General features: G+C 69.3%; 76 protein-coding genes. 58 read left to right on the top strand and 18 right to left on the bottom strand.

Annotation, left to right across the window (positions count from 1 at the left end; translation table 11 throughout):
- The first annotated feature begins 3 nt into the window (after positions 1–3).
- The 3 genes from xerC to ACIRYZ_RS14500 all read left to right on the top strand — a co-directional run bounded on the left by xerC (position 4) and on the right by ACIRYZ_RS14500 (position 5,963).
- Positions 4–1,260, top strand: a complete 1,257-nt coding sequence (xerC, locus tag ACIRYZ_RS14490) for a tyrosine recombinase XerC (RefSeq protein WP_402943602.1) — start codon at positions 4–6, stop codon at positions 1,258–1,260.
- Between the two features lie 69 nt (positions 1,261–1,329).
- Positions 1,330–4,488 carry a BTAD domain-containing putative transcriptional regulator gene (locus tag ACIRYZ_RS14495; RefSeq protein ID WP_402943605.1) on the top strand — a complete coding sequence of 1,053 codons (3,159 nt, stop codon included), beginning with the start codon at positions 1,330–1,332 and terminating at the stop codon, positions 4,486–4,488.
- A gap of 437 nt (positions 4,489–4,925) precedes the next feature.
- Complete coding sequence (locus ACIRYZ_RS14500) at positions 4,926–5,963, top strand: serine hydrolase domain-containing protein (RefSeq protein WP_402944044.1); 1,038 nt, start codon at positions 4,926–4,928, stop codon at positions 5,961–5,963.
- Here the strand turns inward: ACIRYZ_RS14500 and ACIRYZ_RS14505 are convergent.
- The gene (locus ACIRYZ_RS14505) at positions 5,879–6,247 is read right to left on the bottom strand and encodes a hypothetical protein (protein ID WP_402943608.1); all 369 of its coding nucleotides are present in this window, start codon (positions 6,245–6,247) and stop codon (positions 5,879–5,881) included. The genes ACIRYZ_RS14500 and ACIRYZ_RS14505 overlap by 85 nt on opposite strands.
- Positions 6,248–7,018: 771 nt before the next feature.
- Positions 7,019–7,591, bottom strand: a complete 573-nt coding sequence (locus ACIRYZ_RS14510) for a TetR/AcrR family transcriptional regulator C-terminal domain-containing protein (protein WP_402943610.1) — start codon at positions 7,589–7,591, stop codon at positions 7,019–7,021.
- 113 nt (positions 7,592–7,704) lie between these two features.
- Between ACIRYZ_RS14510 and ACIRYZ_RS14515 the strand changes: the two genes are divergently transcribed.
- The 9 genes from ACIRYZ_RS14515 to ACIRYZ_RS14555 all read left to right on the top strand — a co-directional run bounded on the left by ACIRYZ_RS14515 (position 7,705) and on the right by ACIRYZ_RS14555 (position 23,224).
- Complete coding sequence (locus ACIRYZ_RS14515) at positions 7,705–8,874, top strand: FAD-dependent oxidoreductase (RefSeq protein WP_402943613.1); 1,170 nt, start codon at positions 7,705–7,707, stop codon at positions 8,872–8,874.
- A 235-nt stretch (positions 8,875–9,109) separates the two neighbouring features.
- Positions 9,110–9,847, top strand: a complete 738-nt coding sequence (locus ACIRYZ_RS14520) for a VC0807 family protein (RefSeq protein ID WP_402943616.1) — start codon at positions 9,110–9,112, stop codon at positions 9,845–9,847.
- 302 nt (positions 9,848–10,149) lie between these two features.
- On the top strand, positions 10,150–11,733 hold the full coding sequence (locus ACIRYZ_RS14525) for a hypothetical protein (RefSeq protein ID WP_402943619.1): 1,584 nt from the start codon (positions 10,150–10,152) through the stop codon (positions 11,731–11,733).
- 997 nt (positions 11,734–12,730) lie between these two features.
- Positions 12,731–13,879, top strand: a complete 1,149-nt coding sequence (locus ACIRYZ_RS14530) for a tyrosine-type recombinase/integrase (RefSeq protein WP_402943622.1) — start codon at positions 12,731–12,733, stop codon at positions 13,877–13,879.
- 662 nt (positions 13,880–14,541) lie between these two features.
- Positions 14,542–17,580, top strand: coding sequence for a DEAD/DEAH box helicase family protein (locus ACIRYZ_RS14535; RefSeq protein ID WP_402943625.1), 3,039 nt, complete (start codon positions 14,542–14,544; stop codon positions 17,578–17,580).
- A 137-nt stretch (positions 17,581–17,717) separates the two neighbouring features.
- Positions 17,718–18,926 (top strand): hypothetical protein, encoded by a 1,209-nt coding sequence (locus ACIRYZ_RS14540; protein ID WP_402943628.1) that lies wholly within the window; start codon positions 17,718–17,720, stop codon positions 18,924–18,926.
- A complete protein-coding gene (locus ACIRYZ_RS14545) occupies positions 18,923–20,419 on the top strand; it encodes a class I SAM-dependent DNA methyltransferase (RefSeq protein WP_402943631.1) in 1,497 nt (498 codons plus the stop codon). The genes ACIRYZ_RS14540 and ACIRYZ_RS14545 overlap by 4 nt, the downstream gene beginning before the upstream one ends.
- Positions 20,420–20,453: 34 nt before the next feature.
- Positions 20,454–22,094: an AAA family ATPase gene (locus ACIRYZ_RS14550; RefSeq protein WP_402943634.1), complete on the top strand. Its 1,641-nt coding sequence runs from the start codon at positions 20,454–20,456 to the stop codon at positions 22,092–22,094.
- Between the two features lie 20 nt (positions 22,095–22,114).
- Positions 22,115–23,224 (top strand): HNH endonuclease, encoded by a 1,110-nt coding sequence (locus tag ACIRYZ_RS14555; RefSeq protein ID WP_402943637.1) that lies wholly within the window; start codon positions 22,115–22,117, stop codon positions 23,222–23,224.
- 177 nt (positions 23,225–23,401) lie between these two features.
- On the opposite strand, the gene ACIRYZ_RS14560 is transcribed toward ACIRYZ_RS14555, so the two are convergent.
- On the bottom strand, positions 23,402–24,193 hold the full coding sequence (locus tag ACIRYZ_RS14560; protein WP_402943640.1) for a hypothetical protein: 792 nt from the start codon (positions 24,191–24,193) through the stop codon (positions 23,402–23,404).
- Positions 24,194–24,309: 116 nt separating this feature from the next.
- Entirely contained in the window at positions 24,310–24,456 is a 147-nt protein-coding gene (locus ACIRYZ_RS14565) for a hypothetical protein (protein WP_402943643.1), read from the bottom strand.
- A gap of 472 nt (positions 24,457–24,928) precedes the next feature.
- Between ACIRYZ_RS14565 and ACIRYZ_RS14570 the strand changes: the two genes are divergently transcribed.
- Entirely contained in the window at positions 24,929–25,480 is a 552-nt protein-coding gene (locus ACIRYZ_RS14570; protein WP_402943646.1) for a hypothetical protein, read from the top strand.
- Here the strand turns inward: ACIRYZ_RS14570 and ACIRYZ_RS14575 are convergent.
- Positions 25,477–26,310 carry a helix-turn-helix domain-containing protein gene (locus ACIRYZ_RS14575; protein WP_402943648.1) on the bottom strand — a complete coding sequence of 278 codons (834 nt, stop codon included), beginning with the start codon at positions 26,308–26,310 and terminating at the stop codon, positions 25,477–25,479. The two genes, ACIRYZ_RS14570 and ACIRYZ_RS14575, sit on opposite strands and share 4 nt — an antisense overlap.
- Positions 26,307–26,477 carry a hypothetical protein gene (locus tag ACIRYZ_RS14580; RefSeq protein ID WP_402943651.1) on the bottom strand — a complete coding sequence of 57 codons (171 nt, stop codon included), beginning with the start codon at positions 26,475–26,477 and terminating at the stop codon, positions 26,307–26,309. Before ACIRYZ_RS14580 ends, ACIRYZ_RS14575 begins: the two co-directional genes overlap by 4 nt.
- A 459-nt stretch (positions 26,478–26,936) precedes the next feature.
- Between ACIRYZ_RS14580 and ACIRYZ_RS14585 the strand changes: the two genes are divergently transcribed.
- Positions 26,937–28,193, top strand: a complete 1,257-nt coding sequence (locus tag ACIRYZ_RS14585) for a hypothetical protein (protein ID WP_402943654.1) — start codon at positions 26,937–26,939, stop codon at positions 28,191–28,193.
- Here ACIRYZ_RS14585 and ACIRYZ_RS14590 read toward each other — a convergent pair.
- Entirely contained in the window at positions 28,190–29,143 is a 954-nt protein-coding gene (locus ACIRYZ_RS14590) for an IS481 family transposase (RefSeq protein WP_402943657.1), read from the bottom strand. The genes ACIRYZ_RS14585 and ACIRYZ_RS14590 overlap by 4 nt on opposite strands.
- Before the next feature lie 429 nt (positions 29,144–29,572).
- Between ACIRYZ_RS14590 and ACIRYZ_RS14595 the strand changes: the two genes are divergently transcribed.
- Both ACIRYZ_RS14595 and ACIRYZ_RS14600 read left to right on the top strand, forming a co-directional pair.
- Positions 29,573–30,058 carry a hypothetical protein gene (locus tag ACIRYZ_RS14595; RefSeq protein WP_402943659.1) on the top strand — a complete coding sequence of 162 codons (486 nt, stop codon included), beginning with the start codon at positions 29,573–29,575 and terminating at the stop codon, positions 30,056–30,058.
- Between the two features lie 535 nt (positions 30,059–30,593).
- The gene (locus ACIRYZ_RS14600; protein ID WP_402943661.1) at positions 30,594–32,969 is read left to right on the top strand and encodes a tetratricopeptide repeat protein; all 2,376 of its coding nucleotides are present in this window, start codon (positions 30,594–30,596) and stop codon (positions 32,967–32,969) included.
- 240 nt (positions 32,970–33,209) lie between these two features.
- Here the strand turns inward: ACIRYZ_RS14600 and ACIRYZ_RS14605 are convergent, their stop codons facing one another.
- The 5 genes from ACIRYZ_RS14605 to ACIRYZ_RS14625 all read right to left on the bottom strand — a co-directional run bounded on the left by ACIRYZ_RS14605 (position 33,210) and on the right by ACIRYZ_RS14625 (position 39,426).
- The gene (locus tag ACIRYZ_RS14605) at positions 33,210–34,088 is read right to left on the bottom strand and encodes a phosphoadenosine phosphosulfate reductase (protein WP_402943664.1); all 879 of its coding nucleotides are present in this window, start codon (positions 34,086–34,088) and stop codon (positions 33,210–33,212) included.
- 139 nt (positions 34,089–34,227) lie between these two features.
- A complete protein-coding gene (locus tag ACIRYZ_RS14610; protein ID WP_402943667.1) occupies positions 34,228–34,872 on the bottom strand; it encodes a hypothetical protein in 645 nt (214 codons plus the stop codon).
- 161 nt (positions 34,873–35,033) lie between these two features.
- Positions 35,034–35,945: a phospholipase D family protein gene (locus ACIRYZ_RS14615; RefSeq protein WP_402943670.1), complete on the bottom strand. Its 912-nt coding sequence runs from the start codon at positions 35,943–35,945 to the stop codon at positions 35,034–35,036.
- Positions 35,942–37,810 carry an ATP-binding protein gene (locus ACIRYZ_RS14620; RefSeq protein ID WP_402943672.1) on the bottom strand — a complete coding sequence of 623 codons (1,869 nt, stop codon included), beginning with the start codon at positions 37,808–37,810 and terminating at the stop codon, positions 35,942–35,944. Before ACIRYZ_RS14620 ends, ACIRYZ_RS14615 begins: the two co-directional genes overlap by 4 nt.
- A complete protein-coding gene (locus ACIRYZ_RS14625; RefSeq protein ID WP_402943675.1) occupies positions 37,807–39,426 on the bottom strand; it encodes a DEAD/DEAH box helicase in 1,620 nt (539 codons plus the stop codon). Before ACIRYZ_RS14625 ends, ACIRYZ_RS14620 begins: the two co-directional genes overlap by 4 nt.
- A 439-nt stretch (positions 39,427–39,865) precedes the next feature.
- Here ACIRYZ_RS14625 and ACIRYZ_RS14630 point away from each other — a divergent pair, with 439 nt between their 5' ends.
- The 9 genes from ACIRYZ_RS14630 to ACIRYZ_RS14670 all read left to right on the top strand — a co-directional run bounded on the left by ACIRYZ_RS14630 (position 39,866) and on the right by ACIRYZ_RS14670 (position 52,648).
- Positions 39,866–41,035, top strand: coding sequence for a cysteine desulfurase family protein (locus tag ACIRYZ_RS14630; protein ID WP_402943678.1), 1,170 nt, complete (start codon positions 39,866–39,868; stop codon positions 41,033–41,035).
- 53 nt (positions 41,036–41,088) lie between these two features.
- Entirely contained in the window at positions 41,089–42,189 is a 1,101-nt protein-coding gene (locus ACIRYZ_RS14635; RefSeq protein ID WP_402943680.1) for a DUF4007 family protein, read from the top strand.
- Positions 42,186–45,746 (top strand): ATP-binding protein, encoded by a 3,561-nt coding sequence (locus ACIRYZ_RS14640; RefSeq protein WP_402943683.1) that lies wholly within the window; start codon positions 42,186–42,188, stop codon positions 45,744–45,746. Before ACIRYZ_RS14635 ends, ACIRYZ_RS14640 begins: the two co-directional genes overlap by 4 nt.
- A gap of 2 nt (positions 45,747–45,748) precedes the next feature.
- Complete coding sequence (locus tag ACIRYZ_RS14645) at positions 45,749–46,582, top strand: phosphoadenosine phosphosulfate reductase family protein (RefSeq protein ID WP_402598979.1); 834 nt, start codon at positions 45,749–45,751, stop codon at positions 46,580–46,582.
- A gap of 143 nt (positions 46,583–46,725) precedes the next feature.
- Positions 46,726–47,328 (top strand): hypothetical protein, encoded by a 603-nt coding sequence (locus ACIRYZ_RS14650; RefSeq protein WP_402943686.1) that lies wholly within the window; start codon positions 46,726–46,728, stop codon positions 47,326–47,328.
- Positions 47,329–47,360: 32 nt separating this feature from the next.
- Complete coding sequence (locus ACIRYZ_RS14655; RefSeq protein WP_402943687.1) at positions 47,361–48,653, top strand: DNA sulfur modification protein DndB; 1,293 nt, start codon at positions 47,361–47,363, stop codon at positions 48,651–48,653.
- A 633-nt stretch (positions 48,654–49,286) separates the two neighbouring features.
- Entirely contained in the window at positions 49,287–49,853 is a 567-nt protein-coding gene (locus ACIRYZ_RS14660; RefSeq protein WP_402943690.1) for a DUF4365 domain-containing protein, read from the top strand.
- Entirely contained in the window at positions 49,850–51,118 is a 1,269-nt protein-coding gene (locus ACIRYZ_RS14665; RefSeq protein ID WP_402943692.1) for a hypothetical protein, read from the top strand. The genes ACIRYZ_RS14660 and ACIRYZ_RS14665 overlap by 4 nt, the downstream gene beginning before the upstream one ends.
- 600 nt (positions 51,119–51,718) lie before the next feature.
- On the top strand, positions 51,719–52,648 hold the full coding sequence (locus tag ACIRYZ_RS14670) for a DUF5655 domain-containing protein (protein WP_402943695.1): 930 nt from the start codon (positions 51,719–51,721) through the stop codon (positions 52,646–52,648).
- 90 nt (positions 52,649–52,738) lie between these two features.
- Here ACIRYZ_RS14670 and ACIRYZ_RS14675 read toward each other — a convergent pair whose 3' ends face one another.
- Positions 52,739–53,485: a DNA-methyltransferase gene (locus ACIRYZ_RS14675; RefSeq protein WP_402943698.1), complete on the bottom strand. Its 747-nt coding sequence runs from the start codon at positions 53,483–53,485 to the stop codon at positions 52,739–52,741.
- 575 nt (positions 53,486–54,060) lie between these two features.
- Here ACIRYZ_RS14675 and ACIRYZ_RS14680 point away from each other — a divergent pair.
- The 16 genes from ACIRYZ_RS14680 to ACIRYZ_RS14755 all read left to right on the top strand — a co-directional run bounded on the left by ACIRYZ_RS14680 (position 54,061) and on the right by ACIRYZ_RS14755 (position 68,867).
- Positions 54,061–55,248, top strand: a complete 1,188-nt coding sequence (locus ACIRYZ_RS14680) for a C40 family peptidase (protein WP_402943700.1) — start codon at positions 54,061–54,063, stop codon at positions 55,246–55,248.
- Positions 55,249–55,336: 88 nt separating this feature from the next.
- Positions 55,337–55,645: a DUF6112 family protein gene (locus ACIRYZ_RS14685; protein ID WP_402943702.1), complete on the top strand. Its 309-nt coding sequence runs from the start codon at positions 55,337–55,339 to the stop codon at positions 55,643–55,645.
- Positions 55,645–56,340 (top strand): hypothetical protein, encoded by a 696-nt coding sequence (locus tag ACIRYZ_RS14690; protein WP_402943705.1) that lies wholly within the window; start codon positions 55,645–55,647, stop codon positions 56,338–56,340. Before ACIRYZ_RS14685 ends, ACIRYZ_RS14690 begins: the two co-directional genes overlap by 1 nt.
- Positions 56,341–56,362: 22 nt before the next feature.
- Positions 56,363–57,814, top strand: coding sequence for an ATP-binding protein (locus ACIRYZ_RS14695; RefSeq protein ID WP_402943707.1), 1,452 nt, complete (start codon positions 56,363–56,365; stop codon positions 57,812–57,814).
- Between the two features lie 142 nt (positions 57,815–57,956).
- On the top strand, positions 57,957–59,429 hold the full coding sequence (locus ACIRYZ_RS14700; protein ID WP_402943709.1) for an SCO6880 family protein: 1,473 nt from the start codon (positions 57,957–57,959) through the stop codon (positions 59,427–59,429).
- Positions 59,430–59,463: 34 nt separating this feature from the next.
- The gene (locus tag ACIRYZ_RS14705) at positions 59,464–59,910 is read left to right on the top strand and encodes a DUF6238 family protein (RefSeq protein ID WP_402943712.1); all 447 of its coding nucleotides are present in this window, start codon (positions 59,464–59,466) and stop codon (positions 59,908–59,910) included.
- A 26-nt stretch (positions 59,911–59,936) separates the two neighbouring features.
- Entirely contained in the window at positions 59,937–61,439 is a 1,503-nt protein-coding gene (locus ACIRYZ_RS14710; RefSeq protein WP_402943715.1) for an ATP-binding protein, read from the top strand.
- A 306-nt stretch (positions 61,440–61,745) separates the two neighbouring features.
- Positions 61,746–62,507 (top strand): hypothetical protein, encoded by a 762-nt coding sequence (locus tag ACIRYZ_RS14715; protein WP_402943716.1) that lies wholly within the window; start codon positions 61,746–61,748, stop codon positions 62,505–62,507.
- Positions 62,508–62,540: 33 nt separating this feature from the next.
- Positions 62,541–63,038 carry a hypothetical protein gene (locus tag ACIRYZ_RS14720; protein ID WP_402943719.1) on the top strand — a complete coding sequence of 166 codons (498 nt, stop codon included), beginning with the start codon at positions 62,541–62,543 and terminating at the stop codon, positions 63,036–63,038.
- A 133-nt stretch (positions 63,039–63,171) separates the two neighbouring features.
- Positions 63,172–64,455: a hypothetical protein gene (locus ACIRYZ_RS14725; RefSeq protein WP_402943722.1), complete on the top strand. Its 1,284-nt coding sequence runs from the start codon at positions 63,172–63,174 to the stop codon at positions 64,453–64,455.
- Positions 64,456–64,486: 31 nt separating this feature from the next.
- Positions 64,487–64,849 (top strand): hypothetical protein, encoded by a 363-nt coding sequence (locus ACIRYZ_RS14730; RefSeq protein WP_402943725.1) that lies wholly within the window; start codon positions 64,487–64,489, stop codon positions 64,847–64,849.
- Complete coding sequence (locus ACIRYZ_RS14735; RefSeq protein WP_402943726.1) at positions 64,846–65,118, top strand: hypothetical protein; 273 nt, start codon at positions 64,846–64,848, stop codon at positions 65,116–65,118. Before ACIRYZ_RS14730 ends, ACIRYZ_RS14735 begins: the two co-directional genes overlap by 4 nt.
- 100 nt (positions 65,119–65,218) lie before the next feature.
- The gene (locus ACIRYZ_RS14740) at positions 65,219–67,000 is read left to right on the top strand and encodes a type IV secretory system conjugative DNA transfer family protein (RefSeq protein WP_402943728.1); all 1,782 of its coding nucleotides are present in this window, start codon (positions 65,219–65,221) and stop codon (positions 66,998–67,000) included.
- A 140-nt stretch (positions 67,001–67,140) separates the two neighbouring features.
- A complete protein-coding gene (locus ACIRYZ_RS14745) occupies positions 67,141–67,443 on the top strand; it encodes a hypothetical protein (RefSeq protein WP_402943730.1) in 303 nt (100 codons plus the stop codon).
- 27 nt (positions 67,444–67,470) lie between these two features.
- Positions 67,471–67,689: a hypothetical protein gene (locus ACIRYZ_RS14750; RefSeq protein WP_402943732.1), complete on the top strand. Its 219-nt coding sequence runs from the start codon at positions 67,471–67,473 to the stop codon at positions 67,687–67,689.
- On the top strand, positions 67,689–68,867 hold the full coding sequence (locus ACIRYZ_RS14755; protein ID WP_402943733.1) for a DnaB-like helicase N-terminal domain-containing protein: 1,179 nt from the start codon (positions 67,689–67,691) through the stop codon (positions 68,865–68,867). The genes ACIRYZ_RS14750 and ACIRYZ_RS14755 overlap by 1 nt, the downstream gene beginning before the upstream one ends.
- Before the next feature lie 121 nt (positions 68,868–68,988).
- On the opposite strand, the gene ACIRYZ_RS14760 is transcribed toward ACIRYZ_RS14755, so the two are convergent.
- Positions 68,989–69,195 (bottom strand): hypothetical protein, encoded by a 207-nt coding sequence (locus ACIRYZ_RS14760; protein WP_402943735.1) that lies wholly within the window; start codon positions 69,193–69,195, stop codon positions 68,989–68,991.
- Positions 69,196–69,749: 554 nt separating this feature from the next.
- Between ACIRYZ_RS14760 and ACIRYZ_RS14765 the strand changes: the two genes are divergently transcribed.
- The 11 genes from ACIRYZ_RS14765 (at position 69,750) to ACIRYZ_RS14815 (ending at position 78,268) form a co-directional block, all read left to right on the top strand.
- The gene (locus tag ACIRYZ_RS14765; RefSeq protein ID WP_402943736.1) at positions 69,750–70,958 is read left to right on the top strand and encodes an MFS transporter; all 1,209 of its coding nucleotides are present in this window, start codon (positions 69,750–69,752) and stop codon (positions 70,956–70,958) included.
- Between the two features lie 29 nt (positions 70,959–70,987).
- Positions 70,988–71,701, top strand: coding sequence for an HAD family hydrolase (locus ACIRYZ_RS14770; RefSeq protein ID WP_402943739.1), 714 nt, complete (start codon positions 70,988–70,990; stop codon positions 71,699–71,701).
- 134 nt (positions 71,702–71,835) lie between these two features.
- Complete coding sequence (locus ACIRYZ_RS14775; RefSeq protein WP_402943741.1) at positions 71,836–72,429, top strand: DUF4913 domain-containing protein; 594 nt, start codon at positions 71,836–71,838, stop codon at positions 72,427–72,429.
- A complete protein-coding gene (locus ACIRYZ_RS14780) occupies positions 72,426–73,169 on the top strand; it encodes a glycosyl hydrolase (RefSeq protein ID WP_402943743.1) in 744 nt (247 codons plus the stop codon). The genes ACIRYZ_RS14775 and ACIRYZ_RS14780 overlap by 4 nt, the downstream gene beginning before the upstream one ends.
- Positions 73,166–73,657: a hypothetical protein gene (locus tag ACIRYZ_RS14785; protein WP_402943745.1), complete on the top strand. Its 492-nt coding sequence runs from the start codon at positions 73,166–73,168 to the stop codon at positions 73,655–73,657. The genes ACIRYZ_RS14780 and ACIRYZ_RS14785 overlap by 4 nt, the downstream gene beginning before the upstream one ends.
- Complete coding sequence (locus ACIRYZ_RS14790; RefSeq protein WP_402943747.1) at positions 73,657–74,307, top strand: hypothetical protein; 651 nt, start codon at positions 73,657–73,659, stop codon at positions 74,305–74,307. The genes ACIRYZ_RS14785 and ACIRYZ_RS14790 overlap by 1 nt, the downstream gene beginning before the upstream one ends.
- On the top strand, positions 74,304–75,146 hold the full coding sequence (locus tag ACIRYZ_RS14795; protein ID WP_402943749.1) for a hypothetical protein: 843 nt from the start codon (positions 74,304–74,306) through the stop codon (positions 75,144–75,146). The genes ACIRYZ_RS14790 and ACIRYZ_RS14795 overlap by 4 nt, the downstream gene beginning before the upstream one ends.
- A gap of 15 nt (positions 75,147–75,161) precedes the next feature.
- Positions 75,162–75,983 carry a winged helix-turn-helix transcriptional regulator gene (locus ACIRYZ_RS14800; RefSeq protein ID WP_402943751.1) on the top strand — a complete coding sequence of 274 codons (822 nt, stop codon included), beginning with the start codon at positions 75,162–75,164 and terminating at the stop codon, positions 75,981–75,983.
- 113 nt (positions 75,984–76,096) lie between these two features.
- Positions 76,097–76,879, top strand: a complete 783-nt coding sequence (locus ACIRYZ_RS14805; protein ID WP_402943753.1) for a DUF317 domain-containing protein — start codon at positions 76,097–76,099, stop codon at positions 76,877–76,879.
- 18 nt (positions 76,880–76,897) lie between these two features.
- Positions 76,898–77,752 carry a DUF317 domain-containing protein gene (locus ACIRYZ_RS14810; RefSeq protein ID WP_402943755.1) on the top strand — a complete coding sequence of 285 codons (855 nt, stop codon included), beginning with the start codon at positions 76,898–76,900 and terminating at the stop codon, positions 77,750–77,752.
- Positions 77,753–77,782: 30 nt separating this feature from the next.
- On the top strand, positions 77,783–78,268 hold the full coding sequence (locus tag ACIRYZ_RS14815; protein ID WP_402943757.1) for a hypothetical protein: 486 nt from the start codon (positions 77,783–77,785) through the stop codon (positions 78,266–78,268).
- A gap of 7 nt (positions 78,269–78,275) precedes the next feature.
- On the opposite strand, the gene ACIRYZ_RS14820 is transcribed toward ACIRYZ_RS14815, so the two are convergent.
- Positions 78,276–78,536 (bottom strand): hypothetical protein, encoded by a 261-nt coding sequence (locus ACIRYZ_RS14820; protein ID WP_402943759.1) that lies wholly within the window; start codon positions 78,534–78,536, stop codon positions 78,276–78,278.
- A gap of 197 nt (positions 78,537–78,733) precedes the next feature.
- Between ACIRYZ_RS14820 and ACIRYZ_RS14825 the strand changes: the two genes are divergently transcribed.
- From ACIRYZ_RS14825 to ACIRYZ_RS14850, 6 genes are all read left to right on the top strand, one after another.
- Positions 78,734–79,081: a DUF317 domain-containing protein gene (locus ACIRYZ_RS14825; protein ID WP_402943761.1), complete on the top strand. Its 348-nt coding sequence runs from the start codon at positions 78,734–78,736 to the stop codon at positions 79,079–79,081.
- A gap of 28 nt (positions 79,082–79,109) precedes the next feature.
- Positions 79,110–79,454, top strand: coding sequence for a hypothetical protein (locus ACIRYZ_RS14830; RefSeq protein WP_402943763.1), 345 nt, complete (start codon positions 79,110–79,112; stop codon positions 79,452–79,454).
- 845 nt (positions 79,455–80,299) lie between these two features.
- Positions 80,300–80,512, top strand: coding sequence for a hypothetical protein (locus tag ACIRYZ_RS14835; RefSeq protein WP_402943765.1), 213 nt, complete (start codon positions 80,300–80,302; stop codon positions 80,510–80,512).
- Between the two features lie 85 nt (positions 80,513–80,597).
- On the top strand, positions 80,598–80,927 hold the full coding sequence (locus ACIRYZ_RS14840) for an esterase (RefSeq protein ID WP_402943767.1): 330 nt from the start codon (positions 80,598–80,600) through the stop codon (positions 80,925–80,927).
- A gap of 113 nt (positions 80,928–81,040) precedes the next feature.
- Positions 81,041–81,271: a MarR family transcriptional regulator gene (locus tag ACIRYZ_RS14845; protein ID WP_402943769.1), complete on the top strand. Its 231-nt coding sequence runs from the start codon at positions 81,041–81,043 to the stop codon at positions 81,269–81,271.
- Positions 81,272–81,319: 48 nt separating this feature from the next.
- On the top strand, positions 81,320–81,673 hold the full coding sequence (locus tag ACIRYZ_RS14850; RefSeq protein WP_402943771.1) for a hypothetical protein: 354 nt from the start codon (positions 81,320–81,322) through the stop codon (positions 81,671–81,673).
- A gap of 304 nt (positions 81,674–81,977) precedes the next feature.
- Here the strand turns inward: ACIRYZ_RS14850 and ACIRYZ_RS14855 are convergent, their stop codons facing one another.
- The 3 genes from ACIRYZ_RS14855 to ACIRYZ_RS14865 form a co-directional block, all read right to left on the bottom strand.
- Positions 81,978–83,264, bottom strand: coding sequence for an IS256 family transposase (locus tag ACIRYZ_RS14855; protein WP_402944047.1), 1,287 nt, complete (start codon positions 83,262–83,264; stop codon positions 81,978–81,980).
- 361 nt (positions 83,265–83,625) lie between these two features.
- Positions 83,626–85,371, bottom strand: coding sequence for a relaxase/mobilization nuclease domain-containing protein (locus ACIRYZ_RS14860; protein WP_402943773.1), 1,746 nt, complete (start codon positions 85,369–85,371; stop codon positions 83,626–83,628).
- The gene (locus tag ACIRYZ_RS14865) at positions 85,368–85,793 is read right to left on the bottom strand and encodes a plasmid mobilization protein (protein ID WP_402943776.1); all 426 of its coding nucleotides are present in this window, start codon (positions 85,791–85,793) and stop codon (positions 85,368–85,370) included. The genes ACIRYZ_RS14860 and ACIRYZ_RS14865 overlap by 4 nt, the downstream gene beginning before the upstream one ends.
- Positions 85,794–85,918: the final 125 nt, after the last annotated feature.

The raw sequence follows: 85,918 nt of genomic DNA on the forward strand, positions 1-85,918 counted from the left end.
CCCATGGGACAGCGTCAGAGCAGGGGCCGTGTCTACCGCCGGTGTGGCTGTACGGACGAGCACGGCAAGCAGCTGGGTCCGTGGTGCGTGCGGCTGCTCGAGGAGTCGGGTCACGGGTCGTGGACGTACTGCGTCGACCTGGCCCCGGAGGAGGGCAAGCGCCGCACCCGCCGGCGTGGCGGGTTCGCCACCCGCGCAGAGGCGGCCCGGGAGATGAAGGCGGTGCTGGACGGTGAGCTGCGGGGTGTCTACGAGGACCGCCGCACCACGGTGGCGAGCTTCCTGCGCCAGTGGCTGGCGGTGAAGAAGGAGGTGCTCGCGCCGAACACCTACGCCGGCTACGAGGCGTGCGTCGAACGGGACCTGATCCCCGCCTTCGGCCGCTACCGCCTCCCGGACCTGCGCCCCAAGCACATCGAGCGCTGGATCGCCGCCCAGCGCAAGGCCAAGCGCGGCAAGGTCACCGTCTACCGGATCCTCTCCACCCTGCGCAACGCCCTCAACGCCGCCGTCCGCGCCTGGGGACTGCGCTACAACCCCGCCAAGCACTCCGTCCCACCCAGGCCCCGCGCCGCCGAGCGCACCTGCTGGACCCCCGACCAGGCCGCCGCCTTCCTGCGCCACGGCGCCGAGCACTACGCCGACCAGCTCACCGACCTCTTCGAGGTCATGCTCGGCACCGGCATGCGCCGCGGCGAGATCCTCGCCCTCCACTGGTCCGACGTCCACCTCATGGACCGCCAGCTCTACGTCCGCTGGGCCCTCGCCGCCATCGACAACAGCGAGATCCACCTCCGCGAGCCCAAGACCGAAGCCAGCCGCGCCTGGATCAGCCTCTCCCCCAGAGTCATGGCCGCCCTCCACCGACAGGCCGCCATCCAGATGGGCACTCGCCCTGACGGGCGCCTGGAGGGTCTCGTCTTCGGCCGTCCCGACGGCGCACCCCTGCGGCCCCAGTGGGTGCTTGACCAGCTCCGCAAACGTACCGCCGAACTCGGCCTCCCCCGGATCGGCCTGCATGACCTGAGGCACACCGCGGCCAGCATCATGATCGCCGCCGGCATCCCCCTCGCCATCGTCTCCAAGACCCTGCGCCACTCCACCCTCGCCACCACCATCAACCTCTACGGCCACCTCCTCAAAGAATCCGCCGACGAAGCCGTAAAGGCACTTTCCACCGCCTTCGACAACGCCGACAGCAGGTCGGTCCAGCAGGACCTCACCCGGGCTCGCGGTGGTGGCGTCCTGCGAGCGGCGTAGCCGCTAACAGGACTTCAGGCATTTCGCAGCAACTGACGGCCTGTCAAGCAGCCGTGGCAAAATCAGCAGGTGCAGATCGGGATGCTGGGTCCACTGGAGGTTCGCACGGACGGCGGCGGCTCGGTCGACGTGCCGGGCGCACGGCTGCGCGGACTGCTGGTCGCCCTCGCGCTCAGGCCGGGTCACGTGGTCCCGAAGGCGTCGCTCGTCGACTGGATCTGGGGGGAGTGCCCGCCCGCCGATGCGACGAACGCCCTGCAGCGCTTGGTTTCCCGGCTGCGGAAGGCGCTGCCGGACGGGGTGGTCGAGGGGCGGACGGACGGCTACCGGTTGGCGGTGGAGCCCGACGCCGTCGACGCCGTGCGGTTCGAACGCCTCGTCATCGCGGGCCAGGCCCGTACCGAGGACGGTTTCCGGCGGGTGCGGCTGCTGCACGAGGCCCTCGGGCTGTGGCGCGGTGCGGCCATGCAGGACGTCGGTCTGCGGAACAGCGCCGCGTTCGACGCCGCAGCCGTTCGCCTCGAGGGGTTGCGCCTGACCGCCACGGAGGAGCGGGCCGACACGGACGTCACCCTCGGGCGCGGTGCGGAGGTGGTCACGGAGCTGACCGACCTGGTGACCGCGCACCCGGTGCGGGAACGGCTCGTCGCCGTGCTGATGCGCGCCCTCGTCGCGGCCGGTCGCGACAGCGAGGCGCTGCTGGTGTACCAGCGCGCGAGGGAGGCCCTGGCCGACACGCTCGGCGCCGACCCCTCGCCGGAGCTGTCCGCTGTGCATGTCGCGCTGCTGCGGGGCGAGTTAGGGCGGGGCGAGTTGGGGCGGGGCGAGAAGAGCCGCAAGACCAACCTGCGCGCCGAGCTGACCACCTTCGTCGGCCGGAACACCGATGTCGCCGCGGTCCGCGAGCTCATCGCCGAGCACCGGCTCACCACCGTGATCGGGCCGGGCGGCTCGGGGAAGACCAGACTGGCCACGGAGACCGCGCGCACGCTGCTCGGCGACCTGCCGGACGGGGCCTGGCTGGTGGAGCTCGCCGCCACCGGCGCGGACGACGACGTGGCGCAGTCGGCGCTCGCCGGGCTGGGCCTGCGGGACGCCCTGCTCAGCGGGACACCGAACGCGGAACTGACGGATCGGCTCATCGCCGCGATCCGCGAGCGGGAGGCGCTGCTGATCCTGGACAACTGCGAGCACCTGATCGAGTCCGCCGCGGTGTTCGCCCACCGGGTGCTCGGGGAGTGCCGGCGGCTGCGGATCCTGGCGACGAGCCGGGAACCGCTCGGCATCACCGGGGAGGCGCTGTGGCTCGTCGATCCGCTGGCCCTGCCGGAGGGGGACGCGGACCCCGGCGAGATCGAGTCCTCACCCGCCGTCCAGCTGCTGAGGGACCGCGCCGGGGCGGTGCGCCGGGACCTCGCCGTCGACGCCCACACGCTCGCGACGATGGTGCGTGTCTGCCGGGCGCTGGACGGGATGCCGCTGGCGATCGAACTGGCCGCGACCAGGCTGCGCACCATGTCCATCGATCAGCTCGCCAATCGGCTCGACGACCGATTCCGGCTGCTGACCGGCGGCAGCCGCACCGCACTGCCGCGACACAAGACCCTGCGCGCGGTGGTCGACTGGAGCTGGGAACTGCTCGCCGACGCCGAACGGACGGTGCTGCGAAGGCTCGCGGTGTTCTCCGGCGGGACGAGCCTGGAAGCGGCCGAACGGGTCTGCGCGGGCGGCCCGGTCGAGCAGGAGCAGGTGCTCGAGCTCCTCACCGCGCTGACCGAGAAGTCACTGCTGCTCGCCGAAGGTGACAGCGCCCCGCGCTACCGCATGATCGGCACCATCAAGGAGTACGCCGGGCACCGGCTCGCGGAGGCGGGGGAAGCGGACCTGGCGCGCCGCGCGCATCTCGCCTACTTCACCGAGCTCGCCGAGACCGCGGATCCGCATCTTCGCCGCGCCGAGCAACTGGAGTGGCTCGCCACGCTCGAAGCCGAGCACGACAACATCGGTTCGGCGATGCGCGGCGCGCTCGCGGCCGGCGAGGCGCAGGCGGCGATGCGGCTCGCGGTGGGCTCCGGCTGGTACTGGTGGCTCGGCGGGCACAGGGCCGAAGGCATGAAGCTGATCACCGCAGCCACCGAGACGCCCGGCGAGGTGGCCGACGAGGTCCGCGCCACGGTGTACGCCATCCTCTCGATGTTCGTGAGCTCCGGACGGGGCGACGAACACCAGGCCGCAGAGTGGATCCACCAGGCGTACCGGTTCAGCCGGCACGGTCAGTGCCGCCACCCGGCACTGGGGTTCGTCGCCCCACTGGAACGCATGCTGCAGGCGCCCGACGCGACCCTGTCCGCGTTCGAACCGCTGCTGGACCACGAGGACCCCTGGGTGCGCGCACTGGCCCGGCTGCACCTCGGCAAGATGCGGATCATGCTCGGCCAGGCCGGGCGGGACGCGGACGCGTACCTGGAGACGGCGCTCGCCGAGTTCCGGACGATCGGCGAGCGATTCGGGATCTCGTTCGCCCTGACGGAACTGGCGGACCGGATCGCCGTGCGCGGCGAGTTCGCCAACGCGTGCGAGTACTACGAGGAGGCGATCGCGGTCGTCACCGAAGTCGGTGCCACCGAGGACGTCATCCACATGCGGTCGCGGCAGGCGCAGCTGTACTGGCTGATGGGCGACGACGCCGCCAGCGCGGCCGCCATCGCCGCGGCGCAGCGGTGCGCGGAGCGGGTCGCCTGGCCGGACAGGCTGGCCGAACTGGCCCTGTCGAAGGCGGAACTCGCCCGATGGGGCGGCAACACCGAGGAGGCGTACAGGCAGCTCGGCATCGCGACGACCATGCTGGGCGACGACGCGGAGCAGGCGAGGATCCGCGCGGTGACGCACGACCTGCTCGGCTATCTCGCCAACGATCTCGGCGAGGCCCGTACGCACCGCGCGGCAGCCTGCGAAGCGGCGTCCGAGGCGGGACACGCGCCGCTGATCGCGCAGGTGCTCGTCGGGGTCGCGGACCTGGCGCTGCGCCGCGACGAGCACGAACAGGCCGCACGGCTCCTGGCGGCAAGCGCGGGCGTGCGCGGCCTGGAGGACCGCTCCCACCCGGACGTGGCCCGGATCGAGCAGGCCGCGCGGCACCGCCTCGGCGATGCGAAGTTCGCCGAGGCGTCTCGGGAGGGGACGCGGACCAGCTGGTCTCAGCTGGTCGAGGTCACGCTCGCTGCTTGATTCACGCGTACCCGAGGAGCCGAGCCCAACGGGGGTCGCTTCAGCCGACATGATCGCCAACGAGGATGCCCAGGGAACAAGGCCCTCGTCGCGCGGGCCGATGTCACCTGCCCGTGAACTGCCGTTTCCCTGTGGTGACACCATGTCAGGGGCGGTGTCAGTGCGGTGACTGTCCAGTGTCAGGGCGGCAGGCGATCGTGGCTGCCATGACCAGTTCACCGATCGCAGCCTCGGGGCTGCGAACAACCAGGGATACCCAAAACCGCCGGGTCCGGATGCCCAGGGTCGTTCGGCGAGTGCGAGTGGGGGTCACGGCGCTGGCCGTCACGCTGCTGGCCGGGGTCGCCGCACCCGGGGTGGCCACCGCGGACAGCACGGCCGTGCCGAAGACCGCTGCCGGACAGGATCGCCCGGAGCTGCAGGGGGCCGTCCAGACGATGGTCGATTCCGGTTTGGCCGGGGTGCAGATGCGCGTGCACGATCAGCGGGGCGACTGGGTCGGCAGCGCCGGGGTGCGCAGGCTGGGCCGGACCGCGAAGCCGCCGACGAACGGGCTGTTCCGGATCGGCAGCACCACCAAGACCTTTACCGCCACCGTGGTGCTGCAACTGGTGGCCGAGGGCAAGATCGGGCTGGACACCCCGGCGGACGACTACCTGCCCCAGTTCGGGCTGGACCGGCGGATCACGGTGCGGATGCTGCTGCAGCACACCAGCGGGTTGTTCAACTACACCGGCCAGACCTATCCCGACGGGACGTTCGCGCCAGGGATCCCATGGTCAGGCAAGGAGTGGGTGGACAACCAGTTCCACACCTACCGGCCGGAGGAGCTGGTGCGGTTCGCGTTGTCCAAGCCGGCACCGTTCGCGCCGGGCACTGACTGGAACTACGCCAACACCAACTACGTGCTGGCCGGGCTGCTGATCGAGAAGGTCACCGGCCGCTCGTACGCCGACGAGGTCCAACGGCGGATCCTGCAGCCGCTCAAGCTGCGGCACACCGTGGTACCGGGCACCTCGCCGGAGATTCCCGGGCCGCACGCCCACAGCTACTACCGGTACCAGGACGCCGGGCAGTGGAAGACGATCGACATCACCCGACAGAACCCGTCCTGGATATCCAGCGCCGGTGAGATGATCTCGACCACCAAGGACCTCCACACGTTCTTCTCCGCGTTGCTGGGCGGAAAGCTCCTCCCCGCCCCGCTGCTGGCCGAGATGCGCAAGCCGCAAACGACGAGCGACCCGAAGATGAGCTACGGCCTCGGGTTGCAGGTGCAGGACCTGGACTGCGGCGTCACCGTCCTCTACCACGACGGTGACGTCCACGGCTCCGCGGCGCTGATGTACAGCACGCCCGACGGCAGTAGAACCATGGAGGCCTCGGTGACCTACGTGGACGCCGTGGACGCCCCGCTGCTTGCGTACCAGAAGGAGATGCAAAGGCTCGTCAACACGGTGTTCTGCGGCAGGTAGACACGCGCACACTCCCGGCCGAGCAGGCAGAACAGGTCGACGACCCCGCCGGGGACGAAGTCGGCCGCGAGGCTGTCTGCTCGGCCGTGGCGCGCGTGGTCATAGCCTTCACGGACGGTGCCGGGATCGCGACTCCGAACGCGCAGGGCAAGGTCGAGCCGCTGCCGCGGCGTCCGCGTGTCAACGAACCTGTCACCGTGGACGGCCTCCAGGATCTCGTCCGACTCGGTACGGTTCGCATCCTCCAGCAGGTTCGCGAGATCGGCCGCCTTGAAACGGCCCAACCTCCTTGCCGCGCCTGGCCGCTACCCAGCCACTGACCTGCGTTTTCTTCGCTCTGTCAGCTGTTCACGATGACGGTTGTCATACGGATCCGGAAACACGCGTCACTGACGTACCGTCAGTTCTGGAAGAGAAGCTGGACGTACCAGCACCCGGCACCGCAGCGTCCAGCCCCTGAAGGAGAAAGCACCATGCCCAAACGGATCACCGCCCTCGCGGTCGGGACCGCGATCCTCGCCGGTCCGGCCATCGCGCCGGCGGCGGAAGCCGAAACGCCTCGCTCACATCCACGCTCGACCCCACCGAGCGTGGATGTCTGCTGTCAGGACCACCCGCCCGAACCACGGGCATCGGGCACCGGGCAAGGAGGACACTCGCCTCATCCTGTCGCCCGGGGGCGCCTTGAACAGCGCACCGGACCGCAACGGCATGCCCGCTCGGGCGCGATTCAGCATGCCTGCTGGTCCCCCGTGTCTGCCACAGCACCTCGACCGTTGGTGGTATGACGGAGCGGAACCCGAGGAGTCCTGCCCAAAGTCCCTGCGCCGGTCTGACCCTCTACGCGGTCCTCCGCGAACTCCAGGCCCTCCTGGCCACCTGGACCGGCGCCTGCCCGATATGCGGCCAACCCGCCCCAGAACCCGAACCACACCACCGCACCTAACCTCGATCCGGGCGCCTGGCACGTCTACCCGGACTTTCGACCACGCCGGAACGAGCGGGGTCTGTGGCCGCGCCGACCTGGATGGCGACCGGCCGGCGGCGAGTTGCGCTCAGTCGCGCAGCAGCCGCGCGCGGATGCCCGCGATCACGATGTCCAGCTCCAGGCGGAAGGTCGCGTCGCGCTGGTCCAGGGGGATCAGGGCGGCCTGGCGGGCCTGTTCCTCGAGGGTGTAGCCGTTGACGAAGCTGGTGACCACGTCCGCGCCGATGTGGGCGGCCGGGGCGTCGGCACCGGCCGAGCGCAGGGCGTCGACCAGGGAGCCGAAGTAGGCGACGGCGTTGGGCGGCGGGGCGGTGAAGGAGACCACCAGCCGGGCGCCGTCACGGTGGGCGAGCATGGCCGCGCGGGCCCGGGTGGCCAGCTCCCGGAGCCGGTCGGGCCAGTCCTGCTCGGCGGCGGTGGCGGCGCCCGGGCCGCCGGCGGGCGGCTGGGTGAGCATCTCGCCGATGATCTGGTCGGCCAGCGCGTCCAGCAGTGCCGCCTTGCTCGGGTAGTGCCAGTACAGGGCGCCGGCGCGGACGCCGAGCCGCTGGGCCAGGCGACGGGTGGTCAGCTCGTCGAGGCCGTCCTCGTCGAGCAGTTCCATGGCGCCCTGCAGCACATCGGCCTGCCGGAGCGGCATCGGGTTCCCCTTTCGCATCACTTCCTGCTACCGGAGCATCTTGCCACTTGAACACCGGTCAAGTAAATTGAACAGCGACCAAGTGAACGGTGTTCAAGTTTGGGGGGATCGACATGCGCGTTCTGGTGATCGGCGCCGGAATCGGCGGTCTGTGCCTGGCACAGGGGCTGCGGCAGGCCGGGATCGACGTGCGAATCTACGAGCGCGAGGCGAGCGTGCGGGCCCGGTACCAGGGCTTCCGGATCGGCATCGGCGGCCCGGGGCTGGCCGCGCTGCGCGAATGCCTGCCGCAGCGCTTGCACCCGTTGCTGGAGGCCAGCACGGGAGAGCTCTCGGGTGAGCGGCGGGTGGTCGACGAGCAGCTGCGCGAGATCCGCCGACTCGGCGCGCTGCACGGGGGCATGGCCACCGACCGGCACGTCCTGCGGCATCTGTTGCTGGCCGAGCTCACTGACCGGATCGAGTTCGGCAAGCGGCTGGTCCGCTACACCGAGCTGAGCGACGGCACCGTCCGGGCCGAGTTCGCCGACGGGAGCAGTGCCACCGGAGACCTGCTGGTGGGTGCGGACGGCGGCAACTCCCCGGTGCGTCGGCAACTCCTGCCCGACGCCGAGGTGGTCACCCTCGATGGCAACGGCCTGCTCGGCCGCACGCCGCTGACCGACCGGTTCGCCGGCCTGGTCCCGGGCTTCGGCACGTTGGTCCACGGCCCCGAGGTGCGGATGCTGCTCGGCAAGATGGAGTTCCGCCGCCCGCCGCACATCGCCGCCGCCGAACTGGCCCCCGATGTCGAACTCCCGGAAACCGGAAGCTACCTGCGCTGGGCTGCGTTCCTGCCCGAGTACATCAAGCCGCTGCCCGCCACCTGGCCGGAGATCCGCGACCTGCTGCTGGCCGGCATCGCCGGCTGGCACCCCGACCTGGTGGAGCTGGTACGCCAGTCGGACGTGGTGAACAGCTCCGTACTGACGGTCCGCCACGCGAAGCCGGTGCCGCACTGGGGCACCCGCCAGGTCACCCTGCTCGGCGACGCCATCCACGTCATGCCGCCGAGCGCAGGCATGGGCGCCAACACCGCGTTCCGGGACGCGGCACTGCTCTGCCGCGCGCTCACCGCGGTCGAACGCGGCGAGGCGGAGCTGCTGCCGGCCGTCGAGCGGTACGAGCGCGAGATGCTCGAGTACGGCTTCGCGGCGGTCGCCGAGAGTCTGGAACAACTGCCGGCCTTCGCCCCGTCGGTCACGGCGAGTGCGGCACCGGCGGGCGCGGCGAGCCCACACTGACGGGTGGCACTGAACCGTGGGCGCCGACGGTGTGCACGCCGGCCGATGGACGCGAACGGGTGGCCACCGACGAGACGCGGGCGACGTGAACGGCGACAGGTGAGCGCCGGTCGGCGGTCGCAGCAGCCGATCGGACGCGGCCGTCGGAGCGACAACGTCTACGCGGTCCTCCGCGTGCGGCCAACCCGAACCACATCAAGGACCTAACGAAGCCCTAATAGGAGAAGACCGGACCATGCCCAAGAGGACCACCGCCACCCCGTCCGCCCATCCCCTGGCCGTCGTCCTGCGCCCGCTGGTGGTGGACGTCGGCGTCCCGCTGGCGGTCAACTACGTGCTGCACTCCGTCCTGGGCTTCAGCCCTGTGGTCGCGCTGCTGCTAAGCAGCGTGCTGCCGGCGGTCCGGACGGTGGCGGGCCTGCTCAGAGAGCGGCGGATCAACGGGGCGGCCGGGCTGATGTTGCTGGTCAACGCGGCCGGGATCTCTCTGTCGCTGGTGTCCGGGGATGCCCGGCTGGCGGTCGCGAAGGACGGTGCGCTGAGCAGTGTGATCGGCATCGCAATGGTCTGCTCCGTCTTCGCCGGTCAGCCGATGGTGAGCACGGGGCTGAAGCCGGTCCTCACCAAAGGTGAGCCGGCCAAGGTCGCCGCGTGGGAGCGTCTGAGCGTCGGGTCGGCCCGGTTCCGTCGGGCCGAGAAGGGCTTCACGCTCGTCTGGGGCCTGGCGCTGCTCGGCGAGTGTGCGGCGCGGGTCGTGGGTGCCTACACCCTGCCGGTGTCGTCGATGGCCTGGCTGTCCACGGTCTTCCTGCTCGGAGCGTTCGTCGTGGCCTTCATCGCCGGCGCGCCGTTCCACAACCGGATCGAGAAGCTCGTCGACGCCGAGGCGCGAACCGTCTTTGAGGCGGATGTCGAGACCGCGGCGGCGCTGAGTGCCGCTGCCGAACACCGTCCAACGCTGAGCGCGACCTGAAGAGGCTTTCCTCCCCCGCCGCTGTCGCCGCGGGATGCGTGCAGGGCCGCGTTCGCAGCGCTGACAGCGAGCGGTGGACCCACCACGGGAAAGGCCAGACCGGGCCGCACACCCGCACCCGGGCGGCCGTCAGAGGATCCGTGTTCCCCTGCCCGGCGCGTGCCGGCCGCACACACCACACCCCCGGCAGGGGGGGTTCCAGAGGGGCGACGGACCCACCCCGTCGAAGTCGGCTCGCCCCGGCTTTCCCATGCCTGCCAGTTTCCGTTCCCATCACTTGAATTCGAGAAGGAGAGCGCATCATGTCGAAGCGGACCCTCGCCCTGGCGATCGGTATCGCCGTCCTCGCCGGGCCGGCCATCGCACCGGCGGCGGAAGCCGAGGAAACGCCCCCCGCGGCGACCATCACCATCGACGGACGCATCACCAGCACCGTCCCGGCGGACGCGGTCGGGGTCAACACCCCGTTCTGGGAACCGAATTTCGCGCGCCGCGACACCGCCCGGCGGATCCGCGAGGCCGGCATCACCACCTTGTCGTTCAACGCCGGCGGACCGACCGACCTCTACCACTTCGACCACGGCGGCTGGCTCAGCCCCGACCCGTACGGCCCGTACAACGGCCCCGACGGCCACGGGTACGAGAGCGGCGCGCCGCGCTTCACCTTCGACCGGTTCGCCAAGACCGCCCGCGCGGCGGGCGCGGGCATGCTCGTCCACGTCAACTACGGGACCGGCCCGACCGACACCAGGGAGCACCCCAGTACGGACGCCGACCCCAAGCCCGGGGATCCGCAGGAGGCCGCCGCCTGGGTGCGCTACGCGAACGTCACCCACGACTACGGCGTGCGCGACTGGGTGATCGGCGAGGAGACCTACCTCAACGGCTGGAACAAGCCGCCGGGCCCGACCGAGCCCGGCAACAAGTACCGGGTCCGCGAACCCGACGCCCACCCGGACAAGTCCCCGCAGGCCTATGCCCGCAACAGCATCGAGTACGCCAAGGCCATGAAGGCCGTCGACCCCGGCATCCGCGTCGGCGTCGAACTCTTCCCGTATGACCCGGCGGCCCTAGACCAGCCCGGGCTCGAGTTCAACCGGTCCGCCAAGGAATGGGACGAGGCCATGCTCGCCACCCCCGGACTGGCCGACGCGATCGACTTCGTCGACGTCCACTGGTACCACGCCCGCTACGCCGGCGCCACGACCGACGACAAGCTGCTCGCCGACACCGCCGCCACCGCGCCGGCCATGGCCACGGTGCGCGCGGCCCTCGACCGGGTATCGGCGCCGGGCCACCGCATCGACATCGTCGCGGGCGAGACCAACCTCAACAACACGGGCGACCCGCGCCAGCGAACCGCCGCAGGCGCCCTCTACCTCCTGGACAGCAACCTGTCACTCCTGGACAACGGAGTCTCCCGGGTCGACTGGTGGGCCCTCTACAACGGCCCGCAGTGGACCGAGGACGGCAGGAAGGAGTGGGGAGACCTCGGGCTGCTCTCCTCCGGCGAGTGTCCTTCCGGCTGGACCGGCCCGCAGCCCTGCGAAGCGCCCGCCGGCACGCCATTCGCGCCGTTCCACACCATGAAGCTGCTGACCACCGCGCTCAGGGGCGGCGGCAGCACTCTCGCGGTCTCCTCCGACAGCCCCACCCTCGGCGCGCACGCGATCCGACGGCCCGACGGCACCCTGGCCGTGGTCGTCGTCAACAAGGACCCGCAGCACACCCAGCAGTTCCACCTCGACCTACCCGGCTCCTACCGCGCGCAGCACACCCTCGCCTGGCACCAGGGCGACACGGCCGCCACCGTCCACCGCGGGCCGGCGCCGACCTCGCTCGCCCCGTACTCGGCCGCGGTCATCCTCCTCACCCCGCGTCGCTGACTGAGCAGCCCATGTCCGCCTCGCGCAACAGGGCTACAGCAGTAAAGAGGCGTCCCGGCTGGTGGGCGTTCACCCCCGTACTGGACGCGAGTGGCGCAACGGCCGGACGGACCCGAAGAGGTTCAGGGCACCCGCTCGACCCGAGCGGGCGGGTGCCCTTCTCCGCGTGTGAGTGGGTGGGGTGGTGTCAGCGGGTTGGGCGGCAGCTGGCTTGCCAAGGACGGGGATTGCTGGGCTGGTGTGGCGGGTCGGTTCGTTGAGTCGTCGTGTTCCCGAGCTGGCGGTTCAACGGCCACGCTGCGGGCCGTAGTCGGGCATCTACGGCTGCTGGCTCCTCCACAGCGAGTATGAGGAACTCGACGAGGACCTCGACGATGTCGAGGACTGGGACGACGAGCAGGCCGAGCAGCACCAGGATCGTAGCCGCGAGCGTTTCGCCCAGCTCGTCCGCGAAGCCGCCGCCCACCATCGCGGCCGGCTCATCTGACCACCCGCCCCGACACGCTCCCGCGCCATTCTGCCGGACCGAGTCAATCACTCACTGTGGCATCGGACGTCCGGTGGCGTCCCCGGTCCACCTCCTGCTTTTGGTCGCTTTCTGTGACCAGAAGCACGGGCGAACTGCTGCTACCGAACGTCTACCCCGGCGACCGGAACCGTCCAACGGACAGTCGGCCCCATCCGCGAGCCGTGCGAAAAGCAGCCTGCATACGACCACCATGCGCTCACCATCGGCGGATCATGGCCCTGACCTGCGGCGCTCCCTTGATGCGGCGCCAAGGGCGACCCGGGGTGAGACTGGGGGAATCCCCTCCGCCCTAGCCTTCGAGGCGATCACCATGCACCCCTCCGCCCCCGAGCGCGGACGCGTCTACCGGCGCTGCGGCTGCCGCGACGCCAGCTCGGCGCCCGCTGCCCACATCTCGAGACCGACCCGGACCACGGCACCTGGACGTACGCCGTCGACGTCCCCTGGCCCGACCAGCGCCGCCACACCGTGCGCCGCGGCGGCTACCCCAACGAGGACGCCGCCCGCAACGACCTCAAGCGCTTCCTCGACGGCAAGGCCTACGGCTACAGCCCCGACCCCAGGCAGACCCTCGGCGACTACCTGATCGCCTGGCTCGCGAACCAGGAACTACGGCTCAAGCCCACCACCCTCGCCCGCTACCGCGCCTACGTCCTGCAGGACCTCGTCCCCGCACTCGGGTACATCCTCCTCGACGACCTCGTCTACGAGCACATCGACCACTACGCCCGCGCCCAGCTCAAAGCCGGCCGCGGCTTCGTCACCGTCCACCGCATCCTCGCCACGCTCTCCAGCGCCCTCGGCGCCGCGGTCGTACACCACCGCCTCGGCCACAACCCTGCCAAGCCCGCCGTCATCCCCCGCCCGCCGACCCCCGAACGCCGGATCTGGACCCCCGACGAGGCGGTCCGCTTCCTCGACTACACCCGCGAGCACGACCCGCTGTTCGCCCGCCTCGTCGAGCTGATCATCAACACCGGCATGCGCAAAGGCGAAGCCCTCGGCCTCCACTGGGACGACGTCCACCTCGACCAGGGAGTCCTGTTCGTCCGCTACACCCTCTCCAGCGTCGACAACCAGTACACCGTCCTCACCGCCCCCAAGACCCCCAGCAGCCTCACCTGGATCGCCATCAACGACCGCGCCCGCCGCGCCCTCGAAGACCAGGCCGACCGCCACTTCCTCGGCCTCGCCATCCCCGCCCACGGCTACGTATTCCAGCGACACGGCCGCCCCCTCGACCCCCACTACGTCCTCAACCACTTCCACAAACTCTGCGACCAGGCCGGCGTCCCCCGCATCACCGTCCACGACCTGCGCCACCTCGCCACCACCCTCGCCCTCGACGCCGGCGTCCCCTTCGTGATCGTCTCCAAGACCCTGCGCCACCGCACCCTGTCCACCACCGCGAACATCTACAGCCACCTCACCCGCCAAGCCGCCCGCGAAGCCGTCGACGCCATCGCCCACCTCCTCGACTCCGCCGAGCTCGCCCTCCACGCCGCCCAACGCGCGGAAAAGCCAAGGAACCTGATCGACCAGTTCCGCGACCACCTCGCCGGACGCCGACGCAGGAACCGCCGCGAACACGCAGCTCACGCCCCCATCCCGCTGTGACCGGCGCGACCACCATGCGACCACCAGCTGACAAAACACCAGAAGGCCGCTCCCACCTCACGGTGGAAACGGCCTACGACCTGCGGCAATGCAAGTCGGGACGACAGGATTTGAACCTGCGACCCCTTGACCCCCAGCGGTCGAAAGAGTGTCCGGCTAGTGTTCGTCAGTCCGAATCCCGCAGGTCAGGGCCTACCTCGTTCGCCCCGCATGACGCCTGATCCCGCCTCATGCCACCCAGTCCGTGAGAGCCGCGTGAGAGGCAACGAACGAGGGGGAGTTCGAGAGTGATTTGCATCACGCCCCAGGTGGGGCTCCCCCGACTTGCCCGATCTGCTGCCCGGCGAGGACCGCACCCTGGGCCGAGCAGGTCGCGATCTTCACGGGGACCGAAGCCCTGGACCGCGTTCCTGTGATCGCCGAACATGCTCCGGCACTCGGCCCGGCAGTAGTTGAGGCCACCGAAGGAGCAGGCACAGCGGCCAGCCCAGGCGACTTTCTGCGCACTGCACGGTTTGCCAGTGGGCGGATCCACCGGGATTGGTACGAAACCCACCTGTATCGGGCAGAACGGCAGTGTCCCGTGCAGGGGCCGGACGGTAAGGTGAGAGCCGTTCTGTAGCGGATTCTGCGGCGCCGCAGTGCAGGTAGGGAGGGCTGGCGTGTCTCAAGAGCCGAGCGAGCTCGAAAGCCGGTTCACGGACCTGGCTCTCGCATCAGCCAATTTCGGATTCCTGCTTCCCTACGAGCCGCTTCTCGTTCTCCACGGCGCTGCATGTGAGGCGCGTGCGTGTACTGCCCCCGCCGATTCGGCGGTGGCGGCGCGTCAGTTCGGCGAGGTTCTCGCTGCCAAGCTCGGCCACCTGGCCGGGGTGCGGCTGCCCGCAGGCGACCAGCTGGCCCGTCTGCAGACCCTGGCCAGCGCTGGGGTGCTCACCGCGCGGGTCCTGGCCGCATTCCAGGATCTTCACGGCTTCGACGGCGGCGAACGTGACGAGGAAGCGACGGCGGCGCACCTGGTTGACCGCTGTTTCATGCTGGCCGTCTGGTTCTTCCGTCTCCAGACATCTGATCAGGAGCCCATGGCCTTCGTCAGGGCCACAGCGTCCGATCTGAGCATTCTGGCGCAACGAGTGGCTTCCCTGGAAGGGGTCCTGCCCCGTCTGCGCCGAGAATTCGACCTGCGTGTTACGCCGGCGGCCCTGCCAGCCTCCCAGCGCGAACAATTGATCGCCAGCGCGCGTGATGCCGCCCATGAGCCCCTGCGGGAAGCCGAGATTGCCTCGGAGGTACAGCGCAGGCTCACCAGAGCGGGATGGGATGTCCTGGGCGCGGGTGAGGAGGATGAACGCAGCCGCTCCCTCGGCTGCGTACTGGTTGGCCCCCGCCTGGCCGGCGGACACCGTGCCGACATGCTGTTGACGGTCGGCGGGCAGGTGGTAGGGATCATCGAGTGCAAGCGGGACGGCACGGATCTCGCCGACGCCATGGAGCAGGCGGGCGCACTGGCCGCGGCCGCCACGGACTCATCGCCGTGGCCCGTCTGGCGCTCTCCGTTGCCGTACCGGTATGTGAGCGATGGCCGGCGTCTGCTGTTCTGCGACACCAATGACCCCGAACCACAATCACGTCTTGTGAGCGGATTCCACCAGCCCAGCACGCTGGCCCGCTGGCAGCGGGAGGCGGAGGCGGACCGCACGGCGCCGACCTACCGGGCCCGCCAAGCCGCATACCTGCCCGGGGCCGACGAGGGATTCCGGCAGCTTCGCCCATCCCAGTATCGGGCGGTATGGGCGGTCGAACAAGCCCTTGAGGCCGGTCAGCGACGTGCCCTGGTGCAGATGGCCGCCGGCACAGGACGGAGCTTCACTGGGGTGTTCACCGCGTACCGTCAGCTCAGGTACGCGAGGGCAAGCCGCATCCTCTTCGTGACTGATCGAAACGTGGTAGCGAAGCAACTAGTCTCCCAGCTACGCCAGTTCAGCATGCCAGACGGAGGGCGCAGTCTCGCCGACGTGTACCAGGTCGAAGAGCTGACCGCGGCCGGCCCGGCACCGTCCGCTTCCGTAGTCGTAGCCACGGTGCAGAGACTGTCGGCCATGCTGGCCGGCACTCCAGCCCCGGAGGACGGATCCGTGGGCGTGTCGGCGTATGAGACCGCCGAACGGCAGGCGCAGCCGGATGTGGCCCCCCTCGACGTGACCTACTGCAAGGCACTGCCGCCCGATTCGTTTGATTTTGTCATCGTCGACGACTGTCACCAAGGGCTCTACGGACAGCGGCGTGCCCTTCTTGAGTACTTTGACGCTCCTGTAGTCGGCTTCAGCTCGACGCCCACGGCCACCGTCTTCGGCTTCTTCAACGGCAACCTGGTCAGCTCCTACACCTACGAACACGCAATCGCCGATGGCGCCGCCGTGGACTACTCCGTCTACGAGGTGCGGTTCGACGACTCCCGGCAGGCGGCGTTCACTGCGCCCAGCGATGCTCCTGATGTGGAGACCAAGGGCTCGCGCCGCGCCCAATACGAGCAGCTGGATGAGGACCAGGCCCACAGCGGGCCCAACGGCCCTGCGCGAGTTGTCGAGTCGGAACAGCTGACTGCGGTAGTGACGGCTTTCCGTGACGCTCTGCCGAACATGTTCCCCGACAGGACACCCCGGGGCGGCGTGGTCCCCAAAACCGTGGTGTTCGCGCAAGACGGCGCGCACGCGGACGAGGTCGTGGAGCGCATCCGCGAAGTGTTCGCCGCCGGGGACACCTTCTGCCAGCTGATCACGCATCGCGATGATCGTGCGGCGCAGCTGCTGCGGGAGTTCAGGACCACACCGCAGTTCCGGATCGCGGTCGTGACGGATCTGATCTCCGGGTTCAGCGACATGCGGGCGATCGAGTGCCTGCTGATCCTGCGCGAGGTGCGCTCCACCGCCTACTACGAGCAGTTGCTGGCCCAAGGAACTCAGCCCATCTCGTCGGCGGAGCTGCGCGCCGTCACCCCGGGGGCGGTCGCCAAGACCCAGCTCGTGGTCGTCGATGCGGTGGGCGCTTCGCGCCACCGCCGGCCGCTCGTGAATGTGACCGACGCAGCCGGACAGGCTGGGCGGGCCGCCTTGGAGCGCCTGCTCCACCGCACGGTGAACGGCCTTGTGACGCCGGAGGAGACGGCTGAACTGGGGGTCAGGCTCGCCCGGCTCATCCCCATGCTGAGTGAAGCGGCCGACGCTGAGATCCGGAAGCTGGCGGGCCTGCCTTTGCAGGAGCTGGTGGCCGGTCTTCTCGACTCGGTCGACCCGGATCACCTGGCGCAGCTGCGCCAGGTGGGAGGCGAAAGGGCCGTCGAGGACGGCAGGCGCGAGGCTGCCGCCGCGCTCGCTGAGACACCTGCACTCCGGGAGGCACTGCTCAGCCTCTACGACCGGCCAGCCGTATCGCAGGTGACGGCATCCAACAGGCAGCGCCGGCGGGCGGAGGCGGTTAGTCGGCGTCTGACCGCGTTCACGCGGCAGGCCGGGCCCTTCACACCGGCTCAACTGTGGTGGATTGAGAACATCGCGGACGCGATGGCCGCGGCCCGATTCGACCCCAGGGACCTCGACGGCGTCCCCTTCTCGGGGCGCGGCGGCACGGACGGATTCCTGGGCATCTTCGGGCCCGACGCCGCGGTTGACCTCCTGGGCGAACTGCGCAGGGCCCTGGCTTGAAGAATGACTTGCCTGCCGGCTGGAGGGTCGTCCGGCTAGCCGACGTGCTGAGCGAACCGCTAGTCAACGGCCGGTCTCTGCGCCCTGGTGAGAACGGCTTCCCCGTACTACGGCTGACGGCACTTCGGGCAGCCACAGTGGACTTCACCCAGTCCAGGAGCGGCGACCGGAGCGAAGACGGGAGCGCACTGTTGCTGGCCGAACATGGGGACTTGCTGGTCGGCCGGGTCAATGGCTCGCTGTCCCTGGTCGGCGAGGGCGCGTTGGTGGACGAGCCCCCGACCCCCACGACATTCCCCGACACCATGATCCGAGTGCGTGTGCGTCACAGTGCGGTCGACCCGCGCTACCTCGCACACCTGTGGAAGTCGCCGATCATGCGGCGCCAGATACAGGCTCGCGCCCGCCAGGGTGGCGCAGCGATCTACCGGATCAACCAGCGTGACCTGGCCGACGTCCTGTTGCCCCTTCCTGGCCTTGCCGAGCAGCGTCGGATCATCGGCCTGCTGGAGGAGCACATCGCCCGCATCGACGCCATCACCATCCGCACTGGCAACGCACTCGACCATGCCGACGTCCTGAGCCGCACCCTGACCGCGCGGGCGGGGCTCGGCCAGCTTTCCGGCACTGCTTACACACCCGCGGGCCTGCCCCCGGCCGGCACCAGCGACGGCACGCTTCCCCACCTGCCCGCGCACTGGCGATGGGCCCGCCTGGAAGACATCGCCGAGGTCACACGCGGCATCACCACGCCCAGCAAGCAGCAGTGGAATCCCGCCGACGTGGACGTTCCCTGCCTGCGGGTCGCGAACGTGCAGCGCGGCCGGCTGGACCTGGACGACGTACGCACGGTCCGGCTGCCCGCACCGCGGGAGCAGGCAGCCCGCCTCCAGGCAGGCGACGTGCTGCTGACGGGAGGCGGGTCCCGCGACACTCTGGGCCGCGGCTGGATCTGGGAGGAGCAGTTGCCCCAGTGCGTACACCAGAACCATGTGTTCCGCGCCCGGATCACCAGCCGGCAGCTGCACCCCAAACTGCTGGCCTGGCACGCCAACGGCTTCGGCCGCCAGTGGTGCGAACGCAACGCCACCCAGGTCACGGGGCTGGCGTCCATCAGCCTGGGCAAGATCCGGCTCATGCCGGTGCCCGTCGCGCCCGCGGAAGAGCAGCACCGGCTGGTCGCGCTGGTCCAGGCCCACACCGCGGCCCTAGAGGCGGCGGCCGCGGCGGCCGAACGCGCTCTCGTTGTGGCAGGCCGACTGCGATACAACCTCCTTGAACGCGGCTTCACCGGTCACCTGTCCCATCCGCTCCCTCCGTCCGGGCAACAGGAGTCTGTGCTGTGAACCCCACTGTCTCGTCCCGCCCCGGGCACGACCAGGACCTTGTAGAGCTCCTGTGGTCCTTCGGCGGCGCACTGCGAGAAGACGGGATCTCGGGCCTGGAGTACGTCGAGCAGCTCTCCTGCCTGATTCTCCTCAAGCGCGCCCACGAACAACGCCACCGCCCGCTCAACCCGCAGGACGTGCTCGGCCACGACGCCTGGGGACAACTCCTGTCGTCGGCCCGCGACCACCAGGGTCTGCTCTACGAACAGACTCTGGCTCGCCTCGCCTCCCGGCCCGGAACGCTCGGGATGCTCTTCCGCAGGGCACAAAACCGCATCCCGGGCCCGGCCAGCCTCCACCGCATGATCGACCTGGTTGACCGGCGCCACTGGTCCGCAGGCGACAGCGGCGCCATCTTCGAGGCGTTGTTGACCCGCTCGAGTGCGGACCGGAAGACCGGTGCAGGCCAGTACTTCACACCCCGGCCGCTGATCGAGGCGATCGTCCAGTGCGTCCAGCCCGGCATCGACGACACGATCACCGACCCGGCCTGCGGCACCGGCGGCTTCCTGATCAAAGCATTCAACTACCTGATCGACAACTTTCCTCCGGGTGTCACCTCGGCCCAACGGACGCGGCTCAACGAGGGCGCGTTCTTCGGCACCGAACTCGTCGACGCCACGGCGCGGCTGGCCGTGACGAACCTCGTGCTGCACGGAATCACCCGGGCTGACGCGGCCAACCCCTGCGTCACCGTGGGAGATGCGCTTGCCCGCCCGCCGGTGCGGCGCGCGACGCTGGTCCTCACCTCGCCTCCGTTCGGCCGACGCTCCACCAGCGAGGCGCCCTACCGGGAGGACTTCTGGACAGGAACCACCAGCACGCAGCTCAACTTCCTCCAGCACGTATACAGCCTGCTGGAGACCGACGGCCGGGCAGCCGTCGTGGTGCCCGACAGCGTGCTGTTCGAAGGAGGGGCCGGCGAGCTGATCCGACGCCGTCTGCTGACCGCGTGCGACGTGCACACCCTGCTCCGCCTTCCCACGGGCGTCTTCTACGCCACCGGCCTCAAGGCCAGCGTCCTGTTTTTCGACAAGCCCGACCCACGGCCGGACGGTAGCCCATCGACGAAACGGCTATGGGTGTACGACCTGCGCTCCCAGAACCCGGGGCCGGCCAAGACCACGACGCTTGCCCGCGCCGACTACGGCGACTTCGTGTCCGCCTACCGGCCCGGGCGGCCCCGCGGCGAACGAGTCGAGACACCACACTTCCGGCCCTTTGCCGTGGAGGACTTGCTCGCCAGGCACAGCGTCAACCTGGATCTTCAGGTTGCCGACCCCCCAACCGAGCCCTTCATGCTGGAGGAGCCCGAGACCGACCTACACCGCATGGCCGAAGAGATCACTGCTGAACTGAGTGCGGCATTGGCCGAGTTCGCTGCCCTGGCCGAAGCGCTGCGCCCGTACGGCGTGCACGGAGGCGGACCGAATCCGGAGGCGGAGCGGTGAACTCGACCATAGGCGCCACGACCGGAGGGATGACGTGCGGCTTCTGCGACTGAGCCTTCCCTCCTACCGGGGACTGCACCACTTCGAGCTGGATCTCACGGGCGCCCTCGACGGCGGCCACGCCATCGCCACACTCATCGGCCCCAACGGCGGCGGCAAGTCGCGGGTCCTGCGCGCGCTCGCCGAGATCTTCGGCGCCCTCCACCGGCCAGGGCACCGTGCGGCCTTCGCCTTCGAGGTCCACTACGTCGTGCACAACACGACCGTCCGGGCCGTTCAGACCTCGCCCGAAGCCTCCCCCAAGCTGACTGTGACCGGTTCCGGGCACCGGGCGACGCGCGTGGGCCGCGCAGACTGGGCGCAGTATCTGCCCGATCACGTCTTCGGCTACCAGGCGCACTCCCAGGCCCCCTGGACAAGCGAGTTCGACCAGCACCGCCGCTTCGCCGCACGCCGCATCAGCGAATGGCGCCAGCAGTGGATGAGGGAATTCGGTGAGTGGCGCGCGGACCACTCACCGGAAGAACTAGAGCTGTGGACAGAGCAGCTCATGCTGCCCATCAGCTGCCCCCTATACACTCCCGTGTTCCTGTGCACCCCCGCCCACCTGCCACTGCTGTTACTTGCACAGACCACCCACTGGTCCGACTCGTTCGGCAACTATCTACGTCGCTACTCCTACATCCAGCGCGTGGCCTCCGCGGTCCTGCGGATCAGGGCACCCCGTGCCGCACGCCTTCCGTACCTGGCCGCGCTTCCGTACTGGGGGCTGGGCGGGCCCGCCCGCACCCTGTTCGCGGCCGCCGCCGAGTCCGGCCGGTTTGGCCTCATCCCCGACGCCGACCCGGTGAACGGGGCCGGAAGCCCCTCCGACGGGTTCCAAATCGTCCTGGGCACCTCCGAGGACGTCCGTGCCTTCCGCAACCTCTTCGACAGCGACCTGTCAATGTTCGGCCTGCTGGCCACCCTGCTCGACGCCGGCTACCTCACCGTCGACGTCCGCTTGGACAAGGGCGACGCGCTCACGCTCGGCCTCGACGACCTGAGCTCGGGCGAGGAGCAACTCCTGACCATCTTGGGCCTGCTGAGACTGCAGCGGGCGCATGAGTCACTCTTCCTTCTGGACGAACCCGACTCGCACTTCCACCCCGAGTGGAGCCGGCGCTGGTACTCCTCCGTGCGCAACGTGCTGGGACCGCATCACGACTCGCAGTTCCTCACCGCCACCCACGAACCGCTCCTGGTGGCCAACATGACCCGCGCGCAGATTCGCGTTGTCACCACCGATGACGAGGGCCAGGCCACCGCGGTGATCCCCAGGGCCAACCCGCGCGGACAAGGCGCCGGCGGCTTGCTGACCACCGACCTGTTCGGTCTGCCCACCCAACTAGACGAGCACACTCAGGAACTGATTAACCGTCAGTACGAGCTGCTCCCAGAGGCGGAAGGCGACCCGGTCAAGCAGGCAGAACTCCGCGACGTCACCGCCCAGCTCGACACCATGGGCTTTCCCACCTCCGACCGCGATCCGCTCGTGGCGGCTTTCCTCGCCGAGCTCCACCGCAGACGCATCGCCCTCGTCGAGGCCGCCCGGGGCCCCAACCCCCCATCGCCCGAAGAACTGCAGTCCCTGGTTGCCGAGTTGTTCGACGAGCGCTTCTCGTCGATGATCTGACGCCGATGAGACATGTGGACATGAGCGGGCTCACCGCCCCAGCGGCATGGACCGCCAAGACCAAACGCACCCTGGACGCCGTGAGGGCCGCGATGGCCGGCAACACCGAGCGCACTTTCACCGCGCACTGGACCGAAGACGCCGTACGCGACCAATTGCTCGAACTCGTCGGCAGCAAGTGCTGGTACTGCGAGACCCTCATCTTGCGCGCGGACGTCAACGTCGACCACTTCCGGCCGAAGTCCAAAGTACTCGATGTGCCCGGCCACCAGGGCTACTGGTGGCTGGCCTACGAGGTGTCGAACTACCGCGTCGCTTGCAAGCACTGCAACAGTGGCGGAGCCAGGTTCAACGGTGTCCCAGAAGGCCTCGCCAAAGGCACCCAGTTCCCGCTCTTGGCCGGCACGCGCGCCCGTCACCCACGCGACGACCTGAGCCTGGAACAGCCGCTGCTCCTGGACCCAGCCCGCAGAGGCGACCCCGACCTGCTCGGCTTCGACACCGCTGGCCACGCCCGGCGCAGTAACGCCCCCTACTCGCAGGCCGAGACGGACATCGGATTGTGCCGTGCCGACGAAACCATACGGATCCTTGCGCTCAACGACTCCCAGATCATCAAGCAACGCAGCCACCTCATGCAGGAGGTCGGCGTGCTCGCCCGCCTCGGGGACGCGCCCGGTGTCCAACAGCTGATCGACGCGAAGGTGGGGCCCCAAGCGCAGTGGAGCTCGGCAGCTGCCGCCGCCCTGGCCCTGCAACGCGCCTGCAACCGGCCCTTCGCCGCGCCTGCCAAGCCGGCAACGACGCCCGGCGGCACACCGGTCATCGACCCGGCACGCTCGAAGGTCGACCTGCAAGACCTGCTGGAACATCTGGATCCGGACGACTTGGAGGCCGGCATCACGCTCACGGGCCGGCACGACAAGAAGGTGCACCATGCAACCTTGAACAGCGAGGGCCAGATCGAAGTCCTGGGGCGTCCCTGGCGTACCCCGACCACCGCGGCCAGGGCCGCGACCGGCAGCAACAAGATCGACGGCTGGGAGTTCTGGCGGCTGACCATCGCCGGCATGGAGCAGACCCTCGCTGATTTCCGCGCCAAGCACTTCCCACCCATAGCACCGGCCTGAGCGGCGGGTGTCGGCAGTGAGGACGATGACGTGGCTCTCCTTGTTTGCTGCGTGATCCCGCGCATGGACGGCGCGCAGCGCACACTCAGAAGAGACCCATTCCAGAGCTCTTCGTTACGAACTGGTGCCACCCGGCATGGGTGACACCAGTCGAGCCGCAATCTTCACACCGCCCAATCAGTCATCGTCATCATCTGACTCGAAAAGCATTCCTGCATACTTGCTCCAGTCGGATCGCATATTCTTCACCCTATTTCGTGATCTCTCACTGGGAGTTTCATCTTCCATGCGAGCCCACGAGAAGAGGAGAAGCTTGAGAACCGTCGATGCCTCCTCATCCCCCCGCTCTATGATCTTGCTGATCGAAGAACCCACGGGATGTTGAGTGTTCACGCCTACTTGGAGAAGGCCAGGAAGGCTCTCCACGAAGAACATCTCGGGGCCCGACCAGCCTCCCGACACAAATCGGACGTACTGGGCGTCTTTATTGTTCGACTCCCGCTCCTCGCCCAGGACTGTCCGCGGCTCATTCGGCCCCTTCCGATCATGTTCACCATTCGCGGCCGACGGCTTCGGGCGTTCCGGCCCAGTCCCCGAGCCGGGCGGCGGCCCGGCAGCGAGGACTGGCTCGGGTTGGGGTTTGGCCTGATCAGGCCCAGGCCAGGCGCTACTTGGGATATCGTCGATCAGCCCCTGAAGCGGAGGCTCTGAATTTCCCTCGCCGTAGTGTACGGGAACCCAGAGCTGGCGGACATATTTTATCCGGTCCGCCGTCACATCTTCTCGCGCAAGCGAGATGAGGACGCCTATCAGGGATTCCCATCGGAGCCAGCCGGGAAAAGCCTTTCCTGTGAGCATATTGGCTACAGACTGATGTGAGATTTCATCTCTTGAGAAGGGTGAATTTGATACTTCTTTGCTGATCCTGCGCGTGCTTGGACAACCAGCTCCTCGATAGAGCTCGTGCACTGCTTCAAGCAGTCTCCGATGCGGTCCGGGCTCAAGCTCGGACTCCGATGGCATGGCAATGCGTCTAGCCCTCCCGCCCACCATTCCCCCTCCGGTCTATAGGATCTCTTTGGACTTCACGGCTTCATGAGGTCCTCTGTCACGGCCCTTGCAATTCCTTCAGCGATAGCCGCCCCCAAGGCAATGATGACCTTGAGAATGACGCTTTGCTTCTGCTCCGGCTCGGAGCCATCTGACGCTTCCCGCTTGGGGCTGGTGTCCATGGATCCAGTCTTGGGCTGCCGCGTGAGCGGCTACGCGGAACTGGACGAAACTTGACGGAAATTTACATGGGAGAACTAAAGGGCATGGACATGGCTAGTTCACCTCCCAGCCGATCGCGAGGGGCACTGTATGGGGCCGTGTCATGACAGGGCGCGCTGACGAGCTTCCTAGCAGCTGCCCTACGGCGGCCTGCTCGCACCACGGCCCAGCGATACCTCCACCCCTACCGTGTCGACTTCATCGGGGCGGCGACGTCCTCAGCCCCCACTCGCAGCCGGACGCAATACCGCGCCCGTCAACCCGAACCCGAAACCCCCGTCCGCCGCCTTCGCCTCGTTCGCTAACGCCTGGGTGGGCGGCTCGCCCCGGCATGTGCCGCCGCCCACCCACTCGTCTACTACGGTCGTCCGAGCGGGAACTGACTCCAGTGCGTCCGCGACACACCAATCAATCCCTCATTGCAGGAGCGACGTGAACAGGAACAGCAAGGCCTTTCAGCGGGCCCTCGGCCAGACTCTCGCCGAGCTGGCCTGCCGAGGCGTCACTGTGGGGCCCAACAGCGTCGCCGACGCGATCGAGCACAACATCACCACCGTTTCCAAGCAGCTCCGTATCCAGGAACAGGCGGCGTGGGAGCATTTCGACGCGGCCCGGCTCGCCGACACGATCGCCGAGCAGATGAACCCTCTCGAACCGGACCTGGCCGGCGGCCAGGCCCCTTTCCCTCCGATCGACAACCCCGAACTGGCCATGATCCTCGCTGGCGTACCCGACGCGTTGGCCGAGAGCGGCGGCGACCTCTACGCGGTGATCCTCAACGTCGCGGTGAACGCCTGGATGGCTGGCCATCTCCACGGCGAGGACGGCTGCGCCGGCTGCAGCTATCGTGGCGAGACCGGACACAACTGGCAGGCCCGGATGGACGCCATCACCACCGCCCAGCCGGACATCATCAAGTGGTTCGACCGTGATACCTGGACGGAAGCCCTTGAGAACGTCGGCTACACCGTGGAACGCCGCTAAGTGAAAAGGGCCCTGTTGTAGGCGTACTCGATGGCCCGCTGGTCCGTGCACTCCTCTTCGCCATCGAAGTCGATGCCGTAATCAAGGTCATCGGCGATGGCTCGGGTACGACGCAGCGCCTGGTACTTCTGGTTCTCTTCACGGCGCATGTGCGCCTCCTCTGCGGCCGTGCAGCCGTACCAGTGACCGGCCCGAGTGCGTTCCCGGTCCCATCGTCGCTGCTCCCGCTCCTTGAGCCTCGGGTTGTTGTCCACGAGACGCTGACGGGCGTCCAGCCACGCCTGCTGTCTGGCTGGAGCAACGCCGCATTGCTGGAGAAAGGCTTTCAGGAGGTCCTCGCTGGGCATCCGGGGCTTCTGCTTGGTGTCGAGGACGCGGTCGAGGGTGCTGTGCGGGAGCCGACCGCCAGCGCCCTCTTCGAGCGCACGGGTGGAGGGCTTCCCGGCTTGCAAGTGGATGTAGCGCATGGCTGTGCGCAGTTCGTTGACGGTGTTCACCATGCAGGGGGACAGTCTTCTGGGGGGATCGGGTTCAGCGTCCCATGCTGCGGCCCGGGCGGCCTTCAGGCGAAGTGAGAGCAGCTCGTTCGGGTCCGCCTCGCAGGCTTTGGCGAACGCGGTGACAACCTGCTCGGTAGGGATACAGGCGCCGCTGGCCGCGCTGCGGAGCGCGGCTGGACTGTAACCGTTGGCGCCCGGCTGCTTGCTGAGCTCCTGGTAGGTCCGGCCCGCAGCCGCCCGAAGTTCGCGCAGTCTCGCAGCCACGACCCGCAGGTGCCTTCCGCTGGTTGCAGGAATCTCCTTTTCCGGGCGTCCCATGGCGGCCGTCACGCGGTCCGAGGCGACGCCGCACGCCGGGCGGCTGCGCGTCGTCGGGCAGAGAGCCGCACCATCGAGGTGATGATCGGCAATGCGCTACTGGCGGCGGCGACCGCCTGCCGAACCGGCAGGTTGAACGCGGCGAGCACTGCGACCACCAGCACGACCACGATGATCACGACGTGCTTCGAGTCCGGGACCAGTCGCCGGGGCCGCTCCTCAGAGTCGACGCAGGCCGAGCGGACGGGATGAAAGTTGAGCATGCCGAAGGATCTCCTCGTCAGGGTGAGCGGGAGGCGTGGTGACAAACCACAGCTAATGGCAGCTGACTTCACTGCTTGACGGTCTGTCGGCTGCGGACCCAACGATGCCAAGGATCCAGCCAGTGGGGCCAACTCGAGAGTTTCGTTGATTCGTTTCTGCCCACGTACGTCTCGATCCTGCGTGATAGCTGCGACAGGAATGGCCGCAGGCGTGATCAGGTACGACGGCGTCAGTTGTTGCCAGATCCGCCCCAATCTTCCTGTGCTCCCGCCCTGGCCGCCGCCCGCACGCCGTAGGCCCGGCCATGAATTCCCAGGGCCTGGCCTGTGCCACCTGGCTAAACTCCCCGGCAACTGATCCAACAGGGGAACTCCATGTGGAAGCAGGACATCGGGACGTTTCCGGTCCGTCTAGAGGAGCAGGGGGACGAGTGGGTCCACCACTTGGGCCTTGCTCTCATTGGCCGCCCAGACCTCACGCTGTTCACAGAGGGGGAGATCGAGATCGCTCCGGCCCCCTACGGGCCGGTGACCAGTAGGCTCGTGGTCGGTCTCTGCGAGGACGGCATCGCCTGCACGGTTGTCGGTGACGGCGAAGCGACACCAGGCCAGGTCAAGCCATGGCAGGACGCGGCCAGAGTCGCGACGGCCGCGCTCGGCAAGAGTGACCGCGTCATCATGTGGGAAGCCATCATCGGCACCACGCCATACGCTCTGCCAGATGACCGAGTCCTGGGGGGCATCCTGAGCCTGGGGCCAGTGCTGCTGACCCCTGGTGGCGTCCGCATGCGCGAATACGTCACCCGCCACGAGTACGTAGCCGACGGCAGGCTCGGCGTCCGCCACAGCTTCCCGCTGATCGCCAGCGGCACCGTCCATAGCTACGACTGGTACGCCGCCCGGCCGCTCGCCGAACGCGAGTTGCACCTGACATGCGCGTTGCTGTCGTTGGTCACCGCGAGGCTCTGGAAGCGCCGCGGCACTCCCAGAGCCCGCACGGGCGACCGGGAGCCACTCCGTGTGCCAGCCTGCGCTGGCCCCACTTGGACAGTTCCCCACCTCGACGGGGAAGGCCCGTGGACCGAAGAGATCCCACCCGGCACCAAGAGCTTCGACCTCCCGCCCTGGCTCGACCATGCTCGCCAGGCGCTGGATGCTGACCCCGGACTCACCACCGCGATCCTCGCGCATTACGAGGCCATGAACTTGCACGACTGCCATCCTTCCGTCGCCCACCTCGCGTACGTGGCAGCGATCGAAGGCTTCGGGGCCCGTTTCGCCGCCCCCACCCGGTGCGACTGCTGCGCACGTTGCACCAGGGAGAAGGGCTTCGCCACGAAACGCTTCCAGAAGGCGCTGAAGACCGCCATGACCCAGCGAGAGGTGAGGCACCTAGCCGCCATCGCCTACCACTTCCGCTCGAGGACCGGGCACGAGGGCAGCCTGTTCGGCACCGAGACCACTTTTGGCTACGAGGATTGGCGTTGGTTCTCCATCCCGGACGAGGTGCTCTTCAACGCAACCTTTCTGGACGAGATCTGCAAGGCCAGTCGCCAGGTACTTACCAAGGCGCTCAGGACAGCCAGCGAGCAGTGGTCCGACAGGCCCGCCGCCCCGAACGCGCCGGCCTAGCTGTACTGACCCGTGAGGTTGGTGACGCGGCTGACGGGAGGCTTTCCCTGGAGCGCGGTGTGTCCGCGGTGGTGATTGTAGGTGTGGAGCCATCCAGGGAACGCGTCACGTCGCTCCTGCTCGGTGCGGTAGGGCCTGGCGTAGGCCCACTCGTCGAGCAGGGTGCGGTTGAAGCGTTCGACCTTGCCGTTGGTCTGCGGCCGGTAGGGACGGGTGCGCTTGTGCGCGATCCCGCTGGCCGCGAGGGCGTCGCGCCACAGCCGGGAGCGGTAGCAGGAGCCGTTGTCGGTCAGCACGCGCTGGACGGTGATCCCGGCCCGGGCGAAGAACTCACTCGCCCGGGTCCAGAACGCCGTGGCGGTCTCCTTGCGCTCGTCGGCGAGGATCTCGCTGTAGGCCAGACGGGAGTGGTCGTCGACGGCGTTGTGCAGGTAGCCGTAACCGGCGCCGGAGCTGTTCTTCTTCCCGACGGGACGGCCCAGCACCCGGTGGCCGCCACCGTCGGGGATGTTGCCGAGCTTCTTGATGTCGACATGGACCAACTCGCCTGGCGCGCAGTGTTCGTAGCGTCGTATCGGTCGGCCGGTGGCGCGGTCGAGGTGCGCGAGGCGGGCGAGACGGTAGCGGGTCAGCACGCGGTGCACGGTGGCCGGGTTGAGCCGCAGGAGGTAGGCGATGCGGGCCGGTCCCCAGCGTCGCAGGACGCGGACCTTGATGATCCGCCGCTCGGTGCGGGTCGGGGTCCGACGCGGGCTGCGGTGCGGCCGGCTGGACCGGTCGCCCATACCAGCCTCGCCGAGCGTGCGGTAGCGGTCCGCCCAGCGCTTGGCCGTGGTCGGCGAGACCTGGAAGCGCTCGGCGGCCCGCCGAAGCGGCCAGCCGTCCTCGACCACGCAGCGGGCCAGGCGCAGGCGTCCGGTCTCGGTCAGCGGTGCGTTACGGTGTGGCATGAGGGCCTTTCTGGTCGCCGGTGCAGATGTCGCAATCCACACCTGGCCAGAAGGCCCTCACTCATTTCAAGATCACCCGACCGTGAACCCCGTCACCAACCTCCGTGGTCAGTACACCTAGCCAGCTCCGACATCGTGATCCTCAACGCGCCACCAGATCGCTGGCGGGGGCAGTTCTCTGCTGCTCCGTCAGGTCACGCGCATGAGGCGCCCAGCTAACCGCAAGGCGCCCGGAACGGGAGAGCCGGGTCACGACCTCTGAGCAAGGCTGCTTGCTGAGGGATGTGCAGCTCCGAGTCCGACGACATCGGGCCGTTCATCGAGTAGCTCTTGCGTGGCGCGGTAGCGGCCTGGCAGTTCCGTCGTGCCGAGTCGGAGGGCGCGATAGGTTGGGTGACGCAAGGTCAGATTTGGCTGAGGGGGTACGGGATGACGGGTATCGAAATCGCGGTGGGCTACCTATTTGCGTGGGCTATCCGCAAGGCAAGCCGGGTCGGCGACCGGGTAGACGCGGAGGTCGACTACGTCCTCGATGAAGGGATGAACCGCCTGCACGACCTGGTGAGCGGGAAGCTCGGAGAGGATCCGGCACTGCGCAAGCTGGCCGAGGAGGCAGAGGCGGGGCAGGACCAGCTCAGTAACCGCACGGGCGATCGGGTCCGGCTGGCGCTGGAGGAGGCTGCTGAGCAGGACCCTCAGTTCGCCGGAGCGTTGGAGGGGCTTATCGAGGAACTGCACGCGCTGGACCGCCCCGCTGGAGCGACAGCGGGCTCGGTCAGCAACACCATTAGTGGCGGTACTCAGTACGGGCCGGTGCTGCAGGGGCGGGACTTCTCCGGCCTGTCCTTCACGCAGCCGCCCATCGCCAGGCCGGCGGTCGGTGCCAGCGAGGATGCGGCGTCTGGGCAGGGCTGAGCCATGACGCGGGGGACGACGAGCACCCCTGGAGGCGAGACGCACGACCGGGTCGCCAACCGAATCGCGGACGGCGTCGACTTCCAAGTCGTCATCCACGGCGAATCTCGCTGTGCACCTGCCGGCGCCGATCAGGTCGACCCTGTCTGGCCTGCTCAGCCCCCGCAGCCGCATCACCAGCCGCACCGAGCTTGTCGAACGGCTGATGAGCAGCCTCGCTCCTGACGCCGACGAAGGCTCGCCGGCGGGCAAAGGACAGCAGTGGTGATCGCTGTGACGAAGCTGTCTGGCGTCGGCAAGATCGAAGTGGCCGTCCAGACCGCGGCCCTGGAGCTGAAGGCCCCTGGCGGGTTCCCCGGTGGGTAGGTTCGAGGAGGCCATCGAGGTCACACGCAGGCCGCCAGCATCTTCCGCGAGGCCGGCGATCAACGCAACGAAGATGAAGCACTGAAGAACCTCGAGATGTGCCGGGGTAGGGGACGTTCGGTAAGGTCGCGTCAAACTGCGGCCCTACCATCGATGCGAGGTGGTGCCCGTGACAACTTCAAATGAAATCAATGACGGCATCTTCTTCAATGCGGTCATCCAGGGACGTGCAATCACGGTTCAACTACCACCGTCAATCGCGCCTGCCCTTAGCGGGCTACCTTTGCGCTCGCGAACGTTCGCAGGGCGCTCCCAAGAGCTCAGCTCTCTACTCGATCAACTGGATCCGAGCACGCGGCAGACGACAAAGTTTGCTGCCGTTGTAGGCATGGCAGGGGTGGGAAAAACTGAGCTTGCTCTGCAGGCAGCTGCGGAGGCTGAGAAAAAAATCGGCTGGTTTCCTGGCGGGGTACTCTTCATTGATCTCTTTGGCTACGATAGTGAGCGATATCTGTCACCCGAACAAGCACTGGGCTCGCTGCTCCTTGCCCTCGGAATTCCAGGCGATCAAATTCCGTCGGACCTAGGAGATCGGACGCGCTTCTACCGGTCGATACTATCAGCCTACGCCAGCCGGGGTAAGAATATCTTGCTAGTGATCGACAACGCTTCCAGCGATAGGCAGGTCGAGCCACTGTTGCCATCGCACGACGGTGGAGCAGCTATCATTACTTCTCGCCATTCACTAGGCGTAGGTGCGCGCACCTTTGATCTAGGGGTTCTTGAGCTATCAGCCTCGGTCGAGCTTATTCAACGAGTCCTGTTCCAAGCCCGCGGAGAAGACGACTCACGAGTCGTCCGTGAACAGGAGCAGGTCCATGCTCTGGCCAAACTTTGCGGCAACTTGCCTCTAGCGCTGCAGATCTGTGCAGCCCTTCTTGCCGATTCCCCGTCCCGACCTCTCTCTTCTCTCGTCCAAGCGCTTTCAGTGGCCCACACAAGGCTTGACCGTCTTAAGCGCGAGGACCGCGCCGTTCGGGCAGCCTTCGAGCTCTCATACCGCCGGCTGAGCGAGCACCAGGCCCGTGTTCTTCGGTTGCTGCCGCTCAATCCAGGACCAGATATCGCCTCCCGCTCTGCCGCGCACCTCACGGGCGACCCGAATATCGAAGTCATCCTCGAGGATTTGGCCCGCGCCCACCTGATTGAGCCCGGCGCAACATGGGGACGCTGGCGGCTGCACGACCTAATTCGCCTCTACGCCGACGAGAAGGGGAAGGAGCATGCCGAACTAGACGAACGTGACTTCTCGCTGGAGAAAATCCTATACTTCTATCTCGTCACGACGACCTCGGCCAACCTAATCCTGAGGGAACGCACTGGACACGGAGAGGATGAGACTGAAGCCCTCACATGGCTCGAGGAGGAGCGACCGAACCTCGTGGCTGCCGTCCAAACCGGCCACGAAATCGGAGCTGATCTCGCCGTTGCACTGGATCAGTTCTTTCATCTACGTCGTTATTTCGACGATTGGATCGCCGTCAATAAGTCGGCACTGAAGACGCTCCGGCTGCAGAGCGATTTGCGTCGCGAGGGCTGGGTGTTGAGCAGCCTCGCGCAAGTCCTCTATCACGTTCGACGCTTTAGTGAAGCCCTCGAGATCAGCAAAGAGGCACTTGATGTCTGCCAGAGGTCGGGCCATCGCTATGGCGAGGTAGCAGCCCTGAACGCGTCGTCACAGGCTTTGTACCACCTCGGTAGATATCGAGAGTCGGTCGAGGCCGGCCTCAAGGCCGCAACAATCCTCCGTGAGCTTGGCGACCCCGAAGAGGCTAAGGCTCTCGGCAGTCTCGCACTAGCACTTCAAGAGCTAAACGTCCATGAGGCGATTCAGCTCCATAAACATGCTGTCTCGGACTGTCAGGCCCGGGGGGACCGCCATGGGGAAGCTGCAATGCGAAACCTTCTCGGAATGGCACTGAGGAAGGCGGGGAATTTTAGCGAGGCAGCGGAGGAGCACCGGGCTGCTGCTAACTTCTTTCAAGAGTTCGGAGATAGCCATGGCGAGGCCGCGGCGCTCGGCAGCTATGGCCTAGCACTGCAGGATTCGGGGCGCCATGCAGAGGCCATCGAAGCGCATCGGCGAGATGTGCAACTCTGCGAGGAAACCGGCGACCGCCATGCGCTGGCTGAGGCCCTAGACAATCTCGCGCTGGCCCTTCGAAGAATCGGGCAGGCAGACGAGGCTGTCGCCGTTTATCGCCAGGCAGCCGCAATATTCCGGGAGATGGGGGATCTCTCTATGGAAGGTATGGCGCTGGGTGGCTCGGGACGGGCCCTCGAGGAGGCGAGGATGCCTGACGAAGCCATCCATGCGTATCGCGAAGCCGTGAATTCTTTTCGCGCCGCAAACGATCTAGAAAACCTGCTTATGGCTCTTGAGGCCCTCGGGATTACACTTCTGAAAGCCGGGCTAAATGAGGAATCCGATGAGGTCCGAGAAGAATTCCTAGCCCTCCTCTACTCAGTCCAGGACCCTCACTAATCCCGACGCCCACCGGAAAGCAGGATCTGCATCCGGCGATTTCGGATCGTGGTTGACTCCTATTGGCGTCAACCACGATCCACGGACAACCTATAGCCACTCAGGCGTGCCGATTCCGAGCACCTCTATGCCCTGGCGGAAGGTCTGGCCCCTGGCGCGCGCCGTCGGTCGTGCGCTCTTCCGGGGCAGCGGCTCCCGCTATGCATGTCCGTTCAATTCGCGGAGCGCGCCAGGATGGGCTCAGGTCATGCACCAGCCGGAGTCGCATCCGCTGTCGTCCGACTCTTCTGGCCGGCTCTCCGGTTGGGCGGGGATTGCTTCGGTGAGGGGACGGCCGTACCGGGTGAGGTACACGGAGTCGCGTCCAAGGGCGGCGCGGTGGCGGTTCACCATCTGCTCAACCGCGACGGACTTGGCGAAGAGCTCGGGTTCGTTCTGGCGCTGTTCCCTCCAGGCCGCCACGGTACGGAAGGGACAGAAGAAGCACGAACTCTTGGGCGGGACAGGCAGACCCGCGCCCTCGATGATCTGCTCGCAGTCGCTGCGACGGAGCCGCAGGTCGAGCAGGGGGTATTCGACCTGCTCGTGCGGTTCGCTCCGTCGACGGTTGGCTCTATGGATCTCGTCGAGGGAGATTCCGATGCCGACCGTAGCGGGTTGGTTCGCTGTGGCTCCCTGCCTACGGAGCCATCGGCCGATGACCTTAATCTTGAAGTCGGCCGTGCAGGACCGGCGTCCGGGCGCGCCGTTCGCCATTCTGACCGGGATCGGGATGGATCTCGCCTCCGGTCTGGCGAGCCTGTCCATGAGGGTCTCGGTGGAGCCGTCACGGCGGGTCCGGTACAGGTGGTGGAGTTCGATACCCGCGCTTGCCGCGAAGGGCGCCGCGACGTCGCGAATGTAGGCGAGGGTGGCGGGGTGTTCGCTATCGTCCCCAACATTGGCGAACAGGAAGGTGCTGTAGTCGATCTCACCCTTGGCCGCGAGGACGAGGAGGGCGGTGGACTGTACGCCACCCCCGTAGGAGATCACCTTCAGAAGCGGATCTGGTTCGCGCTGACCAGTTGCTTGGTTGGCGTCATGGGCTGGCGTTGTATGCGTCCGGGCGTGGTGTGACATGAGGTCCCTCCCTGTGGCAGCCTAACTCTCAGATGAGAGACTCTATTGATCAAAATCACCTTAATCAACTGTTCCTCTCACCGCACGGCGCAGAGGTGGGAGATCGGGCACAGGCATGCCGGGCTGCAGTGGGTGTGGGCTACCGCTTGGGGCGGATGACCGTGGTGTGCCCCTCGGAGAGCATCTCGGTGACGAAGGCGACGGCTTCGTCATGCTCGGAACTGGTGAAGCTCTGTGCTGGCGGCAAGGGCTTCTTAGGTGATCGTGGTGTGCCTGCGGCCCTGCGTCCACGGGGTTTTTGGGGTTCCCGTTCGCCGGCTTGCAGTCGCTCAACTTCCTCCGAGACGACGATGCGGCCACGCTCGTAAGCATCCGCTGTGATCGTGTCGAGCAGCCAGAGTGGGGACCGGGAGATCACAAGGTCGGCTTCGGCGATCCGCCTGCGATTTCGCCATCGGGAGATCGCCTGCTGATCGGTACCAAGAATCCGTGCGACCTCCTGGATCCCCACGATGATCGGCAGAGATTCGCGCTCCTTCACCCTGCGTCCGCCGGGGACGCTCGCCAGGTACCGGTCGAGTCGTTCCTCAGTGACACGTCGGCCGGCCTGCCCCTCAAGGCCGAGCACGGTGTCCAGCAGCCAGTACGGGTTGCCGGAGGCGAGCAGGTCGGGCTTGGGCAAGATGCCGTCGCTGCGCCACTTCGCTGAGGTCTGGCGTTCGATGCCGAAAAGGTCAGCGATTTCCGTGTGCCCAAGCAGGTACGGGATCGGTGCGGCTGCCATGTCCCGAGTACCTTCTCCGCTTACACAACGCGACGAAGCCCTGATTGTCGCAGGGCGGCACCAAGATATCGCGGTGATCCCCACACGCGCTGGACGATGGCAGGCTTGGAAGTCCCACCTGCCACCGTCCTCGGTGTCCGTGGCCCGCGCGCCGATGCAGACTACGTGATCTCCTTACCCTGCCGGATCTCCCACGGCCCGACGGGCACAAGGTGGACGTCGTCGAAGTAGCTCAGCCAGGCCGCGATGGTCTCAACAGCTCGCTTGGCTTGCTCCGCTGTGAACTCCCCCGTTGCCGCCAGGTCCACTTGTGCATCGGCCAGGTTCATACGACCGGCCTCGGTCAGGGCGCGCAGTTCAGGGATCGTCCGCAGGCGGGCAAGAACAGCTGCTCCGAACGCCTGCTCTTCCAGTCCAGGTGCGACGTCCAGGTGTGCGAGGTCGCGAAGCACGCCGGCCAGTACGTCACTGCCGATATGGCGGTGCCGCCCGTTGTAGACCCGGTAGAGGCGCTCCGGGTTACGGGTCTCAGGCAACCACCGCGTCTGCTGCTCGTCGTGCCCTGGTACAACGACGCGGGGGCCGTCCTCGTCCCGCTGCAGGAGGTTCGCCTGCTCGCGCATCTGCTCGGCCAGCTCGACGGTGCCGGGGACGGTGCTTGCATCGAGCAGCGCGAGCACGTGTTGCACCTGTGGATGAGAGGTGCCGACCTCCACCAGGAGTTCGAGGTTGGGTGCGGGCACTCGGCCGGTGGCTTTGCCGGTGAGGTTGGCAGAGCCTACGAGGCAGCGGTCATCGGCCACAAACAGTTTCGCGTGCAGGTTGTGGCACAGCCGGATGGTGGCACGGCCGTCCAGCTGCGCCAGCTCGGCGATCTCGGGGTCGGAGACACCTGCAGCTACCTCTGCTACCGACCAGCGGGTGACGCACGTGATCTCTTCAACTTCCGCGGGTACAGCACCGAGCGCAGCCTGGAAGACGTCCTTCTTGATGAACGGGGCTACCAGGAGAACGCGGCTGGTCGCAGTGGACAGGAGTTGCGCGATCTGGCGCCAGATGTGATCGGCCGTCACTCGTCATCCTCGTCGTCGGCGTCGCTGGCTCCGAGGAACTCGCTGGCCAGACGGCCCCAGTCCTGGCGCATCCGCTTGGCGCGTTCACGCGGCTTCTCCGGCTGCTCGTCCTCAAAGCGCGCCCAGGAGATCAGGAGGAGCTTGAAGGCGTTGGCAGCAAGGGTGAGGCGTTCGGCGAGTTCTTCGCGGCTCGCGCCGTCGATGTCTCCGTCGAGGACGGCGATCAGATCGCTGTAGACCGGGTGGTCCATGTTGAGGGCGACCTGCAGCATGCCCGGGATGTACTCGACGTTGAAGAAGGCCGGAGAGTCGGGGTTACGGCTGGTGAGGAGCCGAACGTGCTTGCCCTGCGACATCGTCTCTTCGATGATGCGCTGGGCGTCGGACGGGCTGTAACGGTGCGTTTCGACCAGGCTCTCGTACTGGAGCTGCTTGCTCTCTTCCTCGGTGGTCTCCTCCGCGAGCTGGTCGGTCAGGCTTGGCCGGGTCTCGGTGCGCCGCCGCTGGACCGCCACCTCGGCTTGGACCTCGGCCGTTTCGTGCCGCTTGCGGCTGGCCCGGGTTCCCTCGGTCTGGTGGGCGAGTTCGGTGCGCAGCCGGCCGAGGAGCTTTTCGCGGATGTGGTAGACGATCTCGATGAGCGGCAGGCGCGAGTCACCCTCGGCGCGTAGCTCTTCCCGGTACTCCTCCCAGGACAGCCCGGCGGCCTCTTCCCGCCAGTTGAAGTGGGCGAGGCTGGAGAAGATGGTGGCGGACTGCTTGTTGTTGGTGACGCCGAAGACCTCGTCGAGGTCCGGCGGGAAGTCGATCTCGACTCCCCACCAGCGCTCTACCGGGTCGTAGGAGTTGATCCATCCGGTGTCGAGGTCGAGCTCGCGGTCGGCCCGGATGAGGGAGATGCCCAGGTTCTTCGCGGCGTGCTTACCCCAGGGCGTCTCGCCGGGCTTGAGGCTGGGGGCAACGTTGGCGGGCCACGGCTCGTCCTGGACGTCGGTGCGGCGGGCGGCGTCCACGGCCAGTGAGGAGCGGACATAGACCGGGTATTCCTGCCCGTTTGCCGCTCGGACCAAGAACCTCTCTTCCCCCACTTTGCCGGTGTTGCTGGCGCCGAAGGCACGGAACATCGGCTTCTTGTCGAAGGGGGCTGGGGTGGCGCTCGGCGTCATGAGGTACAGCGGGTCGTTGGGGCGGGTGTCTCCGGCTCCAGGCAGCTGGGCCCAGCCGCGCACGGGCACGAGCTTGATCCGCCGGCCCTTCGCGATGAGGCGTCGGTAGATCCGCCCGATCAGGTTCTCGGTGTTGGCGACGGTGGTCTGGGCGCCGCGCCATTGGACCCGCTCGAGCTCGGTCCACTGCACCAGGGTGCCAGAGCGGCCGAGTCCCTCGGACAGGGCCTGCCATTCGTCGGGCACGGCGTCGAGTTTGGGTTCCGGGACCTCCTCGAGGCCCTTGGCGATCTCGTTGAGGTCGAGGTAGGTGTGCAGGGCGTTGTCGGGTCCGTTGGTCCAGGACCAGACGTCCACGCGGTTGCACTGCGAGATGCTCGAGTTGGGCAGGCCGACGCCGAAGCGGCCGATGCCCTTGCGCTGCTGTCGGGTGCCGGCGCCGAAGCGCAAGGACTGCCGGAGGGTCTCGGGGTCCATGCCGGTGCCGTTGTCGAGGACGGCGATCTTCTCGACACGGTAGCGGGAGCGGTGTCCGTTGTGCTCCGTGCCTTCTACGACGAAGAGCTCGACGAGGTCGGCCTCGGCTTCGAGGCCGTTGTCGATGAGTTCGGCGATGGCGTGGGCGGTGGACTTGTAGCCGCTGTCCTGCAAGGCCTTGACCGTCAGATCGGAGGTGACGATCGAGTACTTGGATGTCATCGGGCTTTCCACACGTCCTCCCAGTTGGTGAATGCTTCCGCTACGTCTCCGAAGCCCGGGAGCGCGGGGTCGATCACAGTGACGATGTCGCAGGTGGGGGTGCCGCCGGCCTTCGGGCCGCGGATGACTCGACCGACCATCTGGCTGTAAAGGACCAGGGAGCGGGTCGGGCGTGCAATGACGGCCGCGCTGGCCGCTGGCGCATCGAAGCCGGTGGTCAGGACGCCGTAGTTCGAGAGGACCATTGGGCGGCTGCTGGGCCCCTTGAAACGGGCGATGGCCCGGTCGCGGTGGCGTGGGGAGGACTCGGCGGTCACTTGGTCCGCGTCGAGGCCGAGGACCGACAAGATTGCCACCAGCAGGCGGCTGTGCTCGACGGAAGCTGCGAAGAGGAGGATCCGGCGGTGATCCTGGCTGAGGTCGAGGACGGTCCGTACGACCTGCAGGTTCCACTGCACGTTGCTGGCGAGCCTGGCCATGAGAGTGTCGGGAATGTCGAAGGAGGCGGCGAGGGCCTGCTTGTCTCGGCTGCTGAGCACGGTGCCGGAGTCAGCGGCCACAGTGCGGAAGTGCGGGCGGGCGAGGTAGCCCTGCTCGATGAGGGCGGTGACGGGGTTGTCGTAGCCGTCGATCTCGAGCATCACCTTCTGGCGTGCGAAGAAGTCGGACAGCTTCTCGTCTTCGGTGATGTCGGCCCAAGTTCGGCCGGGAGTTGCCGTGAGGCCGAGCAGGCTGGAGTCGCTACGCAGGGTGAGTGCATCGACGGTTCTGCGGTAGGTCGGGGCGATGGCCTGGTGGGCTTCGTCGAAGGTGGTGAGCGTGGTGCGCAGGCCGAGGCGGTCGAGGAAGGTGGGGTCTGCATTCGCGGCGGCGGTGGCTTTGTCAAGGCCGAGGATCACGATGCCGTCCTCAATACCGTCGAGGTCGGTCGGCGCGTCTCCCCACATCCGCACCACGGAGACCTCTCGGTTGCCGAGCGATGCCCAGGCGTTCTCGAACTCCACTGCCGCCTGCTCCAGGAGCTCACGTCCTCGGGCCAGCCATACAGCGACGGTCGGCTCGTGGCGGCGCAGGTGGTCGCAGATGATGTTCATGCCGGTGCGGGTCTTGCCGACACCGGTGGGCAGGTGCAGCACGACTCGCCGTTCGCCGGAATACAGCAGTCGTTGCACTCGGCCGGCCGCGAGGCGCTGGTGAGGGAAGAGTCCGTAGCGCGGCGTACTGGAGCCGCGGAATGTCGGGGGCGGTTCGGGTGCCCGGTCAACGACGAGGCCGAGAAAGCCGAGGAGCGTGCGGCGCTGCTCCTGTGACCAGGGCAGGGCCGCGAGGAAGTCGTCGGCGGCGTCGGTGGGTGGCTGGCCAAGGCGGTCGACGAGTTCGGTGCGCTTGGCCTGCGGGAGTAGCTGCAGGAACCCGGCGCGCTCGGCCGGGTCGGCGACGAGCCGCTCGGGGGAAATGGCTGATGCCGCGACCCTCCGGAGCACTGCTTCGGTGTCCTGTCCTCGGTGCAGGAGGTCCAGGAGGTCGCAGGCATGCTCGCCGAGGAGGTTACGGATATAGGGCAGGGGTGCGCCGCCAAGGACGGACTCGAACGCAATGCCGGGGGTTCCAGTCATGCCGTGGCCAGGTCCGTCCGCATCCCGCCATCGCTGCACACCGTGCTGTTGCCCCCTCTGCCTCGCCCGATCACGCCGCCAGGTGCGCTGTGACCTTCCCCTCGCAGCGCGGCTCGTGATCAAACCCTAGCCCTATGCACCGGCATGCCGCGGGCGGTCACGGAAATCCAGCTACTCCGCAGCTCTTCGGGCGTTGGCGGTGGACGAACTCCCTTGTCAGGAACGGCCTTTCGCCCACCTGTCTGCCGCAGCCAATATGTGGGAACATTTGTTCTATTAATGCTCCGCGCGCAAGCGTCGGGGGTGCGAAAGTCGAAGCCTCCACCTCGCCTGTCCTTCGCTCCGGCTAGGATCGCGGGGTACTACTGGTGGGGGTTCTCGTGCCGGAGGAGAAGCTCCACCAGTTGATCGACCGGAGTAGAGCGAAATGGGGTGGAGCGTGACATTCCAGTCACCTGATGCGGGTCTGGCTTACCTTGATTACAACGCCACAGCGCCCGCCCGCCCCGAGGCTCTGGAAGCCGCTTTCGCCGCTATGCGCACGGTCGGTAACGCCTCAAGCACTCACCGATCTGGCCGTGATGCCGCTGACCGCGTTGATTTGGCGCGCCGTCAGACAGCAGATCTCTTGAACTGCTCCCCCGGGGAGATCATCTTCACTTCCGGTGCCACGGAGGCCAACAACCTCGCCCTACGGGCAGCCTTCGCTGCCGGAGGGCGGCTGGTGACAAGCTCGGTGGAACATCCGGCCGTACTGGAGACCGCGAAGGCCCTGACGTCGGGTGCGCCCGCGTCGCTCGTAGCGCTGCCTGTCGACGCTGACGGCCTGGTGGACCTCGACGCCTTCCACGCGGCGCTGGCGGGAGGCGGGGTCGCGATCGTGTCTCTGATGGCGGCCAACAACGAGACGGGCGTGCTGACAGAGCTCGCGCCGATCGTAGAGGCCGCCCATGACGCCGGAGCCCTAGTCCACACCGACGCCACGCAGCTGGTGGGACGGCTTCCTATCGACCTCGCCGACACGGACGTCGACCTGCTGTCACTGTCCGCACACAAGTTCGGTGGCCCACAGGGAGTCGGGGCCTTGTTCGTCCGCCGGGGTGTTCGCCTCCCCTACCGCCCACTGCTCGTCGGCGGCGGGCAGGAGCGAGGCTGGAGGGCCGGCACTTTGAACGTGGCGGGCATCGCTGGCGCTGGAGCTGCGGCCAATGCCGCCCGGCTCGGCCTGGCCGACGAGGCGCCCCGGATCGCGCGCCTGCGTGACGCCCTTGAGGAGGCCCTCGTTGAGCAGATCGGCGACTGCCGGATCAACGGTGCGGTGGACCGACGCTTGCCTGGCGTGACCAGCATCACGTTCTACGGAGCTCCAGCGGACGCGGTTCTCGCTGCGATGACGGATGTGGCGGCATCGGAGGGGAGCGCGTGTTCCTCTGGCGCGCCTAGCCCCAGCCATGTGCTCCTTGCCATGGGACGCAGTCGGGAAGAGGCAGATAGCACCATCCGGTTCTCCCTGGGGTACGCCACGACCACCGATGACATCGAGCGGGCCGTGTCATCGACGGTCCGAGCTGTCCAACACGTGCGGGCTGCCCTGACAGCAGCGATATAACTCAACCCGCCCAAAGATCATCCAAGCCCGAACGGACACGGAGAACGCCTCGCATGTCAGACAGCCGGCTCGCAGAAGCCGCCCATCCCTCCTTTGCGCGCCATGAGACCTTCGCGCCGCGCTTCGGGTGGCTCCATAAGGCGTACATGCAGGTGAAGGAGAACCCGGAGGTGTTCCTCGCCGAGGACGCCCCGGTCCTGCTCGGAGTCGGTAAGAACATGGTCTACTCCATGCGCTACTGGTCCCGGGCGTTCAAGCTGACCCGCGAGCACTACGGCGACGATGCCAACTCCCGAGCGATGCTGTCCTACCCCACGTGGGAGGCGCGCTGGCTCCTTGACGAGGACGGCGCCGACCCGTATCTCGAGGAACAGGGCAGCCTCTGGCTGCTGCACTGGTGGCTGCTGAGCTCCCGTCCGGGCGCCAAGAGCTGGGCGCCGTCCTGGTACGTCGCCTTCCAGCTCGCCCCGTTCGCTCGCTTCTCCGCGCCTGACCTCACGCAGCTGATCGTGCGTCACGTGAACCTCTCCTACGACGAGGCACCGGTCGAGGCGTCGATCGCGAAGGACGTCGACTGCATCACCAAGATGTACGTCCCGGCGAAGCGGGCCAAGGGCGGCGCACCCGGGGCGCTCGAAGATTTGCTGGCCTGTCCCTTCCGCGAGCTGGGTCTGATCGAGACCGTGGACCATCCCGTCTCGGGCCGGCAGGAGTGGGAGTTCACCACCGGCACGCGCATCACCCTCCCGGACCGGATCGTCGCCTACGCCTGCCTGGACTACGCCGCCGCTATGACGCGCAACGCCGGCTCGATCTCTCTCGCTCGGCTCGCCAACGAGCACGGTGGTCCGGGACGGGCCTTCCGCATCCGTGAGCCCGACATCGCGGCGGCTGTGGAGCGTGTCGCGGCCACCACGCCTGGCCTGCAACTCGTCGAAGCTGTCGGGCAGCGCAGCCTCGTCTTCAACTCCGATCCCTTCGAGCTTGCCTGGGAGGTCCTGGACGCCCAGTACGACCACGTCCGCAAGCGGGCGAAGTTCCCCACCCGGCAGGACTGGGCCCGCACTTACCCCAAGCTCGCCGCCGCCGAGGCCAGGGAGCTCCGCAACACCGTTGAGCAGCAGCTCCCCCTGATCGAGGAGACCTCCCAGTGACCACCGAGACCCCCTCGCGGCCCAAGGCCGCCCGCAAGACCTCCGGTGGCACCGAGTTCCCCGCGGGTATCGAGCTCGTCGGCTCACGGATGCGCTCCACCAACGTGGAGCGCGACGTGCTGGACGAGCTGCACTCGCCCTACGTGGGGACCCGGGCACTGGATGTCCTCGACCGTCTGGCCAACGCCCTCTCTGACCTGCGCCGTCCCCGCTCCTGGTCGCTCACCGGCGCCTACGGCTCGGGCAAGTCCACGCTCGTCAACCTCATCGACGCGATCCTCGGGCACGACGAGGCACGCCGCTCCGAAGCACAGGAGGTGCTGGCCGCCACGAGCCCCGGGCTGGCCCACCGACTGGAGGCAACCCGCGCCGAGCTGGCGCCGGCCGGCTTCCTCGGCGCCGTAACGACCGCCCGCCGCGAGCCGCTCGTCACCACCCTTTCCCGGGCCCTGCACACCGCGGCCGAGCGTCGCTGGCCGACCCGCATGCCGAAGCCGATCTCCGCGGCACTCGCGCGGTGCTCCGACCCCTCGACGGCCGAGCCCGAGGACATCATCGCCGCGGTCACCGCCCTATGCGCACAGCAGCCCCTGCTGCTGGTCATCGACGAGTTCGGCAAGACCCTCGAACACCTCGCCGGGCACAGTGAGTTCGCCACCGCCAAGACGGACCTGTTCCTACTGCAGGAGCTTGCCGAGAAGAGCGCCGGGCCCAAGGGCCTGCCGCTGTTCATGATGACGCTCCAGCACATGTCGTTCTTCGACTACGCGGCGCAGTCCAGCGAACTGCAGATCCGTGAATGGGCGAAGATTCAGGGCCGCTTCGAGAACATCACCTTTGCCCCCCACCTCGGCGATGCGGTCCAGCTGATGCGCCGCCGCCTCGACCAGTCCGGGGTCTCCGCGTCCGGGCGGAAGCTGATCTCGGCCTACTCCGAGGCGGCCCAGGAGACGTGGCGCGACCACGGCCTCAACGATGTCGTCGTCCTCAAGGCGCAGGACTTCGCAGACCTGTACCCGCTCCACCCGCTGACCGCTGCCGCAGCGCCGTTCCTCGCCGCGCAGATCGGCCAGCACGACCGCAGCCTGACCGGGTTCCTCAACAACGACGAACCCAACACCGTCCGCCGGTCCATGGAGACGTTCTCCAGCGACAAGCCGCGCCGCGCCAGCACCGTCAAACTTCCGCAGCTGTACGACTTCTTCCTCGACTCCGGGCGTACCTCGCTACTTGCATCCACCAACGCGAGCAAGTGGATCGAGATCGAGTCCCGTGTGACCCTGGCCAATGGTCTGTCCACCGCGGACCAGAACGTGCTGCGCACGGTCGGCATGCTCAACCTGATCGACGAAGACGGCGCGCTGCGAGCAACCGCCGCGATGGTCTACTACGCGCTGCACGAGCCCGGCGAAGCCGATCCGACGGCGTTCGCCGCGCTCGAAGACCAGCTCAACAGCCTCGTGACCCGCGGGTTCCTGGGGTACCGGTCCTTCAACGGCGAGTACCGCGCCTGGCGCGGCACCGACGTCGATATCGAGGGGCGTCTCAAGGAGGCGCGGAGCCACCTCGACGACACCGTCGTTGCCCAGCGCCTGAGCGACTACCTGCCCCTGGCCGTGGCCGCCGGCCGGCACAGCCAGGTCACAGGTATGCTCCGCGCCCTCTTCGTCCGGGTCACCACCGCACAGACAAAGCTCCTCAAGGGGCCAGACGAACTCGCCGACCACGCCGACGGCCTCCTGGTCTTCCACCTCGGCAGCATCGAGGACCGGCCCGTCATCGAGTCCTCCCTGCCTGTCGTCCTCGGCGTCACCGAGGAGCCCGACCTCGTCCTCCGGGCGGCCCTCAACCTCGTCGCGTTGGAGGAACTTCAGCGCGACAAGTCGCTCGACCCCGTCGCGCGGCGGGAGATCAGCCAGCGGACATCCGGCGCGAAGCGCGAGCTCCTGGACCTCCTCAGCGCCGCGTTCTTCCCGCCCACCCAGCGGGCGACCTGGCGACTGTGGCGCTCCGGCATCGCCGCCGACGCCGAAGACGGGGAAGTGATCGAGGGCCGCAGCCTCAGCGGCCTTGCGTCCATCGCCTGCGACCAGGTCTTCTCGGCAACACCGCACATCCGCAACGAGATGCTCGGCCGGCACGAACTGACCAGCCAGGGTGCCAAGGCCCGTCGCGAGCTGCTGACCGCGATGCTGCAGAAGTCCGGCGAACCGTACCTCGGCATCGTCAAGTACCCGGCCGAGCGGGCCATGTACAGCGGCGCACTGGCCTACATGGGTCTGCACCGCGAGAACCCGGCGGCTGCAGACGAGTCGTCTCCTTCGCTCCTGCCCTACGGATTCTCTCGGCCCGGCGCAGCCCACCCGTACACCCAGGAGGTGTGGAACGCGCTTGAGAAGGCCCTTACCGAGGCACACAAGCGCACAAGCCTGGAGCAGATCTTCCGGGTCCTCATGGTGCCGCCGTACGGCGTCAAGGCTGGCGTAGTGCCGCTGCTCGTGGTGACCGCCCTCATCGTGCGCAGCCAGGATGTCGCCCTGTTCGAGGACGGCTCCTACCTGCCCCGGCTGACGCCCGACGTGGTCGAGCGCATGGTGAAGGCCCCCGGCCGGTTCTCCGTGAAGGCCACACCAGTGGGCGACGGCCTGCGCCACAGCGTGGTCAAGAACCTGTCCGTGGCCCTCAAGGTGGAGCCGCCTCGTTCCCAGGCTCTGCGCAACCCGGCCCTGCTGGCGGTGACCCGCGCGCTGATGGAGCGGGTCATGGTGCTCACCCCCTATGCCCGGCGCACCCAGCGAATCAGCAAGGACGCCCTTGCCGTGCGCTCCGCCCTGTTCTCGGCGCAGGATCCGGACGAGCTGCTCTTCCAGGCCCTGCCCAAGGCCCTCGGACTGGAGCCGATCACCTCTGAGCAGCGTAAGAGCACGGCTGGCAACAAGGGCTACGTCGAGCGTCTCACCGCCGCGGCCGATGAGATCTCCGGCGCCGACCGCGCGCTGCGCGACGAGGCCATCGAGACAATCAGCCGCGAGTTCCGTCTGCCGTCCTCACTGCCGAAGCTGCGCCAGGCCCTGGCCGCTCGGCTGAAGGGCTTTGCCGGTGTCTCCCTCAGCCTGGAGCTGCGCGGCTTTGTCGCCATAGCGCTCAACGAGTACCTGGCGGACGAGGACTGGCTGGACCCGATGATCGTTCGGCTGTCCCATTCCGCCCTCGGCGACTGGTCGGACAACGACGTCGCCGTCTTCGCCCGCCGGGTGCGTGAGATGGCCAGCGCCCTCGACCGCGTCAGCCACCTGTACAAGAACAACGCTCCTGCGGGCGGCGCAGAGGAGGAGCTCGAAGCGCGGCTGCTCACCCTGACCGACAAGGACGGGGCCGAACAGCGCACGCTGATCTACCTGCCCAAGCAAGCCCAGCGCGAGGCCGAGCACCTGGCTGTCAGTGTCCTGGAGCAGGCTGAGAAGGCGCTCGGCCCTGACGGCGCCCGAATCCTGCTCGCCGCCCTGGCCCAGCGCGTTACCGAGCCCGCCACCACCGCACTCGAGAGGACGGAGTAATCATGACCGACACCGCTTCTGGGAAGAAGGTCCGGCACGTCCTGGGCCTGTCCGGCGGAAAGGACTCCTCAGCCCTCGCGATCTACATGCGTGACCGCGTGCCGGAGATGGAGTACTTCTTCTGCGACACCGGTGCTGAACTGCCGGAGACCTACGAGTACCTCAACAAGCTCGAGGCTGCCGTTGGCAAGCCGATCGTGCGCCTGAACACCGACCGGGACTTCGACCACTGGCTCGAGGTCTACCAGGGCACCCTGCCCAGCCCCCAGATGCGCTGGTGCACGAAGAACCTGAAGATCAAGCCCCTGGAGGAATGGGTCGGAGACGACGAGGTGATCTCGTACGTCGCCATCCGCGCCGACGAGAACCGCCTCGGCTACGTCAGCACCAAGCCCAACATCACCGCGGTCTTCCCCTTCCGTGAGGACGGCATCGACCGCGACGGCGTCAACCGCATCCTCGACGAGGCCGGCACCGGCCTGCCGGCCTACTATGAATGGCGCACCCGGTCCGGCTGCTACTTTTGCTTCTTCCAGCGCAAGCACGAGTGGCTCGGCCTCAAGGACCGCCACCCCGAGCTCTTCGACAAGGCTGTCGCCTACGAGGAGAAGGTGCGCCACCAGGACACCGCCATGCAGGGCCGCGACTACACGTGGTCCCAGGGTGAGTCCCTGCATGAGCTGATAGAGCGGCGGGAGGAGATCCAGGCCAAGCACGAGGCCAACCTCGCCCGCGCGGCCAAGCGGATCAAGCCCAACCGGCCGCTGCTGGAGGTCTTGTCGGACGCCCTCGACGCCGACGACGACGAGGCCGGCTGTTCCGTCTGCCACCTCTAGCGAAGAACCACGGTCAAGGGTCCGGTAGATGACAAACCGTCATCAACCGGACCCTTTTTCGTTCGACCACCCCGGTTGTCGGTGTCGCATGTAAGGATGTGTCCGCTCATCACACACGGTCACCCAATCGGAGCACAGGGGGAATGGCGACACCAGACACCGCTGCGCGTGCGGTCATCCGCCATCGGCTGGACGCCAGTCCCGCTCTCGAGATCCAGCTCGGCATCACACCGATGATGGACGTGCCGGCACATCAGATCCTGCAAGACGACCTCAGGCGACTCGCTTCCCCCTGGGAGCGGCTCTCCGCGACCGAGAGCATCGTCAACGCGATACCCGACGAGCCGGGCCTCTACATGTTCGTCTGGCGCCCCTCGATCAAGCTGGCCATGGCCGACCGGACCGAGGGCAGCTTCCACCAGGTCCTCTACATCGGGCACGCCGGCGGGGCGGGCCAGTTAGGCAACACGCTCAGGAATAGGTACCGGGACTACCGCAAGCACCTGCGGGGCAACCCCGAGAGCCTTTGGACCCGCGAGCCACCTACCAACCGGGACGACCTGCTCACCCACTATCTCGCGCTGCGCCCTCTGGAGTACTGGTTTGCGACCGTCGAAGACCGATCGGCGATCAAGAACCTGGAGGACCGCCTGCTCCACCTGTACAACCCGCCGCTCAACATCCAGGGCGGTCCCACTCTTCGAGGTCGGCTCAGCACCGTCCCCAAGCCGGCACTCCGCTCCTAGCTCGCACCCGCTCCCTGACAACGAGGTACCTCATGCCGTCCAAGACGTTCGTTCCCGCCTTCGAGGCCAAGGTGGGCAACTGGACTTACTACTCCTGCCTGATGAGCTACGCCCAGGTGGCGCGCGAGATCAACTTCGCCCACGAGCTCGGCGGCAATCGCGATCTCGGCACGATGATCCAGCGTGGCGTCGGCACTCGCACGCAGGAGATCACCGAGTACCTGCTTACCAACGAGAACCGGTTCCTCGGCGCTCTCATCATCGCGGTCTGGGGCGGTGACCCGAACTACCTGCCGGTGACGATGGATTCCGAGAATCAGGCCGTCCTCCAGGGACTGGACCGCAACTTCGGCGTTCTCACGTTCGACGGTACGCAGCAGTTCTTCGCCCTCGACGGCCAGCACAGGCTCAAGGCCATCAAGGATGCGATCAAGCAAAATCCCGAGTTGGGCAACGAGGACATCAACGTCATCGTGGTGCCGCACTTCGACACGGCAGACGGCCGTCGTAGGACCCGGCGTCTGTTCACCAACATCAACCGGAACGCCAAGAGCACCAACCTGCAGGAGAACATCGCCCTCGACGAGGATGACAGCTTCGCCATCCTCACCCGTCGCCTGCTCGACGAGGACGAGTTCCTCAAGCGCGACAAGGTCGTTCTCGTCTTCAGCAAGGTCGGCCAGGACGGCGAACTCGTTCTCGCTCAGCGCTCCATCAGCAATCAGTCGAGCCCCGCCTGGAGCACCATCGCCGTCCTCTACGACATCGTCAAGGAGATCGGCTACGACCTGCCCTGCACCACGGGCGAGGCCAAGCAGCGAGCGACCGATGAGCTCCTCGATCAGAGTTTCGAGCTCTTGACCGTCCGTCTTCACGAGCTCCTCGATGCGTGCGGGAACCTCCGCGAGCGATACCTCGCCGCCCTGTCGGGGAAGGATCTTCGGGCGCCGAAGGGCCGTGACGGCGCCGGCCACCCGTTCATGCGCCCCGCCGTCCAGAACCAGGTCGCCAAGGTTGTGCGCCACATTCTCGAGCAGGGAGCGCTGGAATGGACGGAGGTCCTGAAGCGGCTGGCGGCGCTCGACTGGAAGATGACGTCGGCGCCGTTCTCTGCCATGTGGATCGAGACGCCGGAGGGGAAGACCAAGGGCAAGATGGCCAGTGGCAACAACCAGCTCCTGTACGACCTGCTGCAGGTGCACCTGGCACCGCGCTCTAAGGCCCAGATCGGCAGGGCGCTGCGCGCCTATTCCGACGTCATGAAGACCAAGTACCCTCTGCCGGCTGAGGAGCTGTTCGCCCTCCTGCCCGTTGATGCTGACTAACTGAGACCCACACTGGCCGAACTTCCGACCAGGGCACCCACTGTTCCCTGCACAGGTCAGGTGCGGGGAACAGTGCTCAGAACGCCCGGTAGAGACGAGGTCTGGCTCCGGGATCATTCCAGTCCGGGCGCGAAGATCCGGGAAGCGGCGAAGTCGACCTCCGTCGTTCCCGTGCCGGTCTGCTGGGCGATGATGGCCAGTAGCTTGTAGCTAGGGCTGCAGGGAAGCGCGAACCGTAGTTGATCCCGCCACCGAGGGTAGTAGTGACACCACCTGTCGCAGCACAGGAATTTCGACCAGACCGGACATCGGACGCCTTCGAAACCTGCACCGGCACGGAACGCCAAGGCACCCGGCCCAGGAGAATCCGGGCTGATGGGCGGGCAGGCACGTAGTCCAGTTCAGTAAGACGCGAGAGAGCGGATCGTGCCCTGCGGGCCACGGTCCGTCCCTTCGCGTCGCGGTCAAGGCCGCGTTCTAGGACGTCGGCGCCGATGCGCTTACGCACCGATCGGGCCCAGCGGTTGCGGCCCGACAGCTCCGCTAGACTGATAGGGCGTCAGCGACTCGGTCCGACCCCGGGCGTCGCCCCCGTGGTGGCCGGACGCTCGGAGCGATCGTGAATCGGCGGGTATGCGCGAGGTGAGTGGCAGCGAGGAGCAGTTCTACTGCGGGCTCCCGCTCTCCGCCGCCAAAGAACGTGTGAGCGTGGCGCGGCTGGAGCTCGTGGCGAGCGCGGCCGGCTGTTCGCTGAGCGACCCGCGCGTTGACTACGACGGCTGGGATGTCACAGTCGTCTCCCATGCGGAGTTCCAGCAGTTCTTCGGTCCGCGGTTCGACGTCCAGCTCAAGTCCACGAGCAGCGAGAGCGTCGCGCGCCCCCTTAAGAACGGCGACTTCGCGTTCACGCTGGATGCGCCCACGTACCGGAAGCTCAGCAATCCGAAGCGGTACGACCGTGCGCTGCTCGTCGTGCTGATTCTGCCGTCGGGGACCGGCCCGGCCGAGTGGGCCGTCCGGGACGGTCACGAGCTACGCTCACCGGGGATCATGCTGTGGGCCGACCCCCGCGATTGGGACACCGAACTGCCGACCGGGCAGGAGTCTGTGACCGTGCGGCTGAGCCGGGACAACCACTTTGACCCGGAATTCATTCAGACGCTCATGAAGGAGATTGGCGACGGAGGAGGTGGACGATGAACAGTGCAGATTTTGACAGCTTCCGGAAGATGGCGTCCACTCTCACACCGACAGCTGTCGCACGATTCCTCGCCGCACAGGGTTGGACAACCGAAAGTCGCACTGATGGCGTCAAGGAGATCTGGAGCCGCGTCGTCGATTCCGACAGCACGGAACGAGCATGGGTGATGATCCCATTCGCGACCGATTACGTGGATTTCGAGCGCCGCTTCAGCGAAGCATTGATTGCCATCTCCCGCATCCATGGATACAACGCCGAAGACCTTTCTCGGCGGATCAGCTCCTCCGTCACGGATGTCCTCAGCGTTCGCCTCGTCCGGACGTCGGCGGATGACACGGTGCCACTCACCGAAGGTGAGCAAATCATTCATGAGATCAACAACCTACTGAAGACTTTCGCATTCACAACCGCCACCAAGCGTATTCGCCGCGGGGGCGGCCGAATGCCGAAGCAAGCGTCCGACTTCATGCGGAATCAAGCTCGACTCGGACACACCCGGCGCGGAAGCTTCGTCATCACCTTTGCTGCCCTATTGGATGAGTCAGAGCAGCCACCGAGCCCGAGGCATCAGGACGTCGACCGTCGCCGCGGACTGGATGAGCCGATTCCTTTCGCCCGCAACGTGATGACCACTCTCGCCCAGGCGATTGAAACAGCGAGCGAACTGCGGTCCACGCCACCCGACCACGGAGCGGCCAGGACACCGGAAGAACTCCGCCGCGCGCAACTGGTTGTGGAAATGCTCGGGAAATTCCAGTCATTCGATGAGCTCGAAGAAATCGAGCTCTCCTTCACCTGGGCCTCCGGGTTGCCCGTACCAACGGTGGGGCTACGCGCTGCCTCATTCCGACTCGGCGACGACCTACCGGGGATTCCGTCCGAACCCACACGGTCCGAGGCCGTGGCCGTACCGATTCTTGGCGATAGCCGCGCATTGCCTCGTGGAACCAGGAAACTTCCCTCCGTTCACCCGGAACGTCTGCGTGCTTCGACAGCGAACACAACGATCTCCGGGATCGTTCATTCCCTGGAACGGGCCAACGATGGGGGTACGGTGACGGTTCGCGTTGGCGACGGGCGATCATCCTTCGACGTTCGCCTAAGTCTTCGTGCTCAGGACTACCGGATGGCCGTTCAGGCCCATCTGGCAGACGTGCCCATTTCGGCGAGCGGAAACCTGACTACGGTCGGATCGACTGCCGAGTTGAACGACGTCGTTCTCGATACCGCGAGGATTGAGGCCGACCTCCGCGCCTTGCCCTAAGAAGTCATCTTTGGCGTGCCGAGTGGCTCCGGGCGTGCCGATCGTGAAGCGTCTAGTACTCCAGCCGTAGATCGTGATCTTCATGGTGGAAGTGCGACCTGGGTACCGGTGCGTAGGCCAGGGCGGGAGCCCCGCGACGGATCCGTCGGCGTGGCCGTAGATTGGCCCTCATGGGGCGGATCGAAGATCAGAAGCACGGCAAGCCAATGGAGGAACCGGTCGTTGGACCGGACGACGTTCCGGTGGTGGTCCGGCACAGCCCGAGCCACGTACGGCTCGATGGCAGCGCGGCGGTCCTAGCCCCGGACGAATTGTGGAAGTTGTTCCAGCTGGTGATGCCGGACACGCCGGCTCGCCCGCAGGGCGGTGGCTGGCGCCGGTACGGGGGTGCTGGCGGCGATCGTGTTCGTCGCGCCGTTTTGGTGCGCCGGGCACAACTGCCGTCGCGCTTCGAGCCGTCCGGGGGCGACCGCGCACCGGCGGTTCACGTCGGCACCTCCCTTGAAAGGTCGATCTTTCTTCTTCCGGCCATAGCCGAAGCGGAATATGGGAGTGCCGTTTTAGATTGGCCCCTTCGTACGATCGTACGAAGGGGGCTGGGTGAGCGATCTCAAGGTGTTTCGGCTCGGGGCAGACGGCCAGGACGTGGAGCTGCGTGGCTCGACGGTGGCGCTGGAGGTGGAGCTGCAGCGCCGAGTGGAGGCCGGGATGGAGTGCATGCTCGGCATCCGGTTCCTGGCGTCGGAGTACTCGACCGGCCCGTGGCACCGGGGGCGGGTGGACTCGCTCGGCCTGGACGAGAACAACGTGCCCGTCGTGGTCGAGTTCAAGAAGGGCAACGACAGCGGTGTCGTCTCGCAGGCCGTGTCCTACCTCACCTGGTTGAAGAGCTGCCGCCACGAGTTCGAGGCCCTCGTCAGAGAAAAGCTGGGCGCGGAGGCGGCCGAGTCCATCGACTGGCGCACTCCGCGGGCGCTGTGCATCGCGGCCGGGTACTCGCATCACGACCGGGTCGCGGTCGGAGACCTGGGCCGGTCCTGGCGGATCGAGCTGGTGCGCTACCGGATCTTCGACGGCGGGCTGCTGAGTCTCCAGCTCGTCGAGCCGGTTTTCGGAGCCGTCAGCCCGGCGGCCGGACGCAGATCGAACGCGGCCGTGATACCGGCCGCTGCTGCTGAGGCCGACGAGCTGTCGGTTCTCAGCGACGTCCCGGATTGTCTCCGGGATCTGTACGACGAGCTGGACGAGGTGCTCACCGTGTCGGGCGAAGTGGAGGCCCTCGCCAAGAAGCACTACATCGCGTACCGCCGCCTGCGGAACGTGGCAAGCGTCGTGTTCCGTCCGGGCCACCAGGTGATCCTGCTCAACCTGCGGCTGGACCCGGACACGGTGGAACTGGAGGAGGGCTTCACTCGCGACATGCGCGGGATCGGGCACCTGGGCACCGGGGACCTGGAGGTACGGATCGGCAGGGCGGCCGATCTGGAGAAGGCGGTGCCGCTGATCCGGCGAGCGGTTCAGGCAGCCTGATGAAGGCATCAGGGTGGCTGGAGCATCATGCTCCAGCCACCCTTCTGCGTCTGCGGACGGTGCGAGGCCGGCTGCCCGGGGTTCTCACGGTCACGCCACCGGTCCGGCGAGGACGAAGTCGTCCTGGGTCAGCTCTGCGCGCAGCCGCTCTTCGGCGACGTCGGCGTAGTGCGGGCTGAGCTCTACGCCGAGGAACTGCCTGCCTTCGCGCAGGGCGGCGACGCCGGTCGAGCCGCTCCCGGTGAAGGGGTCGAGGACGGTTCCGCCTTCGGGGCAGATCTGGACGAGCTGCTGCATGATCTCCACCGGCTTCTGGGTGATGTGGACGCGGTCCTTGCGGGGCTGGGAGGCGATGAAGTGGCCGGGCAGGTAGATGTCCCGGCTGTTGTCGAGGGTGCCCTTGACGCCCCAGATGATGAACTCGGCGGACTGCTTGAAGCCGCCCTTGCGGGGCCGGCTGGAGGGCTTGATCCACGGGATGGTGCCCTGCCAGGTCCACCCGGCCATCTGGAGGGCGTCGCTCGTGGTGGGCTCCTGCCGCCAGTCGGAGAAGACCATCGCGACCGAGTGCTCGGTGCTCGCCCGGTACGCCTCGGTGAGCAGTTCGGTGAGCCAGGAGCGGTAGGAGCGCTGGTCGCGGTTCTCGCCCGGGAAGGTCTTGAGGTCGTGGGCGGAGCCGGTCTGCACGTACTTGGCGCGGGCGTCGCGGCTGGTGCGCTCGGAGCTGGTCCGCCCGCCACTGTTGTACGGGGGGTCGGTGATGACGGCGTTGACGGACTCGTCGGGCAGGGACTTGAGCACGGTCAGGGCGTCGCTTCGGTGCAGCGTGTAGCTCACGGGTTCCTCTTTCAGGGCAGGGGTGGGCCCGCTCCGGGCGACGCCCGACGGCAGCCGCCGGGAGCGGGGATGACGGGGACGGTAGCGACGATCGACGGCCGCACCTAACGAGCGGGCCCCGGGGGAACCGGCCCTGGTCGGGGGTCGTTTGGTGCGGCCGTCTTTCGCGTCTACTGTCTCGCCATGCCAACCGGGCAGGAGGCCAACTCGGCCAGGCCCGGCGCGTGTTGATCCGTGCTGCCTCGTCCAAACCGGGGCTGTCGGCGGATCGCTCTCCCCTGTCCCCGCCCTGAGGAGGCGCTGTGTTCCGGCTGAGATTACGAGCGCGGCTGGCTGCCGCGCGTGATCCGAGACCGGCGTCCGGGAGCTACCAACTCCCGTGATCCGGGCCCGCCCTGAGCAGGGGCGGTTTCACCACCGGCGCGGTGCCGGCGACTTCTTCGCACGAGAGGCCGGCGCCGCATCCTCCTACGAATCCCGCAAGGAGCCGCTGCGATGCAGCATGCCCTGGCACACCCGTGCCCTCATCCACCTCCGCCAATCGCCGGGCGCCGCCCGGGTGATCGGCGGCGGCCGTGAAGAAGTCCGTCGGCGCGCTCGTCGGTGTCGTCGCCTGCGGCCCGCTGCTGCTCGCCCTGCCGGTGGTGATCGTCGGCGCGGGCAACGCGTCGGCGGCGTCAGGCTCGTGTCCGCCGGGCGGTGGTCCACAGGGTGTGGACAGCTCCGCTGTCGCGGCGCAGGTGGAGTCGATCCTCAAGGGCTCCAGTCCGCTCAGCGCTCCGAGCGTGGCGGGGCTGGACAAGCCGGACGAGCAGGTCCCCAACGCCAAGACCATTCAGGCCACTGGCGTCGCCATGCATATCCCCGTCCGTGGGCAGATCGTCGCTCTGGCGACCGCTCTGCAGGAGAGCGGACTGCGGAATGTCAACGGTGGTGACCGGGACTCGCTGGGCTTGTTCCAGCAGCGGCCCTCTCAGGGCTGGGGCACGGCGGCGCAGATCATGCAGCCGGTGTACGCCTCGACGAAGTTCTACGAGGCGCTCAACCAGGTCAGTGGGTGGCAGTCGATGACCGTCACCCAGGCCGCCCAGGCGGTGCAGAGGAGCGGCTACCCCGACGCCTACGCGAAGTGGGAGCCTTTGGCGACCGCGTTGCAGAAGGCGATCGAGCCGCTGCTCGCTCCCGTCGGCACGGCCTCACCGCCGCCCGGAGGGAGTCCGAAGCCGGCACCGTCCCCTTCGGCCGGCGCCACCGCGAGCCCCTCGCCGGGCACCGGCGGCTGCGGGACGTCGACGACAGGCGGCGACGGCACCGGCTTCGGGACGATCCCAGCCGGCTCGCTGCCGACCGGGTACGCGATCCCGGCGGATGCGCCGCAGCAGGTCCAGACCGCGATTCGCTGGGCGCTGGGCCAGTTGGGCACCCCGTACCAGTGGGGTGGCACGTGCGCGAACGCGCACGGACCGGACCCGATGGGCCGCTGCGACTGCTCCTCGCTGATGCAGATGGCCTACAAGGCCGCCGGCGTCTCCCTGGATCGGACCACCTACGACCAGGTCAAGCAGGGCACGGCCGTGTCGACGGACTCGCTCAAGCCCGGCGACCTGCTGTTCACCCGGGGCACCGCCGCCGTGCCGGAGCACGTCGGGATGTTCATCGGCTCGGGGCTGATTGTGCACGCTCCCAAGACCGGTGACGTGGTCAAGATCTCGCCCCTCGCCGAATGGCAGCCGGAGATCCTCGCGGCCCGCCGGGTCGTCTGACCCGCGTTTCTCCCCTCCCCCTCCCCTCCCCCTTCCTCCCCTCCCCGGGCTGCCTTGGCGCGCCCGAAATGCGAACTGGAGCTCATTCATGTACCTCGCGAACGCGGTCACGCAGCTCGCATACGACCCCGGCATCACCCCCAACGAGGGCGGCCTGCCCGGACTTTCAGTCCTCAAGCAGGTGATGGGCTCAATCAACCTGTTCGGGATCATCGCGATCGTCGGAGCGCTCGCGGTGAGCGCCGGGGTGTGGGCCTGGGGCCACCACTCCGGCGGCCACCAGGCCGAGGCCAACGGCAAGAAGGGCGTGCTGGTCAGCGCGGGCGCCGCGCTGCTGATCGGCGCGGCGAACGGCATCGTGGCGTTCTTCTCCGGACTGGGCGGCCAGGTCCACTGATGCAGAAACGTTCCTTCACCCGTGAAGGCGTGTCCGGCGGCGCATCGCGCGTGCGCCGCCGGGCGCTGCTCGGCCTGGTGGTCCTGGTGGCCCTCATGGTCCTGGCCGGCGCCCTCGCCTACTTCACCCGCGGCACTCGCACCACGCCCAACCCTGCTTCACACGTGTCGAGTTCGGCAACAGCTCCCGCTCCGACCGTGTCCGCGTCGGCGGGGCCGAAGGACGGTGCCGCTTCGCTGCCGGGTCCGCCGTCGACGCACGATCCGATCGCCTACGCGAAGGCGGCGGCGGTGGCGCTGTGGTCGTACGACACCCGCTCGTACTCGCAGCCGGAGCTGGTGGCCTCCCTGCACCGGTGGCTGACGCCCGAAGGAAGTTACGCCGACGCCGACTCGGTGGACCGCCTGGTGCCCTCGCCGCTGCTGTGGGGGCGGATGGCCGACTCCGGCCAGTTCGCCACCGCGACCGCGGACGAGGCGCACTTCCCGGACACGTTCACCAGGGCGCTGCAGGCCGATCCGGGCGCGATCAAGCAGGCGTACATCTACGCCGTCACCGTCACCGGCAAGCAGTCGATCTCCTGGAAGGGTGCCCCGCAGGGCGGGGCCGAGGACCGCTCGTCCACCCTCGCCGTCCAGTGCCGTCCCGACCGTCCGTGCGCTCTGGTCGGCGTGCTGCCGACCGTCTCGCCCTGACCCGAGGAAGGAGGTTCCCCTCATGGATGTCTGCAACATCCCGATGATCAACCAGGTCTGTGACGCGGTCGACGCGATCAACTTCGTCTCGGACCCGGGCAAGAGCATCACCGACGGCATCGGTGCGTGGATCACGAAGTCGATGACGGAGCTGGCGACCAGTGCCGTCAACCTTGCCTCGCGGGCGGTCGACCAGACCACGGCCATCGACCTGAACGCACCCTGGTTCAGGAACAATTACCAGCTCATCCTGCCGATCGGCCTGGTCCTGACCGTCGGTACGTTCTGTGCGCAGCTGATCCTGGCCGCTTGGCGCAGGGACGACCGCGCCCTGGCCCGTGCGGCCTGGGGCACGATGACCGGTGTCCTGTTCTCCTTCTGCGCGATCTCGTTCACCGCTGTGGCGGTGACCGTGGTCGATGCCTTGTCCGCCGGGCTGTTCAAGGCGGCGGGCACGTCGTTGGAGGACGCGATCCGGCGGATCATCAAGGTGTCCGAGCTCGGCTTCATGTACGGGCTGGGCTGGGCGATCCCAGCCCTGGTCGCCGTCGGATGCGCGATCGGCGCGTTCCTGTACTGGGGCGTGATGGTGGCCCGCAAGGTCGGCGTCCTGATCATGGTCGTGCTCGCCAGCTTCGCCGGGGCCGGCGGCGGCTGGGAGGTCGCGCAGCGCTGGCGGCGCGGCTGGATCGAGGCCACCGCCACCCTGGTGGTCTCCAAGCTGCTGATGACCGTCGTGTTCATCACCGGCGTCTCCGCGATCGGCAATTCCGACGCCAAGGACGGGATGGCCGCCCTCTCGGACGTCATGGCCGGTGTCGTGATCATGGTGCTCGTCCTGCTGTGCCCGTACGCCGTCTACAGGTTCATCCACTGGGCGACGGACGGCTCCGGTCACGACGACATGCACCGCACCGGTGTCGCCGGCATGGCGGTTGCTGCCGGGGCCGCGAAGTCCGCTGCCGGCCTCGCGATGCAGATGGGTACCGGTGTCCCGGCGCCGCAGGGCCCCAGCCAGGTCCCGGGGATGGGCGGCGGCGGTGTCTCCTCCGGCATCGACCCGACCGGACGGGTCAGCAAGGAGGGCATCGACGCCGGGCCCGCGCAGCAGCCGACGACGTTCCGCTTCGGTGAGGACCCGAGCGCGCCCGGCGACCGCGGACGCGCCCTGGTCACCCGGCCCGGGATCCCGGCCCTGATCACCCGGGCCTCCTCCGGTGGCGGTGAGAACCCGCCGACGTCCGGCGGCCAGGAGGCACCGGTCGCCCCGAGCATCCGGACCGCTGCGGAGGGCTCGGCCGCGCCGTCCGCACCCGGCGCGCCCCCGGGACCGAGCGTGCCTGCGCCACCGGCACACGCGGTCCCCGCCGTTCCGGCACCGCCCGCAACGAGCACACCTGCGCCGAGCGGGGCCTCTGCTCCCGATCCGGTCCGGTTCGTCCACCCGAACCGGCCGACGATTCCTGACCGGTAACCCCCTTTCCCCCGGGGCGGGCGACAATCCGCCGCCTGCCCCGGGCCACCCCCTGCGAACAGCGAAGGAGTCCCGCGATGACGTCCAGAAGAGTGCCGCGCCCCCGCCCGCCGCCCGCACGCTCACCCCCTCTGGAACCCCGATGTCCTCCACCCCGACGCCCGACACCACCCCTGCGTCCGTCAAGTTCCCCCACCGCTCCAAGCGCGGCATCCTGCTCGGCCTGAGCGCACCGCAGCTGATCACCACCGCCGCCACCGGCCTGCTCCTGCTCGCGGTCCTCACCACCCGGGGCGTCACCGGCGCCCTGCAGCTCATACCCCTGTGGGCTGCGGTCGCCGCCCTCGTGTTCGTCCGCTACCGGGGACGCGCCCTCGCTGACTGGGCGCCGATCGCCGCCCGGTACGGCCTGCGGCGCCTGCGCGGACAGCTGGTCTGGCTCGTCCGCCCCTCTTCCCGGCCGGTGTGCGAGGGCCTGCTCCACCTGCCCGGCAGCGCGGCCAGCCTGCGCGTGGTCACCGCCCCCGACCGCCGCTACGGCGCCATCCACGACCCGCATGCTGGCACGCTCACCGCGATCGTCAAGGTCTCCTCCCGCGCCTACGCCCTGCTCGACCCCGGCACCCAGAACGCCAACGTGAACGGGTGGGGTCGTGCACTGGCGGCGCTCGCCCGCACCGGCCAGGTCGCCCGGATCCAGGTCATCGAGCGGACCGTGCCCGACTCCGGCGACGGGCTTCGCCGCCACTGGGAGGAGCACGGCCGCCCCGACGCGCCACTCGCGGGAGCCCTGTACAGCGAGCTGATCCGCAACGCGGGCCCGGCCAGCGCCCCGCACGAGGCGTACGTGGCCATTGCCCTGGACTTCAAGGCGGCCCGGCGCCTGATCGCGCAAGCCGGTGGTGGCCTGACCGGTGGCTTCGCGGTCCTCGCCCAGCTGACCAGCTCCTTCGAGCAGTCCGCGCGCACCGCCGGCCTCAACCCGACCGGCTGGCTGTCCGCCGGCGAGATCGCCGCCGTCGCCCGCACCGCCTACGACCCCAAGTCCCGCGCCGCGCTGGACCGCTGGTCGAAGGACGGACGCCCGGCCGCCGACCCGGCCGCCGCAGGCCCGGTGGTCGTCGTGGAGAAGGCCGACCACATCTCGACGGACTCCGCCCATCACTGCACGTACTGGGTGGAGAACTGGCCCCGCACCCAGGTCAACCCCGGCTTCCTCCACCAGGTGCTCTTCGCCTCCGGCGTGCGCCGCACCGTCTCCCTCGCCTACGAGCCCAAGGACATCGACTCCGCAATGCGCGACGTCCGCCGCAAGAAGGCCAGCGTGATCGCCGACTCAGCCGAGCGCGCCCGCAAGGGCCAAGTCGCCTCCGAGAGCGACTCGGTGGAGTACCAGGACATCCAGGACCGCGAACGCCAGCTGATCGCCGGCCACGCCGACATCGCCCTGACCGGCCTGCTGACCGTCTCGGCCGACACCGAGGACGAACTGCGCTCCGCCTGCGCCGTTGTGGAAACCGCCGCCGTCGGCGCCCAACTCGACCTGCGCCCGCTCACCTGGCAGCAGGCCGAAGCGTTCACCGCCTCCGCCCTGCCCTTCGCCCTCGCCGCCTGATGCTGGCCAACCCTCCGTACGAAAGAGCACCCTCATGCCGGCCACCGCCACCGCGCAGGACTTCGTCCCCTACGCGACCGCCGCGATCGACTTCCACCGCGCGCTCAACATCCCCACCGGCCCGCTGGTCGCCTCCCGCGCCGAACTCGACTCCCTCCACGAGCACCTCGTCTCTCTCCACCGCCTGCTGGACGCCCATTCCCAGCGCACCTTCCCGCTGCTGCCCGGGGAGGGCGACCATCTCAAGGCTGCCCGCACCCGCCTGTGGCAGGCCGCCGACCACCTCCACGCCGCCTACCACTCCGCTCCGCGGCCCGGCACCGGTCAAGTCCCCAGCCACGACGCCTGCCGAGCCCGGCTGCCCGAAGGCGCGCCCGAGCTGACCATCTGCCGCCGCCACCAGGAAACAGCCCAGCTGGTCCGCCGCCGCACCACCCCCGCCGACCTGCACTCCCCGTTCACCGGCCTCGTCCGCCGCTGAACCCCGACCACCCCGGATACGTGATCATGCCCAGGAACCGCGCCACCGCGTCCCACCTTTTCGTCCCGCGCAAGTCCACCCGTGCCCAGCAGCGCGCCGCACGCGCCGAGTTCGCCGAAGCCCGTACCAAGGCCCGCCGAGCCCAGGGCCCCGCCGAGCGCCGCGAGCACGAGGCGGCCGACCCCGAGCTACAGCCCACCTACCCCGTCTCCGGGCGACCGGGCCCCGCCTCCGCACGCGGCGGACGACTCCGCCTGCCCAAGCACCGCATGACCACCGCCGTCGCCGGCGGGGCCTACCCCTTCCTCGCCGAGGCCGGCCTCGGCGCCGAAGGAATATTCATCGGCCGCGACCTCCACGCCGAAGGCTCCTTCTGCTACGACCCGTTCGCGCTCTACAACAGCGGCAGGATCGAGGGCTTCACGAACCCGAACGCGATCTTGTGTGGCGTCATCGGCATGGGCAAGAGCGCGCTCGCCAAGTCGATCGCGACCCGGGCCGTCGCCCACGGATACAAGATCTACGTGCCGTCCGACCCCAAGGGTGAGTGGTCCGGCCTGGCCGAGGCGCTCGGCGGCCAGACCATCGCGCTTGGCCCCGGCCTGCCGGGTCGGTTGAACCCGCTGGACGCGCCGCCGCAGCCGGACGGAGTGAGTGCGGCGGACTGGACCAGCGAGGTCCGCAAGCGCCGTCTGCTTCTCCTGGCGAGCCTCGCGGCCACCGTACTCAAGCGCGACCTGCTGCCGATGGAGCACACCGGCCTGTCCGCCGCCCTGGACCTGGCCGTCGCCGACGCCGACGCGAACGGCACCGTGCCACTGCTCGGCGACATCGCCCGCCTGCTCGGCACCCGCGAGCGCCTGGACGCAACTCTCGGCGACGAGGGACGGATCGGCCACGCCGCCGACGACCTCGCGCACGCCCTGCGCCGCCTGGTCAGCGGCGACCTGTCCGGGATGTTCGACGCGCCGTCCACGGTGACGTTCGACCCGAAAGCGCCGATGCTCTCGATCGACCTGTCCCGCCTGGGCACCACGGGCGATGACACCGCCCTCGTCCTCGCGATGACCTGTGCGAGCAGCTGGATGGAGGCCGCGCTCGCCGACCCTGCCGGGGGCCGCCGGTGGGTGATCTACGACGAGGCGTGGCGGATCATGCGCCATGTCGGCTTGCTCGAGCGCATGCAGCAGCAGTGGAAGCTCTCCCGGGGCCTGGGCATCGCCAACCTGCTGATCCTGCACAGGCTTTCCGACCTGCTGTCCGCAGGCGACGTCGGATCGCGCGGGCGTGTGCTCGCCGAGGGCCTGCTCGCCGACTGTTCCACCCGGATCATCTACCGCCAGGAGCCCGACCAGATCCCCGCTGCCCTGGCCCTGCTCGGTCTCACCGGCATCGAGGCCCAGGCCATCGCCGCGCTTACCCGCGGCCGGGGCCTGTGGAAGGTCGCCGGCCTGAGCTTCATCGTGCAGCACCTCCTCCACTCGCGCGAACGCGAGCTGTACGACACCGACTTCCGCCTCGCCGCCTGAGAGAGGCACCAACTCCCGTGTCCTACAACGACAACACGTCCTACCTCGACCACTCCCGCCTCACACCGGCCGACTTCGCCGCGTTACCAGCAGATTCCGGCCGAACCAAACTCCCGGATCCCAGCATCATCAGCGCCTCGGTCCCCGGTACCCGGGGGCGACCGCAGCAGGAGCACGCCCGCCCCGTCCGTTCCACCGGGCCCCGCCGCTGACCCCCGCCAGGAAGGTGCCCACTGTGCCTCGCCCGACCAGACCGCTCCCCGCCCCGCGCCCCTCACCGTCCATACCGCGAAGCGGAGATCCACCGTGCCTGCCCCCGATCCCAGTCAGCTGCCCGAAGTCGCCATCGGGCACCACCCCGACCACGGCATCGTCGCCGCTCTCCCCACCCAGTCGGCCTCCGCCGAGTGGATGCTGGAACGCCTCGACTTCCAGCGCGTCCCCGGCCACCCGAGCCTGTACGCGCTCACCGACCAGCAGCGCGAGAGCGATGAGCGCGCCGCCTGGGCCGTCAAGCTGCTCACCGGCGCCGGCTACCGCGTCGACACCGACGCGTCCCTGGCCCCTGAGAACGCCGTCCAACAGCCACCAGCCCGTGCACAGAACGACGTTGCCGAGCCTGAGCGCCACCAGCAACCCGCTTCGGAGCCGGATATCGCCTTCGCCGAGCATCCCCAACTCGGTGTCGTCGCCGCCACCGCCGACACGGTCAACGCAGTCGAGCGCGGTGGACAGATCCTCGAGACCCACGGCTGGCGGTTCAACCACCCGCTCGACGTCTACACCCTGCCGGGCACCGTCGGCCGAGGCGAGTCACTGGAGCGCATGGCCTCCGCCACCACAGCCATGCACCGCGCAGGCGACCTGCAAGTGGCAGTCCAGCCGCACCTCGCCGGGGACCTCGCCGCCCACCGCGCCACAACCCACCAGGCTTTCACCACACACAAGTTCCGCGTTGACGAGGCCGCCCTCGCCAACGCGCCCTCCCGGCCGCGCGCCATCGCGGCGCCTGCCGTCCCGCCGCCGGCGGCCGTCGATCCGCGCATCGCGTTCGCGCGTGCGCGCTGACCACCACCCCGATACCCAAGGAGCAGAGCAGACATGGCTGTGAAGAAGGTCTGGCAGATCACCCACTCGTGCGGGCACGAGGCGGAACGGAACCTCGGCGACCGCCCGGCCGACCGGCGGGCCGGGTTCGCCGAGTGGCTGGCCAAGCAGGAGTGCACCGACTGCTGGCGCTCGGCGAAGGCCGGCGACGAGGCGGAGAAGACGGCGTGGCTGGAGGCCAAGCGGGCGGCCGAGCAGGCCGAATCGGAAGCCTGGTCCGAGCAGTACCGGATGCCGCCGCTGGAGGGCAGCGAGAAGGGCACTGCTTGGGGCATCCGCTGCCGCCACCAGGTCCTCGCCGCCGCCTACGCCGCGCTGGTCCTGGACGGCGGGATGCCGGAGTCCGCGTGGGAGCGAATCGAGGACCAGGCCCGCACCATCACCCGCGCCGGCTGGTGGATCGACCAGCGCGCGTCCGAACCCGGGGACCTGCCCGAGCTGCTGGATGCCGCGACGGATGCCGACCGGCCAACGGAGAACCCGTTCGTGTGACCCGCGGGCGGCGCCCGGCGGCGGGCTTCTACCACCGGTCGGCGGCCGGACCAAACCGCGAATCCTGCGGATCCTCGTCCCCGTCAGCCCGCGCCGCCGGGCACCGCCGTCCGATCGTCCGAGAGGGGACACCGTGATCGCCCATCTGCAGCGCGCCGCCACCACGGCTGCACTGATTCCCGTCCTCTACGGGCCGGAGGATCCTCGCTACCGGCTGCGGCCCCGGCTGATCGCCGCCGACTACCGCGGTGCCGACAAGCAGCTGCCCCTCTTCGGTGACCCGCAGGAAGTCCTGGGCGGCGGAGTGCTGGACGCCCCGGCCGCGCGGGTCGGCACCCGCGCGCCCGAACGACCGGTTTGGCTGTGCTCGGTGCGCTCCGACCCCCGCCAACCAGACCTGAGCGACGCCCAGTGGGCCGACGTCACCCGGCGCCTGGTTGCCGCAGCCGGGCTCGCCCCCGACGGTGACCCGGAGGGCTGCCGGTGGGCCGCGATCCGCAACCTCGACCGCTCGGTGCACATCGTCGCCACCGTCGTCCGTGAAGACGGCCGCATTCACAGCTCGTACCGGGACGCCTTCCACGTGCAGGCCGAGTGCAGCCGCATCGCCACCGAACTCGGCCTCACCCGGTCCGCCCCTTCCATCACCACCGCCAAGGACTACCGGATGCCCGCCCCCGTCATCACCATCAGCATCGAGCCGAGCGGCAGCGTCTCCGCCAGGGGCTCCAGCGACGACCTGTCCGCCACCCTCCTCCGCACAGCAGGGTTCCGGCAGACCGAGGACTGGCACGGCCGCCGGCACCGGCTGCCCACCACCACCGCCCACACCGACCGGGCCGCCATCGCCACGCACGCCACCGAGATGCTGCGCGCCGCCCGCTACAGCGTCGACCTCGACCCGAAGCTCGACCTCAACCGGCTGACCACGCCCACCGACCCGAACGGTCTCAGGGTCACCGGCCAGCAAGTCCTCCAGTTGACCGACCGCATCCGCGGCGCGGCCACCGCCGCCCAGGCGGCCGAGGCGATCGACCAGCTCCTCGACCCCGACGACGGCGTCCTCGCCCGGCTGCAGGAAGCGCTGGAGGCTGCGGCGGAGAAGGTCACCGACCTGGACCCCGACGAGCACGAGCTATCCGACCGCTTCTCCACCGCTGCCGGTTGGGTCGGCACCGCCGAGGCAGAACTCGTGGACGCTGTCGGCGATCTGCGCTCTCTCAGCGCTCCACCGGACACGCGCGAACTCGCCCGCCAGGAGCAGACCGCAGCTGTCTACCCCTCGCCCGCCGTCACCAGCGCGGCGCTCGCCGTCTCCCCTACCGCCGCCGCAGTCGGCCTGCGGACAACCGCTCGCCCTGCCGCACCGGTGCCGATGTCGGCCGCAGCGGTCTCCGGCGCCGGCCGTGGCCGCTGAACCCGTCATCCCCCCTTCCCAGGAGCCCCCGATGCCCGAGTACTACTCGTCGATCGGCGAAGCGGTCGGCGCTGCCATGCAGCACAACGTCCGTCTGGCCCAGCGCGGCGAAGGCCCGTCCGAACCGCCTCTCCAGGTCCGTTACTTCCCTCCGCTGGCCGCCGACCGCTACTCGCTGCCGGGCATGGTCGTCCGTCTGGAGGAGGACGCCAGCCCCCAGGACGTCGCGGCGATCACCGAGCAGACGACCGGCGCCCTGGTCGGCCCGCTCCCACAGTTGACCGAGCTGGTGGCGGCGGCAGCGGACTGGGCCCGGGTGCGAGTCGAACTCGGCGCCCCGGACCACGGACCGGTCGGCGAGGTACTGACCCAACTTGCCTCCGCCACCGCATGATGACCCTTGCCCAGGAGGACCTGGAGACTGCCCCCGTCCGGATCGCCGACTGCCCGACCGAGGTCGCGGAGAATCCCCTCGACAACCTGCTGCCCGTCATGCGCACGCACGAGCTGCTGCACGACGTCACGGACACCGTGCCGACGCCCCCGCCGGACGAGCAGCGCCTCGCGGCAGCCCGCCAGACCTCCGCCAGGGCCACCACCACCGCCCCGCCGCCCGCCGCAGCCACGCCGACCGCCACCCGCGCGACCCGCCGCACCCTCTGAAACGTTCCTCCTCCTGCCCCGAAGGAGAGCAGCCCCGTGATCCGTACGAGAGCCGAGCGCGCCCCGCCCACCGCCCGCTCGCACCCACCTGGATCCTCTCTTGCCCGCCCCGCGCACCAGCGCGCCGTCGACCACCACCGGCACGGACGCGCTCCTCTACCTCCTGTTCGGCGTCCTCGGCGCCGCCCTCGCCTTCGGCAGCATCGCCTGGCTGACCGGCAACCTCACCAACGCCTCCGTCGGCTCCGGCGGTTGGACTCCATTCCGCGTCACCGACGCGCTGCTCCATCCCGACCGGCTGTGGCCGCACCTCACCCCGACGGCAGTACTGGTCGGCGCGCGCATCGTCCCCGGTCTGGTCACAGCTCTCCTCGGCGGCACCGCGCTCGGCATCGTGCTGCGCCGTCGCGCCGGGGCGAAGAGCGGCCTGGCCCGCAAGGCGGACATCGCCCCGCTGCTCGACAAGGAGATCACACAGAAGGCCAGGAGCCTTCGCCCGAGCCTGAAGGACCAGAAGGAGATCGCCCCGGCCGACCGCGGCATCCTGGTCGGCACGCTCTCCCCCTGCCGGGCTGAGGTCCGGGCCTCGTGGGAGGACGTGATGGTCGCCATCATGGCGCCGCGCTCCGGCAAGACGTCCGGGATCGCGATCCCCGCGATCCTCGCCGCCCCCGGGCCCGTGCTGTTGACCTCGAACAAGGCCGCGAACGACGCGTACACGGCGTGCGTCGACGCCCGTGCGCAGGTCGGGAAGGTCTGGACGCTGGACCCGCAGCAGATCGCGCACCACCCGCGCGAGATGTGGTGGGACATCCTCGCTGACGCCCGCGACCTCGCCGGCGCCAAGCGGCTCGCCGGGCACTTCGTGACCGCGAGCGTGGACGAGTCCAGCGGCTCCGACTTCTGGTCCACCGCCGCCGCCAACACGCTGGGCGCGCTGTTCCTGGCCGCCGCGAGCCACCGCCGTCCGATCACCGACGTGCTGGCCTGGCTCGCCTCTCCGGCCGACCGCACCCCCGTCGACCTGCTCGGCGACGCCGGCCACCACGCCGTCGCCGCCCAGCTCCAGGGCACCGTCACCGGCGCCACCGAGACCCGGGACGGCATCTACGAGACGGCGAGGCAGTACGCGAGCTGCCTGCTGGACCCGGAGATCGCCGCCTGGGTCACCCCGACGCCTGGCCTGCCCGAGTTCAAGCCGTTCGACTTCGCCTCCAGCCGGGACACGCTGTTCCTGCTCAGCAAGGACGGCGGCGGCAGCGCGAGCGCGATCATCGCCGCTGCTGCGGACGCGGTGATGCGCGCGGCCGTCATCGTCGCCGAGCGCAACGGCGGACGGCTCGACCCGCCCGCGCTGTGCGTCCTCGACGAGGCGGCCAACGTCTGCAAGATCAGTGACTTGCCAGACCTGTACTCCCACTTGGGCAGTCGTGGCGTCATCCCGATCACCATCCTGCAGTCCTACCGGCAGGGCCAGCGCTGCTGGGGCGAGGCCGGCATGGACGCCCTCTGGTCCGCCGCCACCACGAAGATCATCGGGTCCGGCATCGACGACGCCGACTTCGCGGACCGCCTGTCCCGGCAGATCGGCGAGCACGACGTGCAGACCGTCTCCGTCTCCAACTCCGATGGCGCCAAGTCGACTTCGGTATCGATGCGCACCGAGCGGATCCTACCGCCGGACGAGATCCGCGCACTCCCCAAGGGAAAGGTCCTGCTGTTCGCCACCGGGATGCGGGTGGCGATGCTCGACCTCAAGCCCTGGTACAAGGAGCGCTCCGCCAAGGAGATCGGCCCGGCCTCCGCCCGCGCCACCAAGGCCATCACCGAACGGGCCATCGCCAAGTCCCGTGACCACGACGGCTTCGGGCTGGCGGCATGACCATCGAGAACGTCTCCACCCTCAAGCGCGTGGGGTCCAACCCTCAAGTCGCAGTGCCCGATCCGCCGTTCGCCGGGCCAGGCTAGCGCCAACCGCGCAGCGGCACCTGGGTCTACCAGGAAGCCCCGGGAGCTGCCCATGTGCAGGCGGTCCTGCTGGATGACGGGAACTGGTTCCTGGACCTGTGGTCAGCTCAGTCCCGGCTGCTCGCCCGCGGTTCGGCTCCCGCCAGCGAGGTCGCCGCCCTCGCCCCGGCGCTCACCGCCAACGCCGCCCGGTGGGCACCGCCGTCCGGCCTTGAGGCGTCCCGGCGCCGCTTCACCGCAACCGCCGAGGCCGTGCGCGTCCACGGCCGCCCCGTGCCGGACGAGGCCAGGGTCCGCGCGGCCGAGGCGCCGGCCACCGCACCGGCTGCCGCAACACCAGCGCGCCGTAGCCGCTGAATCCGCCCGATCCCCGAGGAGTTCTCCATGCCCGACAACAACTGGCCCACCCGACACGGCCGTCCGAAGCCGCTCACCGGTGCACCGGTCGTCCGCCGGGGCAGTCAGTGGTGGCTGATCACCGGCGACGGCTCGATCCTGGCCACCGACCCCACATTCACCAGCGAGCTGGATCGCTTCGCCGCCGCAAAAGCCGCCGCCGACCGCGCAGTCGAACGGCTCCGCTCCCAGCAGCAGGATCGGTGATGGACCCGCTGCTTCGGGGAGAACAGGCCGTTCTCGGCGCGGTCCTGCTCGACCCGCGCCAGCTCGGCAACCTCGACTGGCTGGAGGCCCGCGACTTCTACCGGCCCGCCCACCAGGCGCTGTTCACGGCGCTGCGCCGGCTCCGCTCCGACGGCCACCCGGCGCTCACCGCCGAAGGCAGCGTGCCGCTGGCGTGGCTGACCGACACGCTCGCCCAAGCCGGCCAGCACGTGCGCGGGCTCACCGCCTCGTACCCACACACCTTGATCGCCGCCTGTCCCCGTCCGGCCCATGCTCCGGTCTACGGGCGCATGGTGCTGGAGGGCTCGATCCACCGCACCGTCGCCGAGCACGCTGCCCGCCTGCTCGCCGTCGCCCAGGACGACGCCGGCCAGAGCGAGGTCCAGGGCGCCGTCGCCCAAGCCGACGTCCTCGCGGGCGTACTGGAAGAACTCGCCGGGCGGTGGGGAACCCAGCCCCGCGCCGTCGCTCCCGGGGTACTGCCGATCACCGCTGCCACTGCCGAACCGGCGGCGGCCCAACTGGAAGACGAGCAGTTCCTGCTGGCACTGCTCGTCCACCAAGGCGGCGCGATCGAGGAGGTCTTCGACTGGCTGCGTCCCCAGGACTTCGTCAGTCCCGGCCACGGCCAGCTCTACCGCTGCCTGGGCGCGCTCCACCACCGGGGCGAGGTGATCGACCCGGTCACCGTTCTATGGGAGGTGCAGCGGCGCGGCCTGCTGGCCGATGGAACGTTCACCGAGGAGCGGCTCGGGCCCGTCCTCAGCGACGGGGCTGCCGGCTCGGCCGAGTGGCTCGGCGAGCAGGTTCTGCGGTCCTCCCTCACCCGCGCCGCTGCCGGCGCCGCGCTGCAGATCGCCGCCCACGCCGACGACCAGCGCCTCGCTCCCGGGCAGTTGATCGGCCACGCGCTGCACGCCCTCGGCCCGCTCGACGAGGTGCGGGCCCGTTGGCTCACGGCGACGTCCCCGCCCGCGCCGCACCGTCGGCCCGACGCCGGCGAAGCCGCCCGCGTCCACGCGGCGCTCGCCCGCAGCCCCACACCGTCATCCGCCCGTAGCACCCCAACACCGGACCGCGTCCCTCCCATCGGCCCGGCACCGAACCGGGGCCGCGACCGTGCTGCCCCGCACCAGCCCTCCCGGAGCCTGTTGTGAACACCCCCCACGGCGAGTCCCTCGCCCTCCACAAGCACGCGACCGCCCTGGAGCGGCAGAGGGACCTGCTGCCCGCTGCCGGCTTCCCCGTCCAGGTGCCGGACCCTGTTGCCCTGAGCCGTCAGATCTCCCAACTCGGCTCTCTCATCATGATCATGGGCGCCGAGTTCACCACCCGCATCACCGACCAGCCCGCCCCCGACCATGCGCTCCGCGTGCCGTCGGGGCGTATGCCGCAGCAATCGGGCATCTCGGTCGGGCCGCGTCCGACCTGGGGGAGGCCGCCGAGCAAGTCACCTATCTGCGACGTACTGACGAGCAGCGCCACGATCCGAAGGTCCGGGGGCTTCGCCAGAACGCCGGGCAGGTCGTCGGCTTCGCCGCGGAGAATGCCCGCGGCGAACTCCAGCAGGCCGCACTGGCCCTCCGGCAGACGGCCTCGGTCATCGCGCCGGAGGACAAGCGGGTGCAGGCCGCCCGCAGCCGCTCGACCACCACCGCCCTGGCTGCGGGGCCCGCACCGAGCCCGGCGCCGCCACCCGCATCGCCGGCCTTCTCCGCCTCCCGCATCGCCGGCCTTCTCCGCCTCCCGCTTCCGCTGAACCGCCAGACCGACTGGCCGAGCTCACCGCTCTCGGCAGCGGTGCTGTGCCCCAACAGGCGGTCCGTGCCTTGGAGTTGCAGGCGCCGCCGTTCTCGCGCTGCCCGCGCTGCCATGCCAGGCGAGGGGACTTCTACCTCCTTTTCCCGGCCGTACCAAATCGCGGAATCCGCGGACTCTTCTCCCCGCAGCCGCACCAACCGAGGGGGCTGTCATGCCTGCGCATGCCCCGGCCCGGCGCGCCCGCGCGCCGCCGGCCGTAGAACCGAAGGACTTCCTCCTTGAGCACCACCACCGCCACCGGCCCAGCCCAGGACAGCGGATACCGCGCAGTCCTGGGCTCGCCGCACGTCGCCCGGCTGCTGGGCGGCACCCTGATCGGCCGCCTTCCCACCGGCATGGCGCCGATCGCGATCCTGCTGCTGGTGCGCGCCGAGCACGGCCCGCTCGCCCTGGCCGGACTGCTCGGCGCCCTCTACGGCCTCGCCTCGGCCGTGGGGCAGCCGCTGCTCGGGCGCCTGGTCGACCGCCACGGCCAGACCCAAGTCCTCGTCCCCGCCACGATCGCAGCCAGTACGGCGTTCCTGCTGCTGCCATGCACTGGCCCGGCCCGCCACCCGGTGCTCGCCGCACTGACCGTCCTGGTCGCGGGGCTGGCAACGCCGCCGCTCGAGGCCGGGCTTCGGGCACTGTGGCCGCACCTTCTGCCCGATCCCGAACATCAGCGCACCGCTCTCTCCTTGGACAGCAGCACGCAGGGCCTGGTGTTCGTCGCCGGTCCCCTGCTGGCCTCCGGCTTCGCCGTCGGCGCCGGAGCGACCACCGCGCTGGTGGCGACCGCTGCGCTCGGCCTGCTGGGCACCGGCCTGGCCGTCACCGCCCGCCCCTCCCGCGCCTGGCGACCGGCGGAGTCCATCGAAGCCATGCACTGGGCCGGTCCGCTGCGGGTTCCGGGCCTTCGGACGCTGTTCGCCGCACTGATCGGCACCGGTGTCGCGCTCGGCGCGGTCAACGTCTTGGCGATCAGCACGGCCGAGCGCCACCACGCCGGGTGGCTGGCCGGGGTGATGCCGGCCGCGCTGTCGCTCGGCAGCATGCTCGGCGGCCTCGCCTACGGCCGACATGCCTGGCCCGGTGCCCCTGCCAAGCACCTGGTCGCCGCGTCCATCGGCTTCGCGGCCGGATGGCTGCCGCTGCTGCCCGACCCCGCGCCCGCCATCGCGGTCCTGGGCGCCGTGCTGCCCGGCACTTTCCTCGCCCCGCTGCTGACCGCCGCCTTCCTCACCGTCGACCGCCTCGCCCCGTACGGCGAGAGCACGGAGGCGTTCGCCTGGCTCATCGCCTGCATCGGCGTCGGCCAGGCCGCCGGAACCGGCCTGGCCTCCCTCGCCGACGCCGCCGGCCCTCTGATCGTCGCGGCCGTCCCGCTCGCCGGGGCCGCCACCGCCCTGTGGCTGCTGCACCGCTTCAACGACCGCCTGTCCGCCTGATCACCAAGCTCATCCCGAAGGACTCCGCCGTGAACACAGTCTTCTTCGCCGCCGCAACTCCCGCCACCCGCATGCACGTTGTCTGGGATTGGAACGGGACGGTCAAGGACGACCTCGACGACCACGTCTCCGCGCTGAACGCGACCCTGCCCGCCCTCGGCGGCGAAGCGGTCGACCGGGAGACCTACCGGGCCGAGCACACCGTGCCGATCCCGAACTTCTACGCCCGCCTGCTCGGCCGGACGATCACCGAGCAGGAGTGGATCTCCAGCGACAACGCCTTCCTCGCCCATCTGCGCGCCCAGCCGGTACGCGTACGCGAGGGCGCCGTCGAGCTGATGACCGCCCTGCGCGAGGCCGGGCACACCCAGTCCCTGCTGTCTCTGTGCCCGCACGACACCCTTGTCCGCGAGGTCGAACAGGCCGGCATCGGCCACTTCTTCACCCGGGTCGAGGGCCGCACCGGGCCCTCCGGCGGCACCAAGGCCGCCCCGCTGACGGCCCATCTCGCGGCCCTCGGCCTCGCCGACCAGGCGCACCGGGTGCTGCTGGTCGGCGACGCCGTCGACGACGCGGACGCCGCCCACGCCAACGGGGCGCTCGCGGTGCTGCACACCGGCGGTCTCCACCACCCCGCCAAGCTCGCTTCCGCCGGCCACCCGCTCACCGACACCCTCGCCGACGCGGTCGTCCTCGGCCTGCGCATGGCCGACGCCCGGCGCGCTCACCCTGCCTTCGTCTAGCACGAGTTGGCGGCCGTGCCAAACCGCCGATCCTGCGGATCCTCTTCATCACCCGCACCACAGGAGCCCTGCCATGACCCGCCGAAGAAGACCCACCGCCCCGCCCCTGCCCGTTCGAACCCCCTGGATGTGCCATGTCCGACCCGCTGCCGGGCGCCTCCGAGCCCGAGCCGATCCGCATCCCCGACGAGGACCTCGACGACATCGTCAGCGCGCTCAACCGCACCATGGCCGAGGTCCGCCAGCACGGCGTGCTCCTGGACCGCCTCGGCTCCGAAGTCGACACCGAGCCCGACACGGGGCCCGGCTCCGAGCAGCCGGGCGCCGAGAGCGCCGACGACGAACTTGCCGTCCCAGCTCCGCTGTTCATCCTGGCGATGGGCGGCGAGCAGTACGCCGCCGAGCTGGCCGGGCTCGCGAACTGGGTCAATCACCTCCTGCTGCCCACCTATGGCCGGGAGATCAGCTCCACCCGACCCTGGTGCGCGCGCTGGTACGAACACCCCGAGGCCGTCGCCCGCCTGCACGCCCTGTGGCTCGCGTGGCAGCAGCTCACCGCCGCCGAGGCCGGCCACACCGGCCCCGCCACCTGGCACCGCGACCACCTCGACCACACCCTCCTCCAACTCCGCTCCCCCGACGGACCGTTCGCCGCCTGCACCACCAGCCCGGCCCGGCCCGCCCATCGCCTCCTGTCCACCCCCGAACAGCTGGGACTCGCCGCGTGAGCACCGATCTCGACTTCGAACTCGACGGCCTGTCCCCCGCCGACGACCACTCCGACTACCTGTGGGGGTACACCTGGGAGAGCGACCATGACCTCCTGGCCCGGCACGACGTCGGCGAGCGCAGCTTCTTCCTCACCTTCAACACCGCCGCCACGTGGGACGTCGAGCGGAACCTGCCGAACATCGCCACGTTCTGCGTCCAACGCGACCGGGCCCAGGGCACGTTCGCGATGGACAGCTCCGCGCACGCCAACGCGGCATTCGCACGCAAGTGGCTCGCCGACCGCGGCTGCCCGCCCGAGGCGATGGAGCTTCGCGCACCCTTCGCCCCGGCCGATGAACTCACCACCCGGATCGAGGACAAGATCCACCGTTCCGGCGAGCGCTACGACCTCATCGAGGTCAAGGCCGCCGACGAGGACCCGACGCAAGCGTGGACCACGGCCATCGACCGGGAGGCCGCCGAACTACCTGTCCGGGTCTTCATCGAACAGTCCCACCCGGACCAGGGCACCTATACCGTCCGCGAAGGCGCGTTCCCCAACTACGCCGCCGCCGAGAACTGGCTGGACACTCAGAGCACTCCGCTGCCCGAGTACCGGCGGAACGCCGAGGCCCTGCGCACCCACGCCGCGCTCGCCCGCAGCACCGCCCCGATCACCGCCAGCGTCGCCGCCGTCGTGGCGTCCGCACCCGCGGCAGCCGCCGTCGCACAGCCGGATCGGGGGCGGTCCCTGTGAGCCGCGCCAAGTACGGATTCGCCGCCCACCCCGACGCCATCGCCGACCTGCGCCAACTCCCCGAGGCCATCCGCGACCAGGCCCTGCTGCACCTGCAGGACCTCGTCCACGGCGAGCGCGTCGCCAAGCGCCTCGAAGGCCGACTGGAGGGCTGCCACAAGATCTACCTCGGCGTCGGCGACCAGTGGGCCAGCCACCGCCTGGTCGTCCAGTTCCGCGACGCCCCCACCGACTCCCAGCACTCGCGCGAGGTCTACCTCGTCGCCGCCGGCCCCCGGCTCGACTACCAGGTCTACCGCTCCGCCCAGAACCGCCTGGGCCGCACCGGACTCAACCTCCCCTCCGGCCTCGGCCCGGCCGAGGAGGCCCGCGTCCGCGCCGCCCGCGCCCGCTCCATTACCCCGGCGCCCAACCCCGGCACCGGCGCTGCCTACACCACCGCCTCCCCCGGCTACGCCACCACCGCCACTACCCGAAAGGCCCGCTGATGACCACCGCTCCCACCCACGCCGACCTCGCCACCTGGCTTGTCGAGGCGGCCGAGGCCGTCGCCGGCATCGTCACCGCCCAGCACTCCACCCCGCCGTCGCGCTCCTACCTCCAGCCGGTCCTCGGTCCGCTGGCCGCCGGACCCGATGTGGTCGGTGAACTGGCCTTCCGCCTGGAGGACCTGCTGACCGAGGAGTACCCGGCCACCCCCGCCGTCCTGTTCACCGTCGCCTCGTACGCCTCTGCCCTGGGCTGGCTGACCGAGTCCCTCGCTGAACTCACCCAGGTCGTCGACCTGCTGTGCACCCGCGCAGGTCTCCCCGGTACCGCCGACGCGGGGGCCGGCAGCGCCAGCGAGGTGGCGGGCTTCGACATGACCGCCTACTCCACGGCGGACCAGCAGGCCATCGTCGCCCTGGCCGACGAGGCCGATCTTCCGCCCGGCCTGTATCTCCACGTTCTCGGCGGAGCCCTGGTGGCGTGCGCCGCCTTCGCGGAGGCATGCACGGAGATCACGAGTGGCCTGTTCGAGGATGCCCGCGAGCTCATGGACGAGTCTGTCAGCGCCGTCCCGCTCGGCGGTGAGGGCCCAGGCAGCCTGCCCACCCTGGTCCGCTCCCTCCTTTCCCGGATGGAGACGGCCGAGTGAATCCCCACGACCCGCTGAAGAACCCCGGCGCCCACCTTGTCTTCGACCAGCTCGGCGTCGAGAACCCCTGGGAGCTGTACGCGCGCCACCCCGGCGAAAGCCCCCTCACACGCCTCGCCTTCATGGTCGCCACCTCCGCCCGCGAAGTCGACCGGCTCCACCAGGAACTCACCGTCAAAGCACAGCAGGTGATTGAACGCCTGGCGCCGATCGCCTGGGGCGACCACGCCTCGATGCGCGGCGTCAACGGCATCATGCAGTCCGCCGGCCTCCAGGTCGAGCTGCTTAGCGCTCGCCGGGGCGCGGCCTTCGAGCAGCTCACCGGTGCCGTCAGCGCCTACGAGCGGTGCACCGAGGCGGGCCTGCCTGTGCCTGAGAGTCCGCGTGCTCTCAAGCACGCGACAGCCGGCGTCTCCCCGGTGTCGGCCGCAGAGCCTGACCTGCCCAGCACGCCGTCCAGGTACGACCCCCGCATCCGGGAGTTCGAGGCCCTGACGGCGATCGACCGCGGCGAACTGCGGCTGTGCGAAAGCGCTGTCTACGGCTACAAGTTCATGTCCGACGGCAGTGACGAGCGCCCGTCGGTCTGGCCGCACACCGTCGAGGAGCTGATGGCCGAGGACCTCGTCGTCGCCGACACCAGCACCTCGTCCTACCGGCCCGGCCACCTGCTCTCACTGACGCCCGCCGGCAAGGCCCTCCTCGACGCCTCCCTCGCCGCCGACCAGCGCGTATCCGCAGCCCTGTCCCGCAGTGCCACTGGCCCCGCCGCACCACCTGCCACCGCGCCTGCGCCGTCCGCACCCTCCGTATCCGCCCAGCCGACCCACTCCCGTTGACCAGGAACCACCGCCATGTCCCAGACCTTCGCCACCGAGTTCACCCGCGCCGACGCGCAGGCCGTCCAGACGACCCTGCGCCGGCTCGCCCCGAAGTGGACCACCGCCTTCGTCCACACGATCGCCAAGTACGGGCCGGAGCTGCGCGTTCGTGACTTCGGCCAGTACTTCCCGACGCTCAGCCAGACGTACACCAGCAAGCGGCTGACCACGATGTCCACCGCCGGCCTGGTGACCCGCGATGCCCAGTTCGACCGGACGGCTCCCTACCGGCTCACCGACCGGGCGCGCACGCTCGGCCCGGTCTACCGGGCCCTCGCCCAGTGGTCCTCGGACCACCTCGATCACATGCCCCAGGGACGGTCCGGCCGGATCGAGGACGCGCTGCACCGCCTGCAGTTGGTGGACACCACCGAGGTGGTCCGGTTGCTCTCGGCAAGCAGCAGCATGCGTGTGAGCCATCTCGCCGAGCAGGTCGGCGTCTACGAGCAGCTCATCGCCACGCGCCTCAACCGCATGCAGGCGGACGGGCTGGTCACCCGAACCGGCCACCGGCACGGCAACCCCTACGCCCTGACCGACGCCGGACGGGCCCTCGGCCCCGTCTTCGCAGCGGTGCAGCAGTGGGAGAACCGGCGCTCCTCCGCCCCCAAGGTCCAGGTGCCGACCGCGACGAGCACCCTCGGCGCCCCGGTCACCGGAGCGAACGCTGCCCGGACCGCGGCGGCTCTGCGGCGCAGCGTCGTCCCCTCCACCCTGTTCAGCCACTCCCCTCTGCCGCAGTCGCGCGTTTCCGCTGCCGTCACCGCCGCCTCCAGCCCCTCCCGCAGCAGGTGACCGCCGTGAACACCCCGGCCAGACCCGACCGCCACCGCCCCTGTGGGCTCGTGCGCCGTCAGGTCACCGCCGACGGCGCACGAGCCCGCTCCCCGCCATCAGGAGCAACCCCCGTGTCCGCCTTCCCCCTTGTGTACGTCCGCCCGCTCTACCTCGCCGGCCCCGGCGACCCCTTCACCGTCACCTTCCCGCTGGACACCGCCCCCGGCTGGTCCAGGACCGAAACCGCCGACGTCCTGCGCTACACCAGCCCCTGCGGGCGCGCCACCGTCACCCACGAGCCTGCAGCCGGACAGGGATCGTGGACCGTCCGCGAGTACACGGCCCCCGGCGGCGAGCTGCTCTGGGCCGCCAGGTTCGGCCCCGGCACCCCGGCCGAGATCACCGCCGCGTTCACCACCCCGCTCATCGACGGCCTGCGCAGCAACCACCACGACTACCTCGAAGGCGGTCCGCGGTACAAGCCGGGCAGCCCCGCCTCCCTGCTGGCCGAGCGAGGCTGGTGGCCGAACCCGAACAGCCCGAAGGGCTTCCACGACCAGATAGCCCCGGACGGCCGGGCCTACTACCGCCACCGGGTGGGCTACCAGCCGCCGGAGGCCGAGCTGGAGGGCCAGGCCGCTCCGTCCTGGAGCATGATCGCCGGAAGTCCCCACCACCCGCTCTGGCAGGCGGACTTCACCATCGGCGTCCCCTTCTACCTCCTGAGCAACGCCGCCATCGCCCTCGCCGTGCACCCGGCCAAGCGGCTGCGGACGGAGATCCCGCCCGCGAACCGCGCCCACGTGGCCACCGCACGCGCGACCCCGACGGACTTCTCCCTGCACCCCGGGCCACCGCCCGCGCCTGCCGGCGCACCGAACTCGACCGGGGCCGTCGGCCCGCGCCGCCGCTGACCGAAGGAGAGCCGCCCCATGCCGAAGCACCCTTGGCCCGAGCGTCCGCGCGAGTACCGTGTCTCGCCCCGCTTCCTCGCTGGCCCCACCCACACCGGCGACCCTGGACTCCAACCGCTGATCGACGCGGGCTGGAACTTCAGCCGGGACGACCTGGGCAACGTCTTCGTGACCTCCCCTGATCACACCGTCCGCTGCGGTTTCCTGCCCGAGGGCGAGCACGGTGAGCTGTGGTCGATCAGCGCCCACACCCACGCGTTCGCGCCGCCCGAGTGGCTGATCACCTTCGACCTTCAAGCCCCGCCGGAGATCGTCGGCGAGTTCACCACCGCTCTCGCCGCCGTCCACGCCAACGACCCCGGCACCATCCTGGGCGGCAGCGCCAGGATCGGACTCGACACCACCAACGACCTCCTGCGCAGCGGCTGGCGCATCGACCCCGGTCCCTCAGACACCGCCTTCCAGACACCCGACCAACTCGTCACCCTGCACCGACGGCGCGGCCACCTGCGCCACGAGGCCGAGATAGCCGGCGACACGGAACGCTGGCTGATCGAAGTCGGCCCACCCGAGCACCGCTGGTACGCCACCGCCTCCTCAAACGTCCCCGACCAGCTACTCGGTGCGCTCGCCACGGCCGTCGCCAACCCCGGACCGGTCGAACGCTACCTGCGGCCCTCCGCCGTCAACCGCCTACCGCGGCAAGCCATCGCCGTCCCGGCAGCACCGACCCCCCTGGCGGTCTCCCGCATCCAGGCCGCCACCGCCCGCTCGCCCGCAGCGCCTCGTAGGCCCGCTTCCGCCCTGGCCTACACCACCGCCACCCCGCCGCCGGCACCCCGGCAGCCCGCCCTCGCCGGGCGCTCCTACTGACCGACCCCCACCAGCACCCTGGAGAACGCCGTGCCCGACGCCACCGCCCTCGACCACGCGGACGCGATGATCGAACGCGCCTGGGGCCGACCCATCGCCGAACTGGAGAAGGCCGCGCCCCGTCTGCCCGTCGAGGACCCGATGCTGCGCTCGGCCATGCACCATCGAGCCCACCTCGTCGTCGTCTCCAACTCCGCTGCCGTGCACCAGGGTCGGCTGCACGCCCTTACCCGGCCCGGTCACGTCCCCGCCTTCTACGACCTCGACCGGATCACCGCCTCGGCGAGCGCCCTGCGCACCGCCTACGCAGAGAGCAACACCGCCCTCCAGATGATCCGCCACGTCGTCGATGCTCGCGAACTCGCCGTCAAGGCCAAAGGCGGACCCGACGCCGAGCGAGTACGGGCCGCCACCGCCCGCACCTCGCAGGCACCCCGCCCCCTGGGGCTGCCCGCAGACCAGCCCGCCCCATCGGCCGCCGCCTCTGCGGCCCAGCACGTGGCGAACCGGCGCTAGCCGCCGGTCAGTTCGCCTCCCGGTCGTGGTGGGCGCCCGGGTCGACGGCGCCCACCACGCGGGCCAGCTCCTCCAGGGTCAGCTCCATCCGCTGACCGTCCGCCAGCCGCGCCTCGGCCGCCTCGCTCTGCTCCCGCTCGGCGCGGCTCGTCGTGGCGACGGCCCACTGGCCCTCGGCGATCATCACGACGTCGCCCATCGTCCACGCCCGCCCCGCCGCCCGGATCTTGCGCTCCAGCGCCGCCATGTCCCGGCCTCTGCTCAGCACCAACACCTTCTTCCCCCATCACCCCTGCACGGCGCCGCGCCGTAACCCTTGTTCAGCACCCGGGTGCTCCGATCCATTCCCTCCCAGTTCGCCCACGGCAGACCGCCAGCCCGGGGAAACGACTACGAACTCCGGCCTGTGGCATGTCAACGTACTCGTGTCGCCGAAACCGCAGGTCAACGAAGGGACCGGCCCCCATGAACACCCCCAGCAGCCTCCTGCCCACCCCCGTCCGCCCGACCGCCGAGGACCGTTCCTGGCTCTCCTGCGACCACAGCGCGGAGCCAGCCCTCACGCTGCTCGACGGCCTGGGCTGGCCAATGGTCGACACGCCCGAGGCCAACGTGCACTGCACCAGCCCGGACGGGCGCGTCTACGTCGGCTGGCTGCCCGAAGACCCCGGCGCCTGGCAGCGCGGCATCGTCTGGCGCATCCGGGTCCAGCCCGCCGACGCCGACGCCTGGACCCAGGAGTTCGGCATCCACACCCCCTCCGAGGCCGTCACCGGGTTCCTCGCCGCGCTCATCGCCAACCCCACCCGCTGATCCCCAACACCCCTGCGCGGAGGACCCCTTGCCCACACCCCGACTGGACCGCCGCATCTCCCACGGCACCGCGCGCAACGCGCTTGGCCTTGCCCTGGAGGACCCGCACATCGCGTGCGCAGACGGCTTCTGCCTCTCGGTGCTCGCCCCCACCCCCGCCGACGTGCTCCTACTGCCCGCCCAGACACTGGAGATCGGCTTCCCTACCCGACGCCCCGAACCGTGGGACACCTGGAGCACCTACCTCGACCCGGGTTCCGAGGATGACGACCCCACCGAGTCCGTGTACCTGAACGTCCCTGTCGCCCTGGTGCGGGACCTGATCGAGGCCCACGGCGGCGAAGCGCCATCCATTCCGCGCCAGCGCTCCTAACCACCCACCGCCCCAACCGACTTCGACGAACGAGACCACTCTGACGATCACCATCGACCTCACCCGTATCCCCGGCCCGGCCATCGCCGCGCTCGGCCTGGCCAACGCATTCGCCGTCCCACCGGAGTCCACCGCGTTCGTCCTCGGCCTCGCCCTCAGCGCGAGCGGCCTGCTGCTGGCCTTCGACGACGTCCACGAGAGCGGCCTGCGCCGGGACGCCCGTATCGTCGCCCAGCTCGCCAAATCGCCCAGAGGCGCACGGTCCGCCAAATCGGCACCGCCCTCGGCCTGCGCGACCGCGCGGTCGCCAGATCCCTCAACCGCCTGGCCGACGACGGCCCTCGTGCTCCTCGACACCGAGGGCGAGCCGCTGCCCCTGCGCTCCTACCACCTCCCCGACTGAACCACCGCCAGCGCCCCCGGCCCAACCCCGGGCACCCACCCACCACGAGGGACGCCGCCGCGAGCACCCATCACGTCGACTTCCACCCGCTCATCGTCACCGCCGCCACCGAGCACCGCGCCTCCCGCCGCATCCTCGCCAGCCCGGGCCTGCGAATCGTCCGCGCCGACGAGGTCCGCTCCGGCGACCTGATCGTCTCCGCCTTCGCACCCGCTGCTTCCGGGCGCTACCGCCGCACCGACTACTTCGCTTCCGGCCCCTACCCGGCAGGCCCCGGACCGTTCCCCCTGGGAGTCCTGCGACCCCGCGGGCCGCCGACGAACCCGCCCTCGTTCTTCCTAACCGCCCGACACCCCGGCCGCCCGCGTGACGTCCCCGCTCCGCCCGCAACGCCCCTGGACCACCCCGACACCCGTTCGGCCACCACGCCGAGGAGACAACCGTGCCCCAGTACCTGACCGTCGCCCACCTGATCGCCCAGCTCCAGAACCTCGACCCGAACCTGCGCGTCCGGCTCGCCGTGAACCCGGACTGGCCGTTCTCCCACCTGCTGGCCTCGAACGTCGCTGTCCACAACGGCCTCGTCTACCTGGCCGAGGACGGCCAGGAGGGTTACCTGCCCACCGCCGTCCGCGAAGAGCTCGCCTGGGCCTGAACCGCCCCGACCGAAGGAGAACCGCATCCCGACCAGCTACCGCCTCAGCCACCCGCAGCCGCTCGACAGGTTCGCGTTGCACCCCATGCCACCGTGGGCGAGCGGAGCGCTCGTCCGCCGCGTCCCCACACCGCCCGACCAGCCGATCGAGGTCCTCTGGATCCCGACCACCGTGCCCAGACTCCCCTTCGGCCGCATCCTGCTCCGGTGGGAGAAGGCCCCTGAGGCCGGCTGGGACGTCACCGCCCGCCTCGGCCTCGCCACCACCGATGCCCACCTCGCCACCTGGCCCGCCGCCCCGGACGACTGGCCCCGCCTGGTGCGCCCCACCCTGCACGAGGTCACCGGCCTGTGCTCCGCCCTCGCCGTGGCCACCGCAGCCCTCGAACTCGCCAACTGCCTCGCCGACTCCTGAACACCACCACACAAGGCCGCCCCGCGCCGACCAGACCGGGGCGGCCTCGCCGTACGCCCACCCACCCGGCGCCGCGTACGCCCATCACCGGAACACCGAGGAAGGACACGCACATGGCCGACGACCAGCGGCTCTGGGCCTACGCCGAGGTCGCCGCGCACCTGGGCATCAGCGTCGGCGCCGCCCGCAACCGCAGGAACATGGGCACCCTTCCCGCCCCCGACGACACCAGCATCCCGGACCGCCCCCGTTGGAAGCCCGCCACCATCAGGGGCTGGAAACCCCTCGGCCAGGGCCACCGAAGCGACCTCCGCAGCAACCAGCCCGACCCCACCTTCGGCTGACCGACCAGCACCTGCGGCTCGTACGGGCGCTGAGAGAACTACCTGCCGATGCCCGACCACCTGGCCCGCCGCCTTGGCACGCTGGTCGCCTGGTGCTCCACCGCCGCGATCGGCGCCGCTACCGCAACCGGTGCCGCAGTGGCCAGTTCGTACGCGCTGTGCGCCGCCGGCCTGTTCGCCCTCGGCGGCGGCGCGCTGGCCGCCTACCGCACCGTGCAGACAGCCGAGGAGCGGACCGACCGAGCCATCCTCGAACGGCTGCAGCACCCCGCCGCGCCCGAACCCGCTGCACTGGCCGCCGACCTTGGCATCCGTCCCGCGGCCGTCAAGCTCAGCCTCCACCGGCTCACCGCCTCCGGCCGACTCCCCTCACCAGCCACTCCGTCAGACCCAGCCCGCTGACCGAACGAGAAGGACCGCCACACCGGTGGCGGTCCTTTACTGTTGCCGGCGCTACTACAGGTACAGACCGGCGAAGACCCCGTCGAACCCCAAAGCGATTCGGGCCTCGTCGAGGGTCCGGTAGTTCGTCCAGCTCGGGTTGTCGGCGAGCATGGCGTCGAAGTCCCGGCGGGTGATCTCCGGCTCCAGCCATTCCGCTCCGCAACGACAGCGGATCCAGACGTGGCGGCGATGGTTGATCAGCAGCCAGTCGCGCCGGGCCCGGGGGTCTGTCCAGTGAACGGTGTAACTCGGTTGGGTTGAGTTAACGGCGGCCGGCGGAGAGGCGGCCGTCGAAGGCGACCTCGAAGGCGTTCAACGCTGCCTTCCAGCGCGTCATCCAGCGCTTTCGGCCGTCACCGGTTGGGTCGAGGGACATGATCGCCATGTAGACGCACTTCAGGGCCGCCTGCTCGTTCGGGAAGTGCCCGCGCGAGCGGACGGCCTTGCGGATCCGGGCGTTGACGGACTCGATCGCGTTCGTGGTGCAGATGACCCGGCGGACCTCGATGTCGAAGCTCAGGAACGGCACGAACTCGGCCCAGGCGTTCTCCCAGAGCCGCACGATCGCCGGATACTTCTTCCCCCAGGCTTCGGTGAACTCCACGAACCGCTCAAGCGCGGCATCCTCGGTCGGAGCCGTGTAGACGGGCTTGAGGGCCTTGGAGATCTTGTCCCAGTCCTGGCGGGCCGCGTAGCGGAACGAGGCTCGGATCAGGTGCACGATGCAGGTCTGGGTGACGGCCTGCGGCCAGACCGTGCCGATGGCGTCCGGCAGGCCCTTGAGACCGTCGCAGACGACCATGCACACGTCCGCGACGCCGCGGTTCTTGATCTCGGTCAGGACGTGCAGCCAGTACTTGGCGCCCTCGCCACCGTCGCCGGCCCACAACCCGAGGATCTCCCGGGTGCCTTCAACCGTGACCGCGAGCGCCACGTAGATCGGCCGGTTGGCGACCTGGCCGTCACGGAGCTTCACGTGCACGCAGTCGATGAACACCACGGGGTAGACCGGGTCCAGCGGCCGGTTCTGCCACTCGGCCATGCCCTCGATCACCTGGTCGGTGATGGTCGAGATGGTCTGCTTCGACACGTCGGCGCCGTAGACCTCGGCCAGGTGCGCGGAGATCTCGCCGTGTGTCAGGCCGCGGGCGGACAGCGAGAGCACCATCTCGTCCACCCCGGACAGGCGCCGCTGGCGCTTGCGGACCAGCTGCGGCTCGAACGAGCCCTCCCGGTCGCGGGGAACGTCGATCTCGACCGGGCCGACCTCGGTCAGCACGGTCTTCGACCGCGTGCCGTTGCGCGAGTTCCCGCTGCCGGCCCCGACCGGATCGTGCTTCTCATAGCCGAGATGGTCCGTCATCTCGCCTTCGAGTGCGGACTCCAGGATCTTCTTCGTCAGCTGCTGGAGCAGGCCCCCAGCGCCGGTGAGCTGCAGCCCGCTCGCACGAGCCTGGTCGACCAGCTGCCCGATCAACTGGTCGTCCAGGGCGTCCGACTGCAACTCCACCGGCCGCACGGCCTCCACGGCCTCGGCGGAGACGATCACGTCTGTCATCAGGTGCTACTTCCTTGATCGGGAGTTACACCGTTCTTTTTACAGACCCGGGCCCGGCAGCCGGAGCAGGTCACCGGGATTCCACGCAGGGCCAGTTCGGTGGGGCACTGCACGAGGCGGACGGCCTCCGGGCCGCTGGGAGGCTGGGTCTCGTACTCCAGTTGCAGGAGCGGGTCGGTGCCAGCCGGGGTCGGAGCGGTGATCGGGGCCGGAGTGGTGGTCTGCTCGGTGGTTCTGGGCACAGGCTCTCCGTTCGCGGTGCTCGGGTTCTTGCGTAACACCTGGTGGGACCGGGTGTCGAGAAGGTTTCGGGGTGGTCCGGCGGACGGTGGTGTGTCCGCCGGACCACCCGTCAGCGGCGGGGTGCCGGGCGGCGCGGGTCGGTCGCGGGCCGGGCCAGTGCCGGCTGTGCGGTGCGGGTCCGCGTCGGCTGGGTCGCGGTCCGGGTGCCGGCGGTCGTTCCAGTGCGCGGCCGTTGGGGGTTGGCGGGAAGGTTGGCGATGCGGCGGATGCGCCAGACGAGGACGTCGGTGGTGTCGCGGGCGGTTTCGAGTTCTCGCCAGGAGGTGGCCTGCGCGAGCAGCGCCTGCGGGTCGTGGCCGGTCTGCTCGGCTTCGGCGAGCACGGCGGCCAGGGCATCGTGCTCGCGGACCGGGCCTGCCGGGGTGTCTGTCTCGCCGAGGGCGGCGCGGATGGTGGCCTGGTGGCGGCGGCGCTCGGGCTCGGGCAGGGTACGCCCGATCTCGCGCATCGTCCGCATCGGGGTGGCGCCGGCCTGCTGGTAGGCGGCACGCAGGTGTTCGGCGGCCTGGCGGGAGGCGGCGGTCTGCTGGGCGTGGCCTCGGGCGGAGTGCCAGCGGGCGGCGGCCAGGGCGACGAGGACGAGGGTGGACAGGACCATGGCGGTGGCGCCGCCGTCCTCGCCTCGGCCGAGGGCGCTGCCGGCGTGGACGATTCCGCGGGCGGCCGAGCGCAGGGCGCGGATGTCGGCGTTTTCGGCGCGGACGTGGCTGCGGGTGGCACGTTCGAAGGCGCGGGCGGCTTCTCGCAGTTCGGCGCGGGTGGCGGCCGGAGAGGTCTGGGCAAGCGCATCGAGTATCTCCCCGGCACCGACGAGTTGGGCGGCGGCCTGATCGTCGTCCTCGTCGAGGAGAGCGGCAACGCGCTCGGCGGTTCCGGCGGCCTCGCGCCGACGGTATGCGGGTGCGGACCGGTCGGAGCGGGCCGACGTAGCGCCCGGCTCCGGGGTGTCGGTTGCGGGTCCGGCTTCGAGGCGGCGGCGGATCCGTGGGAGGGAGAGGTCGGGGGCAAGAGTGTTCCCGGCGAACCAGATGGGCTCGCTGTCGCGGTTGCGGTCGCCGGGCAGGGCGACGCTGTAGCCGAGAACGTCTCCGGAGGGGGCTTTGCGCAGCTTCACCCGCAGGCCCTCTTCGCGCAGGCGGGTGAAGAACTCCTGCTCGGTGGCGGCTCCGGCGAGGGCTTGACGGACGGCCTGGTGCAGGGTGTTGCGCGGGGGCTCGATGCGGCCGGTGCGCTCGGCCTTGAAGTGCTCCTGGCTGGTGGGGTTCTTGGCGGCGGTGCCGTCGCCGGGGTTGAGCTGGCGCAGACCGTACTCCTTCTCGATGAGGCGGGCCTCGGCCTGGGCCTTGCGCTTGTCGAAGCTGAGGCCAGCCAAGCGGCCGTCCTGGCGGACCAGGGTCGCGGCGATGTGGATGTGGTCGGGTGCATGGCGGACAGCCACCCAGCGGCAGGCGGCGGTGTCGCCTTCGGGGGCGATGCCGGTGGCGTGGACGACGCGCCGGGCGATGGCGGCCCACTCGGCGTCGTCGAGATGGCGGTCACCGGGGGCGGTGCGGACCGAGCAGTGCCAGATCCTGGTGGCCGGTGCCTGCTTGCCGAGGGCTTTGACCGGCTGGTCGAGCTGGTTGGCGAGCTTGGCGACCTGGTGCCGCTCCGGGTTGGGGCCCGGGTCAGGTGCGAAGCCGTTCCAGGAGGCGACCAGGTGCTGGTCGGTGTGTTCCTCGTGCTTGCCGGGCCCGAAGAGGTAGTCGATAAGGGGAAAGCTGCGGTCGGTGCCGGTCCGGATCTTGGGGATCACCGGCGGACCAGCCAGTCGACAGCCTCGTCGACCGCGTCAATGGAGGCTTCGACACGGCCCAGGAGCTGTCGAAGCTCGGCGCCCGGCTGGCCACCGGCGTTGACGTAGTGGGTGAGCTGGTTGAGGTTGCTGCCGACAGCGCCGAGCTGCCGGTTGGACTCCATGAGCTCCTGGATGCCGCGCCGGTAGTCGGCGACCGCGGCGCTGGGGTCGGTACTCGCGGCAGCGGCCACGGCGGCAGCAGCGGTGTAACCGCCGGGGGCGAGTTCGGCCCGGTCGGCGGCCCGCTGGAGGAGGGCCCACTCGGCGTCGCTGAAACGGGGGCAGATGCGGTTGGTGCGCGGCACGCTCTGGCGCAAGCGTCGACGCGGCGCGATGCGAACAGCAGTCGGCGGCTGCTCGTCCTCCCCCGTGGTCGGCACCCCTGGGCCGACTCCCCGGGGGGGGGGGGGGGGGCCCCCGGGCCGCCGCCCGCGCGGGGGGGCGCGCCCGCCCGCGGGCGGGGGGGGGGGGGGGGGGTGGTAGGCAACTCAACACTAGAACAACC

The organism is Kitasatospora sp. NPDC101155 (genome assembly GCF_044768305.1).
Taxonomy (GTDB): domain Bacteria; phylum Actinomycetota; class Actinomycetes; order Streptomycetales; family Streptomycetaceae; genus Kitasatospora.

Coding starts and splice junctions, on each gene's coding strand:
- ACIRYZ_RS14665 (WP_402943692.1), top strand. CDS start 49,850: ATGAACAGTGCAGATTTTGACAGCTTCCGGAAGATGGCGTCCACTCTC.
- ACIRYZ_RS14750 (WP_402943732.1), top strand. CDS start 67,471: ATGCCCGACAACAACTGGCCCACCCGACACGGCCGTCCGAAGCCGCTC.
- ACIRYZ_RS14620 (WP_402943672.1), bottom strand. CDS start 37,810: ATGACATCCAAGTACTCGATCGTCACCTCCGATCTGACGGTCAAGGCC.
- ACIRYZ_RS14565 (WP_402943643.1), bottom strand. CDS start 24,456: ATGGACACCAGCCCCAAGCGGGAAGCGTCAGATGGCTCCGAGCCGGAG.
- ACIRYZ_RS14720 (WP_402943719.1), top strand. CDS start 62,541: ATGGCTGTGAAGAAGGTCTGGCAGATCACCCACTCGTGCGGGCACGAG.
- ACIRYZ_RS14810 (WP_402943755.1), top strand. CDS start 76,898: ATGCCGAAGCACCCTTGGCCCGAGCGTCCGCGCGAGTACCGTGTCTCG.
- ACIRYZ_RS14650 (WP_402943686.1), top strand. CDS start 46,726: ATGGCGACACCAGACACCGCTGCGCGTGCGGTCATCCGCCATCGGCTG.
- ACIRYZ_RS14685 (WP_402943702.1), top strand. CDS start 55,337: ATGTACCTCGCGAACGCGGTCACGCAGCTCGCATACGACCCCGGCATC.
- ACIRYZ_RS14730 (WP_402943725.1), top strand. CDS start 64,487: ATGCCCGAGTACTACTCGTCGATCGGCGAAGCGGTCGGCGCTGCCATG.
- ACIRYZ_RS14625 (WP_402943675.1), bottom strand. CDS start 39,426: ATGACTGGAACCCCCGGCATTGCGTTCGAGTCCGTCCTTGGCGGCGCA.
- ACIRYZ_RS14645 (WP_402598979.1), top strand. CDS start 45,749: ATGACCGACACCGCTTCTGGGAAGAAGGTCCGGCACGTCCTGGGCCTG.
- ACIRYZ_RS14520 (WP_402943616.1), top strand. CDS start 9,110: ATGCCCAAGAGGACCACCGCCACCCCGTCCGCCCATCCCCTGGCCGTC.
- ACIRYZ_RS14700 (WP_402943709.1), top strand. CDS start 57,957: ATGTCCTCCACCCCGACGCCCGACACCACCCCTGCGTCCGTCAAGTTC.
- ACIRYZ_RS14510 (WP_402943610.1), bottom strand. CDS start 7,591: ATGCCGCTCCGGCAGGCCGATGTGCTGCAGGGCGCCATGGAACTGCTC.
- ACIRYZ_RS14775 (WP_402943741.1), top strand. CDS start 71,836: ATGTCCGACCCGCTGCCGGGCGCCTCCGAGCCCGAGCCGATCCGCATC.
- ACIRYZ_RS14655 (WP_402943687.1), top strand. CDS start 47,361: ATGCCGTCCAAGACGTTCGTTCCCGCCTTCGAGGCCAAGGTGGGCAAC.
- ACIRYZ_RS14515 (WP_402943613.1), top strand. CDS start 7,705: ATGCGCGTTCTGGTGATCGGCGCCGGAATCGGCGGTCTGTGCCTGGCA.
- ACIRYZ_RS14840 (WP_402943767.1), top strand. CDS start 80,598: ATGCCACCGTGGGCGAGCGGAGCGCTCGTCCGCCGCGTCCCCACACCG.
- ACIRYZ_RS14500 (WP_402944044.1), top strand. CDS start 4,926: ATGGTCGATTCCGGTTTGGCCGGGGTGCAGATGCGCGTGCACGATCAG.
- ACIRYZ_RS14555 (WP_402943637.1), top strand. CDS start 22,115: ATGAGCGGGCTCACCGCCCCAGCGGCATGGACCGCCAAGACCAAACGC.
- ACIRYZ_RS14705 (WP_402943712.1), top strand. CDS start 59,464: ATGCCGGCCACCGCCACCGCGCAGGACTTCGTCCCCTACGCGACCGCC.
- ACIRYZ_RS14735 (WP_402943726.1), top strand. CDS start 64,846: ATGATGACCCTTGCCCAGGAGGACCTGGAGACTGCCCCCGTCCGGATC.
- ACIRYZ_RS14690 (WP_402943705.1), top strand. CDS start 55,645: ATGCAGAAACGTTCCTTCACCCGTGAAGGCGTGTCCGGCGGCGCATCG.
- ACIRYZ_RS14525 (WP_402943619.1), top strand. CDS start 10,150: ATGTCGAAGCGGACCCTCGCCCTGGCGATCGGTATCGCCGTCCTCGCC.
- ACIRYZ_RS14790 (WP_402943747.1), top strand. CDS start 73,657: ATGACCACCGCTCCCACCCACGCCGACCTCGCCACCTGGCTTGTCGAG.
- ACIRYZ_RS14585 (WP_402943654.1), top strand. CDS start 26,937: ATGTGGAAGCAGGACATCGGGACGTTTCCGGTCCGTCTAGAGGAGCAG.
- ACIRYZ_RS14845 (WP_402943769.1), top strand. CDS start 81,041: ATGGCCGACGACCAGCGGCTCTGGGCCTACGCCGAGGTCGCCGCGCAC.
- xerC (WP_402943602.1), top strand. CDS start 4: ATGGGACAGCGTCAGAGCAGGGGCCGTGTCTACCGCCGGTGTGGCTGT.
- ACIRYZ_RS14590 (WP_402943657.1), bottom strand. CDS start 29,143: ATGCCACACCGTAACGCACCGCTGACCGAGACCGGACGCCTGCGCCTG.
- ACIRYZ_RS14850 (WP_402943771.1), top strand. CDS start 81,320: ATGCCCGACCACCTGGCCCGCCGCCTTGGCACGCTGGTCGCCTGGTGC.
- ACIRYZ_RS14695 (WP_402943707.1), top strand. CDS start 56,363: ATGGATGTCTGCAACATCCCGATGATCAACCAGGTCTGTGACGCGGTC.
- ACIRYZ_RS14595 (WP_402943659.1), top strand. CDS start 29,573: ATGACGGGTATCGAAATCGCGGTGGGCTACCTATTTGCGTGGGCTATC.
- ACIRYZ_RS14610 (WP_402943667.1), bottom strand. CDS start 34,872: ATGGCAGCCGCACCGATCCCGTACCTGCTTGGGCACACGGAAATCGCT.
- ACIRYZ_RS14825 (WP_402943761.1), top strand. CDS start 78,734: ATGAACACCCCCAGCAGCCTCCTGCCCACCCCCGTCCGCCCGACCGCC.
- ACIRYZ_RS14800 (WP_402943751.1), top strand. CDS start 75,162: ATGTCCCAGACCTTCGCCACCGAGTTCACCCGCGCCGACGCGCAGGCC.
- ACIRYZ_RS14710 (WP_402943715.1), top strand. CDS start 59,937: ATGCCCAGGAACCGCGCCACCGCGTCCCACCTTTTCGTCCCGCGCAAG.
- ACIRYZ_RS14605 (WP_402943664.1), bottom strand. CDS start 34,088: ATGTCACACCACGCCCGGACGCATACAACGCCAGCCCATGACGCCAAC.
- ACIRYZ_RS14660 (WP_402943690.1), top strand. CDS start 49,287: ATGCGCGAGGTGAGTGGCAGCGAGGAGCAGTTCTACTGCGGGCTCCCG.
- ACIRYZ_RS14755 (WP_402943733.1), top strand. CDS start 67,689: ATGGACCCGCTGCTTCGGGGAGAACAGGCCGTTCTCGGCGCGGTCCTG.
- ACIRYZ_RS14635 (WP_402943680.1), top strand. CDS start 41,089: ATGTCAGACAGCCGGCTCGCAGAAGCCGCCCATCCCTCCTTTGCGCGC.